Consider the following 115343-nt stretch of genomic DNA (forward strand, 5'->3'; position numbering starts at 1 on the left):
ATTGAATTGGTGGTATAGTGAACTAGAAATTCCTGTTGAACCTAAAAGAACAAATAATAAAGTAGATTGAATTACAATTAATAAATTACTGAATTAATATTTTTAAAATTCACTTAAGATAATGAAAAAAAAACTTTTATCTAATTTTAGCATTTTTCAGATTGTTTTTTGCACACTACTGCTAACAATCTTCAGTAATTGTAGCAAAGAAAATAATGACGATATAATAAAACAGTTTGAAAATGAATTTAATGATTCAATAACAAAATACAAAGCTGAAAAGTTTGAATATAAATTTGACGCACTTGTACAACAAACCTCGTATATTGTTGATTATAAAGTAAAGTTTTTAAAATACGCACATGAACCTGAAAATGGTTTAATTCAATCTCTAGTTTTCTTTGATTTTTCAACTGATTCCATTCAAAAAATTATTAGACGAGAAATAACTCCTAAATGGAGAGACAACAGCTTTAAATTAGAAGATTCAAATGATACTACTTATGTACTTTTTTACATCCCGAAAAAAAAAGTATTAAAATACTATGATAATAAATTAATAGATTCTTCATTTGAAGAAGCCATATTAAAGAAAGACATAAATTACGTTAAAAAAATGAAAGCAGAAACGGAAAAAAAATACAAGAATTAATAATTTATTGCCAGTATCAGTTAAATAACTAATTTGAAAAATTTCTAGTCCTATAAAAGTTTACACATTCTAATTAGAAAAAAATGAAAAAGATCGTTTCCGTATTTGCAATGCTTATTTTTTTTATTTTCACGTCTTGTGATAATTCAACTGCTAAAAAGAAGCTAAATTTAGCAACAATAGAAAATGAAGAAATACTTGTGGAAAAATACAGAATAAGTGAACTCACGACAATTCATCAGTTTATTGACATAACAAATAAAAGATGGAATAAAATCGAAAGAATTCTTGAAGCAAACGATGTTTCTGTAGACAGTATATTTATTAAACAAGATACTTTGTTTCTACGAAAGGCCTCAGATAATCCGATTATTTATGATTTGGCATCAATCAAGTTTGGATATAAAATAATTTTATTAGACCCAAAATAAGTGAACTCTCTATTAATACTAAATTGACTATAATTATAACCAAAAACTAAACCCAAAAACCATGAGAATTACGATCCCCCTATCGGCATTATTCCTGTTGCTTACTACCAATCTATTCAGCCAAACTATCGCGGATTTAAAGTTAAAACCAAAAGAAATTCCAAAAGCTTATACTTTTAACGACGGTAATATCTGTATTACTCCTCAAGCCTGCACTTTTTACAACGACATTGAAACCTACAGCAATATTGTTGGAACAGTAAAGAGCAAGGCGATTCAGAATTTTAGAAGCAAAGGCGATCGTGGTTCGATTATGTATTTTGAATTTGAACACGTTTTTAAAGGTGACCGATTTTTGCAAGGATTACTTTGGGGAAAAGACGGCCAGCCAACAGATGAACATCCTGAAGAATATGTTGTAAAAGGAAAATTTCTAATCATTTGGAGTTTCCGCCCGGATAGTGTTTTAAAAGAGAAATCAGAAGAAAAAATAGAAAAACTGTTGCCGTAAAACATCGAAGAACATTTAATGAGTAAATTAACTTCATTTAGAATTCATCTTTTCGAATTACTTTTGCAAGTGCAAAACTTCATCTTAAATAATAAAAAATGAAACCACAAATACGAATTCTTTCTTATTCAATACTTTTCTTTTTATATCTAATTTCTACACCGATTATTTTAAAGATTGGCGAAAAATTAAAAACTGATCCTTTTGTAACTTTAGGATTCGGTTATGCGGTCTTCAATATTATTTACGCTTTTATAGCTTTAAAATGGAAACCTTTATTGAATGTAATCTACGCTGTGGCGATTGCATCATTGGCACTATTCCTCGCTTTGAAGTTTACAAATTTGCATTTGCTTTTTGAATATGATCCTTATCAGGTTAAAACCGCGATACTTGCTAATGCTGTTTTTGCTGTTATTTTTTGGGAGATTGTTTATCAGATTAAAAACAAATTTTCATAACTAAAAAATGAATAGACAAGGTGCCGTTGGAGCATTGCTTGACATTTATGAAGAAGCAATTAATGATCTTAAAGATGTGATTAAAACCATTTCCGATAATGCTTTAACAAAAATTATAGACGAAAAAACAACAAACGAAGATTGTAAATCGATACAAACAATTTTATCACATGTTGTAAGATCGGGCTACATTTATGCGATAAATATTCAGAATCTAAAAGGACTTGAAATTCAACGACCGGAAAAGGTTTTTCATTTAACTACTGCTGAATATTTAAACGATTTAACGAATGTTTTCTACTATATGGAAAGTGTTTTCAAAGAAATTAAAGACAAAGAATTAGAACAATATGATAATTCATTAAAAATAAAAACGAGTTGGGGACAGCTTTACGATATTGAACAATTAATGGAACATGCAATTGTTCATGTTTTGCGTCATAAGAGACAAATTGAAAAGATTAAATAATTCATTAAGTTTACTCTTAATCTTTTAAAAATCAATTCAATGAAACGACTACCATCAATAGACATCGTCCGCGGCATTGTAATGATAATTATGGCTCTTGATCATGTTCGGGATTTGATGCATGTCGATTCGCTTGCACAAAGCCCAACTGATTTGTCAACTACAACACCTTGGCTGTTTTTGACCCGATGGATCACTTATTTATGTGCACCAACTTTTGTTTTTTTGGCAGGAACTTCGGTTTATCTTTCACTTCAGAATAAGAGTTTAGCCGAAACAAGAACACTTTTATTTAAAAGAGGTTTTTGGTTGATCTTCCTCGAATTTACCATTTTCAATTTCGGATTATACTTCGATATAGGTTTTCACACGCTTTTATTTGAAGTGATAGCCACGATAGGTTTTGGGTTTATAATTTTAGGATTGTTACTGAAAATTCCTTCCAGAATATTAGGGATTATTGGGCTCTTCATTTTAATTCTCCATAATCTTTTACCTTTTATTGCAGTTTCTCAAAATTTGAAATTGAATCCGTTTTTAACGTCATTCATAAGCCCATTTGGGACTCCGTTTGGCAATCCTTTATTGGGAAGAGTATTTATTATGGCTTATCCGCCATTTCAATGGTTGGGAATTATGCTCGTTGGGTTTGCCAGCGGAAAATTCTTTGAACTGGAAACTGAAAAAAGAAAAAAACTATTTATTAAAATCGGTAGTAGTGCTTTAGTTTTATTCGCCGTTATTCGTTTTGTAAATATATATGGCGATCCAGCATTGTGGAATCTTCAAAAAGATGCTGTTTTTACTTTTTTATCTTTCATCAATGTGACCAAATATCCGCCTTCGCTCCTATTCTGTTTGCTCAATTTAGGTATTATGTTTTTGCTTCTTGCCTTTGCAGATCAATTTCATAATAAAGTCAAAAAAGTCACTTTGGTTTATGGAAGAGTACCGTTGTTTTACTTTATTGTTCATTTTTATGTCATTCATATTTTAACCTTAATCATCCTTTTTGCACAAGGTTTTAGTTGGTCGCAACTAGAATTTGCATCAGGAACTTTTGGACGTCCAAAAAATACTGAAAGTGGTTTGCCTTTTTGGGCAATTTATTTAATGTGGATTTTTGTTGTGGTAATTCTTTTTAAACCTTGTCAATGGTTTGGAAAATATAAGGCTGAAAATAAATATTGGTGGCTGAAATATATTTAGAATAATCATACAATTCCAACATACCCTGTAGTGGACTCTACAGGAGAATAAAAAACATATAATTTCTGTACGTATTTTTTTATATTAGCTTCTCAAAATTTTTCGAAGCCAAATAATTAAATAATGAAAATCAAAATTTTATTCCTTTTATCTTTAATTGCTATTTCCTGCAAAAAAGAAACGAAAACTGAAAATCCTCAAGTTGTTCAAAAAGATACCACTCAAATTACTCTTAAATCTGAAACAAAAATTGAGGAAACGGATACAATTATAATTTCCAAAAAACACAAAATCAACCTAATTGTATGTGACTTGGACGGAGATGGAAAAAACGAAACCGTTGAAATAGTTAGAAGTACAAAAAGCGATAAAAGCGGTCTTAGAATTACCTACGGAAACAGAAAAGTTGATTATTTAGGTTTTGGAAATGATATTTTAGGACTCGGTTTTAATGAAATTGACTGGGCTGGTATTTTTGAAAAAGCATCAAAAAATGAAGTTTATTTTGAAAATGTAAATGAAAACGGTGATATTATTGGCGAAGAAGAAGTCGCAGAAGAAGACAAAATAAAACTTCCTAATGATGGAATCTTTCTTCATGCTGAAGAAAGTTGCGGAGGCGGCATTATTTATCTGAAAAACGGAAAATACGAATGGATTCAGCAGGAATGAATTCTTAAAAGTAACTCCTAAATTATAATGAACATGAAAAACACAACTGAAATTGCAAATCGATTTAGAGAAATTATTTTAAATGGAACCTGGGTTGCCAACACTAATTATAAAGATCAGCTCGAAAATCTGGATTGGAAGATTGCCGTTGCTCCACTTCAAAACTTAAATACAATTGCAATTCTCGCACAACATATTCATTACTACATTAGCGGAATAAATCAGGTTTTTAAAGGCGGAACTTTAGATATAAAAGACAAATTCAGTTTTGACTTTCCTCCTATTCAATCTCAACAAGAATGGGAAATTTTTCTAAACAAATTTTGGAAAGCAGCTGAAGAATTTGCGTCCTTAGTTGAACAAATGCCTGATGAAAAACTAGACGAAGGTTTTGTTGATGTAAAATATGGCACTTACAGAAGAAATATCGACTGTATGATTGAACATAGTTATTATCATTTAGGACAAATTGTATTAATTAAAAAACTCTTGCATAACTGAAAAAATAATAAAACTTAACCTTAACTTTTTTTTCAAAATAGTAAAATCCGTAAATTTAATTTTCAATTCTAAAAATCTAAAAATGAAGAAAATACTTTTATTATTTGTTTTGTTAATTGGTTTATCTGCTAATGCTCAAACTTCTAAAGAATTAATTGGAAAATGGCAATTAGTAAAATGGACGAAAAACGGAAAAGAAAAAGATATCAAGAAACGTTTTAAAACAGATCAGGTTTTTCAGGTTTTTAAAGAAAATGGCGATTTCGAAAGTGTAATTGGCGATGAATCTCATAAAGCAAAATGGAAATTATCAAGCGATAATTCTCAATTGACGATCGTTTCTGTTATTCTGCCGGTTGTATTTAAAATTAATTCTTTTGACAGTGAGAAACAAAGTATCTCAAACCCTGAAGTGGGCACTTTTGAGTATAAAAAAGTAAGTGACTAAATCACATTTTTTTTATTACTCGAAAAAAACAAAACTTCTCATCTAGCCCCGATAGAGCCGATATCCTCGCAGAGATAAAGGCGAAAGCGGGACTGAATATTCTTATGAAAACATGGTTTTCTGCTCCTTAAAAAAACTAAAAAAAGGCATAGTTGTTGAAAGTTAAATGAAATATATTTACACCTTCAAAAAATACAACATGCAAAAAATTACTTTTCTAGTTTCTATATTATTTTTAGCCTTTTCTTCGTGCGGTGTAAAAACAACTCAAGCGTTAATAAGCGACGGTAATTATGACGGCGCAATTGACCGTACGGTTGAAGCTTTAAGAACGAATAAAGATTCAAAAGGAAAACAGGATTATGTGTATCTGCTCGAAGAGGCTTTTGCTAAAGCGAAAGATAGAGACTTGCGTAATCTTGAAATGCTCAACAAAGAAAATAATCCCGCAAATGCTGAACGCATCTATAATACTTATCTACAGCTAAATAACCGTCAGGAAAAAATCAGGCCTATTTTGCCTTTGAAATTATTAAAACAGGGAAGAAACGCTCTTTTTCCGTTTGACAATTATTCGAATGAAATTGTAAACAGCAAAAACGCACTTTCAAAATATCTGTATGAGAACGCTTCTGCTCTTTTGAAATCAAATAACAAAATGGATTTCAGAAAAGCTTACGATGATTTTGCCTATTTGGAAAGTATAAATCCGAATTACAAAAATGCAAAAAAGCTGATGGACGATGCTCAGTTTAAAGGAACTGATTTTGTGGATGTTTATGCCAAAAATGAAACCAATATGGTAATCCCAAAAATGCTTCAGGACGATTTATTGGATTTTAAAACGTATGGATTAAACGACAAATGGACGGTTTATCATAGTGCCAGACAAAAAAATATAAACTACGATTACAGCCTGATTATTAATTTTAGAGATATTTATATTTCACCTGAACAAATCAAAGAAAAGGAATTTACTAAAGAAAGACAGGTAAAAGATGGCGTAAAAACACTTTTGGACAGCCGAGGAAAACCTGTAAAAGACAGTCTGGGGAAAGAAGTTAAAGTAGATAATTTTAAAATTCTTCGCGCAACTGTCTACGAATTTAGACAATTCAAATCGTGCCAGGTCACTGCAAAAGTTGACTACGTAGATTTGAAATCGAATCAGCTGGTTCAAACATTTCCAATTAGCAGTGAATTTGTTTTTGAGAATATCTATTCCACTTATAAAGGCGATAAAAATGCATGCGATGACAATTATCTCGGCAACTTCAACAAACGTGCGGTTTTGTTTCCGAATAACGAACAAATGGTTTACGATACAGGTGAAGATCTGAAAGCCAAACTAAAAGACATCATTGTAAAGAATAAATTTAGACGGTAATTATATAACACGATTATAAAGAAAAAGGCGCATTTTTAATGCGTCTTTTTTTGTTTAGATTCTTTTCTTTAAAAAAATATGCTTTTTTGAATTGCGCAACCAAAAAGTTGCGTATATTTGCAACTGATTAGTTGCGTAATTCTATTTTAAAAATGAAACGAGATATTTTTCAGGCAATTGCCGATCCGACGCGAAGAGCAATTTTAGTTTTAATTTCTTCAACAGCATTAACACCAAATGCAATTGCAGAACAATTCAAAACTACGAGACAAGCAGTTTCTAAACACATTAAAGTTTTAAACGAATGTGATTTATTGGAAGAAAAAAAAATGGGCAGAGAAATTTATTATCAGCTCAAAATTGACAAAATGAAAGAAGTTGATCAATGGATGGAACAATTCAAGAAAATCTGGGAAAGTCGTTTCAGCCAATTGGATCAAGTATTATTAAATTTAAAATCTAAAGAAAATGAAATCTGATCTTACAATGAATTTTTCCATAGATAAGGAAAATATAGCCGTAAATATAAAACGCGAATTCAATGCGTCATTGTCAAACGTTTGGGCAGCCTGGACAGAGGTTGAGATATTAGATCAATGGTGGGCGCCGGCTCCCTTTAAATCCAAAACAAAAAGCATGGAATTCAAGGAAGGCGGACGCAGATTGTACGCCATGGTTGGGCCAGATGGTCAGGAACGTTGGAGTTTTTTTGATTATTCTTCCATTTCTCCAAAAACAAATTTTAAACACTCTTCTACTTTTTGCGATGCTGATGCAAATCCAGATCCAAATATGGGAAGTTCATATTGGGATGTAACGTTTTCTGAAGATGGCGATTTGACAGTTGTTGATATTGTAATAAAACGAGATAGTCTGGCCGAATTAGAAAAAGTCGTAGAAATGGGATTCAAAGAAGGATTTACAAGCACGCTTAAAATCTTGGACAAAATTCTTGAAGCAGGCAAATAAAAATGCTTTGAATAAAATCAAATACTAATACATTTAAAATCAATATTATGAAATCAAATCTTTTAATGAATTTTACTGTAGATAAAGAAACGAGTACCGTAAATGTAAAACGTGAATTTAATGCATCATTGTCAGCTGTTTGGTCGGCATGGACGGAAGCTGAGATTTTGGATCAATGGTGGGCGCCAGCTCCTTGGAAAGCCAAAACTAAAAGTATGGAATTTAAAGAAGGCGGACGCCGATTATATGCAATGGTTGGCCCTGAAGGCGAAGAACATTGGGCAATTGCCGATTTTACTTCAATCAGCCCAAAGACAAATTTTAAATATCTGGACGCTTTCAGCGACAGCGAAGGAAACTTAAACAAAGAATTCCCACGTTCTGACTGGGATGTCAATTTTTCTGAGCAAGGCGGCTCTACTTTTGTTGATATTGCGATTAAACATGAAAAACTTTCTGATTTGGAAATGATTATTCAAATGGGATTCAAGGAAGGCTTTACGATTGCAATGGAAGGGTTGGATGTAATTTTTGCAAATCAATCCTAGTAAAAAATATATTCGCAATTCAAAAAATACCGCTTTGTCATTGAAGCGGTATTTTTTTACTTATTTTAATTGCTTTAATTTGAGTTTAATTTGTATTTTCAACCTGAAAACTAGAGTCAAAAAAACTTAAATGACCCATCTTTTTACAAAACTTAAAAATGCGTGCCTACTTTTTACTTTACTGTTATTAATCAGTTCATGCAATTCAAGCAAAAAAATCTCTGGAATTTACAGATCAAATTTTGCGCAATATGGCTTTTTTGTAACCGAAGTTAAACTGAATGAGGACAGTACAGCGGTATTTCAAAAATGGGGAGATGTATTGGGTGAAAAACTAAACGGGAAATATAAAATTTCGAAAAATACTTTATATCTAAAATTTAATAAACTAAAACATGATTCATCAAAAGACACTGTGTCAATTAATGAATTATCAATGATTCCTATTGATACATCAGAATATCAAGATTCACATGGATACGATTTAAAATTTGAAAATGGCATTCCGTATCATCTTAAATTCAAAATAAAACATAATAAGCTACTTGTCTATAATTTTGTAAGTGACAAAATTATTCGCAGATGCCAAGGATCAAAAAATAAAGCGAGATTTTATTTAAAGAAACTAGATAACTATTAAAAACTACCTTTAAAAAACCAAAATTCTAACCAAAACATTATGATAAAACTCATTACCACCGCTCTTTTGCTTGCCACTATTTCAGCATTCTCTCAAAGCAGATATGAGCTTTCTGATAAAGGAAAAGAAAAATTCTATCTTTCTGATTCTATTTCAAATTTGGCGAAAGCCGGAAAAATTACTGATAAGCCAATTGTAGTTGTTGACGGAATACCGCATCGTTTTCAGGACTTAGAAAAAGAAAAGCTTGTTTTGTCTAAAATGGAAATTTCCAAAATTATCGCCATGGACAAACAAAAAGGAATCAGCATTTATGGAACTTACGGAGAAGCCGGCGTTTTGATTGTTACAACAAACAGAAGTAGTTTTCAAAAACGTGTGCCAGAGGTGAAAGAAATGAACGAAAATTAATTTTTAGTTACAGGTTTCAAGTTTCAGGTTTCACTCAAGATTGTCAGGCTGAGCGAAGTCGAAGTCCTCGTTTCAATAGGAACGCCCTTCGACTTCGCTCAAGGTGACAAACGTTTTTACAATTAATAATTCATAATTAATAATTAAAAATTACCCCAACCATCCTTCACGATCCAAACTTCTGTATTGAATTGCTTCGGCGATGTGTTGTGAAATTATAGACGGAGCATTATCTAAATCAGCGATTGTTCTGGCTACTTTCAAAATCCTGTCATACGCTCTTGCTGAAAGATTCAAACGTTCCATTGCGGTTTTTAGTAATTCTTTAGATTGATCATCTAATGCGCAAAATTCGCGAATCAATTTGCTGCTCATTTGGGCATTATAATGTATGTTTTCGATTTCTTGGAATCTTTGAGTCTGAATTTCTCTGGCAGCGGTAACGCGTTTTCTAATTTCAACACTACTTTCTGCTTTTCTATCATCGGCTAATTTCTCGAAAGGAACAGGAGTTACTTCTATATGAATATCAATTCGGTCTAAAAGCGGTCCGGAAATTTTGCTCATATAACGCTGCATTTCGTGCGGTGATGAGGTATTTGGCATACTCGGATCATTAAAAAATCCACTCGGACTTGGATTCATACTCGCCACCAACATAAACGACGACGGATAAGTCACCGTAAATTTAGCTCTCGAAATAGTTACTTCACGATCTTCCAACGGTTGACGCATCACTTCAAGAACATCACGCTTAAATTCTGGCAATTCATCCAAAAACAAAACACCATTATGCGCCATTGAAATTTCGCCTGGTTGCGGATAACTTCCTCCTCCAACAAGCGCAACGTTTGAAATGGTATGATGCGGACTACGAAAAGGACGCTGATTCATTAAACCGACTTCTTTCAATTTTCCGGCAACGCTGTGAATTTTAGTTGTTTCAAGTGCTTCGCGCAAAGTCATTGGAGGCAATATACTCGGAACACGTTTTGCCAGCATTGTTTTTCCGGCTCCCGGCGGACCAATTAAAATGATATTATGACCGCCCGCGGCCGCAATTTCCATACAACGTTTAATGCTTTCCTGGCCTCTAACATCTGAAAAATCAAATTCAGGGAAATCTAGACTTTTATAAAATTCAGCACGAGTGTCAATCACTGTTGGTTGAAGCGTATCTTTTCCGCCAAAAAAATCTATTATTTCCTGCAAATTCGAAACACCGTAAACATCTAATCCAGCTACAATTGCGGCTTCTTTTACGTTTTGAATTGGGAGAAAAAATCCTTTATAACCTTCTTCTTTTGCTTTTATGGCAATTGGCAAAGCGCCACGAATAGGCTGCAAACTTCCGTCTAATGAAAGTTCGCCCATAATAATATATTGTTCGATTTCGGGTGCTTTTATTTGGTCTGAACCAATTAATATTCCCATTGCGAGAGGCAAATCGTATGCAGAGCCTTCTTTTCGAAGATCGGCGGGCGCCATATTGATGGTTATTTTTTTGCCCGGAAGCATCAATCCGTTGTTCTTTAAAGCGGCTGCAATTCGGTAACTGCTTTCTTTTATGGCATTATCCGGAAGCCCAACTAAATGATAACCAATTCCTTTATCCATATGAACTTCCATCGTAATTGTGGTTGCCTCTACTCCAAAAACAGCACTTCCGTAAACTTTTACTAACATAATTATCCTTTCATTATTTTGTTTTTAAAACTAATGAAAAAAATAATTATTTGTAAATATTTTATTACAAAATTTTAATTATGTCTTTATACATAATTATTCAAGTTCCATAGAACATTAGGTATTTGTACTTGTTTTTAACAGGATTTACTTTCATAAATTTACAATCACAAATCCAAAAATAAAAAAATATGAAAACAAAATTACTATTATTAATTTGTATGCTATTTATTAATCATGCAAATGCTCAAACAGTTCCACCACCGAAAAACATTTTCGTTAGTAGCATGTCAATTTTTGGCCAAATTGATGACGATTCAACCGTGTTCATTGACCTAGGTGATGGCAGTAAACTAATAAGTGTTAAGGCAGATGCAAATAAATTTTTTAAATATGAATCTCCAACATTATTTAAAGTTGGTTCAACAATAAATATTTACTCAAAAAATACTATTGGTACAGAATCAGTTAAAGTGCCCAAAAAAGTTTTATCACCTGATGAACTAAAATTGGAATATGAAACTAAAAAAGAATCAGCAAATCAAACAATTTTGCTTCTAGAAACAGAGAAGAAGAAAATTGAGGAAGAAAATGAAAAAAAAGAAAAAGCAAGAATAGAACAATTAGCTACTGAACTTAAAAAAAGTGGATATAAAGTTGAAAAAGTTAATGATGATGTGGTTAGTTTTAGTGAAGCAGTTTCAAAAGTAGAGGCATACAAAGCTGAAAAATTAGCTCTAAGAAATACAACCTTAATATATGGTTCACAAATATTATCAACAAATTTTACAATTCCATTAGTCAGATTTAATTTTGTTGAAGGTGATAGTCAAAAGCAAGGAGATATACTTCTTTTTACTTCAATTGGTGCAGGTGTTGGGTACTATTGGGGGCAATTGGAAAGAACACGTGATAATACAGGTGAAATTATTAATGAAGAATTCAGAAATAGATTTGGTATAAATCTTGGCTTCTTATTTTCTGCAGGAACTGGTGAAGAATCTAAAAACGTTTTTGCTCCTGTAATTAATTTTGCAGTCTTAGATTTTCAAATAGGAATTGGAACTGAATTAGGCACAAGAAGTGCTAATCAAAAAAGACAATTTTTAACATTATCATATGCCATTCCTGTATACAAATTATTCAAAAAAGGTTACAAGATATATGCTATGGAACCTGAGCCAAATGAAATGATACAAAAATCACTAAATTAGAAAAAGTAATATCTAATTATAAAAAGCTTTCCATATGGGAAGCTTTTTATTTTAATAAATGTTTTTTGAATAATTTTAGTCTTTATAAATTAAAAGAAACCGAGCTAAAAATGTAATTTAATCTGACTTTTTATCTCCTCAACAATCCTACTCAAATCCAAGCAATTTTGATGCGACCAAAATTCACTTTCAATTTGACTATTTCGGATACAATTATGGCACTCGATAATTTCATGCGAATATCCTTTTCCAAGTGTTGGCAAACTAAAAGCAGTTTCTTTTTCATCAATAAATAAAGAATATCCATCGGCAACAAACCAAGGCGAATTCAGTTCGATTCTTCCCTTAGTTCCGGCAATAACAGCTTTCATATCAGAATCTGAAACAATAGAAGCATGCAAAATCGATTGTGCCGATTCATATTGTAAAATCATGGAAGTCTGCAAATCAATATCATTTTTATGTTTTATCGCTTTTGAAATAATTTCTTTAGGCTTTCCTAATAGTATATAGGACAGAAATAATGGATAAACGCCAATGTCAAACAATGCGCCTCCTCCCAGTTTTTTATCAAAAAGTCTTTGATTTTCAGTTTCGCTTCCGCGGAAAGCAAAATCGGCATTTATGTATTTTACTTCACCAATTTCTCCGTTTTCAACTTTCTGCAATACTTCTTTGACTGACGGAATAAATCGCGTCCAGAAAGCTTCCATAAAAAACTTATTATTCTTTTTTGAAGCTTCAATCATTCGCTTGGCATCGGAATATGAAAGTGCCAAAGGTTTTTCGCATAAAACGTGTTTTCTGTTTTCTAAAGCTCTAATCGATAATTCAGCGTGCGAATCGTGCGGTGTGGCTATGTAAATAATTTCGACTTCTTCATCAGCAAAAATCGCATCGTATGAATCGTAAGCTTTAGAACAATTGTATTTTTGAGCAAAATCTTTTGCTTTTTCTAAATCTCTCGAAGCAACCGCCGTCAATTCAGCATCTTCCAACAACATTAAATCGGTCGCAAATTGATTGGCAATATTTCCTAAACCAATTATTCCCCATTTTATTTTTTGTGAATTTTTCATAAATGTCCTATATACACTATCCATCAAGGATTTACCTAAATTTTCATCTAAAATAGAGAAAAAACATTTTGAAAAATTAAAACTTATCTAACATATTTTCATATTTTTAGCAACAAATTAGCAAATACTATATGAAAAAAGCCCTACTACTACTCTTTTTGAGCGTTTTTTTAACAAAAACGTATGCTCAAGACTACTTCCCTGTTAATGAAAGTGTGCACAACAAAAGTAAAAATTACACTGTTTTTACGAATGCCACTATTTATGTAAGTCCAACTCAAAAAATTGAAAAAGGAACATTGCTTATCCAAGACGGAAAAGTAGTTTCTGTTGGAACCAATATTGCAATTCCTAAAAACAGCATCACAATTGATCTGACAGGAAAAACAATTTACCCATCATTTATTGATATTTACACCAGTTTTGGGATCGAAAAACCAAAATCAAATGTTACTCCAGGACGCCGTAACCCACTATACGATACAAAAAGAACTGGTTTTTACTGGAACGAAAGTGTACGACCTGAAGTAAATGGTTATGAAACTTTTAAATATGATCAGCCAAAAGCTGATGAGTTTTTGAAAGCTGGTTTTGGTGTTGTTGGAACTCACGTACCTGACGGAATTGCTCAGGGATCTGGAGCTCTTGTTGCTTTAAACAATGAAAACAACTCAAAACAAATTATTTCAAATAAATTAACGAATCACTTTGCTTTTTCCAGAAGTGCCTTGACAAATCAGCAATATCCAAGTTCTTTAATGGGTATGATGGCTTTGCTTCGCCAAATGTATCTTGACTTAGATTGGTACAAAAAAGGAAATTCTGAAACTAAAGATTTATCGTTAGAAGCTTTGGCAAACAATGAAAAACTGGTTCAGATTTTTGCAACAGAAGACAAATTAAACAGTTTAAGAGCTTCGAAAATTGCAAAAGAATTTGGTTTAAATTACGTTTTGAAAGGAAGCGGAAATGAATTCGAAAGAATTGAAGAAATTAAAGGAACAAATGCAAAATTTATTATTCCGATTAGTTTCCCAGATGCATACGATGTTTCGAATCCGTATTTATCAAACCAAATTGAATTGGCTGATATGCGTTTCTGGAATCAGGCGCCAACGAACTTAAAAGTTCTTTCGGATAACGGAATTGTTTTCGCCTTGACGACTGACAAATTAAAGAAAATTGAAGACTTTAAACCTAATTTATTAAAAGCGATAAAATATGGTTTTGATAAAACAAAAGCTTTAGAAGCGTTAACTACAATTCCTGCGGCTATTTTAGGAAAAAGTGACGAAGTAGGAAGTTTGAAAACTGGAAGTTATGCAAACTTCATTATTACTTCTGGAGAAGTTTTTGACGAGAAAACGGTTTTATATGAAAACTGGGTTCAAGGAAGCAAATTTGTTGTGAATGATATCAATGCGAAAGATATTCGCGGAAATTACGACTTGACTGTTGGAAAAGATACTTATAAATGGAAAATTGACGGAACTGCTGATGCTCAAAAATCAGAAATCACAACTGCTGATGCTAAAAAGGTAAAAAGTACTTTTTCTATCGCAAAAAATTGGGTTTCTCTTGTAATCAAACCTGCTGATACTATTAAATCAAACTTTGCTCGTTTAACAGGATTTGTTGAAAAAGCAGATGCTTTATCTGGAAAAGCGGTTTTATCAAATGGAGATGAATTGGTTTGGAATGCAGTAAAAACGAGTCCGTTTGTGGCTGTAAAAGATACTATTAAACCAGAAAAACCAAATCATATAATGCCTGTAACGTATCCAAACGTTGCTTTTGGTGATACTAAAAAACAAACTGCTCAGACTTTATTATTCAAAAACGCTACCGTTTGGACGAATGAAAAAGAAGGAATTTTGACAGAAGCTGACGTTTTAATCAAAAACGGAAAAATTGCTGCTGTAGGTAAAAATCTTTCTGACGCATCGGCAACTGTAATTGATGCTAAAGGAAAACACATTACAAGCGGTATTATTGATGAGCATTCGCACATCGCGATTTCTAAAGGTGTGAATGAAAGCGGACACAACTCAACTGCTGAGGTTACAATTCAGGATGTTGTAAACTCTGAAGACATTAATATTTATAGAGATTTAGCTGGAGGTGTTACAATTTCTCAATTATTGCACGGTTCTGCAAACCCAATTGGTGGTCGTTCTGCGATTGTAAAATGGAAATGGGGTTCTGCGGCAGATGAAATGTTATACAAAAACCAACCAAAATTCATCAAATTTGCTTTGGGTGAAAACGTAAAACAAGCAAACTGGGGAATTGACAATCCAACTCGTTTCCCACAAACCAGAATGGGAGTTGAACAAGTTTTTACAGATTATTTCCAATTAGCTAAAGAATATGACGAAAACTGGAAAAAATTCAATGCTGGAAATAAAAAAGGAAAAGCTCCAAGAGTAGATTTAGAATTACAAACTCTCGCTGAAATTTTAAACAAAGAGCGTTTCATTACTTGTCACTCTTATGTAGAGTCTGAAATTTTAAATTTGATGAATGTTGCTGAGAAATTCAATTTCAGAGTAAACACTTTCACACACATTTTAGAAGGTTACAAAGTGGCTGATAAAATGAAAGAGCACGGAGTTGGAGCTTCAACATTCTCTGACTGGTGGGCTTATAAATTTGAGGTTAATGATGCAATCCCTTACAACGGACCAATTATGCACAACGAAGGTGTAGTTGTTGCTTACAACTCTGATGATGCTGAAATGTCTCGAAGATTAAACCAAGAAGCTGCAAAAGCGGTTAAATACGGAAATGTATCTGAAGAAGATGCCTGGAAATTTGTCACTTTAAATCCTGCGAAATTATTACATATCGACGATAAAGTAGGAAGCTTAAAAGTGGGCAAAGATGCCGATGTTGTTTTATGGAGCGAAAATCCATTGTCTATTTATGCTAAAGCTGAAAAAACAATTATTGAAGGTGTAGTTTATTTTGATATTGAAAAAGATGCTCAAAAACAATTGGCCATCACTAAAGAAAGAAATGAATTGATTGGGCAAATGCTACAGGAAAAAAACAAAGGAAACAGCACTCAGGCTCCAACAAGAAAAGAGAAAAGAGAATATCACTGTGATACTTTAGAACAGTTATAAAAGCTTTAGAAAATTCATAATGATAAAAAGAGACAACATGATAAATAAAAACATATATAAATTGCTGTTATTATTTTGTGCTTCTGTACAAATAAATGCGCAGCAAATTCCAGCACCAAAGCAATCAAAATCGGTTTTGATTTTAAATGCGACTGCGCACTTGGGTAACGGAAAAGTGATTCAAAACAGTGCGATTGGTTTTAAAGACGGAAAAATTACTTTAGTTGCCGATGCAACAACAATCAGACTTGCCGCTGATGCTTATGACACTACTATTGATGCTTCGGGAAAACATGTGTATCCAGGATTTATTGCTGCCAATACAACTTTAGGATTAGTTGAAATTGATGCTGTAAAATCATCTGATGACGAAGAAGAAATTGGAACTTTCAACCCAAATGTAAGAAGTATTATTGCTTATAACTCGGAGTCAAAAGTAGTTGAAACGGTTCGTCCGAATGGTGTTTTAGTTGCTCAGATTACACCGCGTGGCGGAACAATTTCTGGTACTTCATCAATTGTACAATTAGATGCATGGAGCTGGAAAGATGCAATTGTAAAAGAAAATGACGGAATTCATTTGAATTTCCCATCTAGTTTCAAAAGATCTGGATCTTGGTTTGAGCCTGGTGTTATTGAACCAAACAAAGATTATCCGAAACAAGCGGAAGAAATCAACGCTTTTTTGATCAATGCAAAAGCCTATAATCAAACAACTCCAAAAGAAAGAAACATCGTTCTGGAAGCTACAAAAGGCTTGTTTGACGGAACTCAAACTCTTTACATTCATGCCGATGAAGAAAAGCAAATTGTAGATGCAATTCAATTGGCTGCAGACAATCAAATCAAAAAGGTTGTAATCGTTGGTGGTTTTGAAGCTTACAAAGCAACGGCGCAATTATCAAAATATAATGTGGGAGTTCTTTTAAGACGTGTTCACGATATGCCAACAAGCGCTGATCAAGATGTAAACCTGCCTTATAAAATGGCAAAAATACTTACTGACAAAGGTATTGTTGTTGGTTTAGAAAACAGCGGTGATCATGAGCGTATGAGTGTGAGAAACTTACCTTTCTTAGCTGGAACTTGTGCTGCTTTTGGTTTAGATAAAGAAGTTGCCGTACAGTTAATTACGCTAAATACAGCAAAATTATTAGGAGTTGATGCAACTTGCGGAACTTTGGAAACAGGCAAAGATGCTACTTTATTTATATCTGAAGGAGATGCTTTAGATATGAGAACAAATAAATTGACAACTGCTTTTATTCAGGGGAGAAACATCAATTTAGATACTTTCCAAAACAAACTGAACAGAAAATTCAAAGAAAAGTTCGGTCAGAAATAATTCGGTTTTTCTAATACAAAAAGGCATCATTTGAAATATTCATTTGATGCCTTTTTTATTTAAAACAAAACAATTTACACAACACATTGAATAATATGAATAGAAAAAAATCATTATTTTAAGAATAATAGTATCTTTTTTTTATCAGAAACTGCACAAATGACAACTTTTACCCATTTCAAGATTAATAAATTGTAAAATTTAAGTCTTTTTTAAGATATACACGCAAAATTTAGGGGGTCAAATTTTAAAATTAACAAAAATCAAACAATAGACTCTATTTTTTATAGGGGTGTCGAATGATTTTATACTTTTATAAAAAATTTAAAACTAAATAACTATGCGAAAAATTATTTTAAGTGTGATCCTCATCACGATTTTGTTACTATCTATTTTTTCTATCTCATTTGTTACTGAATCAAAAACATTAGGCGCTCATGTTGTTGAATTAAAATTAGACACGGGTGATACAGCATGGATGGTTGTTGCTACAGCATTTGTATTATTAATGACTCCGGGATTAGGATTTTTCTATGGCGGTATGGTAGGCAAGAAAAACGTAATCAGTACGATGCTTCAAAGTTTCATGGCAATGGTAATTGTTACAGTTCTTTGGGTAGTAATTGGATTCGGATTATGTTTTGGTCCATCTATAGGCGGTTTCATTGGAGATCCTTCTTCAAATATATTTTTTCAGGGCGTAAGCGCAAATACCGCTTGGGAATTAGCACCAACAATTCCTATGATTCTTTTTGCTTTATTCCAGGCAAAATTCGCAATCATTACTCCAGCATTAATTACAGGAGCTTTTGCAGAACGTGTACGTTTCTGGGCTTACTTATTATTCATGGTTTTATTTATCTTATTCGTATACGCTCCATTATGTCACATGACTTGGCATCCTGATGGATTATTCTTTGGATGGGGAGTTCTTGACTTTGCTGGTGGTACTGTAGTACACATGAGTGCTGGATGGGCTGCTTTGGCTGGAGCAATCTTCTTAGGAAAACGTAAAGTTCAAAAAGTAAATCCTGCAAGAATCACGTATGTATTATTAGGTACAGGTTTATTATGGTTCGGATGGTTTGGTTTCAACGCAGGTTCTGCAGTTGGAGCTGGAAGTCTTGCTGCTCAAGCTTTAGGAACAACTACAATCGCTGCGGCTTCTGCTGCTATGGCTTGGGTTTTCCTTGACAAAATATTAGGACACAAATTATCTGCAATGGGAGCTTGTATTGGTGCTGTAGTAGGTTTAGTTGCTATTACTCCTGCTGCTGGTTTTGTAAGCATTCCTCATGCATTAGCAATTGGTATTATCGCTGCAGTAATCAGTAATATTGTGGTTAGCAAATTCCCTAAAGGAAAAATCGACGATGCTCTTGACGTATTTGCTTGTCACGGTGTTGGTGGTATGGTAGGAATGTTATTAACTGGTGTTTTTGCTTCTAATAGCGTAAACTCTATAGTTGGTAAAAACCAAGGTTTAATTTTTGGTGATGCTACTTTATTCTTAATACAATTAAAAGCATTAGTTATCGTGTCAATCTTTGCTTTTGCTGCTTCTTATGCATTGTTCTTCATTGTAAACAAAATTACTCCTTTAAGAGTTACTGAAGAAAAAGAAGAATTAGGATTAGACATCTCTCAACACGGAGAATACTTATAATAAAAAGAATTTCCTCTTTTTGCCTTTATAAAAAATCCCTCTAAGTTTAGCTTAGAGGGATTTTTGTTTGAATTAATATCAACTTATTAGTCCTTAGTAATTAGTTCTTAGTGATTAGTCACTTTATTTAGTTTAACCATTTAACTCCATGAAATTATAAAGAAAAAAACTAAGGGCTAATCACTAAGAACTAAAAAATCTTATTTGAAATTCGCAATTCCTTCTTTCAGCCATTGCAAATATTCTACGGTACTTACGTAACTAATTGTTGGTTTAGAAGTATGCAGGTTATTACCTTCTAAATCCGTGATAACATACAAAGGCTGTGTATTGGTTTTATATTTTGAAATCATAAAATCAGTCCATTTATCTCCTACTGTAATGATTTCATCTCCAGCTTTCGTAACATATTGTTCGTTTTTTGGAAGTTCTCGTTTATCATCAACGTATAACGAAATCAAAACAACATCATTTTTTAATATTGGTAAAACCGATGGATCTGACCAAACATTGTTTTCCATTTTTCTACAGTTTACACATGCATACCCAGTAAAATCAAGCATTATTGGCTTGTTGATTTCTTTTGCGTATGCTAAACCATCCGCGTAATCATGAAAAACCATTATTCCGTGTGGGCCTAATTCTGCGCCTTCAGGAAGTCCTTTTATTGTTTCTTTGCTTCCTGTTGAATTCCCTGAACCTCCAACGCCAAATGGACTTTCACTATAGGTTGGTGGTGGCGGAAAAGCGCTAATTAATTTTAAAGGCGCTCCCCAAAGTCCCGGAATCATATAAATTGTAAAACTTAAAACAAGTAATCCTAATGATAATCTTCCAACCGAAATATGATGCGTTGGACTATCGCGCGGTAATGTAATTTTTCCGAATAGATATAATGCAAGAGTTCCAAAAATAGCAATCCAAATCGCTAAGAAAACTTCTCTTTCTAGGAAATGCAATTGTAAAACCAAATCGGCATTTGACAAGAATTTGAATGCTAAAGCCAATTCTAAAAATCCTAAAACAACTTTTACAGTGTTTAACCATCCGCCAGATTTTGGTAATGAATTCAACCATCCTGGGAACAATGCAAATAACATAAATGGAAGTGCTAATGCTGAAGAGAAACCTAACATTCCAACGATTGGAGCAATTCCTCCATTTGAAGCAGCTTCAACTAATAAAGTCCCTACGATTGGTCCTGTACATGAAAATGATACAATTGCCAATGCCAAAGCCATAAACAATATTCCAATCAAACCTCCTTTGTCTGCTTGTTGATCGGCTTTGTTTGCCCATGAATTCGGAAGCATAATTTCGAATGCTCCTAAAAATGAAACAGCAAAAACGACCAAAATCACGAAGAAAATAAGATTGAACCAAACATCTGTTGACAATGCATTTAAAGCATCAGCCCCGAATATTTTAGTTACAATCAATCCTAAAATCACATAAATTGCAATGATTGATAATCCGTAAATTATAGCATTTCTAATTCCTTTTGCTCTGCTTTTACTTTGTTTAGTAAAGAAACTTACCGTCATAGGAATCATCGGGAAAACGCAAGGTGTAAACAAGGCTGCAAAACCACCTAAAAAAGCCAGGAAAAAGATAGACCACAAACTTCTAGACGGTGCCGGCGCTGGCATATCTTCTTTTGAAATTGGTTCTTCTACATTAGATTTTACTACCTGAACTTTTGCTGTATCTGCTGCTTTTGCAATTGTATCTACTGCAATTCCAGCTACTTTTGTTTCATCTTTTTTCGCTTCTGTTATTGCCGGAACTGCGTCCATATTGAAAGTCGACGGAATCGCAATTGAGAATTTTTTATTCGAATTGATACAAACTTCTTTACAAACCTGAAAATCAAATTCTACATCAACTGTTTTTAAATTTGGGTTGACAATCTTGATTTCCTGTTCGATATGTGCTTTTCCTTCAAAGAAAGTTTCGTTTACGCCAAAAACATCATTAAAAGCTGTTCTGGTTTTTCCTTCCTTTGCTTTTCCAACTAATTCGTAATTTCCTTTTTGATTTTTGAATGCAATTTCCAGCGCAAGCGGTCCGCCTTCTGGCGTAAATTGCGAGTACATATGCCAGTCTTTTTCAATTGTTCCGTCAAAAATTAACACGGCATTATTTCCGGATTTTTTTTCAATTTTTGAAGTCCATTTTACTGGTTCTAAAACCTGAGCATTACTTTTTGCAAAAGAAAAAATAAAAAACAGTAAAAATAAAAGAGATTTGCTCCAGTAGTTTTTTGGCATTATCGCTTGGCGGTATTGATTAAAGTTCATTATTGCAGTTCTATTTTTAGTATATTATTTGTGGTATTTTCAATTTTAAAACGTTCGTCTTGCCTGATTCCGACAACCCATACAATTTGGTTATCTGAACATAAAATCCATGTTTTTTCTTTTTCGATCAGAGAAAGTTTTTCATCTTTAAAAAGCTTGCTCACTTTTTTTGATTTTCCCTGCATTCCAAAAGGCTGAAAAACATCTCCCTCATTCCATCTACGTAAAATCAAAGGAAACTGGATTTTTTCGGCGTCCACAAAGATAGCTTTATTTGAATCTATTGTAATGTCATCTACCTGACAAAGCTTCAAATTTAAGGGAAAATTAACTTCTGTGTCTTCTTTATTAATTTCAAATTCTTCGTCATTAGGCTCATACGAAATTGGACTCAAAATCAAGGTTTCTCTGTTTTTAAGCAATCTGAATTCCTCTGAAAGCACTTGTTTCCCAGATTGTCCGTTTACCAAATCGTAAATATCATTCCATGCCGTGAAACCAAATTCATTCAGCCATTGGTACAAATACGATTTATAATTTGGTAACTTTTTTAGTTGATTTAAATCGAAATGAATATCTTCTCCATCTTCTTTCGCAACCTGCTGATAAATCATAATTGATGCATCTTCAGTCATTTCCTGCGATTCCTGCAAATATGATTGTGTCTTCTGAAAAGCATTCAAAAAGTTTGGGTTGATTTCTTTTAAAATCGGAACTAAATCGTGTCGAATTTTATTTCGCAAATATTTATTAGATGCATTACTGCTGTCCTCGCGCCATGCAATTTTGTTTTCTTCAGCGTATTTCAGAATTTCTTCTCTTGGAAAAGGCAAAAGCGGGCGAATTATTTTATCGTTTTGTTCCGGAATTCCCGTTAATCCATCTAATCCAGTTCCTCGGGTTAAATTGATAATGAAGGTTTCCAAATTATCATCAGCATGATGCGCTGTTAAAATATAGTCGAAATTTTCTTCTTCCAAAAGCTCATAAAACCAACTATATCGAAGTTCTCTCGCCGCAACTTGTGTCGATAATTTATAATCTTCGGCAAAAGCTTTGGTGTCAAATTGTGTGGTAAAAAACGGAATGCTGTTTTGCTTGCAGTAATTTTGAATAAATTCCTGATCACCAAAACTTTCTAAACCGCGAAGCTGAAAATTACAATGCAAAACGGCAATTTCATAAGGCAGTTTTTTCAATAAATGCAGTAAAACCATACTATCTAATCCGCCACTAACAGCCAGAAAAAGCTTTTTTTCTGCTAAAAAAGGAAAACGGGAAACGATATGATTTTGAAAGTTTGAAAACATTTGATAAATGTAAAGAATTAAACTTTATCTATTTTTAAATGAAATGTTAAGCGTAGTATTTTTTTTTGCCACAGATTAAAGGGATTAAAATGATTAAAAAATCTGCGTAAATCTTTTTATCCCAATAGCTATCGGGAGTGGCAAATAAAAAAAATAATTCGTGAATTCGTGGCGGAAAAAAATTATTGCAAAACTTCATGCATTGCTTTAGCTTTCAATAAACATTCTTCATATTCTTTTTCAGGAATAGAAAGGGATGTTATGGCACTTCCGACAGAAAATGAAACATATTTATTTTCCTGATTATACAAAATACTTCGGATCACAACATTAAAATCAAAATCACCTTCGGGAGTAAAATATCCAACAGCTCCACTATACAAACCTCGTTTAGTTTCTTCTAAATTTTCGATAATTTTCATCACCGAAATCTTTGGCGCACCCGTCATACTTCCCATTGGAAAAGTTGTTTTCAAAACATCAACTGGCGAATATTGATTATCTAATTTTGAAATGATCGTTGAAATCATTTGATGAACTTGCAAAAACGAATAGATTTTACAAAGTTCTGTAACCTCAACCGAACCTTTTTGTGCAGTGTGCGAAAGGTCATTCCGAACCAAATCGGTTATCATGATATTTTCGGCGCGCTCTTTTGCATCGTTTTCTAAAAAATGTTTTGATTTTTCATCTTCTGCAGAATCTAAAAACCGTTTTGAAGTTCCTTTTATCGGTTGAGAAATAATAGTTTCATCAACTTTTTTCAAATAACGTTCAGGCGAAGCCGAAAGCAAATATTGTTTGTTATTTTTAAAGAAAACCGAAAATGGCGCTTGTGAAATAGCATTCAATTTCTGAAATTTTTCTAACGGATTTATAGTCGCGTTTTCAGCAAAAAATTCCATACAAAAATTAGCTTCATACATATCGCCTTTATGAATGTGTTCCAGCATTTTTGTCACTTTTTCAACATACAAATCTTTTGAGATTCGTTGCTGAATGGCTATATTTTCCAGACTTTCAACTTTCGACTTTCGACTTTCGACTATTTCACTAAAATCATCTTCAAGCTCGTCATCACAAAGCAATAAATACTGAATTTCAAGCTGATTTTCTTTCAATAAAAAGATTTTTTTTGGCTGAAAGAAAAATAAATCCGGAAAATCAAGTCCATCAAAATTACCCGATTTTAAATCTTCAATATCATTTTTTAAATCATACGAAAGATATCCAAAAAGCCAATCTTTTGTGGTTTGCTGATATTGTTTTAAATCTTCAAAAGCGTTTTGAAAATCAGTTTTTACAGACGTAAACGCGTCAACAGCCAGCAGACAGTCAAAACTTGAATATTCCTGAGGATATGAATTGCTGTCCAGAAAAACAATTTCACGAAACTGTTGCGACCAGGTTAAAAGTTGCTGTTTGAATTGTTCTGGATTGGAAATATGTTTATGAATAGAAACTCTCAAAGAAGTATAAATTTTAAGCTTCAAAATTACGACAAAAAAAATCCTTCAATAAAATAAACCAAAAAAATATTGGCACACTTTTTAGTATATCGATTTTAACACTAATTCATAAAATTCGCCATTTGATTAAAACTACTCTACAATTTTAACAACAAACCGCATTTACATCGTGTAAATACTTTATTTATTAATCAAATTTTAAAAATTTTATGAAAACAACTGCAAAATTAGGTTTGACCACCTTAATTCTTATTCTAGTATTATTTTCCTGCAAAAAAGCAGATTATGCTACAGCCGAAACTTCGGCAGATACTGTCTCAATGGACAGCACTGCAATTTCATCATCGGCAGCGGTCGAAAAAAAGGACAGCAAACAAAAATTTATTCGAACCGCTGATATCAAGTTTAAGGTTAAAAATGTCGTCAAATCTACTTATGCAATTGAAAATGCTGTTCAAAAATTTGGCGGATTTGTGACTTATACCAATCTTCAAAGCAATATTCATGATCAGATTAAGACTAAAATTAGTCTGGACAGCACTTTAGAAACCACGAAATATTCGGTAGAAAATAATATCACAATTCGCGTACCTAATACACAGCTGGATACAGTAATAAAATCGATTGCCAAACAAATCGATTTTTTAGATTTCAGAGTCATCAAAGCTGATGATGTTTCTTTGCGAATGTTAGCCAATCAGCTTTCGCAAAAAAGAAATAGAGTTACCGAAAAAAGGGTCGAAAATGCAATTGATTCAAAAGGAAAAAAAATCAATGATATCGTAGAGGCAGAAAATACACTAGCAAATAAAAAAGAAGAAAAAGACAATCGCATTATCGAAAACTTGTCTTTACAGGACCAAGTTAATTTCAGTACAATTACTTTACAACTTTATCAAAATGAAACGATAAAACAGGAAATTACAGCAAGTGAAAAAGATAACGCTGCTTACAAGCCTAATTTAGGAATCCAGACAATTGATGCTTTAAAAAGCGGTTGGTACATTTTAGAGTCAATTTTGATTTTCTTTATTAATCTTTGGCCGATTATTTTAATAAGCATTGGCGGCTTTTTTCTCTACAAAAAATATCTCAAGAAATAAGAAAAGTGTTAATAAAACAGCAATTTAATAATGAAAAAATCGTTATATTTGATATAGATTTCAATTAATCCCAAAACAAGGTCAGATCAATTGAAAAATCCTCAATAAAACAGCATTTAAATACTAATTCTGTTTATGAGAAATTTACATTAGACGATTTCCAAGCACATTATTTATATTTTTTAACTTATTTAAAAATCCTAAGTATTATGAAAATTGCTACTATTATTGTCCGTGTTTTAATTGGTCTTTTGCTTCTTTTTGCTTCCATTAGTTTTTTCTTTCACTTAATGCCTGCAGAACCAGCAACCAATAATGATTTTAAAGCCTTCAACACAGGTTTAATGGCTTCTACTTATTTAATGCCCTTGGCTAAATCAATTGAATTGCTTTGCGGAATTGCATTTGTAACAGGACGTTATGTAACATTAGCTAATATTTTGATCTTGCCAATTACGGTAAATATCTTGTTTATCAATTATTTCCTGACGCCAGAAGGTCTTCCGATTGCCGGACTGTTATTTTTAGGCAACTTATTTTTGATTTACAGATATTGGGATAACTACAAAAGCATTTTTACTGCCTAAATTATTTCAATCTAAAATAAAAACCCAGCACCTTTTAAAGTGCTGGGTTTTCTTTTTAATTTGTTTTGTCATGTTTTACCCAGATAAGATCTGAAATTTTATAGCCAATGTCTTGTGCTTTAATTAAAAAATCAGCTTTTATACTTTCAGGAATAGTTGTTTCTCTGGAAAGAATCCACATGTATTTTAAACTTTCGCCTACAACAAGAGCATATTTATAATCCTGATCTATTGCGATAACATTGTACCCAGCATAAAAAGGACCAAAAAATGAGACCCTAAGCATACCAATATCGTCTTTTTTGACAAACTTGGCTTTCCCGATGCTTTCTTCCCACTTGTCTTTTTTGACATCATAGCCCCTGTTATCTACCTTTATAGTACCATTATCATTCAGCGAATATTCGGCGGTGACATTTATTAAATCTTTTTCCCATTTATAATCTAACCTTGCAATTTCGTACCATTTTCCTAAATATTTTGCCTTGTCAAAGTTAGTGACGGCAACAGCTTTTTTAGGAATAGTAGAACCGCAGGAATAAAGTACAGCTGCAATTCCAGCTCCAAGAAGAATTGGAGCGATATATTTATTTTTCATAATGTTATCTTTTTAATTATCATAAAGATAGCATCTGAAATACACATCTAATTTACAAAATTTTTCTGAAACTTTATATTTTTTAGCTATTAAAAATAATGTGGGTAAAAAGAAAAAAAATCACACGTATTTTAGGATAATGTGTTCAAAAAGCTAAATTTGGAGAATTAATCTAGCCCCAAAAAATGAAAATAAATTTATTGCTGATTTTCCTATTTTGCTTTTCTTTTTCCAGATCACAATCCGTACAGGCTGTAGATTCATTAAACATAGAAATATGCAAAGCGTTGGTCCAAAATAAAAATTTAAATAATGAAATTAGAGTTAATACAATTACTAACTCTCATATAATTCCATATTTGAAAAGATTCGAGGATTCAATTACCAGGCAAAAAGCTTTCGAATTGATATTCTTCAGATTACACAAAAACTGTAACGAATTTGTAGCACTTTTTCCACAATCAAAAGTAGATGATGGATGGGCTTTACAATATGAAAAGCCTTTAGAAAACATTACAAAGGAACAATGCTATCAGCTCACTAAAAATTCAAAATATCATTATTTTGAGAATGACGGAAATAAGGTAGAAGTCACTTTATCTCAGAATATTTGGACAGAAAAATTTAGTGATAACTCTACTTCAAAATTACATTTTAAACAAAAAGGCAATTGCGAATTTGAATTAGAATTTATTGAAAGTGATAATATCTCCCGAAAAAACATGAGTATTAAAGGTGATAAATATCTTTATAAAATTTATGATGAAGATGCTGATTCTTACAGAGTTTATTTAAAAAACAAAGAAACTTATTATACTTTCAAATTGTTGAAACAATAAAAAAAACCGCCAGAAATAATTCTGACGGTTTTCCAATATGATTTACGTAAAAAATTATACGTGTATCGCTCTGTTTTCAGTAGCTGCTAATGCTGCTTCTTTTACCGCTTCCGCGAAAGTTGGGTGCGCGTGGCTCATTCTTGAAATATCTTCAGCAGAAGCTTTGAATTCCATTGCAGTAACCGCTTCAGCAATTAAATCTGCTGTACGCGCTCCAATCATGTGAACTCCTAAAACCTCATCTGTTTTTTCGTCAGCAAGGATTTTTACGAATCCGTCTAAGTCAGCACTTGCTCTTGCACGTCCTAACGCTTTGAATGGAAAACTTCCAGATTTGTAAGCAACTCCAGCCGCTTTCAATTGCTCTTCAGTTTGTCCAACTGCAGCAACTTCTGGCCAAGTGTAAACTACACCAGGAATTAAGTTATAATCGATGTGTGGTTTTTGACCAGCTAAAATTTCAGCAACCATTGTTCCTTCTTCCTCTGCTTTATGAGCCAACATTGCTCCACGAACAACGTCACCAATTGCATAAATATTTGGAATATTAGTTTGTAAATGATCGTTTACTTCAACCTGTCCTCTATCTGAAATTTTCACTCCGGCTTTATCAGCGTTTAATCCGTCTGTGTAAGGACGACGACCAACAGAAACTAATGAATAATCTCCTTCAAGAGTGATTGTTTCTCCTTTTGCATTTTCAGCCTGAACAGTTACAGCGTCGCCGTTTCTTTCAACCGATTTTACTTTGTGAGAAACGTAGAATTTCATTCCTTGTTTTTTCAATACTTTAGTCAATTCTTTAGACAATGATCCGTCCATTCCTGGAATGATTCTGTCCATGAATTCCACTACAGAAACCTGAGCACCTAAACGAAGGTAAACTTGTCCAAGCTCGATTCCGATAACTCCTCCTCCAATAATTACTAAGTGTTTTGGAACTTCTTTTAAAGCTAAAGCTTCAGTAGAAGTAATGATTCTTTCTTTATCAATTTTGATGAATGGTAAAGAAGATGGTTTTGATCCTGTAGCAATTACAGTATATTTTGTTTCGATAGTTTCTGAAGTTCCGTCAGCTTTTGCAACAGCAATGTGTGTTGCATCTACGAAAGAACCTAAACCATTGAAAACAGTAATTTTATTTTTATCCATTAAGTAGTTGATTCCACCTACGGTTTGATCTACAACGGCTTGTTTGCGCGCGATCATTTTCTCTAAATTGATTTTTACATCTCCAGAAACTTCGATTCCGTGATCTGCAAAATGAGCAATTTCAGCATAATGATGAGAAGAAGATAATAATGCTTTTGAAGGAATACAACCTACGTTAAGGCAAGTTCCGCCTAATGAATTATATTTTTCTACAATTGCAGTTTTGAAACCTAATTGTGCGCAACGAATTGCTGATACATATCCTCCAGGACCTGAACCTATAATGACTACGTCAAATGAACTCATAGTAATTTGTTTTTATTTTAGCGGTTACAAAATTAAGGAATAAAGTTTTGTTTGAAGTTTAATTTTCAATGTTTTTTGCGTGAAATTTTGGGTGTGGGTTTTCTGCCACAAAGGCTCGAAGACACAAAGTTTTTTGTTTTTATTAAGTTCACAAAGTATGTCATTTCGACTGAAAGGAGAAATCGCACTAGTGTGTCGACAAAGATTTGAAAATATGCTTTGCGGAGTTTCGTGTGCGATTTCTCCTTTCAGTCGAAATGACAAACTGGGTGTTAGACGCACTGCTGTGCGTCTCTACAAAAAACCTTAGAACCTTTGCCTCTCTGTACCTTTGAACCTCTTTAAAAAGAAATCACCGTTGAATTCTTCACTTCACTAATCATAAACATACTTTGTGTACTTCCAATGTGTTGCAAACTTGTAAGCTTTGTAACTAAAAATTCTCTATAAGCTTCCATATCTTTTACTAGGACTTTCAAAATATAATCGTAATCGCCACTTACATGATGGCATTCTAAAACTTCATTTAGTTTGATTACTTCACTTTCAAATTTGGTTAGAAATTCTTTGGTGTGCTGAATGAGTTTTAAATGGCAAAACACCACGAATCCTTTTTCGATTTTGGATTTATCAACTAATGCCACATAGTTTTTAATTATTCCTTCTCGCTCTAATTTTTTAATGCGTTCGTAAACTGCTGTTACAGAAAGATCAAGTTTTAATGATAATTCTTTGGTTGTTTTTTTACTATCGGTTTGTAAAAGAACTAACAGTTTTTTATCTGTGGCGTCTAAAATCATTTTGTTTGCTTTTTGAGATGAAAGAAAATCTATTGATTGGGTTTTATCAATCCAAATTTAGATTAAAAATCACAATAAATACATGTTTATAGTTTTAAAATCTAATTATTCACTTTATAGTTGATTAATTTTCTTATTAGATCTTATTTTGAACAAGATTTCTCTTGAAAACGAGTGCCCTAGCCCTGATAGAAGTGGAAATCCTTTTGTGTCTCGTTTCTTTAACGAGACACAAAAGATTGCAACGGATAGCAGGATTAGCTCCTAACAATTAATACTAGGTTCAATCAACTTGAAACCTGAAACTTTAAACAAAACAAACAAAAACTATCTATATGAAAAACTTTAACCCAGCAGATAAAATTCAGGATTTGCAATACTTTGGTGAATTTGGCGGTGTGAATCCGTCGATTTCTGATTCTTCGACTTATACTTTTCTTTCGGCCAAAACTATGTTTGACACTTTTGAGGGAAATATGGAAGGCTGTTATTTGTATTCGCGTCATTCGTCGCCAAGTAATTTATATTTGGATCAAGCTTTGGCAGCGATGGAAGGAACAGAAACAGCAAATGTTTCGGCTTCTGGAATGGGAGCGATTACACCTACTCTTTTGCAGCTTTGCGGCGCTGGCGATCACATCGTTTCGAGCCGAACTATTTATGGCGGAACTTATGCTTTTCTGAAAAACTTTACACCAAGATTCGGAATCGAAACGAGCTTTGTTGACATTACTAAATTGGATGTTGTTGAAGCTGCAATTACGCCAAAAACGAAAGTTTTGTATTGTGAAACCGTTAGTAATCCCTTATTAGAAGTGGCTGATATTGCTGGTTTGGCTAAAATTGCTAAAAGACATAATTTGAAATTAGTTGTCGATAATACGTTTTCGCCATTATCTGTTTCTCCGGCTAAATTGGGCGCTGATATTGTAATTCACAGTTTGACAAAATACATTAACGGAAGTAGTGATACAGTTGGCGGTGTGACTTGTGCATCGAAAGAATTTATTAATTCACTGAAAAATGTAAATTCTGGTGCAAGTATGCTTTTGGGGCCAACAATGGATAGTTTGCGTTCGGCGAGTGTTATGAAAAATCTTCGTACGCTTCATATCCGAATTAAACAACACAGTCATAATGCTCATTTTCTAGCGGATCAATTTGAAAAAGACGGATTAAAAACAGTTTATCCAGGATTGAAAAGTCACCCTAGTCATGAATTATACAAAACGATGATTAATCCTGAATATGGTTTTGGTGGAATGTTGACGATTGATGTGGGAACTTTAGAGAAAGCAAATGAATTAATGGAATTAATGCAAGCGAGAAACTTGGGTTATTTGGCTGTAAGTTTAGGTTTTTATAAAACACTTTTCAGCGCGCCGGGAACCTCAACTTCTAGTGAAATTCCGTTAGAAGAACAAAAAGAAATGGGATTAACAGATGGTTTGATTCGTTTTTCTATTGGTTTGGATAATGATATTGATCGTACTTACGAAATGATGAAAGCTTGTATGGTTGAGCTTGGGATTTTGAATTCGGCAGAGATGCATAAAGAAGTTTTCGCAGAGGTTCGCTAAGATTTCTCTCTCGCAGATTTGGCTGATTATGCTGATTATTGTAGAAATCTATAAAAAAATCTGCTAGACCTGCACAATCTGCGCGAGAAAATTTGAGTGAATTTTATATAAAAAAAGCCGTTCTGAAATTATTCTCAGAACGGCTTTTCATATATAACTTTTTAACTTCTAACTCACAACTTGAGTATTTAGTTTACTGTTTTTTCTACTATAAGTAAAGTAAATCAATAATCCGATTAATAACCAAACTGTAAAATAAATCCAGTTCCAAACGCTTAATTCAGCCATCATATAAAGACAGCAAATTAATCCTAAAAGCGGAATTAAAGACAGATTTTTTCTAAAAGCCCAAACGGCTAATCCAACTAAAACAAAAAGGAAAATCCACATTGGAATTTTGTGTTTGAACAATTGAAAACCTGATTCGTATTTTAAAGAATCGTTGATTGGAAGTCCTTTTACAACTTCAGCGTATTTAACCTCATCATCTTGATATTGGCTTAATAAATGTTCCAAATCTGAAGTTTCGGCTGTTTTATTATTAACCTCAATACTTTCTAAATAATTGAAAACTTTTGCTGATTCTTCTTTATTTAATGAAGTAACAATTGTTGTTGCATCGTTTATCTGCGCTTCATTATTTACAAATGCCATTGTCGCTTTGTTATTGATTGCAAAAGCATAATACAATCCTACAATAATTAAAACTGGCAGAATATATTTTGAATTGATATAAGGCGTTTTGAATTTTCCTCTTGGAATTTCAGGTTTGTTTTGTAAAACCAAAACTCCCGCACAAACCAATACAAAGGCAAATAAAGTTCCGATACTGCATAAATCGGTTACCATTGTCAGGTTTAAAAATAATGCAGGAACTGCTACTACAAATCCTGTAACAATTGTTGCAAAAGAAGGTGTTTTAAATCTCGGGTGAACAGTAGAAAATTTCTTTGGCAATAAACCATCACGGCTCATACTCATCCAGATACGAGGCTGTCCCATTTGGAAAACCAATAAAACACTCGCCATTGCCACTACTGCACTAACTGCAATAATTCCCGACATCCATTTTAGGTTTAATTTATCGAATACAAATGCAAGAGGATCTCCAACATTTAATTCGTGATATTTTACCATTCCGGTTAAAACTAAGGCAATAGCAATATAAAGTATCGTACAAATAATAATTGCCCACATCATTCCGCGTGGTAAATCGCGTTGTGGATTTTTACATTCTTCGGCAGTTGTCGAAATCGCGTCAAAACCAATATATGCAAAGAAAACTGCTGACACTCCTTTTAAAACTCCTCCAACTCCATTTGGTGCAAACGGATCCCAGTTTGCTGTATCTACATAAAATACTCCAACTGCAATTACTAAAAGAACTACGCAAAGTTTTATTACAACCATTAGGTTACTAGCGTTACGAGATTCTTTCATTCCTCTATAAACCAAAGCCGTAATCAAAATAATGATAAACAAAGCCGGAATATCAGTTACAAAATGAAAAGAACCAATTGTTGGTGCCGTTGTCCATGCTGTATGCGCTTGTTGTAAAGCAACACTTAAATTTTCGAATGATTTTCCGCCTCGCATTAAAGCTTCTGCATCATTAAATCCGTTTGAAGCGGTTAGATAATCCATCTGAATCCATTGTGGAAGATGAATTCCGCCACTCTGGAGCAGTCCGGTAAAATAATCACTCCACGATATCGCCACGGTAATATTTCCGACGGCATATTCCATAATTAATGCCCATCCAATTATCCATGCAATTATTTCTCCAAAAGCAACATAAGAATACGTATAAGCACTTCCTGAAACCGGAACCATCGAAGCAAATTCGGCATAAGCAAAAGCGGCAAAACTACAAGCCAAAGCTGTAAACAAAAACAAGAAAATAACAGCTGGTCCACCATCTGCACTTGCTTTTCCGATTGTACTGAAAATACCAGCTCCCACAATTGCTGCAATTCCAAAAGCAGTTAAATCTTTGGTTGTAAGGTGTTTCCCCAATGCCTCATGTCCATCTGCTTCATTCTTTGCAACTTGCTTCAGAATATCTTGTACCGTTTTTTTTCGGAATAAACCTGATAACGCCATATGTGGTTTTGCTTTTAAATTAATTTATATCGGTCTTTGTGGTTTTATTTTGCAAATAATGCAAAAATTATCCTGATTTCAAATATATAAAACCATTTTGTTTTTTCTCAATATATTTTACTGATAGATTTCGCAGATTGAAGAAATTTATTCTGATTTCTTTTTCGGATTTTCAATCTTATAATTTTCCGATAATCATCTGGAACAACTTATCATGTTTTTAACATTTATCATAAAAATTAACTAGCAAAAAGATATTTATAATATCACAAAATGTAACATTTTAAGAAGATAGCACACTTATCATTTTAAACAATTTAATTTAAAGGTAAATTTATGGAAAAAATTTCAAGACGTTCTTTTGTAAATAAATTTGGAATGGGAGTTGGCGCTTCGGTTGTTATGACTTCACTTCCGTCTTTTTTAACCGCTGCAGAAACCAATCAACATTCTTATACCGGCAAAAAATTAAACGTCGCGTTATGCGGTTTAGGAAATTATGCCTCAAGGGTAGCGCAAGGAATTCTGGCTTCTGAATACTGCACTCTGGCCGGAATAATAACCGGTACGCCCGAAAAAGCGGCAAAATGGAAAAGTCAATATAATATTCCAGAAAAAAATATCTACAATTATCAAAATTTCGATGAAATTGCAAAAAACAAAGACATTGATTTAGTATACGTTATAACACCAAATGGTCTCCATAAAGAATTTACGATTCGCGCTGCAAAAGCAGGAAAACATGTTATTACTGAAAAACCGATGGCAATTTCAGTTAAAGATTGCGAAGAAATGATAAAAGCCTGCAATGACAATAATGTACAACTGGCAATTGGATATCGCTTGCATTACGAACCAACGCATCTTGAAATTAAACGATTAGGACAAAATAAAGTTTTTGGACAAGTCCGTTATATTGAAGCTTCTCTTGGTTATAAAATTCATGATCCGCTTGATACCAAAAGCACTGTCAATTTCAGTGACCGAAACGAATGGCGACTTAACAAAAAATTATCTGGAGGCGGCCCACTAATGGATTTAGGAGTTTATTGCATTCAGGCAAGCCGTTATGTTTTGGGCGAAGAACCAATTGCAGTTACAGCACAATTTGGAAAAGTATATAACAAACAAATTTTTTCCGAAACGGAAGAAAGCATTTCCTGGCAAATGGAATTTCCAAGTGGAGCAACTGCAAATTGCAACACAACTGTAGCTTATGATGTTGATCGATTTTACGCTTCCGCAGATGAAGGTTCGTTTGAATTAAGTCCGGCTTTGAGTTACGGTCCTTTTGAAGGAAAAACATCTAAAGGTGCGCTAAAATTTCCCGTGATAAATCAGCAACAAACGCAAATGGATGAAATAGCTAAACTATTATTAGAGAACAAAAAACTGCCAAATCATATTACTGGAGAAGAAGGACTTAAAGACATTAAAGTCATTAACGCAATCTATAAAGCTGCAGAAACTGGGAAGAAAGTTATACTTTGATGTTTTTTGCCACAGATTAAAAGAATTAAAATGATTTTAAAATACTCTTCTAAACAAAACTTATATCTAAAGTTTGTCATTCCGAGGAACGAGGAATCTCCGCGAGTAGCTCCGCAACGAGAGTCTAATCTTTGTAGAGCTTCTCGCGGAGATTCCTCGTTCCTCGGAATGACAAACTTTGTGGATTTTGCTAAATCTAAAATCTACAGTCTAAAATCTACAGTCTAAAATTTAAGACAACTTCTCAAAATACTAACAGGATGCTGTGCTTCACGTTTTGTTCCATCATAAATTTGATGACGGCAACTTGTTCCTGCAGCAGCAATTTTTACGTTTTCGGCGGTGTTGCGCACTTTTGGGAAAAGCGTGTCCTCTCCCATTTGCATGCTCACTTTATAATGTTCTTTTTCATAACCAAAAGATCCCGCCATTCCGCAGCAACCTGAATTATAAATCGTAACCGTATTATTTTTAGGAAGATTCAGCATCGCAAAAGTAGCTTCAACAGAACTCAGTGACTTTTGATGACAATGTCCGTGGATTTTGATTTCTTTTGTTTCTTCAGAGAAAGAATCCGGCGTTATTTTTCCATCGATTATTTCTTTTTTGAAGAATTCTTCGATGGTAAAAGCATTTTGCGAAATTCTTTCCGCATTTTCTTTATCCGATGCCAATCGTAAATATTCATCTCTAAAAGTCAAAATTGCCGAAGGTTCAATTCCGATTAATGGCGCTTTCGCGGAAATCAAATCTTTGAATATATTGATATTGATATCGGTGATCTTTTTAGCTTCTTCCAAAAATCCTTTTGATAAATAAGTTCTTCCGCTTTCTTCGTGATTTACGATTAGAACTTCGTAACCTAATTTCGTCAATAGTTCAAAAGCATCAATCCCGATATTTACGTCGTAATAATTGGTAAATTCATCAACAAATAAATACAATTGACCGTTAGGAAAATCGGCGTCTTTAGGTTTGTTATTTTCATACCATTTTCTAAAAGTCTTTTTAGCCAAAAGAGGAACTTGTCTTTCTGGCGCAATTCCCATTGTCTTTTTTACCAAAGATTGATTCGAAATAAAATTCGTAATCGACGGGAATTTGCTTCCCATTTTGTTCAATTTGGCGTTGTTGGCAAAAATCTTGCTTCGGGTCGAAAATCCGTTTGCTTTTTGATATTGGTATAAAAATTCGGCTTTCAAAGTCGCGACGTCAACATTACTTGGGCATTCGCTCGCGCAGGCTTTACAGCTTACACACAACTCAAAGACTTCGTATAATTCTTTCTGGTCAAATTTGTTTTCTTTTTCAGAATACGTCAAATATTCGCGTAAAGCGTTGGCTCGCGCGCGAGTGGTTTCTTTCTCATTTCGCGTCGCACGATAACTCGGACACATTGCTCCTCCTGCTGATGGCATTTTTCGACAATCGCCAGAACCGTTACATTTTTCGGCTGCTCGCAAAATTCCTAAACTATCTGAAAAATCCTGAAACGTTTTAATATCCGGTTCTACTCTACCCGAAACTACACGATGATTTTCATCCATTTTCAAAGCGTTGACAATCTTCCCAATATTTAAAACCGAGTTCGGGTCAAACGCTAATTTAATTCTTTTCAGCAATTCGTAATTCTTATCGCCAATCATAAACGGAATAAATTCGCCACGCACAATTCCGTCGCCATGTTCACCGCTTAATGAACCTCTGTATTTTTTTACCAAATGCGCCACATCGGTCGCAATGGTTCTGAATAATTTTAGATCTTCCGTTTTCTTCAAATTCAAAACCGGACGCAAATGCAATTCTCCTGCTCCGGCATGCGCGTAATAAATCGCTTCCTGTCCGTGACTTAACATCATCGCCGAAAATTCTGCAATATACGCTGGTAAATCGCTCAATTCAACGGCTGTATCTTCTATCGAATCGGCGGCTTTGTTGTCGCCTACAATACTTCCCAAAAGTCCTAGTCCGGCTTTTCTCAGTTCGTTGGCTTTATCAATATCAGGACCGTAAATTTTTACTAGCGCGTAACCAAAATTGTGTTTCTCTAAATCGGCAATTAAAGCATTTGCCTGATTCTCGGCATCTTCTAAAGTATGAGACGCCACTTCAAAAAGCATAATCGCTTTTGGTTCTCCAACTAAAAAGAATCGATTTTTAATGTGTTCACGATTGGTTTTGGTACAATCTAAAATCGTGTCGTCGATCATTTCGCAAGTGTACAAATGATGTTTCATCGCCACTACAACAGATTCCAAAGATTCCTGAATCGTATGATAATGTCCAACGACCATAATACTGTGCGCTGGCGGTAAATCGTCGACTTTTAAAGTGATTTCGGTTGTAAAGGCTAAAGTTCCTTCGCTTCCGCAAAGTAGTTTTCCGAGGTTTATTGTAGGTTCTGTTCCGCCAAATAATTCTGATCTTAACAGAATATCAACAGCGTAACCTGTGTTTCGTCTGTGAATTTCCGGTTTCGGAAACTCTTTTATAATTTCTTCCTGATTTTCTTTTACCGAAAGTTCGTCGTAAACGCTTTTGTAAATTTTATTTTCTAAAGAATCGCCTTTGGTTTTCTCGATAAATTCCGCCGAAGTCAATTCGCTAAAAGCTACTTCTGTTCCATCGCTTAAAATCGCTTTTACTTCTGCAATTTTATCACGCGTCACGCCATAACGAATTGAAGTTGTTCCAGAAGAGTTATTTCCCACCATTCCGCCAATCATTGCACGGTTTGATGTTGATGTAATGGGTGCAAAAAATACGCCGTACGGTTTTAAATATAAATTCAGTTCATCGCGAATAACGCCGGGCTGAACCGTAACCGTTTTCTTCTCGGCATTATAACCTAATATTTTGGTGAAATGCTTCGAAACATCAATCACAAGTCCGTCGCCAACGGCTTGTCCGGCCAGTGAAGTTCCAGCCGTTCTTGGCGTAACCGAAATATTATGTTCGCCCGCAAAGCGAATTAATTTGCTGATATCTGCTATAGTTTTAGGCAAAGCAACCGCATTTGGCCGAATCCGGTACACCGATGCATCTGTCGAATAAAGTGTTTTATGAAGATCATCGTATAAAAGTGTGCCTTCGATTTCGCCGGCTAATTGCTCTAAATCCTTAAGTATTGACATTTTTTCTGAAATATGATTTCACAAAAATAGTTATTTTTTTAAGGTTCTGAGGTTCTAAGATGCTAAGGTTCTAAGGTTTTTTTGTGATTGTTTTTTAGAGTTGGAATTTAAACTGATTGTCATCCTGAGCAAAGTCGAAGGCTTATAAAAACGCAAATTTTCTCTTTTACTCAATAAGTCCTTCTGTAAATTTTACAGCAAGAATACCAAAAGTCGGTTTGATATACGTTTGGAAAGCATTTGCCTCTTCAAGTGTTTGAAAAGATATTGAATGCTCTTCAATCAATGTATTCAATGTAAAGTTTAGGTGCATAATGTAATCTTGGAAATTATCCAGATAATGAGATTTTGCATCTATTAGTTCCATACCTGATAATTTTTCAAACGGCTGGCGCTTTGCGTTTATATACGCTTCCGCACTTTTAATAAATTCTTCTTTGATTTTTTCGTAACTCATGTCTTAATGATTTATGTATTGTAACATTTTGTCATCTGTTTGAAAATCCTGTAGGGATAATTTCCCGAATAAGTCTAACGGACAACATGAGCGTGTGATTTTCTATTTTGAGTAATTCATTTACTCAAATTTAAAAAAAATTAGCGAGGATAACAAAATTTTGAAAAGTCCTGAGCTGATTGCGAAGTATGTCTTTTTCAAATTATATTGCGTCTAATCTTTGCGTGCACGGATTGCAAATCCGCGCTATCGGGTATTATACAATGAATACTTGTTCCCATTTTTTGAGGTTTGAGTTAAAACAATAATTTAAACAAAAAGCGATTCCTGAACAATTCCATAACACATAAAAACACATCCAAAAGCCTTTCCTTCAACTCCTTCTATAGTTTTCCATTCTAAAACTCCTTTATTTATAAGTTTGTAGAGCTCACATTCGATGTAATTAGGACTATAATTTAGTTTCTGATATTCAGGATGAGTTTGAATAAACTCTGAAAATTTCCATTGTGAAAATTTAATTTCGTTTATCGTAATATCATATTCATAAATAACTCCATCTTTCTTAGCAGTACAACCACTTCCGTGAAACCAATATTCAATTCCATTAATTGTTCCTTTTCTTTCAAAAAAGTCACTAGAAAATGAACATGGATTTATTTCTTGTTTGTATTTATCTTTTAATAAAGCTTCAAAGCTTCTGATAAATGTAATGTAGTCGGTTAAGATTTTTTCGATCATAATTAAATCAAATGTAAATTGAATTTATTTGATTTACAACCATAGTAGCATACCGTTAGCGCGGATTTGTAAATCTAAAATATCAATCTTGCTTTAAATAATTTAAAATCTTTCGCGCAATACTAAATCTTGATGTTGAACCCACTTCTTGATGTTCAACATCGATATAATCATTATCCTCTATATATTTTAAAAACACTTTCTTGATCTGTTTATTTATATCACGCATATTTTTATATTTGGACACATTTATTAATCTTCCAAAATAATTAATTGTATTTTCAGGAAATTCGATATTATATTCTTGTTTTACTTTTTTCATTAGACTATTAACTCGAAACTCAATATATTTCTCTTTGTCTTTATTGCTAAGTAAAGTAAACATACATTTATAATCAAATCGTGATCTTAATTCGGGAGAAATTCTTTTAGGAAAATCTTCTTTACTTATATTAGAAGTAAAAATAATTATAAAACCATTTAGGTCAATTTCATCACCTAATGAACTTGTCATCTTTCCACTCTCCAGAACATCTAAAAAATAATTAAATAGAGAAGCATTTGATTTTTCAAATTCATCAATCAAGAGAATACCTACATCAGTATCTCTTACTTTCATAAATATTTCACCATCATCGCTCCCTGTATATCCTCGAGCAGATCCAATTAAGGAACTTAAAGAAAATTCATTACTATAATTACCAAAATTTATTTTAGCTAATTTCTTTTTTCCATTAAGACAAGCAAACATAGTTCTTGCTACTTCAGTTTTACCAACTCCAGAATCTCCCATCAAAAATAAAGAAAGGATTTTATGCTCTCCTAATCTATTGAAGATTCTAAATGTATTTATTTGCTCTTCTAAATCATTTTTAAATTTAGGATGCCCATATAACTTTTCTTTAAACCTTTCAAAAAAATCTACAATAGCATCATTATCTAAATCAATAATTTTTTTATGCCTTTTCTTAGGTTTTATTTCATCCGAATCACTATCTAAATTAACTTCTGTCTTTAAATAACTTTTTTCTACATCATTAAAATTTTCAAAAAGAAATCGTAATTCATAAGATAATATTTTTTTATGCTTTTTATCAGCAATAAAAATAATTTCATCATCAAATAGAGGCAATACCTGCTCTGGCAATAATTGTAGACTTACATATTCTGAAAGAACTGAAAGATCAATGATTTCAGTTTCTGGATCCACTTCATCAATCAATTCATTATCTTTTATGAATTTAGAAACAGTAACAATAGAATACCCTTCACTGTATTTTAATTCTCTATAATCAAAAAAATCATCTCTCTCATAAAATAATAACTCTGATTTCATTACTTGTTGTTTTTTGATGATATATTTACGTTTTGTACTATTGCCAGTAAGTCAATATAATGATAATCATTTCCATCTCCAGAACTTTTAAAATCAAAAGGAGTACTATTAGTGTTTTGAGTACTGTAATGACTATCTTGTATTTCGTCATCATCTTTGTTGATATTGAAAGAATTTTGAAGTTGACCAATTTCTTGAAAATATTCAAAGGAATTCTTTAAATCATCAACCTTTATTTTTCCTTTATAAAGTCCTATTACAGAAACTTTTCCAACAAATAAATCATCTACACTATAAGAACTTTCGAATTCACTTTCAAATGTCAGAGGAATTTTAAATAAAATTTTAAGTTCTAAATCGTCCTTTTCTCCTTTAATTTTATAAGCATAATCTTTAAACATCGAATTAAAAATATTATTCAAATCCATTCCATTAGTTCCAGGTGCTACTAAATCTTTGAAAGCTCCTCCATTCATGAATTTAACCATCCTTAATTCAATTTCATTCTCAAGGGAAAGTTTTACATTGTCTAATTTAATTAGTTCACCTTCTTCTATTTTTTCAAAAGAGGTAATCGTATTGCTACTTTTTACAACATCATCCAAAATCACAGATTTGGTTGTTTTAATTTCAAATGTTTCTAAAACTTTCTTTGAATTTGAGCCTTTAATATTTCCACCAGATTCAACATCTCCAACTTTAAACAAATCCATGAAATTTAATCCAAATTTCGCTTTTAATGATGCATCTCCTTCAAGGATATTATCTTTAGTTATTTCTTTACTTAAAGATACTACGTTACTAAGCATCATTTTTATTTCATAAACTTTAGGGAAATTAATGTAATATATATTAAATATCATATTGCTTATATTAATTGGCTACTACTATTTACATGTTTTAAATACAAATTTACTTTTTAAATAATATCTTACATTACGGAAAACCGTTTAATAAATCAAAAATCTATTAAACGGTTTAAAATATTTTATAAAAAAAGAAAGCTACCCTTTCCCCCAAATCCTAGTATTCAAATCCAGTTCATGAACAATATCATGCATGAATTTCACAATCGAAAGATCATTGGTAAGTAAATCAGGATCTAAAAGTGTCGAATGAATAGGTGCTTCAAAGTAATTGTGCGACAACGGAAAAGCAATATACATTTTCGAACTTATAAAAGAGACCGAAATTGTTTCATCGCATTTGCTGTTTAAATCCAGAATTCTTTCCATCATTGCAGGCGTTAAAATATATCGCGCCTCAATTTGGTTTCTGGAATAAGTTGCAAATTTATTGTCGAATTCCGTGTTTTCTAATTCCACTACTTCGCTGTTTCCAAAACTAAAAACGTTTTTTGAAAACCAAGAACTAAAAGCTTCTCCATAACCTTTTGGACGCACAACCGTCGAAACTTCAAAGTTTTTATTGAAATCGGCTACAAAAACAATTCCTTTAAAAATCGTGTGCCAATGCGTTTTGGTTCCGTTTTTGTCACGGGTTTCTGTTTTATATTCGGCATGAACTTCGGCAAACCAAAAAGAAGTTTTATCGTTTGTTCCGCTAATTAAATCCTGTGTTTTATAACGATCCGGCTCTGTTGTAAAAAGCTCAGAACTTATAAATTCATATTCCGGAAGTCCGCTTTGCGGTGTTAATGTCAAACTTTCATTGATGTTTTTCAATGCCTGTGCCACAACATTAGTTTTGTAAGCAACTTTGTATTTTATAGCAGTATCTTCTATTTGAAAATACATTACAATACCAGTAATACCAGAAGCCGCAAATCCTAAAAAACCAATAATCGGAATTCGAATAAAAAAACCAATTATCAGAAGCACAAAGGCAAGTCCAAATAAAATGTAACAGGTTTTGTAGGTTTCGGCGATCTTTTTTCGATCAATTTCTAATGTATTCAAAACCTCTTGCAAGGCTGTATTGGTGTTGATTTCTGAATCCATTAATTATTGAAAAGTTCTTTTGCACTAATATTTTTACGCTCTTCTTCTGCAGTTTCCAAAACATCAATTTTGGTATAATTCAGCATTCCCGAAAATAGATTTCCAGGGAACATCATAATTGCGTTATTGTAACTCGTAACCGAAGCATTGTAAGTTCTTCTGGCAGCCGCAATTTGTTCTTCGCTTTCTGTCCAAGTGCTTTGTAAGTTTAGGAAATTTGTATTAGCCTTTAAGTCCGGATAATTTTCAACAGTAACCATTAAACCTTTTACAGCCGTGCTCAATTCCGTATCCAAACTTGCTTTTTCAGCTTCAGTTAAAGTTCCAGAGCCTGCTTTTGCACGAAGTTCTACAATTTTAGTTAAGGTACTTTGTTCGTAATTGGTGTATTGTTTTACTACTTCAACTAGATTCGGAATCAAATCAAAACGTTTTTTCAACATTACATCAATTGCCGAAAAAGCATTCGTAACATTATTTCTTTTTTCGATAAGGGAATTGTAAATAAATACTCCGATTAGTATAAAAACAACAAGAATAATAACAATAATCATGGTTTAAGATTTAATTAGTTTGAAAACAAATATATAAAAAGCGATGTAAGTTTTATTTGACCCGTTGCGTTTTTATTTAAACAGATAGAAACATAATTTCGGAACTCAATAAAAGAATTAAATAAAATCAAGATTTCACGCATAGCTATGTGTTTAAAAACAATTACAATTAACGTTTTAAAATAAATCTCTAAGTTTACTTATATTTATATGTAAAAAATCCCATTTTAGCGTTTCCAAATTAAATGCATTTTTAAGATTACTCGAAATGAATAAAAATATAAAAGCTCTTTACGAAATCGCTCAAAAAGAAACCCGAAAAATAATCGGTTTAATGTCGGGAACTTCGCTTGACGGACTTGACTTGGCGCTTTGTGAAGTTTCTGGCGAAGGCGAAAATACAATCGTAAAAATCGATCAGTTTGAAACCATCGATTATAATGAAGATATTAAAACCGAAATCAGAAAAGTATTTGCTAAAAAAACAATCGATTTTCAGCATTTGGTTTTGCTAAACGAATGGATTGCCGATTTGCACGCTAGAATGATTAACGATTGTCTTTCAAAATGGAATATTCACGCGGAGGAAGTTGATTTAATCGCATCGCACGGACAAACGGTTTTGCACGCTCCAAAATTTTTGCATCAGCAGGAAAAATTTCCAAATGCGACGTTGCAAATTGGCGACGGCGATCATATTGCGGTAAAAACCGGAATTATAACTATAGCTGATTTCAGACAAAAACATGTTGCAGCGGGCGGTGAAGGCGCACCTTTGGCGGTTTACGGCGATTATTTGTTGTTCAGCAAAAAAGGCGAAAACCGAATTATGCTCAACATGGGCGGAATCGCAAATTTCACGTATTTGCCAGCCTCACAAAACGCCGAGGAAGTTTTTGTAACCGATACCGGAACGGCAAATACGTTAATTGATATTTTCACGAAACAATTTTTCCCTGAAAAAAGTTTCGATAAAGATGCTGAAATCGCTAAAAGCGGAACTGTAAATCAAGCACTTTTAACCGAATTAAAAAGCGATGCTTTCTTCCAAAAAAGTTTCCCAAAAACAATTGGTCAGGAATTATTCAACCATGATTTTGTGAATTCGGCTTTGGTAAAATTAGGTTTAGAGAACATTTCGGCACCAGATTTGCTGGCTACTTTAACGCGCCTTAGTGCCGAAACAATTGCTGAAGCAGTTTTGTTTGTCGTAAAAAACACTAAAACACCAATCGAAGAATTTACAGTTTATATGTCGGGCGGTGGCGCGAGAAATCCGTTATTGGTGAGTTGGTTACAGGAATTATTGTCTTGTAAATTTGAAAAAAGCGATGTTCTCGGAATTTCAGGTGATGCGAAAGAAGCGGTTTTATTTGCTGTTTTGGCTAATGAAACTGTTGCAGGCGGAAATTATAATTTTGGTTCAAAAAAAGGAATTCCATCGGTAACAATGGGAAAGATTTCTTTTCCAAGCTAAATTAAGTTTGCCACAGATTAAAAGGATTAAAAAGATTAATCCATAAAATCCTTTAATCTGTGGCTATAAAAAACAGCCACGAATTCACAAATTTTATTTTTCGCTTGGTATTCAAAAAATAATTCATGAATTCGTGGCGGAAAAAACGCAACGTTATTAATTATAATCGTTTAAAAAAACTATTTTTGGTTTTTGTTAAATTAAAGATTGAAATGCATAAAAATCAGCACTTACTATACTCTATTATATTTTTGTTTTTCTTTGGATGGAAATCCGCTGCACAGGAAAATGTAACACATCCTAAAAACGAATTCAGAGGTGTATGGATTGCTACGGTTGTTAATATTGACTGGCCAAAAACAGCCAATGACAACGTTGAAAAAGAAAAAGCTGATTATCTTGAAATTCTAGAAACGTATAAAAAACTAAATTATAACGCCGTAATTGTTCAGGTTCGAAGCGTGGGCGACGCAATTTATCCTTCTGAATTTGCTCCTTGGTCGCGATTTTTGACAGGAAAAGAAGGTTTGGCTCCAAATCCTTATTATGATGCTTTGGCATGGATGATTGAGCAGGCACACAACCGCGGATTTGAATTTCACGCTTGGCTAAATCCGTATCGAGCAACTTTCGATTTGAATAAAAACCTTTTGAGCCCAGGACACGATCTTTTTAAACATCCGGAATGGATGATTGAATATGGCGGAAAATATTATTATGATCCTGCTCTACCTCAAGTTCAGGAACATTTGACGAAAGTCGTAAAAGAAGTCGTTGACAAATACGACATTGACGCAATCCATTTTGATGATTATTTTTATCCTTATGCCGTTCCCGGAAAAGTTTTTAATGATTCTGCTTCATACAAAAAATATGGTGCAGGCTTAAGTCTTTCAGACTGGCGTCGTGCCAATGTGAGCAACTTTGTACACACCATTTCTACAACCATAAAAGCCAGCAAACCGTGGGTTCAATTCGGAATTAGTCCGTTTGGGGTTTGGCGAAATAAATCTCAGGATCCTAGAGGTTCTGAAACACAATCGACTTCGAATTATGATGATTTGTATGCAGATCCAATATTATGGATGGATCAAAAATGGATTGATTATATCTTGCCTCAATTGTATTGGAGCATGAATAATCCTAGAGCTTCTTATTCGAAATTAGTAAAATGGTGGTCTGAAAACTCCAATAATACTGCAATTTACATTGGTCATGCTTCTTATAAAATTAGAGGCGATGGCGACAAAAGTTGGAATTTTATGCAGGAAATCCCAACTCAAATTGACTTTTTGAGAACCTTTAAAAATGTTTCCGGAAGCGCTTATTTCAGCTCAAAATGGTTCATGAATAAAAATTTTGATGTCGTTCGCCATCTTGAGGAAAATCAATATAAATATCCGGCGCTGCCTGCAGCTGTTCCAAATTTAAAACGTGTTATTATTGATACGCCTCAAGTTCTTGAATATACAAAAGACAGCATAAAATATACTTTTACAATCAAAAGTCCGCTAAATACAAAAGTGCGTTACATGGTACTTTACGGTGGTGATCATGTTTCAAAAATCGACATTAACGATGCTACAAAAATCGTTGAAAAAGTTACTGTAAAAGAAGTTGACGGTAAAATCACTTTTTCGATTGCTGGAGGAAAACTAAATCTTTTTAAAGCCTGTGCTTTCACTTTTATTGATTATTTTGCCAACGAAAGCACGCCAACTGCATTAGATTTAAAAAAGCCATTTAAAAACTATACACCAAATCAACCTAATGAAAACAGATAATAAACCTTGGTTCTGGATTCCGCTTCTTAATTTTGCTTCTGGACTGCCTTATGCTATAATCATTTCCGTTTCGGTAATTATGTATAAAGATCTGGGAGTTTCAAATAAAGATATTGGTCTTTGGACAAGTTTATTATATCTGCCATGGGTAATAAAACCACTTTGGAGTCCACTAATCGAATTAATCGGAACTAAAAGAGATTGGTTCATCACGATGCAGTTAGCCATTTCAATCTTTTTTTTAATTGTCGGATTTGCGATTCCTACCAACGGTTTTCTTTATACTACATTAGCCTTATTCTGGGTTGCCGCTTTTGCATCTGCTTCAAATGATATTGCAAGCGATGGCTTTTATTTATTGGTATTACCAGAAGACAAACAATCTTTTTTTATTGGGATTAGAAGCACTTTTTACAGACTTTCTATGCTTGCAGGAAATGGATTAGTGGTGCTTTTCGCAGGAAATTTAGAAGAAAAATACGGCGATAATACTAAAGCTTGGTCGTATACTATGATTGGCGTTGGTTTATTAATGACTTTTATTACCATTTATAATTTCATTTTTACTCCAAAAAATGAAATTAATACAGTTGAAAATAAAAAAATAGCTCATAATCAAAGTTTCGGTTCTGTATTTGCGAGCTTTTTCAAGAAAAAACAAATTGTCCTTATCCTTTCCTTTATTTTATTGTTCCGATTAGGAGAATCTCAATTAATTAAAATGTTGACTCCTTTTTTAATAGATCCGCTGAGATATGAGTTAGTAGAAAAAGGAACAGATGATAATCAGGCAAAAGCATTAGAATTATACAATTCAAAAGTTATAAAAGGAGAAAAACTATCTGAATCTGAATTACAATTATTGTATTCTAATCTTCCGATTTTAGTGCAAATGAGAGATGAAGGAAAACTATTAGAAGAAGTAGAAAATAAAGACAAAATAGAATACGAAAAAGCGAATAAAGCTCGAATTAATTTTGTAGACGAACTAATTGCCTCTAAAGGAGCCCAAAAAGATATTCAAGTTGGTGGAATGGGACTTACTACCAAAACTATTGGTATAATTTACGGAACCTGCGGCCTGATTGCATTAACGTTAGGAGGAATTCTTGGAGGAATTGCAATTTCAAAACAAGGATTAACCAAATGGATGCTTCCAATGATTTTAACGATGCACCTGCCAATTATTGGTTTTATCTTATTAGCTTATTTTCATCCTTCATCAATTTACTATATTTATGCCGTTGTTATAATTGAGCAATTTGGTTATGGATTTGGATTTGCTGCATTTATGATGTATTTAATTCATGTGGCTGAAGGAGAATCAAAAACAGCTCATTATGCATTAGCAACCGGATTTATGGCAATGGGAATGATGTTACCGGGAATGGTAAGCGGTTATATTCAAGAATATTTAGGCTACGGCAACTTCTTTATTTGGGTTCTCTTAGCTACAATTCCAGGTCTTATTTTATCACGTTTTTTAACTTTCCCAAAAGATTTTGGGAAAAAATCAGAAGAAGTTTAACCCCAAATCAAACTTTTACCTATGGAAATCAATGAAAATTTGCAGGCCGAACGCAACTTAAAAGGAGCTGAGTTCGAAAAAAACGGAAATCTTGAAAAAGCAATTGAATTGTATGAGGAAAATGTCGCAGAAAGCTTTAAAGGAAATCATCCTTATGATCGATTAGCAACGATCTACAAAAATCAGCTTGATCTTGAAAATGAAATCAGGATTCTAGAAAAAGCAATTATTGTTTACGAAGAAATCACACTCGTAGATCGATTAGAAGGTTTGCCAAAACTTTTCCGTTTTAAAAACCGATTAGAAAAGGCAATTGAAACCAAAAAACAATTGGCTAAACAAAAAAAGGCGAAATTGAAATAAATTATGAAAAAAAAATGTTCAAATTGTCAAACAGAAAATGACTTAAATTCAAAATATTGCTCAATATGTGGTTTCAAATTACCAACATCAGATGATATAAATTTAAAACCTGAAGTTGAGGATTTGAAAGTAAAAAAGCCGACAAAAAAATTTGATCTTAAAACTTTCTTAGGATTTATAGTAGGATTTATTATAATGTTTTTTGTTACACAATCACTATTCAAACCATCAATTGATAAGCAACTTGTTGAATTTGCTAACGAATTCAATAAAACTTGCCCAATGAATATTGATGAGTATACAACTTTGAAAAATGTAGTTGCTTTACCAGACAAAACAATTCAGTATAATTATGTTTTAGTTGGAATCGCAAAAGCTGACGTCAAAATAGACACGGTAAAAAAATATATTTTCCCAGGAATTTTACAAAACGTAAAAACAAACCCGGACATGAAGTTGTTTAGAGATAACAAAGTTACCCTAAATTATTCCTATTCAGATAAAAATGGAGAATACGTAACCAAATACATTGTAAAACCTGAAATGTACGAGTAAAACAAAATACATCTATCAATCAGTTTGATAATAAAATTTAAAAGCATATCATGGCCTTAAAAAGAACAAACTCAGATGATACCGACTTTATAAATCTCGTTGCTTTATTAGATAAAGATCTGGCAATTAGAGACGGAGATGATCATGCGTTTTACAATCAGTTTAATAAAACCGATAAAATAAAACATACGATTGTTTATTACGAAAATGACATTCCTGTTGGTTGCGGCGCTTTTCGCGAAAAAGAAAGCGATAAAACCGAAATCAAAAGAATGTATGTTCATCCTGATTTTCGAAAAAAAGGAATTGCATCAAAAATTTTAGTCGAATTGGAAATCTGGGCCAAAGAAGTAGGTTATACTTACACTATTTTAGAAACCGGAAAAAACCAACCAGAAGCCATCAACTTATATCAAAAATTAAATTATACCATAATTCCAAATTATCCACCTTATGAAAAGATGGATAATAGTGTCTGTATGAAAAAGACTTTATAATAATGAAAATTACTGCCGAAGCATTACGCCAAAAAGTGGGACAATTCTTTTTTCCTGCTGTTTTTATAAACGATACCGAAGAAAATATTCAGGAAACCGAACGTTTAATCAAAGAACATAATATTGGCGGACTGACCTTTTTTCACAGTCGTGCGAGCGCTGCTACGAATTACGAAAGCAAGAAAAAAGTTGTTTTCAATGATGATAGTTATGAAAAAATCAAAGCATTAATTGTTCGTTATCAAAAGGCTGCTTCTACTCCACTTTTAATCAGTATTGATGCAGAATGGGGTTTGGCCATGCGAATCGAAAAAACACCGCAATATCCATACGCAATTACGCTTGGCGCTTTGCCAGAAAACAAGTCGAATTTAGTTTTTGAAGTTGGAAAACAAATCGGATTGGATTTAAAAGCAGCCGGAATTCAGTATAATTTATCGCCTTTGGCAGACATCAACAATAACCCGAATAACCCCGTTATTGGTTATCGTTCTTTTGGTGAAAACAAAGAAAAAGTAGCCGATTTTTCTGTTGAATATCTAAAAGGAATGTCGGAAGTTGGTGTTTTAGGCTGTCTGAAACATTTTCCTGGACACGGAAATACCAATGTTGATTCGCATTTAGGATTACCAGTTTTAAAGGAAACTTTGGAAGAATTAATGGAAAATGAATTATATCCATTTATAAAAGGAATTGAAAATAATGTCGATTCGATTATGATTGGACATTTGGCAGTTCCGAGTTTAAATGACGGAAAAGATACGTCGGCAACTTTATCAAAAGCTGTTATTCAAGATTTATTGCGTGATAAATTAGGTTATGACGGTTTGGTAATTTCTGATGCTTTAAACATGCACAGCGTTTCTAAACTGTACGAAACTAAAGGTCATTTAGAATGGGAAGCTTTCAACGCTGGAAACGATGTTTTATGCTTCGCCGAAAATGTTCCGGAAGGAATTGAAGAAATTCTGAAAAATGCTTCGCCAGAACGCATCGAGGAAAGCTTTAACCGAATCATGAAAGCAAAAGAAAAAGCCGGGATTCTTTCTGGAAACACTTCTGCTTCGGGCGAATTAGATTTCAAAAAAACATCAGAATTAAATCTTGAAGTTGCTCAAAATTCAATTACTAAAATCATTGATAATTCAAATTCAGAATTGGCTTTTGAAGCACAGAAAAACAATAAACTTGCCAAACTGAGTTTATATAAAAATACCGAAAACACTTTCTTTAAAACGCTAAATTCAAAATTAGAATCTCCGGAATTTGCTTTTGAAAATTTAGAGATTTCAGATATTTCATCCATCAAAAAAGAATTAGAAAATTTCGAAACTATTATCATTTCATTATTTGTTCCAAAGGCAAAACCAATGAACAATTTCGAAATTGACAACGAAGTTTTAGAATTGCATTCTGATTTACTTCAATCCAAAAAATGTATCGTTTACGTTTTCGGAAATCCATATGTTTTACCAATAATTCCGAATCTTAAAAAGGCTTCAGGATTAATTCAGGCGTATCAGGATTTTGAGGAATTTCAGAAAACTGCAGGAATTCAATTTTTAGAAAAAATTTCTCCAAACGGAATTCTTCCAGTAAATATTGATATCCAATAAGTTAAAACTTTAAATAGTCAAAATTTATCAACTTATAAATTTTTATAATCACATCTTATTGTAAGTACCTGTACTTATGCCCTACTTTTGCACCAGAAATAAATTTTTAACGTAAAACGAAAAATATGTCTTTAGTAGGAAAAAAATTCCCAAGTATTGCAGTAGATGCTATCTCAGAAATGGGTGACAATTTAAAAATCAACATTTTTGAAGAAGCAGTAAACAACAAAAAAAAAGTATTATTGTTTTGGTACCCAAAAGATTTCACTTTTGTTTGCCCAACTGAATTACACGCCTTTCAAGCTGCATTACCAGAATTCGAAAAAAGAAATACTATCGTAATTGGTGCTTCTTGCGATACTAACGAAGTTCACTTTGCTTGGTTAAACACACCAAAAAACAATGGTGGAATTGAAGGTGTAACTTACCCAATCTTAGCGGATACAAACCGTAACTTATCTAACATTTTAGGAATTTTAGATATTGATTCTACAGAGTACAGCGAAGAAACAGATTCAGTTATCATCGAAGGTTCAAACGTAACTTTCAGAGCTACTTACCTAATTGACGAAACTGGAAAAATTTTCCACGAAAGTGTAAACGATATGCCATTAGGACGTAACGTAAACGAATACTTAAGAATGGTTGACGCTTACACACACATCCAAACTAAAGGTGAAGTTTGTCCTGCAAACTGGGAAGCTGGTAAAGAAGCAATGTCTGCAGACAGACTAAGTACTGCTGAATACTTAAGCGCTAACTAAGCTGCTAAGATACTAAGATACTAAGGTTCTAAGTTGCTAAGTTTTTTAGCTTAACTTTTGAATCTTACATACAATTCTACAATAAAAAGTCAAGAGATTCTAAGATTAAACTTAGATCTTAGAATCTCAACGACTTAAAAAAAATCAAATAAATCCACACAAAGTTATTCGGTTCGAGAGCAAACTTAGCATCTTAGAACCTTAGCAACTTAGTGTCTTAAAAATAAAACTATGTTAATCGACTTAAACGAAGATACGTTAGCAGATTTAGTTGCTAAAAATGAAAAAGTAGTAGTACAATATTCAGCTTCATGGTGTGGAAATTGCCGTATTATGAAACCAAAATTCAAAAAATTAGCAACAGAAAATGAAGCTATCACTTTTGTTTTGGTTGATGCAGAAAATTCTCCTGAATCAAGAAAATTAGCTAATGTGAGCAATTTGCCAACTTTTGCAACTTTCGTAAACGGACAATTAGTTGGCGAAACGCAGACTAACAAACAAGAAGTTTTAATCGATCTTGTAAACGCAATTGCTTAAATTTAGATCGTTAGACTGGCTTAGATTTTTAGACTTCTTAGATGTTTTAAAAATTTTAAAGTAAAGTCTAAGAAGTCTAAGAATGTCTAAAAATCTAAGAAGTCTAAATTATGAAATTACCAGTAATAAAGCATTTAACGCAATTCATAGAAGAAAACGATCAGGATTATATCATTGAAACGATCGAAGTCTTGGAAGCTATGACGGAAATTCCTTCTCTAAAAGATGAAGAATTAGACGTAATTGGCGAATTGATTTCAAATATGTATGGCGCACTTGAAGTACAAAAACTTGTAGCTCAAGGAACAGATAAAAAAGAAGCTTTGAATACGTTTATGAAACGTGTTTTAGGTTCAATCGATAAATAAATCGGCCTCTTTTTCAAATAAAAAACAAAAAAACATGACTGAGAAAGCGTTTCTAATTTTAGGGACGCTTTTTTTGTATTGTGGTAAATGGCATGCGAATGACATGGATTCACTTCGTGAAGTCGCGGATTTTAACGGATTTTTTTTTCGTACGTAACCATAAAAAAATCCGTTAAAATCGGCGTTTTTGCGCAAGCAAATCTGTGTCATCCGCGTACAATCTTTAGGCAAACTAAGATAAAAATCCATCTCCTTAATCTCTCCTTAAACCCATAACAAATACTTTTAGATTCAAATATTAATCCTTACTTTTGAACCTCATTAATTTAAACAAAAATCATGGCTTCAATAACTTTAGGAGGAAATCCAGTTCATACATCAGGCGAATTACCAGCAGTTGGATCACAATTAGCTGATTTCAAATTAGTACAAAACGATTTATCAGTTGCTTCATTAAGCAATTTCGCTGGTAAAAAATTAGTTTTAAATATCTTCCCAAGTGTTGATACAGGAACTTGTGCAACATCTGTTAGAAAATTCAATGCAAGCGCAAGCGGATTAGAAAACACTACTGTTTTATGTATTTCAAGAGATTTACCTTTTGCTCAAAAACGTTTTTGCGGTGCTGAGGGTTTAGAAAATGTAGTAAACTTATCAGATTTCCAAACTGGTGCATTCGGTAAAGCAAACGGATTAGAAATCACTGACGGACCATTAGCAGGTTTACACTCAAGAGCAATCATTGTTGTTGATGCTGACGGAAAAGTTCTTCATACAGAACAAGTAGCAGAAATTGCAAACGAACCAAATTACGAAGCAGCTTTAGCAGCACTATAATATTTTCCAATAAATGGAGTTTCAAAAAGATAATACATTTGTTACAGGTCGCTTAAAAAGTGTTACGTATGCTTTTAAAGGAGCTGTAAAATTGATTAAAACAGAACACAGCGTTATGGTTCAATTCTCATTGGGAATTATCATGACCATAGCTGGTTTTTATTTTCATATTTCACAAACCGAATGGCTTTGCCAGACATTGGCGATTGGCTTAGTTTTAAGTGTTGAAGGATTGAATACAGCAGTTGAAAAAATTGCCGATTTTATTCATCCAGATTATAGCAGACGAATCGGTTTTATTAAAGATATTGCTGCCGGAGCGGTATTTTTTGCAGCAATGACAGCAATAGCGATTGGCTTAATTATTTATATCCCAAAATTTATATAGGCAAGGAACGCAAGAATGGCAAAAACAAAAAAAGAAACTGCAGAGAAAAAAACCGAATCAAAAGTCGAGAGCATTAGGTCTTGGAAATTAACCAAACAACAAAAGTTTGTTTTGGGATGCCTTTTGGTACTCTTTTCAATCGCATTATTGGTTGCGTTTATTTCGTTTTACGTTAACGGACAATGGCAGACAGACCAAAGTGCTGTCAACAGTCTTGGTGACCGAGACGAAGTAGTACAGAACTGGCTCGGAAAATTCGGAGCTTTTCTTGCTGATCTTATTGTTTACAGAGGATTCGGAATTGCTTCTTTTATTTTTGTCCGTTTATTTTTCTTAACTGGATTGTTTTTAGCATTGGAACTTTCGACCAAAAAATTAAAAAATACCTGGTTTTGGGATTTATTTGCTATGATTGTTGTTTCTGTTCTTTTTGGTTTTTTCGCTACATCGGCACCAGAATTAGGAGGTACAATTGGTTATGAATTGAATCTTTTTCTTCAAGATTACATCGGAAAAACAGGAACTTTACTTAGCTTGCTTTTTGGACTAATCGTTTATTTGATTTTCAAAATAAAAGTATCTCCTGAAAAAATTCAGTCTTATTTTGATTCAACTAAAAAGGAATTCAATTCAGAATTAGAATCTATAAAACCAATTCAACAACAACCACTACAACCTGAAAGCGCTTATAATTTAGAAGAATTTGCAATTGAGGAAGAAGAAGATCCCGAATTGGATAACATTCACTTAAAAACAGTTGATTCTCAATTCGAAATCAATAAAGAAGCTTTAAAACCAACTATTAATCATTCGTCTGAAATTGATTTAAATCCGGTTTTAAAACCTGTTCAAATGAATATCAATCCTGCAACCATTGCAACTCCAGTTCATACTGAAGAGTTTGTAATTGAAAAAGCAGAAGAAGAAGATATTATTGAAGAAAATCTGGCTTCTCGCCTAGTTGCTGATTTTGGATTGTTTGACCCAACTTTGGATCTTTCGAATTACAAATTCCCAACCATCGATTTATTAAAAGAATATTCGACGGGCGGAATTACTATCAATCAGGAAGAATTAGAAGAAAATAAAAACAAAATTGTAGATACATTACGTAACTACAAAATTGAAATTGCCCAAATTAAAGCAACCGTTGGACCATCGGTAACTTTATATGAAATTGTACCGGAAGCCGGAATCAGAATTTCTAAAATTAAAAGTTTAGAAGATGATATTGCTTTGTCATTGTCAGCTTTAGGAATTCGTATTATTGCGCCAATTCCAGGAAAAGGGACAATTGGTATTGAAGTTCCGAACAAAAACCCAACTATGGTTTCTATGAAAAGCGTTATTGGAGCTGCAAAGTTTCAAGAAGCTGAAATGGAATTGCCAATTGCTTTAGGAAAAACAATTTCAAACGAAACTTTTGTTGTCGATTTAGCTAAAATGCCTCACTTATTGATGGCGGGTGCCACTGGACAAGGAAAATCGGTTGGATTAAATGCTGTACTGACTTCTCTTTTATACAAAAAACACCCAGCTGAAGTAAAATTTGTTTTAGTTGACCCGAAAAAAGTAGAGCTTACACTTTTCAATAAAATTGAAAGACATTATCTAGCCAAACTTCCTGATACCGAAGATGCTATTATTACAGATAATGCAAAAGTTGTCAATACTTTAAATTCACTTTGTACTGAAATGGACAATCGTTATTCTTTATTAAAAGATGCGATGGTGCGTAACATTAAAGAGTACAACGATAAATTCAAAGCAAGAAAATTAAATCCAGAAGCCGGTCACCGATTTTTACCATACATTGTTTTGGTTGTCGATGAGTTCGCCGATTTAATTATGACTGCAGGAAAAGAAGTCGAAATTCCGATTGCGCGTTTGGCTCAGCTTGCGCGTGCTATTGGTATTCACTTGATTATTGCTACACAAAGACCTTCTGTAAACGTAATTACAGGTTTGATTAAAGCAAATTTCCCTGCCAGAATTGCCTTTAGAGTAACTTCAAAAATTGACTCTAGAACAATTTTGGACACACAAGGTGCAGATCAATTGATTGGACGAGGAGATTTATTATACACAAATGGAAACGATGTTGTGCGTGTACAGTGCGCATTTATTGACACTCCTGAAGTTGAAAAAATTACAGATTTTATTGGCGGACAAAAAGCTTATGCCACAGCATATTTGCTTCCGGAGTTCATTGGAGAAGAAAGTGGCATCAATCTTGATATAGATATTTCCGAAAGAGACACCTTATTTAGAGAAGCTGCAGAGATTATTGTCAATGCACAGCAAGGTTCTGCTTCATTACTGCAGAGAAAATTAAAATTAGGCTACAACAGAGCCGGGCGATTGATTGATCAATTGGAAGCAGCCGGAATTGTTGGTCCTTTTGAAGGCAGTAAAGCTAGAAGCGTGAACATTTTAGATTTAAGTGCTCTTGATCAATTTTTTAATAATGAACAAAATTAACCCCATCATGAAAACGAAAATTCAGGAAATCAGAAACAATTCTATCACTAACATGACTAAAAAGTGTTTTCAAATAGCCGCAATATTGCTTTTGAGCTTCACTTCAACTCAGGCTCAGGATAAAAAAGCCAAAGATTTATTGAACGAAGTAACGACTAAAATAAAAAGTTACGACAACATTGTTATCGATTTTAAATACTCTTTGAATAATGCTAAAGAAAACATTAATCAAGACAGTAAAGGAAATGTAACAATGAAAGGAAATCAATATGTTTTGAATTTCATGGGTGTTACTAAAATATTTGACGGGCAAAAAACCTACACGATAAACCCTGAAGACGAAGAAGTTACTATTTCTAAAGTAAATGAGAAAGATGACAATGCTATTACGCCTTCAAAAATGCTTACTTTTTTTAATTCTGGATACAAATACAACATGGATATTGTTCAGAATGTTAAAGGAAGAAAAATCCAATACATCAAATTAGTACCAACTAGCGGAAAAGACCAAAGAAAAGAAATTTTGTTAGGTGTTGATGTTCAGACAAAACACATTTACAATTTGATCGAAACTGGAAAAAACGGAACAAAAACAACTTTAACCGTTAATTCTTTTAAAACCAATCAGCCTTTATCAAAAAATCAATTTACCTTTGTAGCGAGCAAATATCCAAAATACTACATCAACAAATTAGATTAATTACGGGTTGAAAATTTTAGACAAATACTTACTAAAAACATTTCTGATTACGTTTACTACGGTATTCGTAATCCTTTTTTTTATATTCATACTTCAAACAGTATGGCTTTTTATCGCAGAACTTGCTGGTAAAGATCTTGACCTTATTCTGGTTGTGAAATTTTTACTATTCTCAATGCCGAGAATTATCCCGTTAGTTTTACCGCTATCTGTATTATTGGCCTCAATTATGAGTTTCGGAAACTTAGCCGAAAATTATGAATTTGCTGCTATGAAATCCTCTGGAATTTCACTTCAAAGAGCAATGCGAATTTTAATCGTATTTATTTGTGTTTTAAGTATTGTTGCCTTTTGGTTTGCCAATAATGTAATTCCGTACGCAGAGTATAAATTTGTTAATTTCCGAAAAAATATAGCACAGGCAAAACCTGCCATGGCAATTGCTGAAGGTCAGTTTAATGATGTTGGCACTTATAATATTAAGGTAAATAAAAAATCAGGCGAAAACGGAAACATCCTGACTGGCGTAACGATCCATGAGAAAAATAATAATGTCGGTGAAAACAAAACCGTTATTAAAGCTAAAAATGGTAAATTAATCAGTAATGAAAAATCCAGTATTTTGAAACTGGTTTTGAATGATGGTTATTATTATCAAGATGTTACACCAAAAAAATACGAAGACCGAGCTAAACTTCCATTTGTAAAAGCGGCCTTTAAAAAGCAAATCATCAATATTGATTTATCGGAACTGAATAAAGTTGATGAAGACAAAGAAAGTGTAAACAGCACAAACGGAATGCTGAATGTTAATGAATTACGCTACACACTGGACTCTTTGAATAAAAATCTGGATAATGAAATTATTTCTTTTTCAGAAAATATCAATCAACGCGTGGGAATCAAAAAAATCCCAATTCCAGTCAAAACCAATATAAAGAAAAAGCAATTACCTAACAATCTTTTATCATTATATAACAATAAGCAAAAATTAGATATTCTAAAAATGGCGAGCAGCAATGTAACCAGCAATGTTTATTCTATTGAAGCAACACAAAAAGATTTAAAAGATAAGCAACGTGAAATCAACAAACATCTCAGCGCATTATATGAGAAATTTGTGATTGCTTTCGCGTGTTTTTTAATGTTTTTTATTGGAGCACCATTAGGCGCGATTATCCGTAAAGGAGGATTAGGATTACCTATTGTATTTGCAGTATTAATTTTTATCACTTTCCACTTCATTAATACTTTTGGAAAAAGACTTTCGCAAGAAGGCGGTATGACTCCTTTTTTAGGATCATGGATGTCATCTTTTATATTATCCCCATTAGCCATTTTATTAACCTATCGTGCAACAAACGATAATGGTTTAATAAATTTTGACGCAATAACAACGCCAATATCACAACTATTTCAAAAAATTTCCGAGCGGTTTTTTACTGCTAAAAACAAATAATAATTATGTCAACAAAAATACAACTCAATACCATTGAAGAAGCTATAGAAGATATTCGTCAAGGTAAAGTTATCATTGTAGTCGATGATGAAGATCGTGAAAATGAAGGTGATTTTTTGGCTGCAGCTGAAAAAGTGACTCCTGAAATGATCAACTTTATGGCTACGCACGGACGTGGATTAATTTGTACACCACTGACAGAAAGTCGTTGTAAAGAACTTGATTTACGTGCCATGGTAACCAATAATACAGATCATATGGAAACTGCTTTTACAGTTTCTGTAGATTTAAAAGGCCACGGAGTTACAACAGGTATTTCTGCAGCAGACAGATCAAAGACGGTTCAAGCGTTAGTTGACGCCAATACAAAACCTCATGATTTAGCTCGTCCTGGACATATCTTCCCATTAATTGCAAAACAAGGTGGTGTTTTAAGAAGAACTGGACATACCGAAGCTGCAATTGATTTTGCAAGACTAGCGGGATTTAAACCTGCTGGCGTTATCTGCGAAATTTTGAATGAAGACGGAACAATGTCACGCTTGCCTCAACTTATTGAAGTAGCAAAAAAATTCAATTTAAAATTAGTTTCAATTGAAGATTTGGTCGCTTACCGAATGCAGCATGACAGTCTGATTGTTAAAAAAGAAGATTTTGATATTGAAACCCGTTTTGGAACTTTTAGACTGAGAGCTTACGAACAAACTACAAATAAACAAATCCATATTGCATTAACAAAAGGAACATGGAACTTAGGCGAACCTATTTTAACCCGGATCCACTCGTCACAAGTTAACAATGATTTGTTAGGTACTTTAACAAACAATGCCGAACAACAATTAGACGATATGTTTAAAGTGATTAATGAAAATGGCAAAGGAGCTATTATTTTTATTAATCAGGACATGACTGCAGTTAATTTATTAAATAGAATTTCTGAACTTAAAGCTTTACAATCAGACGGAACATTAAAAGCACCAAAAATAATTATCGATAGTAAAGATTACGGAATTGGAGCCCAAATTCTTCATGATATTGATATTTCAAAAATTAGATTAGTTTCAAATACACAGCAAACGAAACGTGTTGGAATGATAGGATACGGTTTGGAAATAACTGAGTACGTAAATTACTAATTCATGGGTACAATAGAAGAAAGAATTATAAAATCGGAAACAAGAATCTTTAAAGCCGTTTTCCCAAGTACTACCAATCATTACGATACTTTATTTGGAGGAACAGCGCTTCATCTAATGGATGAAGTTGCCTTTATTTGTGCGACACGTTTCAGTCGTAAAAAAGTTGTAACTATTTCGACTGGTCAAATTGATTTCAAAAAAGCAATTCCAGCCGGAACTTTAATCGAATTAGTCGCAAAAGTAATTAGTGTTGGAAGAACAAGTTGTAAAATTCATGTTGATATTTTCATGGAGCAAATGTATTCTGAGCTTCGTGAAACTGTAGTTTCAGGAACTTTTTCCTTTGTCGCCGTCGATGAAAACAAAAAACCGGTGCCAATTTTAGACGATTTAGAATAAAATTTTCAAAAAACTCATTTTGTAAACACTGATAACTAGATACTTGAAAATTACTTAAAAAAAACCTCGAAAAAAGTTTTTATAATCGGAAAACCGTCTTATATTTGCACTCGCAATCAGGAAATGATAGCAACATACTGGAGAAATGGCAGAGCGGTCGAATGCGGCAGTCTTGAAAACTGTTGACTGTAACAGGTCCGGGGGTTCGAATCCCTCTTTCTCCGCGAAGGCTCGAAAACAAAGGAAAAATAAGATTTTCAAAGTTTTCAAAAAAGGCCAAAAAGAGCGGTAAACCCTGCAAATCCAACGATTTGCAGGGTTTTTTCTTTTATACCGCTTTTCAATATTTATAAAATCGAACAAAAACTTTGTGGCGCATTCATGGCGCATTTTCAAAGTTCAAAGTTGCGCCACAAAATTTCATCTTAAGTCCCGACATCAAAGGGGTTAAGCACGTTTACATCTTGTTTAAATGAGGTTATAATTCTACATTTACTAATCTAATAAGTTGAATTATGCTAGAGAACAGCTTTGGGTTGATTTTCTTTTTGAAAGCACCCCGCCACAATGAGAGTAACATTAGAAGTGTCTATTTCAGGATAACCATTGACGGAATCCCGAAAGAAGCATCCACCAGACGCCAGTGGGACACTGAGCGATGGAACAAGAAAACCGAAAGAGCAACAGGCACAAAAGAAGATGCCAAGTCGCTGAACTTTTTTCTGGATTCACTCACTGCGAAAATCCATGAAATCAAATCCGAAATTATGTACACCGGAAAACCCATAACTTCCCAAAAGATCATGGACCATGTCATGGGAAGAATAACTCCCAGAGCCAGGGTACTGGAAGAATTTCAAAAACACAATGATGAAATGAAAGCCCTGATTGGCAACGGATATACAGAAGCGACACTGGAGAGATTCAATATCACTAAAAATCACGTAACGGCTTTCATTAAATTCAAATACAATACTGGTGACTTTGAATTTGCAGATTTAAATTTTGAATTCATAAAAGACTTTGAGTTCTATCTTCGCACAGTAAGGAAATGCGCAAATAATACCACACTTAAATACATTTCCAACTTCAAGAAAATTGTAATACGAGCCATCGATAAAGAAATCATTATCAAAGATCCATTTAAGAATTTTAAAGGAAAGAAAACTAAAATCGTAAAGAAGCCTATATCTGCAAATGAATTAGCTGAACTGGAAAGACGCGAATTTTCGACTGACAGGCTTAATACTGTGCGCGATATTTTTGTTTTCCAGTGTTACACAGGACTTGCTTATATTGATGCATTTCAGCTCCGGAAAGCTGACATAAAAGATGGCGTTGACGGAAATCAGTGGATTTTATCTGAGAGGCAGAAGACAAATTCTACGGCAAGAATCCCGCTTCTTCCAAAGGCGATCGAAATTCTTGAAAAATACAAAGATCATCCGGTTTGCATTAAACGCGGAACTGTACTGCCGGTTTCTTCTAATCAGAAAATGAATGAATACCTTAAAGAAATTGCTGCATTATGCGGTTTTCCATTCACACTCAATACACATATGGCACGTAGAACATTTGGAAGCACGGTAACATTGAACAATAATGTCCCAATCAATGTGGTAAAGGAAATGCTCGGACATTCATCTGTCAAACAGACAGAATCTTACGCTATTACAGAGCAGGCTACTATAGGCCGGGAAATGACATTGCTGAATAAAAGACTACACCCTGAAAAAACTGAAATGTCACAGGAAGATCTAACTGCACTGATCAGGCTTGAGAATGAATTAGAATTGATTAAAGAGAAATATAAGATACCATCCTCTTAGATTATAATCTCTAAAATAATTTGATATAAAAAGAAAAAGGTTATCTCAATTATGAGATAACCTTTTTTGATATAATTCAACTTCACTTCTATAACCTGGATGGTAAGAAGGCATATACTTAATATAGCCCAGATCCTGAAGCTGTTTGAAATATTTATGATAAGTGGGCAGTGTATTGATATGTGACAATAACATGAGCTTGCGACGGCTGACTTTAATTCTCTGCCTCTCTCCCTGCCTGTATCCCAAAGTTAGAATTGCTGTTAAAATAGCCAAATGCCAAACGTTGAGCTGCGGATCATCCATATAAATAGATAAGCAATCTATGACATGGTGTTCGGTTATATTATTAATTTGACTCATCTTTGAAAAGTTTTAGCAGATCTTCTTTATTGTAGTAGTATGAGCCAAGAACCTTTTTAAATCGGACTTTCTGTGTCATTCGAAGATTTTGAACCGAACCTGCAGAAATATCAAGCAGTTTCCTGACAGCTTTACTTTTTAACCACTCTGGATCTGAAGATTCTTTTTGTTGAGAATTCCTTTCTTTAAATATAGTCTGTATCTTATCCAGCAATAGAAGACCAAACTGCCTTAGATCTTCCTTTGTAACAATTTCTTCCATAACATCTTATTTATGATTCTAAATAAAGTAAATACTGCTCCTTCTATTTTTATTTTTCGTTGGAACATAAAATAGGTATCCATATTCATGCAATTCACGCATGCACTTATGATATGTCTTAGGTGACATTATTTTTGCAATCTTTTGAATTTCGATGCTGTATGCTTGTATTGGGTTTATAAAGCCTCTGTTTGCGCGAAATTGAAGCAGGGCAGCAAAAATTGCAATGTGAGTTGTACCTATTCTGAAGTCGTTGTCAATTGCCTGAAAAAATCCGGATAAAAGCTTTAGATTTTCCATAACTATGTAAGATATATAAACATCACATGTGATGCGACTTTTTTGCGGTCTGACTCTCAATATTCTGCTGTGGTTTTAGCAGCGGACTAATTTTACAGCCGTTTTTAATTTCTGTCAAACTAACTTTCTGCATCCTGTCGTTATAAAAAGTTAAGGTCTTAAAGCGTGGATTTGCTTCCAAAAAAACTTTCATTTCTCTGCCTTGAATCAGAAGCACTGCTTCTTCCCTCCTGCCTTTTTTCAAAGAATCGGCCAAGGATTCGAATGTCTCATGTCCATCATTTTTAAGAGGAATTGCTCTTAAAGCATTGCTGACGTTATATCCATACGCTTCCGGAAATTCATGCATCCGATAATTGTCATTAAGGTCTCTATCGTAGAAGTTAAACTGTTTCCAAGTTCCGCTCTTAAGAACTGCTCTTCCTGCAAGCATTTCGTATGCCTCTGCAGCATTAAAACTCTCAGATTTTTCATTCTTAAAGTAGTGCGTACTGCGGCTAGATGGCGACGAATCTGTATCTAGACTAGATCTGAATCCATCAAACTGGTAAGCCCCCTGCGGATCTTTTACAAATTGCAGTGAATGTTCAAGTCTTTCATTTTCTGAGATGTGATAAGAAACGGTAACAGAAAAATTTAACTGCTGTTCCTGCATATGCTCCAATACTTTGCCATAAGCCTCATGAAAACCGCTTTTTATAAGCTGTTCCTCTAAAGTCTTCTTGTTTAATTCCAGATCTCTAACATACTCACGTTTATCTATCCTTTCAAAAACAACAGCCCTAATCGCTTCATTTAAAAGCCGGTCAATGATATTGGGATAGACCTGACGCCTCAATTTATTATATTCATGCTTAAGAAATCTCAAAGTTATTTTTTCGTCTACTGCTTTAGTCTTTTTATATTTATAAAGCAGCATCTTAAAAAATTTCAGTTTCTCTATGCCAAAAGAGCGTTCTATCGATGGGCTGTTTTGAAATAAAAACTTTAATTTTTCTTCCTTGGACATCCACAATTTTATCTCGTTTTCTACTCTATTGTTTTCAGAAGTCATAACCAATTCTTATTACTGCAGAGCCTTAAACCGATCTGCCCGCTTTTTTTGAACGGGAGTTACTGTTCTTTTCCTTCTGAGAGGGCTCATCATCTTTATTATTCTGGCTGTTATCTTTCTGCTTTGACTCAGCCTTTTTTTCCTCCTTGCTTTCGCGATGATTAATTCGCTGTTTATCGCCGTCGTAGACATTCAAAGTTTTAAATTGCGGGTTTGCCTCTACGTACATCTTGCTTTCCACGCCCGCTACAACAAAAGTTACAGACTGGAGGTTTCCTTTTTTTAGCGAGTTTAAAAGATCTTCTTTGTACTTTGGAGTATTGAGTTCTTTAATTGAATGTTTCTCAAGACTTGCTTCCAGATCGTAACCGTAATTTTGGTGGTAGTGATCCAATTTGAAGTTTGAATTGCCGTCGCTTTGTTTGAAATTTAATTTCAGCCACGCGTTATAAACTTCACCCTCTTTTGTTTTCAGGTCTTTATTCACCGAGCGGCCTTCCATTAAATTATAAGCTTCTTTAAGGGTAATATTACTGCTGTTGTTGTTAATATAAAAAGTCTGTTCCAATCCTTGTTTGGAATCTTCTTTTTTAAGGTTTACATGATAGGAATTAAAAAAATACAAATCGCTTTGATCTGATTTTTTAAAATTCAACACTGCAGTCATGGAATCTGTTCCATAGACACCTTCCTTCATAATCTTAAATTCTGTTTCTCCTTTAAGCATTTTCTCCTTCAAGTCCTGGTCGAACGTTTCTCCAAAGCCGGTATATTTTAGCTGTTCTTTCAAGAATTCTAAATTTTTCTGATTCATGACAATTATTTTTTTAGTTATTACTCATTTATAAACTGTTTAGAACATCCAGATTTATTAGATCGTTATTCTTAACATCTATTTCTATATGCCTGCCCCCATTTTTTTCAATAAGCTGTATAGTGAGGTATTTCTTTTCGGGGATCGTAAACTTGGATACGGCATAAACTATATTCACTTCAGATTTGTCCGGAATTACAGAAGAGGCAGAAGTTGAGTACAGGGGTATTACCTCTATTTCCTGAGAGGCTGTTCGCTTTGATTTCTTGCGGTCCCTTATAAAAAACCTCAGCTGGTCTATCTCATAATTAATTTTTGAATTATTGCCCAGCATAAGCCTGAAGTACAATATATCCTGATGAATGAATATACCGGTAACATTCAGTTTCATTTCAAATCTTGAACGTTTTAGTCTTTCTAATTTTTTCTTTTTAGACAAAGCAAGGCTGGCATACTGCTCAATTTTCTTTTGATTGTCGTTCTCCATTGAAAACAAAATATTCCCACTTACAGCAGCTGTATTATCGGCTTTAATATTTAAATCAGGACAGGATTCATTATAGTTGAGAACAAATACATACAGCCTGTTATCAGCTGTCACTACAGTGAGGTTGGTCTGATTGAAATTCTCTTTTGCCGCTTTGACAAATAAAATATTCTCAACTCCTTTGGCTTTCTGCATTAAAACATCCGGACTTCCCTTGTCGATACTTTTAATAGCATATGGAAAAACGATACTGGTAGTTTTCAAATATCCTATGTGAAGATTTTTAAACTCTTGCTGATTCAAATCAATTTTATCATTCACAAACTGCGCATAGCCTGACAGCATTGTCAGCAAACAGTATAACATAAAAATCCAATTTCTAATTTTCATCTTTTAATTTTTTAATTATTCAAACTCTTTTGTTTCTCATCATACAGCAGTACCTGATAACCGGCTTTAACAACCACTTTAATCAGTTTCACTTTTTTACTCATCAGGCTTTTCGCCGCTTCAATTCCCATTCCTGCTGCCTGCGCTCCCCAGGAATCTGTAACTCCGGTCAGACCTAAGGTTTGAATAGAACGGTCAGCAGAAGCCTTGGCAACATCCCTGTTAATAGCACCAGGAATATAAATCCCGTCAATACCGTCCATATCATACACCGTTAATTCCACCGGATATATTGAATTTCGAAACTGAATGTTGTTGATTTTTACTTCCAGCCTCTCCCCTTTTAAAGATGCTATTCCGTATAAAAATGTATTTTTTGGAATCAAAGTACCTTGCAGAGATATATCACTGCTTAGTCTGAGCTTCATCACAGACCCGTTAACGATGGTCTGCGTCTCGTGGATCACTGCCTCTATTGAATTTTGCTGTTGCTCCTGCTCAAGATTTTCATTAGTTGTATAAAAGGAATTGCTCTTTAAAGAACTTGAGATAGAATTATCCTTCTGAAGCGATGTTGTGTTATCTTCTTCTTTTTTACGGTTAACCGTAAAAATTTTTCCTTTTTTATTATCAGAAGACTGTTTTAGTCTTTCCTGCACACGGGATGGATGCTGAATATCCAGTATATTCTCAAGCATTCCTCCCAACTGTTTGATTTCCGGGTCAGGTTCTTGGGATTCTCCCATTTTGCTCATCATTTGCTCTAAGTTCTTGACCTCATCAGAAATTCCTTTTGATGATCCGTAGTTTTCAAACTCTCTCATGTCCTGACCATAATTGTCAGTTATAGCAGGCTGACTAATTGCTTTTTGAAGTGCCTGCAGTTTTTGGTAAACTTTCTGCTCGTTCCTGTTTTGAAATGATGACGAATTAAAACCTGTTTTGCCTTTTTGAAATCGTTGAACTTCAAAATCCGTAGCTGAAAACTCTCCTATAGATTCTTGTACTATTTTTTGATTGGAATAATTAGGATCCTTTTTGATCTGTTCCTGAAGCTTAATAGAATCTACTGCTGCCTGATCATAATAACTCATTTTATCAAGTGCTGAATCTTCTTTAAATTTTGGAAGAGGCAGATTAAAATTAAATCCCTTTTTAATTTCATTTTTTCCTCCCATCGCTTCCATTCTACCTCCTCCCAAAGTGTAAAACAGAATAGTGATGAAAGGAAGTGTTATAAGGGGCAGAACCAAAAGCATTTTTCGCTTTTTGGATTCTTTGGGTGATATTGATTTATGTTCCATAATTTTACTTTTTAAAATTGATAGTTCTAATTTTTGAAATGACAGGTGTCTTTTGAGCGGTCGGAAAATCACTTTCTGAAAATGCTGTATAAATGTTATAGATAAAGTAACTTCCTGTTAGAATGGTAAATAAAATCAGAAGGCAGATAAGCTTTCTTCTGGAAAGACCATTTATCAGTACATCCATTTTCTGAACCCATTTTGTCTGTGCAGAATGATAATACCGGTGATACACAAAAGGCGTTTTCTGTTTTTGGAATAGTGATTTCATAGCCGTCTATTTTCTATTTTCAACCGTCAAATCTTTATTTTCGATGGTATTGAAGCGTTCGATTAAAAAGCCGTGGGGATTATTATCGCTCCTTGAAACATTGCGAAGAGACCCTTCTGTTACAAGGTTTCTTTTCAAAATACTGGTTGTTCGTATAATATTCTGTTTTGCAAAACATTTAAACCGGTACGGATATTCACGGGTATCAATCGCGATACTGTCAATCAGAATGGTCTGGCTGATATTGCCCGAGATAATTCCGGAGTAAAAGCCATTTTCTTTCAGGTCATCATAAATCCGTTTGGCACTGTCATCAGCCAGATAAAGCGCTTTTGTAACATTGGTTTTAATGACTTTATCATCGGGATCAAGGGTAAAGAAAAACTTGTGAAAGGTCTTTACATGATCCCTTGCTTCCACCGGTACATTATCTTTTCTCTCTGATGCGTAAGCTTCAAGCGCTTTTCCATTTGCCAGTATATATACCTTATCCTGCATCTGGGTTACCGACTCAAAACTTTTGTACAGCGTATAACAGCATATCATAATACATCCCACAATAACCAGCATCGTAAAGCCTCTGACATATCTAAAAGCAGTATCTATATTTTTCATTTTGGTAAACATGAGCAGTTTATTTTTTGATTATTTAGAATTCCCTTTAAGCCTGTCGCTCATATAGTTTCCTTTCTCTTCAAAATACGGAGCACTTCCGGTCGATGATGACATGCTTTGGGCCATCCGCCCTGCCGCATTTCCCATTGAATCCAGCACCATACCAGCTCCCATTGATGTTTTTGAAACTACTGAACTGGTTGAATTACTGAAAAGCCCGGTAACTTTCTGACCTAAGGCGCCTCCTCCGGCAGCATGGACTATATAGTTGGCAACCGATGGAACCGTAAAATACCCTATGATTCCGATAATCATAAAAATCAAGTAAGACATATCGGTCCTGCTAAAAAAGGTGTCCCCTGTTGCCTGCACCTGTGACAAATCCAGTTTTAGCATGAGTTCCTGAATTTTCCCAATGATGCTTCCAAAGATATTGGCAACAGGAAGCCAGAGATAAATATTGATATATCTTGCCAGCCATACCGTGAGTGTATGCTGAAAGCCATCAAAAACCGCTATTCCAAATACAAGAGGTCCAAGAATTGACAGCACCACCAGTTGAAACGTCCTGAGCGTATCAATGCACAATGCCGCAGCCTCAAACAAAACTCTGAGTACCTCACTCATAAATTCCTTGACAGAGTTTCGAAAATTATAGGAAGCTTTTTCCATTGCAAATTTTACATCGTTGCCGATTCCTGCCAGCATGCTCTCATCGGAAGGATCTTCATCATGGGTGTACTTATACCATTTATCCCGATCTCCGGTTCCCGCCTCCCCTACATACATCTTCCACGGATCAGTTTCTTTGATGGCTTTTTCTTTCTCTTTGAGAAGAACTGCAACCGCATTATTGGAACCAGTAACCATAGCGGCAGTTGCTGTAACTGTGGGTTTCATAACCCCGTTAATTAGCGCCAGTACTGATGGAAAAATCATAATGCAAAATCCGATTACAAAAGGCCTGAACAGCGGATAAAAATCAATCGGCTCGGCGTTGGCAATATGTCTCCATACTCTCGAAGCTATATACCAAATCGTTCCGAATCCGGCTATACCCTGCCCAACCGCTAAAAGATTACTGCATAACGGCATCATTTCATCATACAACTGTTCCAAAACAGAGTGAAGACTCTGCATATTATCTCCAAGCCCCTGTGCATGGATAAAAAAAGGCATTAAAAATGCGACGGTTATGAAAAGAACCGTTTTGCAAGATTTAAAAATGTTCATCGCTTTAGTTTTTTAGTTCCTGAAGTTCTTTGGAAGCATAAACATCCTTCGCTTCTTTTGCTCTTTGCAATGCCAGCACATTTGATGTTGCATTAAAGTTTCTGAGAAACAAAAGCTTATCCTGCATCTGCAGATAAATATCATCTACAGCCTGGAGCCTTTCGTCATCAGACATACGAAGTTTATCCGCTGTTACAACCATTGCAAGTTCATCGAGATTTCTTAAACTCTGGCTAAGAAGATTTCCATATACTTTTTCAAAATAGCTGATTTCCTTTTCGCTAAAGTTGCCACTCTTTACAAATCGATTCAGTCCATTTTTGCTTTCCTTCATCAGCAGCATCTGAAAATTTATGATGTCCCCTACTCTTTTGTAATTTTTCACAACAGGGCTTACCTGCATAAGGGCATCCAGAAAAGTTTTATGCAGGCTGAAATTTCCCTCGGTCATATCCTTGACTGTCTTATAGCCTCCCGAGAGCAGTTCGTATCCTTTTTTCATATCGCTTAGGATCTTTTTAAACTGGGATAGTTTTTCAATGTTTAAAATCAACTGCTGAATCTCGGCTGACTGAGCATTTGTTCTGTTAGGAACAATTAGCAGACAGACTGTCAATATTAAAAACAATATTTTTTTCATCGCTTTTTATTTTATAATCCGTAGATAGTTCCTGAATTCCGGGCATCTCCTTTTTCACGAGCCTTTGATAAAGACAGAAGTTTCGCTTCATTGCTGAAAGACAAACAGAAATTATAATCCTCCAGCATCATTTTGTGCAGCGCATCAATACGCTCGATTCTCTGGTCATCTTTAAGTTCCAGCTGAGTATCTGTAGTAATAACCAAGAGCTGGTCAAGGGTATCGCTGCAGTTCTCAAGCATTCTTTCAAAAGAACGTTCTATATAATCCAGTTCATTTCCGTGAAATAAATCACTTGTCTTCAGATCACTATAAGTTCTTTTACAGATTTTCATTATTTTAAACTGCGTCGAGAGAATTTCTGCTGTCTTATAATAATTCTTAACCTTTGGATTAATCTTCAGGAGCGACATAAAATAATCACCATGAAGATTCACTTCACCCCTTTTTGCATCGCCAATAAAATTCAGTCCCTTAGATACAACTGAATATCCTTTCCTGGCATAATCAATATAAACCTGAAGAGCAGCAATCTGCAAAAGGAGTTCCTTTCTCTGCTTGGCCTGCGCCTGAATTCCCTGATGCATAAACAGCACGATCAAGGATAATGAGATTATTTTTTTCATGATATTTTCATTGAATTACGGAATTCCGTAAAATTGTTTGACCTGATTTACATCTGCCTCTGTTTTGGCCCTCTGAAGACTAAGCATTACATTCTGCTGATTAAAAAGCGTGAGATCATCATAATTGGCATCAATCTGATCGGCAGCTTTATTTATGATTTTGAGTCTTTTTAGATCGCTCATCTGCGTGCTGAAAGAATCGAGTATTAAAAAGATCTGGTCAATATTTTTCACGCTTTCTTCCAAAATACCCGAATAAACACGTTCCATATACTGAATCTCGCCGTCTTTAAAATGAGTATCCTGTTTGAATAAATTCCAGGCTCTTTCATATTCCTCTACCAGTTTGGTCTGCTTCTTAGTAATATCTTTTATCCTTTGGTAATAGGTTATAATCGATTTCACCTTTGCCAGTTCTTCATAATAGCCCTTATACAACTCTTTCTGTTTCTTAGTCCAATCCGAAATTTCATCCAGCTTTAATTTAGAAAGTACGTTCTCTATCTTCTTCTGTGCATTTTGAAGCCAGATCGTTTTGTTCTGAAGTTTCTGAATCCTAAGGTCAATTGCTTTAATAACTTTTTTGGTGACCGCTTTTACAATTTCCAGTATCGGCAGTGCAGCTTTCTTTTCTGCCGGCCTTGCCGGCGTGCTGATTAACAATAGAAAGATTAGGCACGTAATTATTTTTGTTTTCATTTTTCCTTTTAATTAATTTCCATTTCTCATATCGCGGGCCATAGCTGCGATTCCTTTTTTGATGTCGCCACCGAACTTTTGGGCATAGGCATTCATTTTCACTTTCTCACTTTCCTCTGTGGTGTAGGCCAAATACTCCTCAAGCGAAACTTCTGTTCGGTACACTTTTGAAAGCATACTTCCCAGTGAAATAAATACTTCCTTGTATTTCTTATCAGGATCATTAGCTTTATTAACCGATAACACCAATGCCTTTTCTTTTTCGGTCAGTCCCAGCAGTTCCTGTATCTGATCAAATTTATTTTGATACTTGCTTTGGTCCAGCAGGATCTTGCAGTCACTATTATTGATAATGGCCTGTTTGACAACTGGCGATGAAATAATATCTTCAACCTCCTGAGTTACTACAATGGCCTCACCAAAAAATTTCCGCACAGTCTTGAACAAATACTTAATATATTCAGACATCCCTTCTTTGGCAATCGCTTTCCATGCTTCTTCAATCAGGATCATCTTACGGATGCCTTTGAGCTTTCTCATCTTGCTGATAAAAACCTCCATGATAATGATCGTTACCACAGGAAATAGAATCGGATGGTCTTTGATGTTATCCAGTTCAAATACGATAAACCGTTCCTTTAATAGTTCCAGATTTTCTGTGGCATTTAATAGATAATCAAACTCTCCTGCTTTGTAATATGGGCGGAGTACATAAAGAAAATTGTTTACGTCAAAATCCTTTTCTTTCACCTTATCACCTTCCAATATCTTTACAAAATCATCTTTGAGGAATTCATAAAAGCTGTTGAAGCATGGGAACAGGTTGGGGTTCAAATCTAGTTTTTCATAATACAGCTGAAGCGCATTTGATAAAGCTACATACTCGCTTCGATTAAAGGTTTCATCGTCTTTTTTCCAAAGTGCCAGAAGCAGTGTTTTAATGCTTTCTTTTTTCTCGGTATCCAGAGTATCCCCTTCTGAAATGTAAAAAGGATTAAAGCGGATCGGGTTCTTCTCATCGTAAGTGAAGTAGTATCCATTAACCATATCGCAGAGACCTTTATAACTATGTCCTACATCCACCAGTACAATATGTGTCCCCTGCTCATAATAGCTTCTGACCATATGATTGGTAAAAAATGATTTCCCGCTTCCCGAGGGTCCGAGTATAAATTTATTTCTATTAGTGCAAATCCCCATTTTCACAGGCTCGTCGCTGATATCCACATGAACAGGTTTTCCCGTAAGACGGTCTCCGAGTCTGATACCGACAGGACTAAGCGAGGACCTGTACCCTGTTTCCATATTTAAAAAACATACTGCCTGCTCGGTGAAAGTATCAAAAGTATCATTCATGGGAAAGTCTGCTGCATTGCCCGGCATGCCTGCCCAGAAAATCTGCGGAGCCCCAACCGTTTCCAGCTTGGCTGCTGCGTCCATCTGAGCCAATGCTGATGACACTTTGTTTTTAATATCCTTCAGTTCTTCTTTGTCTGTACTCCAGGCCAGCACATTAAAATGTGCCTTAACCGGAAGTCTTTGCTGGGATACTGCTTCGTTCAAAAAATCATTTGTCGCATCCCTGGCAATCATATTCTCACGGCTGTATGCCGACAAAGACTGAAGCCTTAATCTTTTACTTTCCAGTTTTTGAATCGTTTTTTGGCCGTCTTCTATAAACAAATATTGATTATAAATATGATTGCAGGATAAAAGCTGTCCCAGAGTGGATGCAAATCCAATACTGAATTTGGTTTTATCTGTGGAATAACGATCAAAATTGATTCTCGAACCGCACAACGCCGGCAGATCAGCAGCATCTCCAAGCGTAAAGAGCTGGCAGTGTTTATCGCCGACAGCTAAACCTTCATCAAATTTGATATCTTTAAAAACAAATGAATCTTCCCTCTCAGATAAAAAACAGTACTTTTCAATCAGTCCTAATTTCCTGCTTTGACTTTTAAGTGAATCATTTTTCAATCGTGTAAGTTTTACAAAACCGCTGTCTTCCATAATTCTTTTAAACTGTCCTGTACAGTCAATAAAATCCTGTAACAGCTGTGCTTTTAAAGTTTCTTCCGGCACAATTGAACGTCGCAAAAGATTTGAAAAAAGGGAACTTGAATTCTTCCTTCCCTGTGGCTTCATAGTCAGCATAATGTAACAGGAATGATCCAAAAACGGTCTTTCATTAAAAAACCGCTCACTGCTCCGGGTTAAAAAACTGCTGTCATCACTTGTAAAATCAGCTTTGTGACTCTTTTCTAAAAACCAGTCCTGCTTGTGAAAAACACAGAATTTAGGAAGCACTTTTATTGCTTTTATCCACGACTGATGAAAAGCTTCATATTCCTGATCAGACAAAGTAAAAATCTCAGGCAGCTCAGCCTTAAAAACTACAGTTACGTCTCCCTGCTTTGATAAAATACAGTCATGCTCCACTGCCATAATAGGCAGTATATCTTCCATCCTCTTCTCCATCTCCTCTTCATTTTCAACATTAACGTTCTGTAGCTACATCTTTATAAAAATAGCCCTGCTGTAAACTTTTATACATTTTGGAACCTGCTTTTTGGCCAGCGTCTTCATCATGCCGTATTCTCCGTACTGGTTACTCATTTTGTATATTTTAAAAACAAAAAATGTACCTGCAGTCCCGATAAAACCAACACACAATAATGAAGGCAGGCCAATAATGTACATCACTGCAAAAAGAACCATAAGCGATACAATACCTCCTCCCAAATACCATATGTACTGAGCCTTCAAGCCTTTAAATTCTATACTCTGATTGATTCCTTTGTTGATCTGGTAAACACTGTTACTCATAAGATCTTGTCTTTAAACCCCGAAGAAGGATTTAATTACTGTGGCTACCACAACTAGAAATACACAGCTGCCAAACCAAGCTGCTGCAACTTTTCCTGTATCGGGATCACCCGCGTTCCATTTCTGATAGACTTTAACTGCTCCTATAAGCCCCAGTATAGCACCAACAGCATACATAAGTTCTGTTCCTGCATCAAAATAACTCCTGACTTTTTGGTTCGCCTCGTTAATTCCGGCCACACCGTCCTGGGCATAAATTCTTGTTTCGTACACTAACATTAATGCAAGAATGCAATATGACATTACTTTTTCTTCATCTAATTCCTTTAATTTCCACCAGCATTTTCTCATCACACATCATTTTTAAAGTTTATATCAATTTTAAAAAGCAGAGGAATATCGCCGTTGCAACTCTATTTCCTGTCACATAAAGCCATACCGCACCAGAGAGAACAGGGATTATTCCTCCGCTGAATTTTATGAAATAGTCTCTTCCCACAGAGTATCCGCTTCGGCAAACGTTAAATTGAACTGCGTGTGCTTTTCGCTTTCAGAGACTACTAGATTGTTTATATTTTCTCGTAAAGAGGAGATCTTCACGTATGGGTACTCTTCCAATACCATTTTAAGGTAATTTTGAAATTGTTCTTTTGATAAGTTCATTTGAGAACTTTCTTCTACTGCTTGTACTATACGAGTGGATAGTTCCTCGGCATCTTCTAAAGTATCAAACGATTCTGAAAAAGAGGAAGACAAAGACTTTTGGTCTCTCTGGTTTTCAAGTTTGTTAGAAGTTTTTTTTAATACAGGAAACTTGAGTTTCTTCTCTCCCGATAAAAGTTCCCTTAAATCTTTACTGTAAAATTTTAGTATCAATACCAAATACCAGGTCAATAGTATTATACCTATGGCAGCTAGGTAGCTGCCCCATGAAACATTTGTAAACATAGTCATCATCATTTATCATTCAACATTCATCTCGTCTATGTAAATCATTATCACAAAATTGGATATGATTCATTCTACAAGTCAAAGGAACGATTAAGATAAGTCTGCTACAAGTACAACTTTTTGTTGTACCTTTTCTGTACCCCTGAAATTTTGCAACAAAAAAAAGGCTTACAAAACAATAGTTGATTGTTTTGTAAGCCTAAAATTGTAATTTTCTAAATATCTTATTTACTTCTTAAACTTTTTATCAGTTTATTGTTGCGTTTATCTGCACGGGAATTCTGCAATGAGATAACCGCCCAAATTGCTGCGGGAATCCATCCGATTAATGTAATTTGAAGAATCAAGCAAATAATTGCTGTAAAAATCTTTCCTCTCAATAGAAAAGAAACACACGGAAAAAATATTGCAATTAGTGTCATAATTTATCTTATTTAGTAATATGTCGTGGATAATAAAATTTGTTACTCAAGTGGTAGTTGTTTTTTCTTTTATAGTATGTACGCATTCACAATATCAGTACGATTGAATTTTAGTTATAATTTTCTCAAGGATTTCAATGGCTATCTTCTTATCCCTTTCCTCTGCATTGTATGACTTACTTCTAACCGATTGATAGGATAGATCTTTTTTAAAAGGCGTAGATAAATGCGGTACAATTGTTTTAAAAACTTGGCTCATTGATTTGGCTCTTAGAATCCGAGATTCATCACTTGCACGAAGTATAAGAGCAATTTGATCGGAGGATAAAACACATTCAATTTTGCTTTGTATACGTTCATCTTTCTCCCCTTTCTCCAGTATAGGATCTGTAGTATTAACTTCTCCCGAAAATTCTATCCTTTGCTTCATGTAATCAATTTCATTTCTGAACCATGCACCTAGAGATTCTTTAATATTCTTTTGGCAGGGATCAAAACTGAATTTTTCACAGGAGTGAAATTGATTAAACTCTTTAAATAAATACAATAATTCATTCATACGATGCTTTAAACTTTGATGAATCTCTAACCTTGCGCTTATCCGGTCAATTAGAGAATGCACATAATCCGAACCATTAAAATTAGCTTCGATAAGCAATTCATCAAAGTTCGTAAAGAAAATATCGCTTTCTTTCGAAAAATCAAATTGTTCAATTTTTCGCAGTAGTTCTTTTTGATAAAGAAGATGTCGATAAGTGCTTTTATATCCTGTACTTGATTGCAATACGTCATTTAAGCTATTTATAACAACATTCAGCATATTTTTCTCTGTATCAAAAACTATTTTTTTTGACTTTAGTTTTCTTATTTTCAGCTGAAGCTCGTTTCGTGACACTATCGTATAAGTCAAGGGCACACGATGATCGAGACTTAAAAAGCTTGCAAATCTGGCTTCAATAAACGAAAGAAGTCCATCTATACTTGTTATTATAATATCAGCAATTGCTGCCAGCTCATCATTTTTAAATAATTGGTTGTTTTTATTCTCTACGATGTTGTCAAGGAGAAAAATAAAGCTGGAATGATATTTTCTGACTAAAAGTCTAATGTGCCTTTTTTTTCGTATGGCAAAGACTTCATTTTTAATTTGGATTTGAATTTTCCTGGACTCTTTTAAAAGATCAGCACTTATCAAAGATAAGTCGTGCTTCGTGATTGAAGTACTATTTATATTGTCAGGTTTTAAGGTTTGTAGTATTAAATTATCTAACCACTCTAAAGGATATATTTTAATCATCGTACTATTGTTTAAATTGACATTTAATGCAATAAAAACTAGCGTGTTTTAAACTTTTCCATTGCATTCGAACGGTACTGAGATGGGGATATTGAAGTATGCTTTTTAAAGAATACACTAAAACTGTTTGCCGTTGGAAATTCCAGTTCATCTGCGATATCTACAATGGTCAACTGTAGGTCTTCAAGTAAGTTTTCAGCTTCGCTTATAATAGTTTCAATTATCAATTTTTTCACGGTTTTACCGGTCACTTGTTTGACAATTTTGTTGAGATGACCAGTTGTCACGTAAAGGGCGCCAGCATAAAACGGCGCATTATGCTGTTTTTTATAGTGAATCGCTAAAATCGTAAGAAATCGAATTATTAGGCTTTCTTTTCTTGTAAAATGCTGTGAAGTATCAGAAGTATATTTTGTATAGATAAGCCGAAGCTCATACAGAAAAAGATTAAAACTAATCCTTTGTAATTCGGCATCAACACCATTTTGCCTGGCATCTTTATTTACAAAATAAATAAGTTTGTAAATTAGGGAAAGAACTAAAAATTCTTTCTCTTCAAGTGCAATCTTTAATGATGCTTTGCCAATAAAAAAATAAAAAGAATCAACGAGCTTTTTTTGCAGGCCATGTTCAGCAGCATATTCTGAACTGAATGATATTAAATACAATTGCAATTTTCCCTCCACCTCAAACAATGTACAAAATGAATCTTTGGGAATAACAAGCAGATCTCTTTCAGACAAATCCTGAATAATTTCTTTAAGCTTAATCCTAAATTTGCCTGACCTGATTAACAGCAGGGAAAAGTTGGAAACAATAAAGGACTCGGCTAGTTCACTCTTGACAACATACTTTTTTATAATATGAATATCCAGACCGGGAATTGGCAGATCCTTTAATTCTATGTTTATTAAATCTTTAATCATCTTTTTGATATTTCAAAACAGTACCTAGAACTTTACTATTTTATTAATTAGTTTTTACTTTCAAAAGCCCGTTCCATAATAACAAACGCTAAAAAATAAAGATTGGAAAGCGATGTTACGAAAAACAGAAAAGCAAAATCTCGTGGATCAATTATTCTCTTACCGGTAGTGGTAACACAGCCGATTATTTCATCATAGAAAAAAAGATCTATGATGAAATAAAGACTGATAAGATTAAAAATGATCAGAGCAACATATAAAAAATTTCGTCGTTTCATTTTTTAAATATTTGTTATAATAAAAGTCATTGTTTAACAACAATGTTCAGAAGCGCAATAATTGTAATTATAGGGGCTTGATTATTATTGAAAAATATTTTTGCATGTCTGGTTCCTACAGAGGTTTCCCAATCTCTATCCTTACGTTCAGCCTCCGCATATAAAGCATAACTCGAAATAGTTGAAACAGTTAAAATAGTTTCTTTCTCATCGACCAGTAAAGTTGTATTTGCTATAATTCCAGCGTCAAAAGAAATTATGTAATCTCGAATTGTCACATATTCCTCATCCTGCTCGGCAATTAATGTCTGCACAAAAAGTAAGAGTTCTGATTTACTCGCTGCACTTATGGGACAATTTTCAACTATTTCAAGTAGCATCACAGACGGATTATCCAAAATCGCAGCTATTTCTTCGGTTGTGTATCCTAAATTTGCACTTTTATGATTGTCGTTTCTCTTATACTGCTGCGCTAAGAAAGATATCTGACGTCTGATCTCCTCTATTGAATTGGGTCTATTATAGAGGTTAGAGTACGATTGAACTATGTCATAGTATTTTCTTCCTTTAGCATCAAAAGGGTTAGTAGGACTCAGTGGAAATACACTATCCTTTGTAATCTCTGCGGAATTTTTATTAAAACTTTCTGCTGGCTCAAAATCGGATTCCGATGAGCATGCGGATAATAGACATAGTAATACGCTGCATAATATTAAGTTTTTCATGATTTGTTTGTTTGAAATGTGAATGAGAAATTATTCTCAGTTCATTTCACCCGGGTAAGCAGAACTTTTATCTGGCACCTTGCCAAGACATTTTTGCTTTTGAATTCAAAGCAAATCTATTCGCGTAAAAATCCCTGTGCAACACAATGCATATGGATTTATGGAAATTCAACTATGGATTTTCTGAAAATCCACACCCCTTTTTGCAAATTATTTCCTTGTTTTCCAATAGCTTATGTATCTTTTTTGTTATTTTTATATTAAGCTTTGATTAACAGCTCGGTAGCCTCGAAATTATGGGCAAAAAGGGGTTGCCGCAGAGTATTTAGTCTCAAACTCCTACTAATATGAATCATAAACATTTCTATTTATTACTTGTTGTAATATCACAATTCGTTTCCGCTCAGAAAAACAATTTCAAAATTCCCGATTCTTTAAAGAATAAAAACTTCAATTATCTTGATGATAGGATCTACGCCTTAAGGGGCGACAGTTTGAGAGCATCAGTTTATTTATATGCTTATCTAAGTAAAGCTAAAAGCGAGAAAAATTGGAAAGAGATAATAAATGGCTATCAAAATATTTTGCACGAATCCCCGGAATCTTTAAAATTAATATATGCCGATAGCATGATTTACGTCGCCAAACAATCCAAAGTAGATGCATTAATCGGCTCTTCCTATCTCTCTAAAGGTATTGTCTACTATGGAAAAAAAGAGCTGCAGAATGCTCTGGATAATTATATTATTGCGAACAATTTCATTTCAAAAACTAATGACAAATACTTAATTTACAAGGTAAAGTATAATATTGCTGTAATTAAGTCTTATTTGGGATTTTATGACGAGGCTATCTCACTGTTTAAAGAATGCATTGTATATTTCAAGGATAATGGAACACGACCTTATTTAAATTCGCTGCATTCACTGGGTCTTTGCTACAATAAGATTGGAGATTTGGGGCAATGTTCACAAACTAACGCATTGGGTCTTTCGGAAAGTATAAGGCTAAAAAACAAAGAGATGACTCCTTACTTTATTCAATCTGAAGGAATCAATCAGTACTTCCGTAATAATTATTCAACGGCAATTAGAAACTTACAGTCTTCGTTGGACTCTATTATACAGAATAAAGATTTCGCAAGTGAATCAATTGCAAATTTTTATATAGCAAAAAGTTTATGGCAACAAAAAAAATATGAAAAAGCACTTCCCTACTTTCAAAAAGTAGATCAAATATTTAGAGACAAGGGATATATTAGACCTGATCTACGCGAGACATATGAACTACTAATTCAATTTTATAAAACCAAAGATAACTTACAAGGTCAGCTATACTCTATCGATCAATTACTAAAAGCAGATGATTTACTAAATGAAAGCTACAAATATTTGGTTAGTAAAATCCACAAGGAATACAACACTAAGGAGTTACTATTTGAAAAAGAGAAGATCCACTCCGAATTCTTAAAAGAAAAACAACACGTATATTTTTTCATTTGCGTTATAATAGTACTTTTTATTATTTCGTTTTTTTTATCGTACAAACATCTTAAAAATAGACGTATTTATAAGCAGAAGTTTGATGAATTAATGCTGAGAATAAATTCTGATAATAAATCTAAACCTAAGGTAAAATCGGAAAAAAATCAAATAATGGATATAAATCATGAGACAGTAGCTAACATCCTAAAACAATTGGAAAAATTTGAGCACGCACAAAAATTTTTGGAAAAGGATTTGACACTTTCAAAACTAGCTGTAAGATTTAAATCTAATCCTAAATATCTATCAATCGTTATAGCCCATTATAGGGACAAATCTTTTTCGAAATATATTAATGACTTAAAAATTGATTATTTAGTCAATCTTTTAAAAACAGATAAAAGGTTCAGGAATTATTCAAATTTAGCTTTAGCTGAAGAAGCGGGCTTTACTAGCACTCAGAGATTTGCGCATGCTTTTTTATCAAAAACAGAAATTACAGCCACATACTTTATTGAACAAATCAAAAAAGAAAAAATATAATATTTTGTACAACATAATTTTTACGTCTGACGCAAAAGTATATTTTTGCAACTCAAATTTAAAAAAATTGTATCATGAAAGATCTAGTTGCAAAAATCAACGCAGAAATCGAAACATTTAAAACAGAATCAGACTCGTTAATTGAAAAAGGTGTTAAAGCAGCTGGAGCAAGAGCTCGTAAATCAACTTTAGAGATTGAGAAACTTTTAAAAGAATTTAGAAAGGTTTCGATTGAAGAATCGAAAAAATAAATTCATCCTTTACTTTTTACTTAATTGGCCTTTCAGTTTTCTGGAGGGCTTTTTGTTTAAATAATATTGTTTTGCTTTATATCCATTTTCTTAAAGTGCATATATTCTATTTTGATAAAAATAATATGCAAATTTCTTGTATAAAAAACAATTTAACTAATAGTTTCCTATACATCTATTAATTTGAAAAATTCATAAAGCTTTATTTCTCTTGCCTCACAAATTCTTACCAAGGTTTTTAAACTAATAGTATAATCTTTATTATATTTTATATTCCGAACTGTCTTTTCGTCAATATTATGCTCACTAGCAAATGCGCTTTGAGATTTGGCTTTTGCAGCCCACTCAAGCGCAATGTAATCAACGATTAAACGATTCTTATCCTTCATATATAACAAAGTAACTTTTTATACTTCAAAATAATTCGGATTAAAATCCGAAATTCAGATTATTTTGTTATATTTGCTTTTGAATTAATATATTTGCGATTCTTCATAAAAAATATTTGAAGCATTCGCTTTGAATCTCGTTTTCAAAAACTGGCGTTTTATATACCACGAGAGGATAAGTATGATGCTCACGCTTTAGGGCGTGGGCTCACTTATTTGTGGTAGGGCGCCGCCAGTGCCTTGAAAGCGATAAGATGAGTTCTGCGCCTTTTTTTAATCAGTCATCTTAAATTCTTAGCAATACTTCCTGCTGTTTTAAAGTTTCGCACTCGTAGTTGAACCTATTAAAAATTTCTGCCTGTGCTATAATAAATCTCTCTTATGATCATTAAGCCGTTTACTTAATGCATAAAAAATGGCCCTCTATCTCGTCGCCAAACTAACATAGAGGACCGTAGCTAATCAAATCACTTTAACTAACCAATCCCAATATTATGAATAATTTTTCATTTTACAAGGATCGAAAAGCTCTTTATTGCCTAATTTTTCTTGGCTTTTTCTTACCCTTTTCATCTTCTTATGCCTTTAATTCTGTTCGGCAGAATTTTAATCTTCAACAAAACCAGATCCGAGGAACTATTACTGACGGAACTAATCCATTGCCTGGTGTTACCATTGCAATAAAAACCAAACAAAATGCTACAGCCATTTCAGATTATAATGGCCAGTATTCTATTTCAGCATCTCATGATGATATTTTAATTGTTTCTTTTATCGGATTCAAAACTGCAATAATTCCAATTGCAGGCCGGAATATTATTGATATTACATTACAATATGAAACTACCACTCTAAAGGAAGTCACAGTAAATGCAGGATATTACTCTGTTAAAGAAAGCGAACGCACTGGAAATATTGCCAGAATTACATCCAAAGATATCGAGAAACAGCCAGTGACAAATGTTTTAGCCACCATGCAGGGCCGTATGGCTGGAGTTAGTGTCATACAGAATTCAGGAATGCCCGGTGGTGGCTTTCAAATAAAAGTACGGGGCCAAAACAGCTTGCGAAGTGATGGTAATATGCCATTGTACATTATTGATGGAGTTCCGTTTTCATCTCAAACCATTGGAAGTAACTACACCTCTACCAACATGCCGGTACAAAACAGCCCATTAAACAGTATTAATCCTGATGATGTGGAAAGTATAGAGGTATTAAAAGATGCCGACGCTACTGCAATTTATGGCTCAAGGGGAGCGAACGGCGTTGTCCTTATTACTACAAAAAAAGGAAAACAGGAAAAAACTACTTTTTCTTTAAGCTACACAGGCGGCCTTGGAAAAACTGCGGGGCATATGGAATTAATGAATACAACTGATTATCTTTCAATGCGTAGAGAAGCCTATGCAAATGACGGTGTCAGAAAATATCCAGCTTCCGCTTATGATGTAAATGGTATTTGGAATCAAAATCGGTACACCGATTGGCAGAAAGAAATAATCGGAGGTACTGCACAATATAATCTCTTACAGGGATCACTTTCAGGAGGTTCTGCTCAGACGCAATACCTAATTTCTGGCGCCTACAACCATGAAACAACGGTCTTTCCTGTCGATTTTAAATCAAGCAGGGCAAACGCCAGAGTAAATCTTAACCATGCATCTAAAGATCAGAAATTAAAGGTAACTTTTACAGCAGGATATACATTTCAAAACAGCCTGCTTCCTTCCACTGACATAACAAAAGATGCATTAACACTTGCTCCCAACTCCCCTGCATTATATAATGATGACGGTACACTTAATTGGGAAAACGGGACTTTTAATAATCCGGCAGCCAAATTACTTCGCACAATTACTGGCAAGACATATGATTTGATAGCTAATACGATAATTTCCTATAATATAATTTCTAGCTTGCAGGCTAAATTAAATCTAGGGTATACTGATTTGAGACAAAATCAGTTGACCGCGTTGCCATCAACTGCTTTTAATCCTTCCTTAGGACGCGGAAGCGAATTCTCGTCAGTGTATTACAATACCGTGAGCCGCACTTCCTGGATCATCGAGCCACAGCTCAGCTGGAATAAAACATTCGGAAAAGCGCAGTTAGAAATACTTATCGGTTCAACTTTTCAGAAACAAAGCGGTATGCAGCAGGTAAGTTCTGGAGAAGGTTTTGCTAATAATAGTTTACTTGATAACCCGGCATCGGCATCGACCTACAGGGTAATGGAAAGTAGCCTGAGCGTGTATAAATATAGTGCGGGATTTGGCCGATTGAATTTTAATTGGGATTCAAAATATATAGTAAATATTACCGGCAGAAGGGACGGATCAAGCAGGTTTGGTCCCGGTAAACAGTTTGCCTCATTCGGAGCCATAGGGGCAGCATGGGTATTTTCAGAAGAAACTTTTATAAAGAAATTAGATTTTTTAAGCTTTGGAAAACTTAGAGCAAGTTTCGGATCAACCGGAAATGATCAAATTGGTGATTACCAATACCTAAATACGTATACTGCTTCAGGAAACAGCTATCAGGGTATCAAAGGACTGTCTCCGTCGCGTCTTTTTAATCCTGAATTTGGCTGGGAAACCAATAATAAACTCGAAGCAGCAATTGAGTTGGGATTTCTTAATGATCGTATAGTAGCATCTGTATCTGCCTACAGAAACCGTTCATCTAGTCAGCTGATTGGAACACCGCTACCTGCAACTACAGGGTTTAATCAGCTTCTTGCCAATCTTGATGCGCAAGTTCAGAATAGTGGTTTAGAAATTACCCTGCAGACACAGAATATACATCTTCCAAATTTTACATGGACTACTAGTTTTAATATTACTAATGCAAAAAATAAACTATTATCATTTCCCGGACTCGAAGGATCTTCATATGCCAATCAGTTCGTAATAGGAGAACCTTTAAATATTATTAAGGTTTATCAATATAAAGGTGTTGATCCTGTAAATGGGAATTACACTTACACAGATTTTAATTCTGACGGAAGCTTTTCGGCGGCAGATGACAAAAAGATAATAAAAGATCTTAATCCTGATTTTTACGGCGGTATACAAAATTCATTAACCTTTAAAAGGGTAACTCTGGATTTTTTATTCCAATTTGTGCGTCAGGAAAATTTCAATGAGATATTTCGCTTTACCATGCCGGGAACATTCTCTAACCAGCCTTCTGGTGTGAAACAACACTGGCAACAACCGAGTGAATCTTCTAGCTATCAAGGGTACAGCAATTCTAATAATCTAAGAAGCACCGCCTATTCGAGATATATTCAAAGTGATGCAGTTATAGGTGACGCATCTTTTATACGACTAAAAAATATTTCCCTCGCATATGATCTGCCTAAGGAGTGGACGAAAAATTTCAATTGCAAAATCGCACTTGAGGGCCAGAATCTTTTAACATTTACCCATTATAAAGGCATCGATCCCGAGTTTACTTCAGCAGGTTACCTGCCTCCTCTGAAAATATTCAGTAGCTCTATCCTGCTATCCTTCTAATTAAAACTATTTGTTATGAAAATTAATTTTATGAAATATCTTATATCAACATCATATAATGGTCGCTGTATAGTAATCGTTTTTCTGACATTAACGGTCTTTTTTACTTCTTGTAATTTTACAGAGGTTGACCTTCCTTCATCACAACTCAATGCTGATGACGTATTTGAAGATAAAAATACAGCTACGGCAGCTTTGGTTGAAATCTATAGCAACATGAGGGATAATGGAGTTCTTACAGGTTATCCCTCCGGTACTTCATCACAATTGGGACTTTATACGGATGAGCTTGATTTTTATGGCATTCCGGCTAGTGGAAGCGCAAGCTTTTTTAACAATACACTGCTGCCTAGCACTTCCGATGTTTCATTATTTTGGAGATATAGCTACAATCAAATATACGCAGCAAATGCAGTGATCGAAGGTGTAACTAATTCAAAATCTCTTAAACAAATCGACAAAGAGAGATTGATCGGCGAGGCTTTATTCATAAGGGCATTAATTCATTTGTATCTAACAGATCTTTTTGGCGATATTCCATATATTCAATCTACAAACTATCGGGAGAACAGCAAAGTGGATCGCCAGCCTGTTCAAAAAATTTATGAGCATATTAAAGATGATCTTATTTATGCCTCATCGGTACTTTCTCCCGAATATGCTACAACAGAACGGGTGCGTCCTAATAAGTGGGCAGTCAATACGCTGCTGGCTCGGGTATTGTTGTATATGCAACAATGGAATGAGTCTTCCAATGTTGCTTCATCAGTTATAAACGAAAAAAATGTTTATAATCTACCTACCGATCCTTCACAACTATTTCTTAAAGGAAGTTCATCAACGATATGGCAGTTAATGCCTGCCAATACTGGAAACCCCACGCTAGAAGGAAATCTTTTTATTTTTAAAAGTGGTCCCCCTCCTTCTTTAGCTTTAAATAATACGCTTGTAAATAGTTTCAGCAGTTCCGATTTGAGAAAGAAGTATTGGATAAAACAAGTTACAACTGGAACTAACAGCTGGTATCATGCTTATAAATATAAACAGGATACAAACAGTGGCACATCATCGGAGTATTCCATTGTGCTAAGGCTTTCTGAATTATACCTGATAAGGTCCGAAGCAAGATTGATGAGCGGTGATTACATTGGCTCAAAGGAAGATATTAATATTATTAGGAATTATGCAGGTCTAGGTAACACAAATGCTTCCACTGATACAGAAATTCTCAAAGAGATACTTCTGCAAAGGAGGCTGGAATTATTCTGCGAATTTGGACATAGATTCTTTGATCTTAAAAGAACCCAAAGACTTGATGCAACTCTCGGCGTTGCAAAGCCAGGCTGGGATACACATGACAGACTCCTGCCTCTTCCTGAATCAGAATTATCGTTAAATCCTAATCTTAAACCTCAGAATGAAGGCTATTAATTATATATATAAATGCAAAGATTGCCTTCCTAAAATATTAAGGACAGTTCTAATTCTTCTTTACATTTTTCCTAATTTATTTAACGCACAGGTTTCTGCCAAGCCCTTGCCACCCTCTGATTACCATCTTTGGAATGAAACACTTATTAGAAATGTGTCGCCTGATGGAAACTGGGTTAGTTATCTTTTGATGTATGAAAGTAAAAAAGATACTTTGTTTGTGAAAGCTCTTGAATCTGATAAATTATACAGTTTTCCGCGTAGCAGGCAGGGTTATTTTCTAAACAATTCATTTATCTGTCAGAGAGCAGATACACTTATCATACAAAACCTAAAAGATGGAACCTTGAAGCTGTTTAGCGGAATTGCAAAATTTAAAATAAGTGCTGATAATAAATATATCGCTCTTATAAAAAAGATAGAAAATTCTTCCTACGGCATGCTAATAAAAGATACAGAAGGAAAAGCTATTTATGAAGAAAATAATGTAAAAGATTTTCAATTATCAGATACAGGACATCAGATTATATATACTTCTTTATCGAAGACGATTCTAACTATTAAGTTAAAAAATATAAATAAAACTGACATCCCGATAAAAATAATGGAAACAAGTGCGGGAACTTTACCGAAATTTTCATGGAAAAACAATACAGTAGCAATAATCTCAAGAAAAAAAGACAAAGTTTTTTTATACAGTTACAATATTAAAAAACAGCTTCTCAAAGAATGTCCTTTCGGTAGTTCTTTGCCTGCTTCGTTAAATATGAAAATTTCATATGATGCCTACTCAAGTATACTTGTAAGCAATAACGGTAGTAAAATATTTTTTCGAATATCAGAGCCAATTCAGAAAGAAAGCGTTGACGGAGATATCGTTGAAATTTGGAATTCGGCTGACAAGAGATTATTCGACAGAAAAAAAAGACATGGAAGCTACAATAGTATTAGTAAAGTTGCAGTATGGAATGTAAATAATAATATTATAAGACAGATTACCAATAGACAAAATCCTGAATTATTTTTAAGTGGTTCATTATCTCATGCTTTTCTATATGATTCATCTGTATATGAGCCTCAGACGGAAATGAATAGTCCGATAGACCTTTTTGCCATGGATCTTACAAGTGGAGAAAAGTGGGTCATAGAGCAGAAACTTTCTGGAGATTATCTCCCACAACCATCGCCAAATGGGAGGTATTTAGCTTATTTTAAAGACCGTCAATTGTGGTGCTATAATATTGATAAAAAAAAACCACTCCCTCTTCTGGAAAATAATAGTCTGCAATTTTTTAATCAGAACAGAGATATGCCGGGTAATGCCAGTCCTTGGGGCATTGCAGGCTGGAGTTCCTGCAGTCGATATCTCTTGGTATATGATGAATTTGATTTATGGCAGATAGACGTTTCAACAATGGTACTTACAAGACTTACTCAAGGACGGGAAGAGAAAAAGGTATTCCGTATTAGTACGCCTTTATATGAAACCACACCTCCATATCATGAATTTTCTAATTCACCTTCACTCAGACTTGAGCATGAATTACTTTTCTCAGTGAAAGATCACAACCGTGGAATGTCTGGATTTTATTCATGGGATAGGAGAAATGGGACGAGAGAAATTCTTTGGACAGAAAAGAGAATAAACCAAATAGTAAAGACATCTCTGGGAGAATATATTTATCTTGGACAGCGTTTCGACAGTCCGCCCGCAATAATGCAAACTGATGGAAAAAAAAATGAAAAATTAATAATGCAGAGCAACCCGCAGCATAAAAAATACTTGTGGGGAAAAGCCAGTCTCGTAAAATACAATTTTGAAGGAAAACAGCTTTCAGGTATCCTTTATACTCCTCCGGAATTCAACAAAGGCAAAAAATCCCCAATGATAGTTTACATTTACGAAAAACAGTCGCAGCAACTTCATATTTATCAAAATCCAAGTCTTCATACTAGTGATGGATTTAACTTACCTCATCTCTTATCTAAGGGTTATTTCATCCTTCTGCCAGATATTGCATACGAATTCGGCAGATTAAATAAATCCGTAACTGGGAGTGTCCTGGCAGCCATTGATACTGTCTTGGCTGAGGGTAATGTGGATAATTCTAAAATAGGATTAATTGGCCATTCCTTCGGCGGTTATGAGGTGGATTTGATAATCACACAGACTGACCGTTTCGCGACGGCAGTAGCAGGAGCCGGATGGACTGATTTAATTAGCAGCTATCTATATATGGGACCAACACTTTCACGGCCTGATTTCTATCGCTGTGAATTCGACCAGCTGCGTATTGGAAAATCACTGTTTGAAAATAAAAATGCATATCTGGAAAACTCTCCTGTACTACTGTCCGAAAATGTTTCTACCCCTTTGCTTGCTTGGACGGGGAAAGAAGATAGGCACGTTAATGCACTACAGACACAGGAATTTTACTTTGCTTTACGCAGGCTAAATAAAGAACATGTAATGCTTATATACCCTACTGAAGGACATAATCTAAGAAACAATACTAGTCAGGAAGACTTGACATTAAGAATACAGCAATGGTTTGATCATTTTCTTAAAGGTAGTATAAAAGAAGAATGGATGTCACCTAAAATTGACTAAAAAAGATGCCGCTTTAAAGCGGCATCTTCATTTTTAAATGTTAATGTTCTGTATCCCTTTTCAAAGGTACAAGACATGTAGAATTTGAATATTCGTACAGCTGGGAATTATCCGGTGCTAGACAGTCAAAATTTCCTGAATTGGAACATTGCTGTATAGGCTGGCAGACACTTTCGTTTTCAATCTGCTTGTACCCCATAACCGGAGCTGTTGTGCTTCTGCCAATAGTACTTGTACTCGCAGCACTTGTTAATCCGATCACTGCTACAGCCATCGGAACGGCGTAATTAAAAAAATTAGTTTTCATAATAAAAAAATTTAGTTAATGATCTACTCTTTTACAGGTTTTCGATCTTGCCCTGCTATTTGGCCAATAGTTTTTTGCTGTATTACAGCTTTATTTTTCATACTGTTCCATTTTTTTTCTGCTAAGCTTGCTGTGAAACAAATAACTGCCAATCAAAGCGTACAGATTATCACCTTCAATAACAAAATTTCTGACTTTATTACCTCCTATATCATAAATACAAAAACTATATCTGTAACTTTTGTCCCTAAGATCGTATACATCAATTATACTTGCAGATTCCCACAATGCATCTTTTTCAAATTTACCTGGTATTGCCGAACTAACAAATAACCTATGATCAGCAACTGCGCTGGCTTTATTGACAAATAAAGGAGGCTTTGCAAGTTTCCTTACGTGGCTTTTTTCTATTTTAACAATGTCCAGCTTAGCCTTTGAAATAGTATCAATTGTATTTCCTCTTTTTATTAGATTAAGTTTCACATCAGCCAAAGTATATTGGTTACGATAGGCATACAGATAGACAATTTGTTGCGTTTTATCATTATAATGCAGTTGTCCATCCAGATCGAAAACACCGTCAAATTGTTTCACCAGTAAAGCCGGATTTAAAATGGTTTTCCCGGTTTCAACATTTACTACTCCAAGGATACCTTCTCCTGTAACAGAACTATGCGAGCGTATTACAATTGAAGCTGAATCTGCTGGCACGGCCACGGCAAAATATTCTCGTCCTGGTCTTTCAAGTTCTACTTTCCAATTAGAAACTTTACCTCTGTAGGTGACAGGAACAGTTCCATCTGTTACAAAAAAGTAAGGTGACATGACACTGATTCTAAGTCCTCGGAACTTATATTTCTTCCAGTCGATTTCTATTCTTTTCTTTTCGATGATCTCCATTTTTTCATTTACAACTGTAATAAGTAGTGGGGCTGTTGTGTTTCCAAGGTAAATTTTATTATGGTCTGTTCCAGCAATATAATATGAACTTACACCAAGATCTAGTTTCATATTCTTTTCAAGAGGGGTATGTGGAAATCTTCTTATGTGATTATTATGGACATGCACTATTTTCTCTGAAATTAAAAACAAAAAAAATACGATACTTATTGCCAGCATGGTAATTGCAAAGAATGATCCGATGTATCTAACAATCTTATTTTTATTTGTTTTGTTTTTATCTTTGAAGAATTTTAAATACAATGCCAATCCAGCTAGCACCGTAAATGTTAAATTGAAAAACAAATGTTGTGTCCAATTAAGCTTTTCAAGTATTCCTCCACAAGAACATGGAACAAAAGAACTATAGTTTAGAATTATAAAAATATAAGTTGTAAACATTATCATAAGAAAATAAGACGCTAAAAGTCCAATTATTCTAGTTTTAGGGACTATAAGCAGCAAACATATCGTAATTTCCAACAGAGGTATGAACCATGAAATATATGAAGCAAAAGCACTTATTAATGGTGACTGGCCAACCTGTATCTGGAAGTTCTGAAAATCAAGCAGTTTACTTGTTGCTGCATAAACAAATAAAAGGACATATAAAAGACAGACTCCCTCAATAATGATACTTTTGTAACTTGTCTTTAATTTCATAATTAAAAGTTTAATGCGATTCTTAAAATCAATTTATTTAATCAGTAAAACATAAACAAAAGTAGATTAGTTATTCGCAAATATAGATATCAAAAACAAGCCAAAAAGTTACCAAAACAGGCAATCTGTAAAATTCTACCTTGATAAAAAAAATGCTATATAAATGACAATGTACTTATATAGCATTTTTACTTTTTCCAATTTCAAATTATACTTTACTACTTTCACTCAAAGTTTTAAGTTTTAAAATAAGTTCCACCAGACCTGCTTTATGCAGACACTCTTCAGAAATGTTTTTAAGTTCTGATAAACCTTCTTCAGATATGTTCCCCATAATATTTCCTGCATCCTTTTCCAGTAGCAGTCCCTGTTCAATAACATGGTTTAATAACAATACATTTTTGCGTGAAATTTTCAAATCAATCTTCACGCTCTCACTCATGCCAGGAATACTCATGACAGTATCAAAAACCTTGGCTACTTCATTTTTTGTAATCATAATTTCAGCGTTTTTAAATTAATAAATCAAAGTTTAGAGTTAAGAATGCATCAGCAAAGCATCATAAGCATAATTTACCTGTGATAGGCTGTATTGACTGCTCTTACGTAAATTCGTATTGATATTTAAAAAATAGTCTGAAAACCTAATAAGATTCTAAAAGATTGCCACGTTCCTGCAATCTGCAAGATGTCCGGTTGTATCACAACCGATATCTTGCCGCCCTTTTACTCGGAACTCGTTGGCGGTGAAACCAGAAGGATAATAGTTTGTGAAATGAAAAAGATAAATGATGGAAGAAGAAAACAAAAACAGAACTAGATGGCTGCATCTGAGACTAACTAGCTCCGAATATGAAACACTGCAGAAGCAGTTTGGCAAATCAACCTGCAGAAAACTCAGTGATTATGCCAGAAAAAATCTGCTGCAGAAACCTGTGGTTTTGAAATATCGAAACGAATCACTCGATGAATTAATGAGTGAACTCATACTGCTGAGAAAAGATTTAAATGGTATTGGAAACAACTTCAATCAGGTAGTTAAAAAGCTTCACACCCTTGTACAGATTTCAGAATTTAAACATTGGATTATGGTTTATGAAATAGAAAAAAAAGTACTCTTTAATTCCATAAACCAAATAAAAAAACACATCGAAAACCTCAGTAAAAAATGGTTGCAGTCATAAATACAGGACGCTCAATCAGGGCTATTTTAAATTACAATGAGAACAAAGTTTCCACGGGTGCTGCCCAGTGCATTGGAGAAGGAAATTATCCAATGGACGTGCAGAACATGAATTCAAGTTTTAAATTAAACATGCTTTTAAAACAGTTGGAGCTCAATGAAAATGTAACTCGAAACAGTGTGCATATATCGCTCAATTTTGACCCGTCAGAAAAAGAATTATCAAAGGAAAAACTCATGGAAATTGCAGGTAGTTATATGGATAAAATTGGTTTTAGGGATCAGCCATATTTAGTTTACCAACATCACGATGCCGGACATCCGCACATCCATATTGTCTCCATTAAAGTAAAAGCAGACGGCAGTAGAATAGACATGCAGAACATTGGAAAAAATCAGTCGGAAACAGCACGAAAAGAAATTGAAACACAATTCAATTTGGTACGCGCAGAAAGTAAAAAAAAGACAACCGTAATGGATTTAAAACCATTAAACGTTCATAAAATCGAGTATGGTGTTTCAGATTCAAAAAAAGCAATTGCCGGTATTTTAAATGCCGTCATACCGCATTATAAATTTACAACTATTGGAGAATTAAATGCAGTATTGAACCTGTACAATGTTTCAGTACTGCAGGGAAAAGAGGATTCTAAAATGTTTCTTCATAAAGGACTTTTATACCAGATTATTGATGCAGACAAAAAACCGATCGGAGTGCCGATAAAAGCAAGCAGCTTTCATTTTAGACCTACTTTGAAAACTCTTGAACAAAAATTTCAAGCCAATAGAAAATCCCGGGTTCCGGACATGAAAAGAGTCCGAAACAGTATTGATATGGCATTTTTAAAAAACAGCAGTATAAACCTTGACGAGCTGGAAAAAAAATTACTCAAAGAAGGGATCGCTATAATTTACAGACAAAGCTCTCAAGGTCTGGTCTATGGAATTACTTATGTAGACCATACTACAAAATGCGTTTTTAATGGCAGTGCTTTGGGTGTTCAGTATGCCGCAAAGGCAATGCTGGAAAGATGTGGTAATGTAAGGGTAAAACCTGACGAGAATAATTATGAAAACAAAATACAGAAAGAAGAAGCAACTAAAAATCCTGCTTTTATTTCTGAGCGTGAATTACAAAAGATAATTGACAGCATTTTACAGCCTGAATATGCATCTGAATATATTCCCCCCAGCTTAAAAGGCAGACGAAAAAAAAGAAAAAGAAAAGGACAGTCCGACAATTAATTAAACACTAAAGTCATGGCGATGCAGACAGGAGAAAATGATCAGGCACTTAGAAAAATTTTAGATATGACAAGGCTCATAAGCATAATCCTTTTGAGCATTCACTTCTTTTATTACGGTTATTCAGTTTTTAAACACTGGGAATTGGTCAGCCCATTTAGCGATATCATTTTACATAACATTTACAACACAGGGATTTTCAGTAATTTTCATAAGACAAAGTTTTTTGCCCTGGGTTTACTGCTCATTTCATTGCTCGGAGCAAAAGGGAGAAAAGATGAAAAACTGCAATTCAAAACGGCATTATATTACATCTTGACAGGACTGATTTTGTATTTTATCAGTTACCTGTTTTTGCTGACAGTTCTTAGTCCTGTTTTTAAAATTACAGGTTATATTATATCAACTTCGATAGGATATCTGCTGATACTTTCCGGAGGTACGCTTCTCTCAAGAATTATCAGTAGAAAATTAAATCATAAAGATATTTTCAACAAAGAAAACGAAACTTTCCCACAGGAAGAACGGCTTATAGAAAACGAATACTCTGTTAACCTTCCGGCTCGTTACCATTTAAAAGATAAAGTACGAAACAGCTGGATTAATATTATCAATCCTTTTCGATCGCTTCTCGTTCCGGGAACACCCGGTTCGGGGAAATCTTATTTTGTAATTCGCCATGTTATTACCCAGCATATTCAAAAGGGATTCAGCATGTTCGTTTACGATTTTAAATTCGCTGACCTGACCATCATTGCTTATAATACCTGGCTGAAATACCGGCATCTTTATACTGTTGAACCCAAATTTTACATGATTAATTTCGATGATCTTAGCCGCACTCACAGATGTAATCCTCTGTATCCTGAATCGATGACCGACATAACCGATGCAGCAGAATCAGCAAGAACTATTCTGCTCGGACTCAACCGGGAATGGATTAAAAAACAGGGTGACTTTTTTGTGGAATCCCCTATCAATTTTCTAACGGCTATAATATGGTATTTACGAAAATATAATGGTGGGGAATTCTGCACCCTGCCGCACGTTATTGAACTCATGCAGCTGGATTACGACAGTCTCTTTACACTGCTGAGAACAGAAAAAGAGATTGAAGTACTGATCAATCCATTTCTCAGCGCATACCTAAAAGATGTCAGTGAGCAGCTTGAGGGCCAGATTGCCTCTGCCAAAATTTCCATGGCAAGGCTCTCTTCCCCGCAGTTGTACTATGTACTTTCAGGCAATGACTTTACTTTGGACATCAATAACCCGCTTGAGCCTAAGATTGTATCCATGGGAAACAACCCTCAGAAAATACAAACTTATGGCGCTGTTTTATCACTTTATGTAAGCAGGTTAATCAAGCAGGTCAATCAAAAAGGAAAACTGAAAAGCAGTCTTATATTTGATGAATTTCCAACAATATATCTCAACAATATGGACAGCTTAATTGCAACGGCAAGAAGCAATAAAGTTGCAACCTGTTTAGGAATTCAGGACTTCAGTCAGCTTAGAAAAGACTATGGACGTGAGCAGGCAGATGTGATTTTAAATATTACAGGAAATATTATCAGCGGTCAGGTCACCGGTGATACAGCCAAACAGCTTTCCGAACGATTTGGAAAAATTATGCAGGACCGCGAAAGCCTTTCAATCAATAGTGCAGACACTTCAATAAGCCGTTCCAAACAGTTGGAATCTGCCGTACCCCCATCCAAAATTTCGTCATTGAGTTCAGGGGAATTTGTGGGGATTGTAGCCGACAATCCTGATTGTAAAATCGAGCTCAAAACCTTTCACTGTGAGATTATAAACGATCATGACGCTCTTAAAAAAGAACAGGATAACTACAAGGACATTCCCGTAATTAGAAAAATTGACAGTATCATGGTGCAGCGAAATTACATGCAGATTAAACAGGACGTGCAGGATATAATGCATGCCGAAATGGAGCGTTTAATTAATAACCCTGCACTGTCTCATTTAATCATAAAAAAAGATTCATAAGTTCCTTAATTAAGAAAAAACACATTAAAAAATAAACACTTTACATTTTTTTATTTAGGTTAATTTCTCCATCATTTCAATTTTTACGGGTATTTAGCGCGTCAGAAAATATTGACTAACATTTTTTGTTATAAATTAGAACATACAAACACCTATTTAATGTTACGATCTGTACTAATTTTGACTTGTATAAAAATGAGAAGATTATGGAAAGATCGGTTGTACATATCGATATGAATACGTTTTTCGTGTCCTGCGAAAGGCTTACAAATTCGGAATTAAACGGTATACCGCTTATTATTGGAGGAGGAGACAGAGGGGTTGTGGCATCATGCTCTTACGAGGCACGCCGCTTTGGAGTCCGCTCCGCAATGCCGATACAGATGGCGCTTCGTCTCTGCCCCCAAGCTAAAGTAATGAAAGGAGATATGGAATTATACTCTCAGCTTTCTCATAGTATCACGGAAATTATTCAGGAAAAAGCGCCCGTAGTGGAAAAAGCAAGCATAGATGAATTTTATCTGGACATTACCGGCATGGACAAATTTCATGGCAGCTACAAGTGGACAAATGAACTTGCCCAGACCATTACAAAGGAAACAGGGCTCCCCCTTACATTTGCCCTTTCAATTAATAAAACGGTTTCCAAAATCGGCACAGGAGAAGGCAAACAAAAGCAGAACCTGCAGATTCCCCAAGACATGGTACAGTCATTTTTAAATCCGCTTTCTGTTCAAAAAATACCCATGGTTGGGGATAAAACCTTTCAGCTGCTCTCACGAATAGGCATCAGAACTATTGAAACCCTTTCTAAAATGCCCTGTGACGTACTCCAGCAGATGATTGGAAAGAACGGAATTGAACTCTGGAAAAAATCCAATGGAATCGATAATAATCCTGTTGAACCCTATAGCGAGAGAAAATCCATATCCACAGAGCATACTTTCACTCAGGATACTATTGATATCGATAAACTAAAAAGAGTAATCCTGGGAATGGTGGAAAAACTGGCTTTTCAGCTCCGCTCCGAAGAGTGGCTAACTTCAACGGTTACCATTAAAATACGCTATGCTAATTTTGACACTGAAACCAAACAATGCCGCGTTCAGTATACATCAGCCGATCATATTCTCACCAAAACAGTGACCGAACTCTTTGACAAATTATACCAGCGCCGGATGCGCCTTCGTCTTATTGGTGTTCGGTTTAGTGGACTGGTTCGCGGTACTTACCAGATCGATCTTTTTCAGGATACAGAGGAAATGCTGGCTCTTTATCAGGCCATGGACAAAATGAAAAGCCGGTATGGTTTTGATGCGGTAATGCGATGCGCCGGAGCTTCATTCAAGCCTAATACTAAAAATGAAATTTTAAAACGTAAACCCTAATTATGTATCTCAACTGCCATTCCTTTCATTCCCTGCGATATGGCACCATTCCTCTTGAGGAATTAATCCAGCACGCCGTTAACTGCGGTGTTAATGCTATGGCACTTACAGATATTAATACCGTAACGGGAATTTATGATTTTATAAAAGGCTGTAACATTGCAGGTATTAAACCTGTTATTGGAATGGAGTTCCGCAGTGAAAATCAACTTCGTTACATCGGACTTGCAAAAAATGTCGATGGACTGGCTGAAATGAACCGTTTTTTGACCAGTCATAATTTTGACAATACTGCTCTGCCATTGTCTGCTCCGGATTTTGAGCATGTTTTTATTATTTATCCTTTGGAAAATGTGCCTTCTGTTCTAAAAGAAAATGAGTATATCGGCATTCGTCCCGAACAGCTTCAAAAACTCATTCTGTCCGAGTGGAAAAACAGACAGGAAAAAATGATTATCCTGCAGCCTGTAACCTTTAGAAACAAAAAGGAATATGAACTGCACAAGATTCTTCGGGCCATTGACCTGAATGTTATTTTATCTAAACTTGCCCCTTTGGATTTCTGCAGGGATTCAGAAGTAATGGTTGATGTTCAAAGAATTTTATCCTGCTATGAGCAGTATCCCGGAATTATTGCAAACACCGAAAAAATTATGGAACAGTGTAATTTTGAATTTGACTTTAAGACTCCCAAAAACAAAAAATATTATACCAATAACCGTAAAGATGATATGAACCTGCTGACTACTCTGGCCAAAAAAGGTCTGGAGTGGCGCTACGGAGAGAATAATGCAGAAGCAAAATCCCGTATGTTCAAAGAACTCAAAGTAATTGATCAGCTGGAGTTCAGCGGTTACTTTTTAATTACCTGGGATATTATACGCTTCAGTAATTCCCAAGGATTTCTTCATATCGGACGTGGCAGCGGTGCCAACAGTATCATTGCCTATTGTTTGGGCATTACGGATATCTGTCCATTGGAACTTGATTTATATTTTGAACGCTTTTTAAACCTCAACCGTAAGAGCCCGCCAGATTTTGACATTGACTGGAGCTGGAAAGAACGTGATACTATTTTAGAGTATATTTTTTCACGTTATGGTTATGAACACGTTGCTTTCTGCGGTACAAATGTTGAATTTAAATACCGCTCCATATTTCGTGAAGTAGGTAAAGTTTTTGGACTTCCAAAAGAAGAACTCGATGCATTGGCTAAAAATCCAATGGAGCTTCACGCCACCAACAAAGTAGTAAAGCAGGTGCAACAATTTGGAATGCTCTTAGAAAAATATCCTAACCAGAGAAGCATGCATTCCTGCGGCATATTGATCTCCGAGGAACCTATTACCAATTATACGCCTCTGGAAATGCCTCCAAAAGGTTTTCCAATTGTACTTTTTGATATGCATATTGCAGAAGATATTGGACTGGAGAAATTCGATATTCTAAGTCAGCGCGGTATCGGACACATTGATGACAGTGTGAAACTCATTGAAAAAAACCGGGGTATCAGACTTAACATCCGGGATACTGCTATTTCAAAAAATGAGACCAGGTGCAATGAGTTCTTAGCATTGGGTAAAACAATAGGCTGCTTTTATATTGAAAGCCCGGCCATGCGAGGGCTGCTTCGTCGTCTAAACTGTGATAATTACAAAACACTCGTTGCAGCCTCCTCTATCATACGTCCGGGTGTGGCACAGTCCGGCATGATGAAGGAATATATTTTCCGCCATAATCATCCTGATAAATTCGAGTACTTCCACCCGGTTTTCGAGCAGCAGTTAGGCGAAACTTATGGTATTATGGTATATCAGGAGGACGTCATAAAAATTGCGCTTCATTATGGAGGGCTTCCTGCCGCTGATGGAGATATCCTGCGCCGTGCAATGTCCGGAAAAGGACGTTCAAAATCGGCACTGCAGAAAGTAAAGGATAATTTCTTTGCCTGTTGTGCTGAAAAAGGCCATCCGCTGAGGCTCAGTGAAGAAATATACCGCCAAATAGAATCTTTCGCGGGTTATTCTTTCTGCAAGGCGCATTCCGCTTCCTATGCAGTCGAAAGTTATCAGAGTCTCTATTTGAAAGTGTATTATCCTGTTGAATTTATGGTAGCAGTCATAAACAATCAGGGTGGTTTTTACAGAACCGAAGTATACGTCCATGAAGCAAAGATGTCAGGCGCTTCAGTGCACAATCCATGCGTGAATAAAAGTGAGTTCGAAACAACATTATATGGAACAGATGTGTATCTTGGTTTTATGCACCTTCAGAGCCTGGAATCCAAAATAGCTTTTATGATACAGACCGAGCGTGAAAAAAATGGAAATTACAAATCCCTCGAAGATTTTATCAATCGTATTCCAATTGGCATTGAAGGCATTCAAATCCTGATTTTTATAGGGGCTTTTCGTTTTACCGGAAAGACAAAGAATCAGCTGCTGGTAATTGCAAGGCTGATTCTGATCAACTTCAAGCCTGAAAACAGAAATCTCATGCTCATCCAGGAGCCTGTCAAAGAATATGAACTTCCTAAACTGGAACGCTCGGAATTTGAAGATGCATTTGATGAAATTGAATTATTAAGTTTTCCTGTCTCATGCTCGCCTTTTGATTTACTGAAAACTAAATTCAGAGGTGATGTCCTGGCTAAAGATTTATTAAAATATCACAAAAAAACAGTCCGTATGCTCGCTTACCTGATATCCCGAAAACATGTCCCGACTAAAATGGGTGCCATGTATTTTGGGACCTGGATAGATGCTTATGGGGAATTTTTTGATACAGCGCATTTCACCGACAGTCTGGCAAAGTATCCATTTCAGGGAGGTGGATGTTATCTGCTGCTGGGAAACGTGGAAGTAGATTATCACTTTCCAACGATAACCATAATAAAGATGGAAAAAATGCCATTCATCCCCGATCCGCGTTACTCCAATGCAACTGATAATCAGTATAAAGCACACCAGCAGATTCGTGAAGATGTGAGTATGACCCATCGGGCACCATATCCGCAGGAACATGAAATTAATCTGCCTAGAAACAAAATGATTTTATAAATGATAAAGTCTATTGAAACTCATAAAGAGAAAATTTTATCTGTAATATAGTGACATAAAAAAATTCCATTACAGATGTAATGGGACTTATAAAGTAAGAGGCATATATAATTGAATATTTAAACTTTTTATTTTAAGTATTCTCATGTATTCGGGTTATATATCTACATAACGAAGAAATAATTACGATAGTATATCTCTTTTTTATTTAGTTTTCCGGGTTTTCCATCCTGCTGATGATCTTGCTGACTTCAGCTTCTGTGTTTTTAAGCTTGGTCTGGCAGAACTCTATAAGCTCCGATGCCCTTTTCACTTTTGAAGCCAGGGTATCGACCGAGATCGTTTCGTTTTCTATTTCTTTCGAAATAGCTGTCAGCTCAGAAAGGGCAGCCTCATAAGTCAGTTTCTCTTCCATCATATTGTATTTTTTCTTTAACGGTGCTTTTCAGTTTAGCGTCTTTCAGGATCACTTCAATATCCTCCCCGGTCTGTATACTATCAGCACTGCTGATAATCTTTTCATTGAACTTTACAATTGCATAGCCTTTACGAAGGATATTCTGCGGGGACATCATCTGAATACTTTTAAGGTGATGCTCCAAAGTAACTTTCTCTCTGCGAAGATAATCATTAGCAGTGTTCTTTATGGAATTTTTGATATGTGTCAAATCATTTTTTTTCTGCTGCAACAGCATTTTTGGACTCTGAACTACCTGATGGGCAGTTAAGATGAGTTTCTTTTGATGCCCGTACAAAACCGATCTGGAACTGCTGATAATATGCTGGTTGTTTTTTGCCAGTGCTTCTCGATGTATCTGAAGCAGCTCCCTTACATTATGGGAAATAGCGTTTTTAAGCTCGCTGAGTTCTTTGTAATGAATATGAAAGAGCTGCTGGGATTTTATGACAATATTATGCTGCAGTGATAGGATCTCCTGTTCAAAACTTCGGTTATGGGCAATTATAAACTCAGCTGCCTTGGTTGGTGTTTTGGTGTGGGTATGGGCCATCAGATCCGTTATACTGACATTTTTCTGGTGTCCAATACCTGTTATGACAGGTATTGGAAATTTAGCCACAGCCCTTCCGATATTATAATTATCAAAGATCAGAAAATCGGACTGCGAACCGCCGCCCCTGTTAATGACAACGGCATCATATGGTATTGCTGTATTATAAATCTCGATGAGTTTATTCATAAAAAGTTTTGCATTGTTATCTCCCTGTACAACAGTATAATAATCATCGATCTGAAAAACATAGCCAAAATCATTATGCTGCATGGTATGGCGGAAATCTTCATTACCGGCAGAGCTGCTTGAAGAGACTACAGCTACCCTCTGTATTACGGCTGGAAGTTTTAATCGGCTGTTAAATGTGGAATAACCATCTCCCTCTTTTTGAATGTAATCATTTTCCTTTAACAGGCGCTCAAGTGTTGCATTTCGCTGCTGCTCAAGTATTCCCAGCATAAAATTACTGTCAATATCAAGCACACTCACTGATAAACCGTACAAAGGGTGGTAATCCACACTTACCTGCACCAGTACATGCAGGTTATTGGTAAAGACCTGTCCTGTATTTTTTTCAAATTCTTCAATTCGCAGTGCTCCCCCTCCCCATGATTTACCGAGCATCTTGGCAGTTACCGCATTGCCGTTCTGCGCTTTCTCCACCAGTTCAAAATAATGGATCTTTTTATCTGCCTTATACGAATGATTGGTGATATCGGCCAGCACCCAGAAACGCTGTCCCGCAAAACGTGAATTGATGGCATCGTGAACCATATCATTAAGCGCTGAGAGTCTGATATAGGGGTGGGGTTCCATTGGCCGGGGTTTCTTATCTGTAGGGCTAAGGTAATACTATTAGGGCGGAATCTCAAAAAGGCGCTAAAAAAGCAGTCTGATTTTCATTCAAAACGGATTAAAAGGGCAGCCAAAGTAGTATCCGCCGTCACCTGCATGCGCATAACGGCTCATCGCCGCCCTTCGGGACTTATAGCACTCCGGCTTCCTTATCCGGACACTGGCTTTTTGCTTTCTTTTTTCCCGTTTTTTCTTTTGAAAAAATTCATTTGGAAAACATGGGGAAGAAAACGAAAGATAAGTATTCACTAAAAAATCAAGTCCCATGGAAATCACAGGAAGAATTGTAAAAGATGCCTCAGTTTTTAAACTAAAAGAAAACCGTGAGGTGGTAAACTTTACCATAGCCGTCAATGACAGCTATAAACCTAAAGACAGCACAGAGCTTAAAAAAATTGTCACTTACATCGACTGCTCCTATTGGCTGTCTTCCAAAACAGCACAGTGGCTCAAAAAAGGCGCACTGGTGGAACTTTTCGGTCGCATTGGCCTGAATGTCTATATCGGGAACGATTCTGAGGCACACGGTAGTTTGACGTTTCATACAAGCCACATTAAAATCCTCGCATTTGCCAAAAGTGAGCAGGAAACACCGCAGATAAGTGCAAGCACTAAAGCCAATGCCGAAAAAGAACCCGACGACCTGCCTTTCTAATATCCCGATAAACAATGTATAAGCCTAAAGAAATAAGTTATGAAAGCCTTAGAAAAATCAATATACGCCGAGTTTGATGTATGCCAAGCATTCAATAAAATAATCATTTCCGATTTAGGATCGTATGACGGAACTAAAAAAGAACAGCTCAAATCCTTTTTAGAGGATTTGCAGAATGGCGGATGCATGAGCGGTATGATATCCGAATTTATATACCATGCGGACTGCAAAAAATTCTACATCGAACATCTTGATGATTTGGAAAACATCCGCGAAGACCTCGAAGATTCTCTTGGAGAAGCAGTAAAAAACCGTCATCGCCTGCCTCACTACACTTTTATGTGCTGGCTCTGCTTTGAAGAATACTGTTTTGAAATCTATAGAAGCCATTTTGAATAACATTTTTCAATCTTAAAATCTTCCCTTATGAAAGCTACAGAACAATTTAAATCCGTAATGGAAAAATATCTGAATGATACTGCGCAAAGCGATACTGTCTTTGCGCAGAATTTCAATAAAAGCTCCAAGAACCTTGAAAGCTGTTTCAATTACATTTTTGGCGAGGTTAAAAAAACAGGATTATGCGCCTTTGACAATCAGGAAATATTTGATATGGCTGTCAAATATTACACCGATGACAGTATAGCAACTCCCGCTCCTGTCAGCTGTAAAGTTGTGGTAAATCAGCCTGCAGGGGCTGATTTATTCACCTCAACACCTGCTGTTTCTGAAAACACCATTCAGAAAACTGAAAATCTACAAACTCCTAAACCTGCTCAACAGCAAACCCTAACACTTTTTGACTTATGATACCTAAAACCATTATAGAAAAAGAGATTTCCACTTTAAGCACTACCCTGAAACCCATATCAGCGCAGATGCACACTTGGGCGGAAAAAAGCATTTTCCTTAAATGGGGCGTTTTATCACGTGGAAAATTTCACTGCCTTGAATGCACACATTCTTGGAAACCTGAATCACAGAGTAAATCCTGCGAGAAATATATAAAATGTACTGCCTGTCAAGGAAGGCTCAAAATGCAGGGATGCAATCAGGTACATTTCAAGGAAATTGAATACTCTGCCGTTTTGGATGTATGTCAAGGGTATCAGGTAGTACGTATCATTTGTTCGCACAAACTCATGAAAAAAAATACTGTGCCGACCTATTTTCATAAGGAGGTAATGCAGCATTGGATAAATCCACAAGGTGAAGTCCGCACAATGTCAGTCAGCACAAACGTTTTTTCAAATGTCTATGATGCATGGCAATACTACTCACCTCTTGAAATACGTCCAAAGGATTTTCAGAACTCCCCGAAATACAGAATCAATCCTTACAAGGTGTACCCACCAATAAAAGTTCTGCCAATTTTAAAAAGAAACGGTTTTAAAAAACAATTTAATGATATTGCACCACAGATTCTCTTCACTGCATTGCTTAAAGATTCCTACGCCGAAACACTACTGAAAATGGCACAGTCTTCCCTACTCAAATATTACCTGCATTCACCTCATCAGCAGATCCGACGCAATTGGCAGGCAGTCAAAACTTGTTTAAAAAATAAATATGTCATTAAAGATGTTTCCATGTGGGAAGATTACCTTGAACTACTGCGATGGTTTAAAAAAGACCTCAACTCAGCAACCTACCTATGTCCTGCGGATTTAAATGAAGAGCATGATAAATTGGTGCAGAAAAAAAGAAAGTTGCAGAGAACAAGATACCTTGAGAAAATGCGCTCTGAAATTCAGCTTGCACAAATTTCTTATGAACAGGAAAAAAAACAGTTTTTCGGGCTTTGTTTCACTAATGCCGACATTACCATTACAGTACTTGAAAATGTGAGCGACTTTATGCAGGAAGGGGACAGTTTAAAACATTGTGTTTTCACCAACGAGTACTTTAAAAAGAAAGATTCCCTGCTTTTCTCTGCCCGAATAAATAATACTCCCTTGGAAACAATAGAAGTTTCGCTTTCTAAACTTCAAATAACCCAATGCCGTGGAATAAAAAACAACAAGTCACCCCATCACAAAATTATTATGGATTTGATGCAAAGAAACCTTTACCAAATTCGTTCACGCATCAAAAAGGCGAAACCGGTATAAATCAAAAGCGGAAAAACCGAAGAAATTTCGGTTTTTCCGCTTAGTAATGCCCAGACATCTTTATTTCTCCGAGAGGTGAAAATTATAATAAGTTCATAAAATAAATATATTGAATCTCGTCAACTTATAAAGTAAACCAAGTATTTTTACCTGATTCTCCTATTTAGGAAATTACTAAATTTGCTCGTCTTAGACATAATTCCCACATCAATCATTTATAGGATACAATCAAAAATATGATACCTAAAATAACTGGTTTTGCAGGAGATCTTTTTGTCCCTTCAAAGCAATATTTAAAGCTTACTGGCGGAGTTTCAGATAAACCCGAGTTGAAAGTACTAGCAACGATTGCTGATTTGTTCCTAGTACATGATAATGTTAGTATAAGGGCCGATGCATGGACTCTACAAGAATTATATGGGTGCTTTACAAAAGATGAATTGGCAGAAATGCTCGAAAATAAAAGAATAAGTTTCTATCTGCCTCTATACCAAAATGGGTACAAGCAGGATTGGCTTAACAATATTGAAAAACATTTTTCGAAATTCCCCAAACATGTACTAAAAGAAAACATATCTGGTAAAATTATCGCAAAACAGATATCAGACAATCTTTTACAGCCTACAGTTACAGACAATAAGTTTTCAATTTTTGAAAACGAAATAAAAGATCTATTTTATAACCATGGAATTCAAAGGGAATCATTTTTTACTATGGATGTTCAAATTGGTTTCAATCAGGCAATCGACAAAATCCGAGAACTTTGGAATTGTGGACTATTATCAACAACATTCGATGAAGAAGTGCTTTATTATCTCAATGTATGTGACAAAGCTTCATTTCTGAGAGAAAGTAAATTATCCACACCTGTACTCAATAGTGGTTCAGGTCAAATGATAGATAAATTACATAGTTATAAAAATTGTCCAAGTTTAATTAACGTGTTAATGGCATCTTCTGACCCGACAAAGAAGATGATAGATATCGTTAATTCTCACGAAGCATCTGATTTAAGAAAATGGCTTCAGGAAAATATAGAAAAAGATGTTGATGTCAGGGATGCTTATGAAACTACGCTATCAAAACTTCCGTCAAAAAATCAATGGATTGACTGGCTAAGATTTGGTGGTGTCTCAGTGGTAACAACTATAATGGGTACAATGTTGACTGCTGATCCAACATTAGGATTTCTAATCGGTACCGCAGGAGGGGCAATTGACAAGATCTATGGCTCTAGTGCAATTGATGAAACTATGGAGCAATACAATCCTGAAGCGTGGTTTGGATTTATGAAAAATCAGGCTACATAGGGAAGTTTAATCTCAATATGCACCATTACAAAAGACTTCCTCTTTATCTTAATAATTTCAGAAATTTCAACCTGTAACTAATACCAAGATTTTCAATGATGGTCTACTATTTTTTAACTCCAAATCAGATCCAAATGATGGTGTCTTCCGATAGTATTTTAATATATTTGAGAGAAAATTATTAAACATGTCAAGTCAGGAATTAGGTAGTAGCTTTGAGAAAATTACATTGGATTTTTTTTTGTTTTTATTTAAACAATTAAATATTCAGGTAAATAATAATTGGATACAAAAATCCGGCTATCAATTTGGATTTGATGTAGGTTTTGAAGTTGCTATTTTAAATGACGATTTTTTTAAAAGAGGTATTTTTATCGAGTGCAAAAATTACCATAAATCGAAGCTCGCACAGTCACAATTACATGAAAAGTTAATACAATTTGACAGATCTGACTATGATAAAAATAATTCAATATTCATTTTTTTGTCACCAAAAATTGATTTGAACAAATGTACTCAGGATTCAAATCCAAAGCATTTGGAAGATTACTTTAACCAGACTAAGCCATTCAAAACAATCATTTTAACACCTAACAATAATGTACAGGATATTTTGTCGCTCAATGAGGAAATATTTTGTAAAGTATACGGTGAAACATTTACCAAGCCTGATCTGGACACCCATAATAGTATTTTGGAATACTTTCACAAGTTATTATTTTCTAAAGGTGAAATTCCAAATTTTAGTTCCTTAAAAAAGAGAAAGGAATATTTAGAGCAGGCATCGAACCCTAAAAATAAATACTACTTAAACAGGAAATTAAAAACAAATAAGTTTTCTTTTTCATTCCAGGACAAAAGTCTTTTGGACTTAATCAAAACCAACGATATTCTTTTATTATTAGGAGAACCAGGAAGCGGTAAAACAACTGAGCTTATTAATATTTCCAAATACTTCGAAGAGAACATTATTGAAAAGGAAATAACACCAATTTTTATTAGTCTGGCAAATATCAATAAATTTGATACATTTCAGGACGTTTTACCAAGTGACTGGAGTTCCAGGCAGAAGATTGTATTGCTGCTTGATGCATTGGATGAATTTGAGTTTAAAAGTCAGCTCAATAAACAGATTACAAGTTTACTCACATCTACCGACATTAGTTTTAAAATGGTTATTTCATGCAGGACATATGCTTACGGGGATGAGCTAAAATCATTGAATCCAGCAGTATTTTATTTAAATGATCTAAGTACACAGGAAAGTTTCGAATTGTTAAGCAAAAAGTACAAAATTCCTCTGGAAAAATTTGATCAAATCAGCCCTGTAAAGTTTAAAGATGTTCTGGAAGATCCCTTTAAACTTGAAATGCTGGGCAGATACTATAAAAATCATACAGCATTGCCTGTTACGCCTTCAGAAATTTTTGAAGATATTAAAGCAGAACTTCCACCAGAGAATTTTGAACTTTATAAAATTTTAGCCCTTGTTTTAGAACTCACAAAAAAGACTTCTGCAGATAAAAAAGAATTGAAAAATCTCTTTGGGATCACTTATAAAAAATTCACAAAGTTAAGCTTCATTGAAAGTTCATTTGACAACAGTAGCTTCAAATTTATTCATAAAAATTATCAGGAATATTTTGCCGCAACAGCTATTAGTGATTTAGATTTTCAACAAATAATTAATTTCATTTCCATTGAGGGAGTTAACAAGACGCACCCGACATTATTCAATACAATTACTTTTTTGATTAATATCTTAAGTAGTGATAAGTACAATTTACTGATCGACTGGCTCTCAACTCACAACCCTGAATTACTAATTAAGGCCGATAAAAACAGGACCGAAAATTTTCGGGTTAAAGTCTTTCAGGAATATTTTAAAACAGAGTGTATTGAAAAAACTTTTTGGATCTCATCTGCAACCTTTTCAGTAAAAGAAATCGCAGAATTTGGTGACTGTGAAGAAAATTTCCATTATTTGGTTTCAATAATAAAAAATAAGGAAAGTCATTTTAGGGTAATAATTTCTGCTCTGGAGCTTTTAAGTTATTTTTCTATTCCAAGAGGCAGTAAAGAAAATCTTAAAACAGCTTTTTTAAATTTTCTAAAAGACTCCCAGATCTCAGAAATGATTAAATCCCACATAATAGATTGCATTGCCGATCAAAAGCTTTGCGATCAGGACGAAGAATATTTACGAAATATTTTTGACCTTTTTAAAAGTGAAACAAATAAACAAATAAACAGAGCTCTACTTTCCTTAATTCACTATTATCCGCAAATTGATAGTTTCTTTTGGTACATTAAGGATGAATTTTTAAGGGAGAACGGATACATTGAACGAATTGTTAAGGATGAAGTAATACGAGGAACTAGTTGGATACTGGAAGAATTAATTCTGAGATTTGAAAATCAAGCCCACTTCATTGCCCTGATTGAACACTATTTTGACGAGACTAAGGATAACTATAGCAGTAATGACTTTATAGAAAAAATAATAAAGAGATGTCTATATTTTGAAGATGTCCATAAAGGTTTTATAACTGACCTCCTCTCTTACTTTTTTGAAAATGCAAATTTCAGTATAAATGAAGATGCTCTTAGGGTTTTGATTTTAAGACTGAATCCTGAGAGTCAATTAGATGGTTTTAAATACTTGGCTAATAACATCCATTTCGACAGGATTGGCTATTTCTTAGCTTCTGTAACTGATGAGCAAAATATTAATCTAGTCGTTGAAAAATTTGCCGATGGTTCAATTGAAAATACTAATTTAGACTTATACAGAAATGTAATAGCAAATCACGGAAAAAGAAAACTGGCAGAACATTTTAACAATACCATGTTAGAGAAAGGGTTTGTCTTTAAGGAAGTTCTTTTATCAGACGAAGAATATGAAACCCGGGTGACAAAATTTAAAAATCTGCCACAAGATAATTTTGATATATTGTTTAACGAAAGCACATTAATTTCAAAAATAAAAACTGTTTTTGCAGAGTATGGTGCTTCAATTGATTCCGCGTTGATAAGAAAAATTCAAACGGATTGGTTTCGTAAAAATGGCGGTGGTAATAAGTTAGATATTAGTATTTCGATATTAAGAAGACTTATACAAATTCATGACAAAGCGGTAAAATTTACCGATATCACTCATATTCTAAAAGATGATTTTATAATAATTAATGAAATCAAATCCCAAATTCATTCCTCAAACGATACACATAATAAATTTAATATCAGCAGTAGTCAACAAGCATTCCTAAATAGCTGGTGCCAAAAAGCCTCGAATGAAATTCGCTTCGACAGAATAATCAGATTTGTCAGCAGTGATCGATATGGAGGTCTGGAGGATTATGGTAAACTCAAAACAATCTTGTTCTTTGTAACACGATTTGATTTTAACCTTTCGCAGGATTTTCTTCTAAATTGTATTGAATTCATTGACGTAAATAACTCGGACGAAGAAGTTAAAAGGCTTGAATGGCTAAAACTTAAAATCAATAATAACTTTCTTTTTAACCAAAGAATTATTGAGAATCTTAATACTAAAAACCTGGCATTTCTTCCCCTGAATATCCATATTCAATATGCGTTGGACAATAATCTGAGTGCTGCATTTCAAAAAATAAGGGAACATTTTCTGATGCCCGAGTACAATTATAATATCGACAAGAAATTAGAGCAGTATATATCACTGACGGGAGATTACGAACTGCTTAAAAATCTATGTTCAGAAGTTACAAGCCACAAATACTGGTCAGCCGTTCAACTATTAATGAAACTGAAAATAGAGCAAGCTTTCTGTGAACAGAAAGCAGTAGAATACCTTGAAGAAAATATAGAGGCTGAAAAGAATTATTATAGTTCAAGTGCTTTGTCGGTCCTGTTTGAACTAAATTCCCTGGCTGCACTCAATTACGTTTCTGCTTTTTTAAGTAAGGACAAATTACCTTCGCTAAATCAGGTTTCGTATTCGAATTATGACGCTATAGACAATTACGAAATGTTAGGGAATCTTTTGGCTAAACTTAAAAAGAGAGAAACTGAAAAGTTAAGCTTTGATGGACTGGAAAATTTTATAGTGACGTATGTTACTAATATATCAAAAAATAAAGAAAGTTACAATTCAACGCAAGATCAACTAGCTCTTTTAAAATCCATGGCTATAGTAAAAAATTCAGACAATGAGTTATACCTCATAAATCACCTAATTGACAAATCGCAAAACAGCTACATCAACTCGCAGTCTAAAGCAATGAATTTTAAAGAGGCCTTGGAGAAAGTGGAAGAAATTATAAAATAGTTTAAGAGTATATATTTTTTACCAACGCCAGTAAACATTGAAGTTGTGCATTGCAGAATCATCCTTTTGCTTAACTTTGCCTCATGAATTTGGAAGAAATAAAACGTTATTTTGAAAGCACGCCTCCTCCGCAGGAAGTACAGTGGAAACCCTAGGCAAAAATCAGTGATACCCAGAAGTTTTTAAATACCTGCTACACTGGAATTAGCAATTTTAACGGCACATCTGACATGTGTCCTGCATGGTGGCATCTAAAAGATTTCTATTACCAGGTAAAACGAAATAATTTACAGGAAATCAATACTGAGACCCAAACGCAGTAAATTCAAATCACTTCAATAATTCGGATTTTAAAAACTTTATTAGTCATAAAAAAAACTGAAATAATAAACTATTCGATTTTTTAAAATACCTCAGCACCAAGTCATTCCTTTTTTAGTGATTTTTCCACTTTTACAATTTTAATTTTTCACTTATAAATTCTGTAGTTAGCCTCATTATATTTTCTCGTGTATGGCTCAAAACAGAATCCTGTTCTTTGGCAATAACGTTAATAAATTCCTGGCTTAGAGCTGATGAAGGATTAACACTAAAAAGTTTAAACCATAATTCTTTGAATTTTTCTTCGTAAAATGATAAAGTAACTTTTACCTTTTCCTCCCTAACCATTGCCCTTAGAAAAGCTTTTCGCTCAGCATCATGTAATATCCGTACTTTGAACACCTCCTCTTTATAGTTGGCAAATTCAATGAAATGCTCGTCATTTAAATTATAAAAATCGAAAAATTTAACATGCTCTATGGATTCATGAAATTGAATAACGAAATCATTCATTATGATCAGATTCGGATTCCGGTCACTAGTAAAGCCAACAAAGTTCGATGTGTATGCTTTTTCTCCTCCTAGAGTTTCCATATAGCTAATACTCAGGGGAAACTCTTTAACTTGCTCCTCAGTGATAGTTTTATGATTTAGTATTATTAAACGTAATTTTTCAAATGTATCTCGCGATAATTTAAATGATTCTTCGCAAACAGCAGTTCTCCAAACCTGGATATAAAAAAACAGCCTGATGATTTTAATTTCCTCAAACTCAAGCGATGCATATTCGTGAATTTCGGCATTCCTCAGTTTAGGAAGAATGTTTTCGATAAATGCCTCCTCGATTTCGGTAAAAATCGCTTCACAATCAGTACAGAAAACATAATCTACTGAAAAAGGTATTTTTTTTGCCTGCTCAATTTCTTGGTCAGTTGCACCTCGCCCCAAAGTTTCTTCCAACTTTTCTATGGATGTCTCACGTTGAAAATTGAATTCCACAAAAGCGGTGTCGTTAGACAAATCAAAGTAGAAACCTGTTTCTCTTGCATTTCCTCCATCCAGGTTTAAACAGCTTCGAATAATTTTATCCGTAAAATAGTGTGTGTTTTTTTTATTGCCTTCGTTATTAATGCATAATGGACATGTCATATTTTATAATATTGGAATATTAATACTTCTTTTAGTCTGCTATGAATGTTTACCTCAGCAGAACTAAATGATAAATTTTGAGATCCTCGCTTTGCAAATGAATGTAATCTCAATTTGTCGCTGCTGGTTCGCTAGTTGATTCTTCCCCTGTTTCTGCAGCAGCAGCAGCAGCAAATGCATGAGCCTTTCCATCTGTCATTCTCTTATATATAAAAGTGAAGACAAAAATACAGCGCGGACATCTTGTTTTTGAGCTATAAAGTCGCATCTGAACTATAATAGTTATTTCGTAACTCTGTCCCCAGAATTTTCATCGCAATGGAGATATCTTGGTTTATTTCTGCCAATAACTGATTACCTTCCTTCCAATCTGAAGAATGTGACACCTTGAGCATCTTACCTGTCAGCTTCCTGATTTCTTCCCGTACTTTCTCATTTTGAATACGTTCCAAATACATCGTTAGGTCCTGGACGGTATACAGAAGTTCATTACTGTTTTCCGCATTAAGTATCCCTTGCTGCCACTGACCGCTGTCCTTGAAGTTTTGCATATCCTCAACGTGAAGTAAAGTTACAAGCCTGTGAGCTTTATAGGTACTTTCTTGAATTTTTAAATAGTTATCACGCTGGAATTCACGAAAAATTTCCTGCCTCTTATAAATTTCAAGCTTATTCTGGTTCTTGGAGATTGTTCGTGCATTAATTATAGTAGTACTTATACTTGCGGACGCTCCGACAACAGTCCCGACAAGTGTACCAATAAAACCCCAGGTAAGTGGATCCATAATTTATTTATTTTTCTTTTAAACACCTTCTTGCTGACTTAATAGAAATTGAATACTTTCAATTATTGAAAATCTGCAGTAATAAATTTAGATAACTACACCGAATTTACACTATATTTTTTGCGTTTTTAGTTTTTACAGCGCTTTTTAAAAATTTGCATTTTAGAATTTCTTAGTTGAAATTACTTGCGTTGATATTTTTAATGGCGATGTTGTTGTAAAGTATAATTATTTTTTAAATCGTATGCTTATATCTACTTGGAAGAAATGTACAACGTTGGCTGATTTTCAATTGAAAGCATTAAAGATCATATTTAATAATGTTTTTATATCCGTGAAGTCTCCATTACCTGACTTTAACTTTTCACGAAACTTTTCCTGTACATAATTTTTTTCGGTAATTTCCCCCTGATATTGTTTTTCTTTGTCATTATAAGCTTTCCAATGGACCGGAATCACTGTATTATTTTTCATGAGTACATCATGTCCGAAATACATCTCGATTCCGCAGGCCAAACCATTAATATTCATTTTCTTTATTCCTGTCGGACCAACTGTAGGGTATGACTTTGCCAGTTTTATATCTGGAAATTTCAGTACTTTTATATTTTCAGGCAGCTTGATCTGCATTAATCTTTTCATTTCAAATATACCTGTCGTGTCGTTGTCAAATAATACAATAAAAGGGTGCTTGACATTAGATGCGGTCAGAGCAATTACTAATTTGGCCAGTGCTGAAGCATTGCTTTCTACTTTGAATTCATCAAAATCTATAAAATGATAGTACCTGCAAAGGTGAGGATAAAGTATGGAAAGTGCCTTGCTTATAAACTCAGTATCCGTTTTTCCTTCAGCTAAAACAATTATTTTTTCAATATCATCATCATCCCTAATACCCGGTTCTTCCACCCATCCATTTCCTATTACCTCACTCAGATCACATTCGATAATGGAATCTTCTGGAATAATACTTAAAATTGAGTACAAAACAGATTCTACGGATTGACCGTAAATTGAAAGCTCATCATATATCAAACTTTCTTTAAAATTTTTATATATGTAGTCCCAACTTTTTTCTTTGTCTTTTATAATATTTCTTAATTCGTCCAGGTACTTTTTATAAGTCACTTTCGATATTAAAAAATCATAATATCCTTCCTCACTGGCATTTACCCGTGCTGTTTCAAAATCTTTTTTTGCAGTCGATAATTTAGTGCCAAAAATTTCTAATCTCTGCTTGCAGATCTTTGCTGTCTGGCGATATCCTTTGAAGGTGTACTCGCTGTCATCCTCCTTATCCACTACCCAAGCCAATTTATTTCGAGAATTATTAGGCCTGACTTCACTAATATAATCTTCCGGCAGGAATATGCTGTCAACAGCATCAGTTCGGTACGAGTTCTTAGCGGTGAATATCGGATATTTATCAAATGATATATGTGAATATGAGCCCATTACTATTGAATTTCTAATTTTGTTTAATAACTAACCTGGTAACTACCTTTAATAAACTTCTTGCTAAACCATCAGGCAGTCATTATCTCCTTAATTTTTTCTTTTAAACCTACAATTGTATCTCTTAATGAAGTTGCTGACATGATTTGGTAAACTTCTTCTTTTAATGATTCCAATTCGGCGCCTTTGAAATGATAATGAAATTCATCTTTGCTTCCGGATTGGTGATATGCTGTAGAAATCAGATCAGTGTATTTTAGTATCATTTGATTCATCAGTTCTAAAAAGTGTGAATTTTCAAGTACTAATTTATAATACATTTTAGATAATTCTATCTCGGAAAACTTTATAAAATCCTCTTTCCTTCCATTCTTTCTTCTTATCTCAGATGTTAATGTATAAAAACTACTACTGTCACCCTGCCCTGCACAATTTTTTTGTAGACAAAAGCAATCTTCAAAAACAACTTCACCCTGTAGAAGATGTTTTAAGAAAATCGTCTGAAAAATACAACCTGAAATTATACCCAATAATGCAAATGAAGTTTTATCATTGTTTTCAATCAAAACTGCCCATTTAAGTGAGGGAATCATTTTTACACCACCACCCCACTTATGATCAGAGATTGCGATTTTATGATAGGAAACCCAAAAATCATCTATGTCATAGTTTGAATCTTCCTCTAAGTCTAAAAGATCGACACACAGATGTCCCAGTTCATGCCACAAAATCCTTTGTAAATCGGTAATAAATTCCATAAAATAATTATTTACATGCTAATATAAGGATAAAACTAATGAATGGAAGACTTCAAATATTTGACATTTCAGGTTAAATTGAGAATTTTTCCTCAATTTTATTTTAACTAGTTACTTCACTGTACTCATTATCAAATTGGTACTTGTGCATTTCGTAAATATGCCGCAATCGCCACGATTAACGAGTTCCTCTTTGTATTGAAAACATTGGTAAAACAATGCTTTGTACTTAATTTTGCGACATGAATCCTGAAGATATTAAACGTTATTTTGAAACTAATCCGCCTCCAACTGAAGTATTATGGAAACCTTGGGCGAAAATTGTTGATTCGCAGTTATTTTTAAACAGCTGCTATATAGGAATACCTAAATTTTAACGGTAGTCTGGACATATGTCCTGCATGGTGGCACCTTAAGGATTTCTACAATTTCATTAAACGCAATAATGTTCAGGAAAAAAGCAATGAAGAGCCGATATAATAAAAACAGAAGCATCTTTTAAAGAATTGTTCCGTCAGGTTTGTAATCATTAAAACAAATTTTAATACCAACCGAAAAACATTCTGTTTTTATGCTATTGTAAATCTTATAATAGAACGATCATCGTCAAATAAATTAGCTTTATTTATGTATTGATCGAGATCTTCATCCGACATATCTACAACTTTTCCAATATCTGCTTTCCTCCAAAAACCGTCGGTGCATATAATAATCCGGTCACCTGTTTTTACTTTAAGTAATTTTGTTTGAAGTTTTGCAATACCACGTCCGGATATTGAAGCTGTGACAATATGTACTGTTTTGTTTTTCACATCCGGTTCTAATTCGGCATTTGCCAGCGAATGATCAGAAGTACATGATAAAATTTGATTATCACGTAAATGATAGACCCTTACGTCACCGATCCAAAAAACCCAGTACTCGGAATCTTGATAATATAGGCCTGCTGTCGTCGCACCAAATTTTGATTTTAAATCCTGCCGTTTCAGTAATATCTGTTGATCAGCGGTTTCAAGAAGAAGATGTACAATTTTTTCTGCGTGCAGGTTTTTATTAACCACTATATCATTAAAAGTTCCATTAATGGAACTTAACAGTGATTCCGAAGCTAATTTCCCATGCCCATACCCGCTCATACCG

The 115343-nt window shown here is 34.4% G+C and carries 108 protein-coding genes and 1 tRNA gene (1 of these 109 only partly in view); 61 read left to right on the forward strand and 48 right to left on the reverse strand.

Translation table 11 applies throughout. The annotated features are described in order from the left end of the window. The first annotated feature begins 121 nt into the window (after positions 1 to 121). The 15 genes from ACNFIH_RS06865 to ACNFIH_RS06935 all read left to right on the forward strand — a co-directional run bounded on the left by ACNFIH_RS06865 (position 122) and on the right by ACNFIH_RS06935 (position 9309). A complete protein-coding gene (locus tag ACNFIH_RS06865) occupies positions 122 to 652 on the forward strand; it encodes a hypothetical protein (protein ID WP_426486033.1) in 531 nt (176 codons plus the stop codon). A gap of 83 nt (positions 653 to 735) precedes the next feature. Next, complete coding sequence (locus ACNFIH_RS06870) at positions 736 to 1083, forward strand: hypothetical protein (protein ID WP_426486034.1); 348 nt, start codon at positions 736 to 738, stop codon at positions 1081 to 1083. Between the two features lie 61 nt (positions 1084 to 1144). Continuing rightward, positions 1145 to 1594 carry a hypothetical protein gene (locus ACNFIH_RS06875; protein ID WP_426486035.1) on the forward strand — a complete coding sequence of 150 codons (450 nt, stop codon included), beginning with the start codon at positions 1145 to 1147 and terminating at the stop codon, positions 1592 to 1594. 98 nt (positions 1595 to 1692) lie between these two features. Continuing rightward, positions 1693 to 2055 carry a hypothetical protein gene (locus tag ACNFIH_RS06880; RefSeq protein WP_426486036.1) on the forward strand — a complete coding sequence of 121 codons (363 nt, stop codon included), beginning with the start codon at positions 1693 to 1695 and terminating at the stop codon, positions 2053 to 2055. Between the two features lie 7 nt (positions 2056 to 2062). Further along, the gene (locus ACNFIH_RS06885; protein ID WP_426486037.1) at positions 2063 to 2524 is read left to right on the forward strand and encodes a DinB family protein; all 462 of its coding nucleotides are present in this window, start codon (positions 2063 to 2065) and stop codon (positions 2522 to 2524) included. 39 nt (positions 2525 to 2563) lie between these two features. Then, positions 2564 to 3733: a DUF1624 domain-containing protein gene (locus ACNFIH_RS06890; protein ID WP_426486038.1), complete on the forward strand. Its 1170-nt coding sequence runs from the start codon at positions 2564 to 2566 to the stop codon at positions 3731 to 3733. Between the two features lie 123 nt (positions 3734 to 3856). Beyond that, complete coding sequence (locus tag ACNFIH_RS06895) at positions 3857 to 4405, forward strand: hypothetical protein (protein ID WP_426486039.1); 549 nt, start codon at positions 3857 to 3859, stop codon at positions 4403 to 4405. 33 nt (positions 4406 to 4438) lie between these two features. Beyond that, on the forward strand, positions 4439 to 4906 hold the full coding sequence (locus tag ACNFIH_RS06900) for a DUF1572 domain-containing protein (protein WP_426486040.1): 468 nt from the start codon (positions 4439 to 4441) through the stop codon (positions 4904 to 4906). An 82-nt stretch (positions 4907 to 4988) separates the two neighbouring features. Next, positions 4989 to 5354: a hypothetical protein gene (locus ACNFIH_RS06905; RefSeq protein ID WP_426486041.1), complete on the forward strand. Its 366-nt coding sequence runs from the start codon at positions 4989 to 4991 to the stop codon at positions 5352 to 5354. Between the two features lie 199 nt (positions 5355 to 5553). Continuing rightward, positions 5554 to 6741 carry a hypothetical protein gene (locus ACNFIH_RS06910; RefSeq protein ID WP_426486042.1) on the forward strand — a complete coding sequence of 396 codons (1188 nt, stop codon included), beginning with the start codon at positions 5554 to 5556 and terminating at the stop codon, positions 6739 to 6741. A gap of 152 nt (positions 6742 to 6893) precedes the next feature. Further along, complete coding sequence (locus tag ACNFIH_RS06915) at positions 6894 to 7220, forward strand: ArsR/SmtB family transcription factor (protein ID WP_144339297.1); 327 nt, start codon at positions 6894 to 6896, stop codon at positions 7218 to 7220. Beyond that, on the forward strand, positions 7210 to 7710 hold the full coding sequence (locus ACNFIH_RS06920) for an SRPBCC family protein (protein WP_426486043.1): 501 nt from the start codon (positions 7210 to 7212) through the stop codon (positions 7708 to 7710). Before ACNFIH_RS06915 ends, ACNFIH_RS06920 begins: the two co-directional genes overlap by 11 nt. A 47-nt stretch (positions 7711 to 7757) precedes the next feature. After that, entirely contained in the window at positions 7758 to 8258 is a 501-nt protein-coding gene (locus tag ACNFIH_RS06925) for an SRPBCC family protein (RefSeq protein ID WP_426486044.1), read from the forward strand. A 130-nt stretch (positions 8259 to 8388) separates the two neighbouring features. Further along, positions 8389 to 8898, forward strand: a complete 510-nt coding sequence (locus ACNFIH_RS06930) for a hypothetical protein (RefSeq protein ID WP_426486045.1) — start codon at positions 8389 to 8391, stop codon at positions 8896 to 8898. A 39-nt stretch (positions 8899 to 8937) separates the two neighbouring features. Beyond that, positions 8938 to 9309: a hypothetical protein gene (locus ACNFIH_RS06935; RefSeq protein WP_426486046.1), complete on the forward strand. Its 372-nt coding sequence runs from the start codon at positions 8938 to 8940 to the stop codon at positions 9307 to 9309. A gap of 150 nt (positions 9310 to 9459) precedes the next feature. Here ACNFIH_RS06935 and ACNFIH_RS06940 read toward each other — a convergent pair whose 3' ends face one another. Next, on the reverse strand, positions 9460 to 10995 hold the full coding sequence (locus tag ACNFIH_RS06940; protein ID WP_426486047.1) for a YifB family Mg chelatase-like AAA ATPase: 1536 nt from the start codon (positions 10993 to 10995) through the stop codon (positions 9460 to 9462). Between the two features lie 191 nt (positions 10996 to 11186). On the opposite strand from ACNFIH_RS06940, the gene ACNFIH_RS06945 reads away from it, so the two are divergent. After that, positions 11187 to 12209, forward strand: a complete 1023-nt coding sequence (locus tag ACNFIH_RS06945) for a hypothetical protein (RefSeq protein ID WP_426486048.1) — start codon at positions 11187 to 11189, stop codon at positions 12207 to 12209. Positions 12210 to 12313: 104 nt separating this feature from the next. On the opposite strand, the gene ACNFIH_RS06950 is transcribed toward ACNFIH_RS06945, so the two are convergent. Then, the gene (locus ACNFIH_RS06950; protein WP_426486049.1) at positions 12314 to 13288 is read right to left on the reverse strand and encodes a Gfo/Idh/MocA family protein; all 975 of its coding nucleotides are present in this window, start codon (positions 13286 to 13288) and stop codon (positions 12314 to 12316) included. Positions 13289 to 13419: 131 nt separating this feature from the next. On the opposite strand from ACNFIH_RS06950, the gene ACNFIH_RS06955 reads away from it, so the two are divergent. The 3 genes from ACNFIH_RS06955 (at position 13420) to ACNFIH_RS06965 (ending at position 19427) form a co-directional block, all read left to right on the forward strand. Next, the gene (locus ACNFIH_RS06955; RefSeq protein ID WP_426486050.1) at positions 13420 to 16416 is read left to right on the forward strand and encodes an amidohydrolase family protein; all 2997 of its coding nucleotides are present in this window, start codon (positions 13420 to 13422) and stop codon (positions 16414 to 16416) included. A gap of 37 nt (positions 16417 to 16453) precedes the next feature. Then, positions 16454 to 17761, forward strand: coding sequence for an amidohydrolase family protein (locus ACNFIH_RS06960; RefSeq protein WP_426486051.1), 1308 nt, complete (start codon positions 16454 to 16456; stop codon positions 17759 to 17761). Between the two features lie 340 nt (positions 17762 to 18101). Continuing rightward, positions 18102 to 19427 carry an ammonium transporter gene (locus tag ACNFIH_RS06965; protein WP_035649219.1) on the forward strand — a complete coding sequence of 442 codons (1326 nt, stop codon included), beginning with the start codon at positions 18102 to 18104 and terminating at the stop codon, positions 19425 to 19427. A 200-nt stretch (positions 19428 to 19627) separates the two neighbouring features. On the opposite strand, the gene ACNFIH_RS06970 is transcribed toward ACNFIH_RS06965, so the two are convergent. The 3 genes from ACNFIH_RS06970 to ACNFIH_RS06980 all read right to left on the reverse strand — a co-directional run bounded on the left by ACNFIH_RS06970 (position 19628) and on the right by ACNFIH_RS06980 (position 24506). Then, positions 19628 to 21727, reverse strand: coding sequence for a cytochrome c biogenesis protein CcdA (locus ACNFIH_RS06970; protein ID WP_426486052.1), 2100 nt, complete (start codon positions 21725 to 21727; stop codon positions 19628 to 19630). Next, positions 21727 to 23037: a tRNA lysidine(34) synthetase TilS gene (tilS, locus tag ACNFIH_RS06975; protein ID WP_426486053.1), complete on the reverse strand. Its 1311-nt coding sequence runs from the start codon at positions 23035 to 23037 to the stop codon at positions 21727 to 21729. The genes ACNFIH_RS06970 and tilS overlap by 1 nt, the downstream gene beginning before the upstream one ends. Before the next feature lie 182 nt (positions 23038 to 23219). Next, positions 23220 to 24506: an anthranilate synthase component I family protein gene (locus ACNFIH_RS06980; protein WP_426486054.1), complete on the reverse strand. Its 1287-nt coding sequence runs from the start codon at positions 24504 to 24506 to the stop codon at positions 23220 to 23222. Positions 24507 to 24715: 209 nt separating this feature from the next. Between ACNFIH_RS06980 and ACNFIH_RS06985 the strand changes: the two genes are divergently transcribed. Together ACNFIH_RS06985 and ACNFIH_RS06990 are read left to right on the forward strand one after the other, a co-directional pair. Beyond that, positions 24716 to 25609: a DUF4349 domain-containing protein gene (locus tag ACNFIH_RS06985; protein WP_426486055.1), complete on the forward strand. Its 894-nt coding sequence runs from the start codon at positions 24716 to 24718 to the stop codon at positions 25607 to 25609. 209 nt (positions 25610 to 25818) lie between these two features. Then, entirely contained in the window at positions 25819 to 26196 is a 378-nt protein-coding gene (locus tag ACNFIH_RS06990; RefSeq protein ID WP_035649228.1) for a DoxX family membrane protein, read from the forward strand. Between the two features lie 55 nt (positions 26197 to 26251). On the opposite strand, the gene ACNFIH_RS06995 is transcribed toward ACNFIH_RS06990, so the two are convergent. Continuing rightward, on the reverse strand, positions 26252 to 26794 hold the full coding sequence (locus ACNFIH_RS06995) for a lipocalin family protein (RefSeq protein WP_035649230.1): 543 nt from the start codon (positions 26792 to 26794) through the stop codon (positions 26252 to 26254). A 404-nt stretch (positions 26795 to 27198) separates the two neighbouring features. Between ACNFIH_RS06995 and ACNFIH_RS07000 the strand changes: the two genes are divergently transcribed. Beyond that, entirely contained in the window at positions 27199 to 27633 is a 435-nt protein-coding gene (locus ACNFIH_RS07000) for a hypothetical protein (RefSeq protein WP_426486056.1), read from the forward strand. Positions 27634 to 27687: 54 nt separating this feature from the next. Here ACNFIH_RS07000 and lpdA read toward each other — a convergent pair whose 3' ends face one another. Then, complete coding sequence (lpdA, locus tag ACNFIH_RS07005; RefSeq protein WP_426486057.1) at positions 27688 to 29091, reverse strand: dihydrolipoyl dehydrogenase; 1404 nt, start codon at positions 29089 to 29091, stop codon at positions 27688 to 27690. Between the two features lie 341 nt (positions 29092 to 29432). Next, on the reverse strand, positions 29433 to 29891 hold the full coding sequence (locus ACNFIH_RS07010) for an Lrp/AsnC family transcriptional regulator (RefSeq protein ID WP_035649236.1): 459 nt from the start codon (positions 29889 to 29891) through the stop codon (positions 29433 to 29435). A gap of 335 nt (positions 29892 to 30226) precedes the next feature. Between ACNFIH_RS07010 and ACNFIH_RS07015 the strand changes: the two genes are divergently transcribed. Continuing rightward, positions 30227 to 31471 carry an aminotransferase class I/II-fold pyridoxal phosphate-dependent enzyme gene (locus tag ACNFIH_RS07015; protein WP_426486058.1) on the forward strand — a complete coding sequence of 415 codons (1245 nt, stop codon included), beginning with the start codon at positions 30227 to 30229 and terminating at the stop codon, positions 31469 to 31471. 168 nt (positions 31472 to 31639) lie between these two features. Here the strand turns inward: ACNFIH_RS07015 and ACNFIH_RS07020 are convergent, their stop codons facing one another. Next, positions 31640 to 33574, reverse strand: a complete 1935-nt coding sequence (locus ACNFIH_RS07020) for an amino acid permease (RefSeq protein WP_426486059.1) — start codon at positions 33572 to 33574, stop codon at positions 31640 to 31642. A gap of 336 nt (positions 33575 to 33910) precedes the next feature. Between ACNFIH_RS07020 and ACNFIH_RS07025 the strand changes: the two genes are divergently transcribed. Next, entirely contained in the window at positions 33911 to 35065 is a 1155-nt protein-coding gene (locus ACNFIH_RS07025; protein WP_426486060.1) for a Gfo/Idh/MocA family protein, read from the forward strand. 224 nt (positions 35066 to 35289) lie between these two features. Here ACNFIH_RS07025 and ACNFIH_RS07030 read toward each other — a convergent pair whose 3' ends face one another. From ACNFIH_RS07030 to ACNFIH_RS07060, 7 genes are all read right to left on the reverse strand, one after another. After that, a complete protein-coding gene (locus tag ACNFIH_RS07030) occupies positions 35290 to 38199 on the reverse strand; it encodes an FAD-binding and (Fe-S)-binding domain-containing protein (RefSeq protein WP_426486061.1) in 2910 nt (969 codons plus the stop codon). Between the two features lie 166 nt (positions 38200 to 38365). Then, positions 38366 to 38656, reverse strand: coding sequence for a hypothetical protein (locus ACNFIH_RS07035; protein WP_426486062.1), 291 nt, complete (start codon positions 38654 to 38656; stop codon positions 38366 to 38368). A 309-nt stretch (positions 38657 to 38965) separates the two neighbouring features. Continuing rightward, the gene (locus ACNFIH_RS07040) at positions 38966 to 39397 is read right to left on the reverse strand and encodes a DUF6896 domain-containing protein (protein WP_426486063.1); all 432 of its coding nucleotides are present in this window, start codon (positions 39395 to 39397) and stop codon (positions 38966 to 38968) included. Between the two features lie 82 nt (positions 39398 to 39479). Beyond that, positions 39480 to 40733 (reverse strand): AAA family ATPase, encoded by a 1254-nt coding sequence (locus ACNFIH_RS07045; protein WP_426486064.1) that lies wholly within the window; start codon positions 40731 to 40733, stop codon positions 39480 to 39482. Then, positions 40733 to 41596, reverse strand: a complete 864-nt coding sequence (locus ACNFIH_RS07050) for a hypothetical protein (RefSeq protein WP_426486065.1) — start codon at positions 41594 to 41596, stop codon at positions 40733 to 40735. Before ACNFIH_RS07050 ends, ACNFIH_RS07045 begins: the two co-directional genes overlap by 1 nt. 141 nt (positions 41597 to 41737) lie before the next feature. Continuing rightward, the gene (locus ACNFIH_RS07055) at positions 41738 to 42694 is read right to left on the reverse strand and encodes a DUF3137 domain-containing protein (RefSeq protein ID WP_426486066.1); all 957 of its coding nucleotides are present in this window, start codon (positions 42692 to 42694) and stop codon (positions 41738 to 41740) included. After that, entirely contained in the window at positions 42694 to 43248 is a 555-nt protein-coding gene (locus ACNFIH_RS07060; protein ID WP_035649253.1) for a LemA family protein, read from the reverse strand. Before ACNFIH_RS07060 ends, ACNFIH_RS07055 begins: the two co-directional genes overlap by 1 nt. A 268-nt stretch (positions 43249 to 43516) precedes the next feature. On the opposite strand from ACNFIH_RS07060, the gene ACNFIH_RS07065 reads away from it, so the two are divergent. The 19 genes from ACNFIH_RS07065 to ACNFIH_RS07155 all read left to right on the forward strand — a co-directional run bounded on the left by ACNFIH_RS07065 (position 43517) and on the right by ACNFIH_RS07155 (position 61972). Beyond that, a complete protein-coding gene (locus ACNFIH_RS07065) occupies positions 43517 to 44725 on the forward strand; it encodes an anhydro-N-acetylmuramic acid kinase (protein WP_426486067.1) in 1209 nt (402 codons plus the stop codon). Positions 44726 to 44937: 212 nt separating this feature from the next. After that, positions 44938 to 46509 (forward strand): glycoside hydrolase family 10 protein, encoded by a 1572-nt coding sequence (locus ACNFIH_RS07070; RefSeq protein WP_426486068.1) that lies wholly within the window; start codon positions 44938 to 44940, stop codon positions 46507 to 46509. Further along, positions 46496 to 48037 (forward strand): MFS transporter, encoded by a 1542-nt coding sequence (locus tag ACNFIH_RS07075; RefSeq protein ID WP_426486069.1) that lies wholly within the window; start codon positions 46496 to 46498, stop codon positions 48035 to 48037. Before ACNFIH_RS07070 ends, ACNFIH_RS07075 begins: the two co-directional genes overlap by 14 nt. A 21-nt stretch (positions 48038 to 48058) precedes the next feature. Next, entirely contained in the window at positions 48059 to 48400 is a 342-nt protein-coding gene (locus ACNFIH_RS07080) for a hypothetical protein (RefSeq protein ID WP_035649259.1), read from the forward strand. Positions 48401 to 48403: 3 nt separating this feature from the next. Beyond that, on the forward strand, positions 48404 to 48955 hold the full coding sequence (locus ACNFIH_RS07085) for a zinc-ribbon domain-containing protein (RefSeq protein WP_426486070.1): 552 nt from the start codon (positions 48404 to 48406) through the stop codon (positions 48953 to 48955). Between the two features lie 50 nt (positions 48956 to 49005). Next, positions 49006 to 49452: a GNAT family N-acetyltransferase gene (locus ACNFIH_RS07090; RefSeq protein ID WP_426486071.1), complete on the forward strand. Its 447-nt coding sequence runs from the start codon at positions 49006 to 49008 to the stop codon at positions 49450 to 49452. 2 nt (positions 49453 to 49454) lie between these two features. Further along, on the forward strand, positions 49455 to 51068 hold the full coding sequence (locus tag ACNFIH_RS07095; RefSeq protein ID WP_426486072.1) for a glycoside hydrolase family 3 protein: 1614 nt from the start codon (positions 49455 to 49457) through the stop codon (positions 51066 to 51068). Positions 51069 to 51193: 125 nt separating this feature from the next. Then, the gene (locus ACNFIH_RS07100) at positions 51194 to 51832 is read left to right on the forward strand and encodes a peroxiredoxin (protein ID WP_426486073.1); all 639 of its coding nucleotides are present in this window, start codon (positions 51194 to 51196) and stop codon (positions 51830 to 51832) included. 231 nt (positions 51833 to 52063) lie between these two features. Beyond that, on the forward strand, positions 52064 to 52372 hold the full coding sequence (locus ACNFIH_RS07105) for a thioredoxin family protein (protein WP_007805605.1): 309 nt from the start codon (positions 52064 to 52066) through the stop codon (positions 52370 to 52372). A gap of 110 nt (positions 52373 to 52482) precedes the next feature. After that, positions 52483 to 52740, forward strand: a complete 258-nt coding sequence (locus ACNFIH_RS07110) for a DUF6952 family protein (RefSeq protein WP_008462029.1) — start codon at positions 52483 to 52485, stop codon at positions 52738 to 52740. A 339-nt stretch (positions 52741 to 53079) separates the two neighbouring features. After that, positions 53080 to 53577: a thiol peroxidase gene (gene tpx / locus ACNFIH_RS07115; protein WP_426486074.1), complete on the forward strand. Its 498-nt coding sequence runs from the start codon at positions 53080 to 53082 to the stop codon at positions 53575 to 53577. Positions 53578 to 53590: 13 nt separating this feature from the next. After that, a complete protein-coding gene (locus tag ACNFIH_RS07120; RefSeq protein WP_012024181.1) occupies positions 53591 to 53965 on the forward strand; it encodes a diacylglycerol kinase in 375 nt (124 codons plus the stop codon). Between the two features lie 15 nt (positions 53966 to 53980). Further along, the gene (locus tag ACNFIH_RS07125) at positions 53981 to 56446 is read left to right on the forward strand and encodes a DNA translocase FtsK (protein WP_426486075.1); all 2466 of its coding nucleotides are present in this window, start codon (positions 53981 to 53983) and stop codon (positions 56444 to 56446) included. A gap of 7 nt (positions 56447 to 56453) precedes the next feature. Continuing rightward, complete coding sequence (locus ACNFIH_RS07130; RefSeq protein ID WP_426486076.1) at positions 56454 to 57146, forward strand: LolA family protein; 693 nt, start codon at positions 56454 to 56456, stop codon at positions 57144 to 57146. 7 nt (positions 57147 to 57153) lie between these two features. Further along, entirely contained in the window at positions 57154 to 58605 is a 1452-nt protein-coding gene (locus tag ACNFIH_RS07135) for an LptF/LptG family permease (RefSeq protein WP_035649276.1), read from the forward strand. Between the two features lie 5 nt (positions 58606 to 58610). Beyond that, on the forward strand, positions 58611 to 59741 hold the full coding sequence (gene ribB, locus ACNFIH_RS07140; RefSeq protein WP_426486077.1) for a 3,4-dihydroxy-2-butanone-4-phosphate synthase: 1131 nt from the start codon (positions 58611 to 58613) through the stop codon (positions 59739 to 59741). 3 nt (positions 59742 to 59744) lie between these two features. Beyond that, positions 59745 to 60143 carry an acyl-CoA thioesterase gene (locus ACNFIH_RS07145; protein ID WP_035649282.1) on the forward strand — a complete coding sequence of 133 codons (399 nt, stop codon included), beginning with the start codon at positions 59745 to 59747 and terminating at the stop codon, positions 60141 to 60143. Positions 60144 to 60282: 139 nt separating this feature from the next. Continuing rightward, positions 60283 to 60367 (forward strand) — tRNA-Ser (locus ACNFIH_RS07150). Positions 60368 to 60658: 291 nt separating this feature from the next. Beyond that, positions 60659 to 61972 carry a site-specific integrase gene (locus tag ACNFIH_RS07155; protein WP_426486078.1) on the forward strand — a complete coding sequence of 438 codons (1314 nt, stop codon included), beginning with the start codon at positions 60659 to 60661 and terminating at the stop codon, positions 61970 to 61972. 45 nt (positions 61973 to 62017) lie between these two features. Here the strand turns inward: ACNFIH_RS07155 and ACNFIH_RS07160 are convergent, their stop codons facing one another. The 21 genes from ACNFIH_RS07160 to ACNFIH_RS07260 all read right to left on the reverse strand — a co-directional run bounded on the left by ACNFIH_RS07160 (position 62018) and on the right by ACNFIH_RS07260 (position 78458). Then, a complete protein-coding gene (locus tag ACNFIH_RS07160) occupies positions 62018 to 62335 on the reverse strand; it encodes a hypothetical protein (protein WP_426486079.1) in 318 nt (105 codons plus the stop codon). Beyond that, positions 62322 to 62597 carry a DNA-binding protein gene (locus ACNFIH_RS07165; RefSeq protein ID WP_426486080.1) on the reverse strand — a complete coding sequence of 92 codons (276 nt, stop codon included), beginning with the start codon at positions 62595 to 62597 and terminating at the stop codon, positions 62322 to 62324. Before ACNFIH_RS07165 ends, ACNFIH_RS07160 begins: the two co-directional genes overlap by 14 nt. 18 nt (positions 62598 to 62615) lie before the next feature. Further along, on the reverse strand, positions 62616 to 62897 hold the full coding sequence (locus ACNFIH_RS07170) for a hypothetical protein (RefSeq protein WP_426486081.1): 282 nt from the start codon (positions 62895 to 62897) through the stop codon (positions 62616 to 62618). A gap of 22 nt (positions 62898 to 62919) precedes the next feature. Continuing rightward, a complete protein-coding gene (locus tag ACNFIH_RS07175; protein WP_426486082.1) occupies positions 62920 to 63951 on the reverse strand; it encodes a hypothetical protein in 1032 nt (343 codons plus the stop codon). 25 nt (positions 63952 to 63976) lie between these two features. Then, the gene (locus ACNFIH_RS07180; protein ID WP_426486083.1) at positions 63977 to 64765 is read right to left on the reverse strand and encodes a hypothetical protein; all 789 of its coding nucleotides are present in this window, start codon (positions 64763 to 64765) and stop codon (positions 63977 to 63979) included. A gap of 28 nt (positions 64766 to 64793) precedes the next feature. Then, complete coding sequence (gene traN, locus ACNFIH_RS07185) at positions 64794 to 65642, reverse strand: conjugative transposon protein TraN (RefSeq protein ID WP_426486084.1); 849 nt, start codon at positions 65640 to 65642, stop codon at positions 64794 to 64796. 11 nt (positions 65643 to 65653) lie between these two features. Next, positions 65654 to 66946: a conjugative transposon protein TraM gene (gene traM, locus ACNFIH_RS07190; RefSeq protein ID WP_426486085.1), complete on the reverse strand. Its 1293-nt coding sequence runs from the start codon at positions 66944 to 66946 to the stop codon at positions 65654 to 65656. 4 nt (positions 66947 to 66950) lie between these two features. Continuing rightward, entirely contained in the window at positions 66951 to 67217 is a 267-nt protein-coding gene (locus tag ACNFIH_RS07195) for a hypothetical protein (protein ID WP_426486086.1), read from the reverse strand. A gap of 6 nt (positions 67218 to 67223) precedes the next feature. Next, a complete protein-coding gene (traK, locus tag ACNFIH_RS07200) occupies positions 67224 to 67844 on the reverse strand; it encodes a conjugative transposon protein TraK (RefSeq protein WP_426486087.1) in 621 nt (206 codons plus the stop codon). Positions 67845 to 67862: 18 nt separating this feature from the next. Further along, positions 67863 to 69065: a conjugative transposon protein TraJ gene (gene traJ, locus ACNFIH_RS07205; RefSeq protein ID WP_426486088.1), complete on the reverse strand. Its 1203-nt coding sequence runs from the start codon at positions 69063 to 69065 to the stop codon at positions 67863 to 67865. 4 nt (positions 69066 to 69069) lie between these two features. Continuing rightward, the gene (locus ACNFIH_RS07210; protein WP_426486089.1) at positions 69070 to 69705 is read right to left on the reverse strand and encodes a TerB family tellurite resistance protein; all 636 of its coding nucleotides are present in this window, start codon (positions 69703 to 69705) and stop codon (positions 69070 to 69072) included. Between the two features lie 11 nt (positions 69706 to 69716). Further along, the gene (locus ACNFIH_RS07215; protein WP_426486090.1) at positions 69717 to 70331 is read right to left on the reverse strand and encodes a hypothetical protein; all 615 of its coding nucleotides are present in this window, start codon (positions 70329 to 70331) and stop codon (positions 69717 to 69719) included. A 15-nt stretch (positions 70332 to 70346) separates the two neighbouring features. Further along, on the reverse strand, positions 70347 to 71030 hold the full coding sequence (locus tag ACNFIH_RS07220; RefSeq protein ID WP_426486091.1) for a conjugal transfer protein TraI: 684 nt from the start codon (positions 71028 to 71030) through the stop codon (positions 70347 to 70349). A gap of 12 nt (positions 71031 to 71042) precedes the next feature. After that, positions 71043 to 73511, reverse strand: a complete 2469-nt coding sequence (locus ACNFIH_RS07225; RefSeq protein ID WP_426486092.1) for a TraG family conjugative transposon ATPase — start codon at positions 73509 to 73511, stop codon at positions 71043 to 71045. Positions 73512 to 73544: 33 nt separating this feature from the next. After that, the gene (locus ACNFIH_RS07230) at positions 73545 to 73859 is read right to left on the reverse strand and encodes a DUF4133 domain-containing protein (protein ID WP_426486093.1); all 315 of its coding nucleotides are present in this window, start codon (positions 73857 to 73859) and stop codon (positions 73545 to 73547) included. 12 nt (positions 73860 to 73871) lie between these two features. Continuing rightward, complete coding sequence (locus ACNFIH_RS07235; RefSeq protein WP_241676577.1) at positions 73872 to 74162, reverse strand: DUF4134 domain-containing protein; 291 nt, start codon at positions 74160 to 74162, stop codon at positions 73872 to 73874. A gap of 174 nt (positions 74163 to 74336) precedes the next feature. Then, positions 74337 to 74807 carry a hypothetical protein gene (locus ACNFIH_RS07240; protein WP_426486094.1) on the reverse strand — a complete coding sequence of 157 codons (471 nt, stop codon included), beginning with the start codon at positions 74805 to 74807 and terminating at the stop codon, positions 74337 to 74339. 227 nt (positions 74808 to 75034) lie between these two features. Beyond that, complete coding sequence (locus tag ACNFIH_RS07245) at positions 75035 to 75232, reverse strand: YqaE/Pmp3 family membrane protein (RefSeq protein WP_140509017.1); 198 nt, start codon at positions 75230 to 75232, stop codon at positions 75035 to 75037. A gap of 94 nt (positions 75233 to 75326) precedes the next feature. Further along, positions 75327 to 76529 carry a hypothetical protein gene (locus ACNFIH_RS07250; protein ID WP_426486095.1) on the reverse strand — a complete coding sequence of 401 codons (1203 nt, stop codon included), beginning with the start codon at positions 76527 to 76529 and terminating at the stop codon, positions 75327 to 75329. 38 nt (positions 76530 to 76567) lie between these two features. Continuing rightward, a complete protein-coding gene (locus ACNFIH_RS07255; protein WP_426486096.1) occupies positions 76568 to 77455 on the reverse strand; it encodes a helix-turn-helix domain-containing protein in 888 nt (295 codons plus the stop codon). A gap of 304 nt (positions 77456 to 77759) precedes the next feature. Continuing rightward, positions 77760 to 78458: a hypothetical protein gene (locus ACNFIH_RS07260; RefSeq protein WP_426486097.1), complete on the reverse strand. Its 699-nt coding sequence runs from the start codon at positions 78456 to 78458 to the stop codon at positions 77760 to 77762. 347 nt (positions 78459 to 78805) lie between these two features. Here ACNFIH_RS07260 and ACNFIH_RS07265 point away from each other — a divergent pair, with 347 nt between their 5' ends. Next, positions 78806 to 80485 (forward strand): helix-turn-helix domain-containing protein, encoded by a 1680-nt coding sequence (locus ACNFIH_RS07265; protein ID WP_426486098.1) that lies wholly within the window; start codon positions 78806 to 78808, stop codon positions 80483 to 80485. A 74-nt stretch (positions 80486 to 80559) separates the two neighbouring features. Then, complete coding sequence (locus ACNFIH_RS07270; protein ID WP_072974225.1) at positions 80560 to 80736, forward strand: histone H1; 177 nt, start codon at positions 80560 to 80562, stop codon at positions 80734 to 80736. A 167-nt stretch (positions 80737 to 80903) separates the two neighbouring features. Here the strand turns inward: ACNFIH_RS07270 and ACNFIH_RS07275 are convergent, their stop codons facing one another. Then, the gene (locus tag ACNFIH_RS07275; protein WP_426486099.1) at positions 80904 to 81125 is read right to left on the reverse strand and encodes a helix-turn-helix domain-containing protein; all 222 of its coding nucleotides are present in this window, start codon (positions 81123 to 81125) and stop codon (positions 80904 to 80906) included. A 494-nt stretch (positions 81126 to 81619) separates the two neighbouring features. On the opposite strand from ACNFIH_RS07275, the gene ACNFIH_RS07280 reads away from it, so the two are divergent. From ACNFIH_RS07280 to ACNFIH_RS07290, 3 genes are read left to right on the forward strand one after another with little or no spacing between them, the layout of a single operon-like run. Then, positions 81620 to 84646 (forward strand): SusC/RagA family TonB-linked outer membrane protein, encoded by a 3027-nt coding sequence (locus tag ACNFIH_RS07280; RefSeq protein WP_426486100.1) that lies wholly within the window; start codon positions 81620 to 81622, stop codon positions 84644 to 84646. Between the two features lie 15 nt (positions 84647 to 84661). Further along, on the forward strand, positions 84662 to 86077 hold the full coding sequence (locus ACNFIH_RS07285) for a RagB/SusD family nutrient uptake outer membrane protein (protein WP_426486101.1): 1416 nt from the start codon (positions 84662 to 84664) through the stop codon (positions 86075 to 86077). Next, positions 86064 to 88688 (forward strand): S9 family peptidase, encoded by a 2625-nt coding sequence (locus ACNFIH_RS07290; protein WP_426486102.1) that lies wholly within the window; start codon positions 86064 to 86066, stop codon positions 88686 to 88688. Before ACNFIH_RS07285 ends, ACNFIH_RS07290 begins: the two co-directional genes overlap by 14 nt. A 40-nt stretch (positions 88689 to 88728) precedes the next feature. On the opposite strand, the gene ACNFIH_RS07295 is transcribed toward ACNFIH_RS07290, so the two are convergent. The 3 genes from ACNFIH_RS07295 to ACNFIH_RS07305 form a co-directional block, all read right to left on the reverse strand. Continuing rightward, complete coding sequence (locus ACNFIH_RS07295) at positions 88729 to 88995, reverse strand: hypothetical protein (RefSeq protein WP_426486103.1); 267 nt, start codon at positions 88993 to 88995, stop codon at positions 88729 to 88731. A 90-nt stretch (positions 88996 to 89085) separates the two neighbouring features. Beyond that, positions 89086 to 90597, reverse strand: a complete 1512-nt coding sequence (locus ACNFIH_RS07300; protein ID WP_426486104.1) for a MauE/DoxX family redox-associated membrane protein — start codon at positions 90595 to 90597, stop codon at positions 89086 to 89088. Between the two features lie 208 nt (positions 90598 to 90805). Continuing rightward, on the reverse strand, positions 90806 to 91096 hold the full coding sequence (locus ACNFIH_RS07305) for a hypothetical protein (protein ID WP_426486105.1): 291 nt from the start codon (positions 91094 to 91096) through the stop codon (positions 90806 to 90808). Positions 91097 to 91385: 289 nt separating this feature from the next. On the opposite strand from ACNFIH_RS07305, the gene ACNFIH_RS07310 reads away from it, so the two are divergent. The 5 genes from ACNFIH_RS07310 (at position 91386) to ACNFIH_RS07330 (ending at position 99482) form a co-directional block, all read left to right on the forward strand. Then, on the forward strand, positions 91386 to 91781 hold the full coding sequence (locus ACNFIH_RS07310; protein ID WP_426486106.1) for a plasmid mobilization protein: 396 nt from the start codon (positions 91386 to 91388) through the stop codon (positions 91779 to 91781). After that, positions 91766 to 93025 (forward strand): relaxase/mobilization nuclease domain-containing protein, encoded by a 1260-nt coding sequence (locus ACNFIH_RS07315; RefSeq protein ID WP_426486107.1) that lies wholly within the window; start codon positions 91766 to 91768, stop codon positions 93023 to 93025. The genes ACNFIH_RS07310 and ACNFIH_RS07315 overlap by 16 nt, the downstream gene beginning before the upstream one ends. Positions 93026 to 93046: 21 nt before the next feature. After that, positions 93047 to 95035 carry a conjugal transfer protein MobC gene (gene mobC / locus ACNFIH_RS07320; protein ID WP_426486718.1) on the forward strand — a complete coding sequence of 663 codons (1989 nt, stop codon included), beginning with the start codon at positions 93047 to 93049 and terminating at the stop codon, positions 95033 to 95035. A 206-nt stretch (positions 95036 to 95241) separates the two neighbouring features. Beyond that, the gene (dinB, locus tag ACNFIH_RS07325; protein WP_426486108.1) at positions 95242 to 96423 is read left to right on the forward strand and encodes a DNA polymerase IV; all 1182 of its coding nucleotides are present in this window, start codon (positions 95242 to 95244) and stop codon (positions 96421 to 96423) included. Between the two features lie 2 nt (positions 96424 to 96425). Then, a complete protein-coding gene (locus tag ACNFIH_RS07330; protein ID WP_426486109.1) occupies positions 96426 to 99482 on the forward strand; it encodes a DNA polymerase III subunit alpha in 3057 nt (1018 codons plus the stop codon). Between the two features lie 208 nt (positions 99483 to 99690). Here ACNFIH_RS07330 and xseB read toward each other — a convergent pair whose 3' ends face one another. Further along, on the reverse strand, positions 99691 to 99897 hold the full coding sequence (gene xseB / locus ACNFIH_RS07335) for an exodeoxyribonuclease VII small subunit (protein ID WP_426486110.1): 207 nt from the start codon (positions 99895 to 99897) through the stop codon (positions 99691 to 99693). Then, complete coding sequence (xseA, locus tag ACNFIH_RS07340; protein WP_426486111.1) at positions 99875 to 101311, reverse strand: exodeoxyribonuclease VII large subunit; 1437 nt, start codon at positions 101309 to 101311, stop codon at positions 99875 to 99877. The genes xseB and xseA overlap by 23 nt, the downstream gene beginning before the upstream one ends. A gap of 304 nt (positions 101312 to 101615) precedes the next feature. Here xseA and ACNFIH_RS07345 point away from each other — a divergent pair, with 304 nt between their 5' ends. From ACNFIH_RS07345 to ACNFIH_RS07375, 7 genes are all read left to right on the forward strand, one after another. Further along, on the forward strand, positions 101616 to 102005 hold the full coding sequence (locus ACNFIH_RS07345; protein WP_426486112.1) for a single-stranded DNA-binding protein: 390 nt from the start codon (positions 101616 to 101618) through the stop codon (positions 102003 to 102005). Between the two features lie 39 nt (positions 102006 to 102044). Further along, on the forward strand, positions 102045 to 102404 hold the full coding sequence (locus ACNFIH_RS07350) for a DUF7222 domain-containing protein (protein ID WP_426486113.1): 360 nt from the start codon (positions 102045 to 102047) through the stop codon (positions 102402 to 102404). Positions 102405 to 102431: 27 nt separating this feature from the next. Then, complete coding sequence (locus tag ACNFIH_RS07355; protein ID WP_426486114.1) at positions 102432 to 102815, forward strand: PcfK-like family protein; 384 nt, start codon at positions 102432 to 102434, stop codon at positions 102813 to 102815. Next, on the forward strand, positions 102812 to 104116 hold the full coding sequence (locus ACNFIH_RS07360; protein WP_426486115.1) for a PcfJ domain-containing protein: 1305 nt from the start codon (positions 102812 to 102814) through the stop codon (positions 104114 to 104116). Before ACNFIH_RS07355 ends, ACNFIH_RS07360 begins: the two co-directional genes overlap by 4 nt. 236 nt (positions 104117 to 104352) lie before the next feature. Continuing rightward, complete coding sequence (locus ACNFIH_RS07365; RefSeq protein ID WP_426486116.1) at positions 104353 to 105426, forward strand: hypothetical protein; 1074 nt, start codon at positions 104353 to 104355, stop codon at positions 105424 to 105426. 187 nt (positions 105427 to 105613) lie between these two features. Next, a complete protein-coding gene (locus ACNFIH_RS07370; protein ID WP_426486117.1) occupies positions 105614 to 109735 on the forward strand; it encodes an NACHT domain-containing protein in 4122 nt (1373 codons plus the stop codon). 161 nt (positions 109736 to 109896) lie between these two features. Further along, a complete protein-coding gene (locus ACNFIH_RS07375) occupies positions 109897 to 110058 on the forward strand; it encodes a DUF6965 family protein (RefSeq protein WP_426486719.1) in 162 nt (53 codons plus the stop codon). Positions 110059 to 110188: 130 nt separating this feature from the next. On the opposite strand, the gene ACNFIH_RS07380 is transcribed toward ACNFIH_RS07375, so the two are convergent. The 4 genes from ACNFIH_RS07380 to ACNFIH_RS07395 form a co-directional block, all read right to left on the reverse strand. Continuing rightward, positions 110189 to 111205: a hypothetical protein gene (locus ACNFIH_RS07380; protein WP_426486118.1), complete on the reverse strand. Its 1017-nt coding sequence runs from the start codon at positions 111203 to 111205 to the stop codon at positions 110189 to 110191. Positions 111206 to 111459: 254 nt separating this feature from the next. Next, positions 111460 to 111990: a hypothetical protein gene (locus ACNFIH_RS07385; protein ID WP_426486119.1), complete on the reverse strand. Its 531-nt coding sequence runs from the start codon at positions 111988 to 111990 to the stop codon at positions 111460 to 111462. Between the two features lie 288 nt (positions 111991 to 112278). After that, a complete protein-coding gene (locus ACNFIH_RS07390; RefSeq protein ID WP_426486120.1) occupies positions 112279 to 113445 on the reverse strand; it encodes a HEPN/Toprim-associated domain-containing protein in 1167 nt (388 codons plus the stop codon). Positions 113446 to 113516: 71 nt separating this feature from the next. Then, positions 113517 to 114203 (reverse strand): hypothetical protein, encoded by a 687-nt coding sequence (locus ACNFIH_RS07395; protein WP_426486121.1) that lies wholly within the window; start codon positions 114201 to 114203, stop codon positions 113517 to 113519. A 242-nt stretch (positions 114204 to 114445) separates the two neighbouring features. Here ACNFIH_RS07395 and ACNFIH_RS07400 point away from each other — a divergent pair, with 242 nt between their 5' ends. Further along, positions 114446 to 114580 (forward strand): DUF6965 family protein, encoded by a 135-nt coding sequence (locus ACNFIH_RS07400; RefSeq protein WP_426486122.1) that lies wholly within the window; start codon positions 114446 to 114448, stop codon positions 114578 to 114580. A gap of 192 nt (positions 114581 to 114772) precedes the next feature. Here ACNFIH_RS07400 and ACNFIH_RS07405 read toward each other — a convergent pair whose 3' ends face one another. Then, on the reverse strand, positions 114773 to 115343 hold the 3' portion of the coding sequence (locus ACNFIH_RS07405; RefSeq protein ID WP_426486123.1) for a PP2C family protein-serine/threonine phosphatase. 107 nt of this gene lie beyond the right edge of the window; the window shows 571 of its 678 coding nt (coding positions 108–678); its start codon lies beyond the right edge, outside the window — the gene reads right to left on this strand; it ends in the stop codon at positions 114773 to 114775.

Origin of the sequence: Flavobacterium sp. 2, assembly GCF_049949195.1 — a bacterium.
GTDB lineage: Bacteria > Bacteroidota > Bacteroidia > Flavobacteriales > Flavobacteriaceae > Flavobacterium.

Bases quoted from the DNA above. Each gene is read 5' to 3' on its own strand.
- ACNFIH_RS07255 (WP_426486096.1), bottom strand. From the start codon at position 77,455: ATGATTAAAGATTTAATAAACATAGAATTAAAGGATCTGCCAATTCCC.
- ACNFIH_RS06915 (WP_144339297.1), top strand. From the start codon at position 6,894: ATGAAACGAGATATTTTTCAGGCAATTGCCGATCCGACGCGAAGAGCA.
- tilS (WP_426486053.1), bottom strand. From the start codon at position 23,037: ATGTTTTCAAACTTTCAAAATCATATCGTTTCCCGTTTTCCTTTTTTA.
- ACNFIH_RS06930 (WP_426486045.1), top strand. From the start codon at position 8,389: ATGACCCATCTTTTTACAAAACTTAAAAATGCGTGCCTACTTTTTACT.
- ACNFIH_RS07270 (WP_072974225.1), top strand. From the start codon at position 80,560: ATGAAAGATCTAGTTGCAAAAATCAACGCAGAAATCGAAACATTTAAA.
- ACNFIH_RS07130 (WP_426486076.1), top strand. From the start codon at position 56,454: ATGAAAACGAAAATTCAGGAAATCAGAAACAATTCTATCACTAACATG.
- ACNFIH_RS07125 (WP_426486075.1), top strand. From the start codon at position 53,981: ATGGCAAAAACAAAAAAAGAAACTGCAGAGAAAAAAACCGAATCAAAA.
- ACNFIH_RS07030 (WP_426486061.1), bottom strand. From the start codon at position 38,199: ATGTCAATACTTAAGGATTTAGAGCAATTAGCCGGCGAAATCGAAGGC.
- ACNFIH_RS06940 (WP_426486047.1), bottom strand. From the start codon at position 10,995: ATGTTAGTAAAAGTTTACGGAAGTGCTGTTTTTGGAGTAGAGGCAACC.
- ACNFIH_RS06935 (WP_426486046.1), top strand. From the start codon at position 8,938: ATGATAAAACTCATTACCACCGCTCTTTTGCTTGCCACTATTTCAGCA.
- ACNFIH_RS07400 (WP_426486122.1), top strand. From the start codon at position 114,446: ATGAATCCTGAAGATATTAAACGTTATTTTGAAACTAATCCGCCTCCA.
- ACNFIH_RS07355 (WP_426486114.1), top strand. From the start codon at position 102,432: ATGAAAGCTACAGAACAATTTAAATCCGTAATGGAAAAATATCTGAAT.
- ACNFIH_RS07040 (WP_426486063.1), bottom strand. From the start codon at position 39,397: ATGATCGAAAAAATCTTAACCGACTACATTACATTTATCAGAAGCTTT.
- ACNFIH_RS07155 (WP_426486078.1), top strand. From the start codon at position 60,659: ATGCTAGAGAACAGCTTTGGGTTGATTTTCTTTTTGAAAGCACCCCGC.
- ACNFIH_RS07110 (WP_008462029.1), top strand. From the start codon at position 52,483: ATGAAATTACCAGTAATAAAGCATTTAACGCAATTCATAGAAGAAAAC.
- ACNFIH_RS06905 (WP_426486041.1), top strand. From the start codon at position 4,989: ATGAAGAAAATACTTTTATTATTTGTTTTGTTAATTGGTTTATCTGCT.
- ACNFIH_RS07065 (WP_426486067.1), top strand. From the start codon at position 43,517: ATGAATAAAAATATAAAAGCTCTTTACGAAATCGCTCAAAAAGAAACC.
- ACNFIH_RS07145 (WP_035649282.1), top strand. From the start codon at position 59,745: ATGGGTACAATAGAAGAAAGAATTATAAAATCGGAAACAAGAATCTTT.
- ACNFIH_RS07055 (WP_426486066.1), bottom strand. From the start codon at position 42,694: ATGGATTCAGAAATCAACACCAATACAGCCTTGCAAGAGGTTTTGAAT.
- ACNFIH_RS06895 (WP_426486039.1), top strand. From the start codon at position 3,857: ATGAAAATCAAAATTTTATTCCTTTTATCTTTAATTGCTATTTCCTGC.
- ACNFIH_RS07215 (WP_426486090.1), bottom strand. From the start codon at position 70,331: ATGAAAAAAATAATCTCATTATCCTTGATCGTGCTGTTTATGCATCAG.
- ACNFIH_RS07395 (WP_426486121.1), bottom strand. From the start codon at position 114,203: ATGGAATTTATTACCGATTTACAAAGGATTTTGTGGCATGAACTGGGA.
- ACNFIH_RS07105 (WP_007805605.1), top strand. From the start codon at position 52,064: ATGTTAATCGACTTAAACGAAGATACGTTAGCAGATTTAGTTGCTAAA.
- ACNFIH_RS07180 (WP_426486083.1), bottom strand. From the start codon at position 64,765: ATGAATCAGAAAAATTTAGAATTCTTGAAAGAACAGCTAAAATATACC.
- ACNFIH_RS07230 (WP_426486093.1), bottom strand. From the start codon at position 73,859: ATGAGTAACAGTGTTTACCAGATCAACAAAGGAATCAATCAGAGTATA.
- ACNFIH_RS06970 (WP_426486052.1), bottom strand. From the start codon at position 21,727: ATGAACTTTAATCAATACCGCCAAGCGATAATGCCAAAAAACTACTGG.
- ACNFIH_RS07120 (WP_012024181.1), top strand. From the start codon at position 53,591: ATGGAGTTTCAAAAAGATAATACATTTGTTACAGGTCGCTTAAAAAGT.
- ACNFIH_RS07305 (WP_426486105.1), bottom strand. From the start codon at position 91,096: ATGATTACAAAAAATGAAGTAGCCAAGGTTTTTGATACTGTCATGAGT.
- ACNFIH_RS07240 (WP_426486094.1), bottom strand. From the start codon at position 74,807: ATGTTTACAAATGTTTCATGGGGCAGCTACCTAGCTGCCATAGGTATA.
- ACNFIH_RS07315 (WP_426486107.1), top strand. From the start codon at position 91,766: ATGGTTGCAGTCATAAATACAGGACGCTCAATCAGGGCTATTTTAAAT.
- ACNFIH_RS06955 (WP_426486050.1), top strand. From the start codon at position 13,420: ATGAAAAAAGCCCTACTACTACTCTTTTTGAGCGTTTTTTTAACAAAA.
- ACNFIH_RS06965 (WP_035649219.1), top strand. From the start codon at position 18,102: ATGCGAAAAATTATTTTAAGTGTGATCCTCATCACGATTTTGTTACTA.
- ACNFIH_RS06945 (WP_426486048.1), top strand. From the start codon at position 11,187: ATGAAAACAAAATTACTATTATTAATTTGTATGCTATTTATTAATCAT.
- dinB (WP_426486108.1), top strand. From the start codon at position 95,242: ATGGAAAGATCGGTTGTACATATCGATATGAATACGTTTTTCGTGTCC.
- xseA (WP_426486111.1), bottom strand. From the start codon at position 101,311: ATGGAACCCCACCCCTATATCAGACTCTCAGCGCTTAATGATATGGTT.
- ACNFIH_RS07265 (WP_426486098.1), top strand. From the start codon at position 78,806: ATGAATCATAAACATTTCTATTTATTACTTGTTGTAATATCACAATTC.
- ACNFIH_RS07015 (WP_426486058.1), top strand. From the start codon at position 30,227: ATGAAAAACTTTAACCCAGCAGATAAAATTCAGGATTTGCAATACTTT.
- ACNFIH_RS07025 (WP_426486060.1), top strand. From the start codon at position 33,911: ATGGAAAAAATTTCAAGACGTTCTTTTGTAAATAAATTTGGAATGGGA.
- ACNFIH_RS07280 (WP_426486100.1), top strand. From the start codon at position 81,620: ATGAATAATTTTTCATTTTACAAGGATCGAAAAGCTCTTTATTGCCTA.
- ACNFIH_RS06910 (WP_426486042.1), top strand. From the start codon at position 5,554: ATGCAAAAAATTACTTTTCTAGTTTCTATATTATTTTTAGCCTTTTCT.
- ACNFIH_RS07170 (WP_426486081.1), bottom strand. From the start codon at position 62,897: ATGGAAAATCTAAAGCTTTTATCCGGATTTTTTCAGGCAATTGACAAC.
- ACNFIH_RS07165 (WP_426486080.1), bottom strand. From the start codon at position 62,597: ATGGAAGAAATTGTTACAAAGGAAGATCTAAGGCAGTTTGGTCTTCTA.
- ACNFIH_RS07175 (WP_426486082.1), bottom strand. From the start codon at position 63,951: ATGACTTCTGAAAACAATAGAGTAGAAAACGAGATAAAATTGTGGATG.
- ACNFIH_RS06900 (WP_426486040.1), top strand. From the start codon at position 4,439: ATGAAAAACACAACTGAAATTGCAAATCGATTTAGAGAAATTATTTTA.
- ACNFIH_RS07045 (WP_426486064.1), bottom strand. From the start codon at position 40,733: ATGAAATCAGAGTTATTATTTTATGAGAGAGATGATTTTTTTGATTAT.
- ACNFIH_RS06925 (WP_426486044.1), top strand. From the start codon at position 7,758: ATGAAATCAAATCTTTTAATGAATTTTACTGTAGATAAAGAAACGAGT.
- ACNFIH_RS07360 (WP_426486115.1), top strand. From the start codon at position 102,812: ATGATACCTAAAACCATTATAGAAAAAGAGATTTCCACTTTAAGCACT.
- lpdA (WP_426486057.1), bottom strand. From the start codon at position 29,091: ATGAGTTCATTTGACGTAGTCATTATAGGTTCAGGTCCTGGAGGATAT.
- ACNFIH_RS06875 (WP_426486035.1), top strand. From the start codon at position 1,145: ATGAGAATTACGATCCCCCTATCGGCATTATTCCTGTTGCTTACTACC.
- ACNFIH_RS07220 (WP_426486091.1), bottom strand. From the start codon at position 71,030: ATGAAAACAAAAATAATTACGTGCCTAATCTTTCTATTGTTAATCAGC.
- ACNFIH_RS07195 (WP_426486086.1), bottom strand. From the start codon at position 67,217: ATGAAATCACTATTCCAAAAACAGAAAACGCCTTTTGTGTATCACCGG.
- ACNFIH_RS06870 (WP_426486034.1), top strand. From the start codon at position 736: ATGAAAAAGATCGTTTCCGTATTTGCAATGCTTATTTTTTTTATTTTC.
- ACNFIH_RS06960 (WP_426486051.1), top strand. From the start codon at position 16,454: ATGATAAATAAAAACATATATAAATTGCTGTTATTATTTTGTGCTTCT.
- ACNFIH_RS07345 (WP_426486112.1), top strand. From the start codon at position 101,616: ATGGAAATCACAGGAAGAATTGTAAAAGATGCCTCAGTTTTTAAACTA.
- ACNFIH_RS07245 (WP_140509017.1), bottom strand. From the start codon at position 75,232: ATGACACTAATTGCAATATTTTTTCCGTGTGTTTCTTTTCTATTGAGA.
- traK (WP_426486087.1), bottom strand. From the start codon at position 67,844: ATGTTTACCAAAATGAAAAATATAGATACTGCTTTTAGATATGTCAGA.
- ACNFIH_RS07250 (WP_426486095.1), bottom strand. From the start codon at position 76,529: ATGATTAAAATATATCCTTTAGAGTGGTTAGATAATTTAATACTACAA.
- ACNFIH_RS07225 (WP_426486092.1), bottom strand. From the start codon at position 73,511: ATGGAGAAGAGGATGGAAGATATACTGCCTATTATGGCAGTGGAGCAT.
- ACNFIH_RS07050 (WP_426486065.1), bottom strand. From the start codon at position 41,596: ATGATATTTAATATATATTACATTAATTTCCCTAAAGTTTATGAAATA.
- ACNFIH_RS07350 (WP_426486113.1), top strand. From the start codon at position 102,045: ATGAAAGCCTTAGAAAAATCAATATACGCCGAGTTTGATGTATGCCAA.
- ACNFIH_RS07260 (WP_426486097.1), bottom strand. From the start codon at position 78,458: ATGAAAAACTTAATATTATGCAGCGTATTACTATGTCTATTATCCGCA.
- ACNFIH_RS06880 (WP_426486036.1), top strand. From the start codon at position 1,693: ATGAAACCACAAATACGAATTCTTTCTTATTCAATACTTTTCTTTTTA.
- ACNFIH_RS06950 (WP_426486049.1), bottom strand. From the start codon at position 13,288: ATGAAAAATTCACAAAAAATAAAATGGGGAATAATTGGTTTAGGAAAT.
- tpx (WP_426486074.1), top strand. From the start codon at position 53,080: ATGGCTTCAATAACTTTAGGAGGAAATCCAGTTCATACATCAGGCGAA.
- traM (WP_426486085.1), bottom strand. From the start codon at position 66,946: ATGGAACATAAATCAATATCACCCAAAGAATCCAAAAAGCGAAAAATG.
- ribB (WP_426486077.1), top strand. From the start codon at position 58,611: ATGTCAACAAAAATACAACTCAATACCATTGAAGAAGCTATAGAAGAT.
- ACNFIH_RS07275 (WP_426486099.1), bottom strand. From the start codon at position 81,125: ATGAAGGATAAGAATCGTTTAATCGTTGATTACATTGCGCTTGAGTGG.
- ACNFIH_RS07020 (WP_426486059.1), bottom strand. From the start codon at position 33,574: ATGGCGTTATCAGGTTTATTCCGAAAAAAAACGGTACAAGATATTCTG.
- ACNFIH_RS07060 (WP_035649253.1), bottom strand. From the start codon at position 43,248: ATGATTATTGTTATTATTCTTGTTGTTTTTATACTAATCGGAGTATTT.
- ACNFIH_RS07210 (WP_426486089.1), bottom strand. From the start codon at position 69,705: ATGAAAAAAATATTGTTTTTAATATTGACAGTCTGTCTGCTAATTGTT.
- ACNFIH_RS07100 (WP_426486073.1), top strand. From the start codon at position 51,194: ATGTCTTTAGTAGGAAAAAAATTCCCAAGTATTGCAGTAGATGCTATC.
- ACNFIH_RS07095 (WP_426486072.1), top strand. From the start codon at position 49,455: ATGAAAATTACTGCCGAAGCATTACGCCAAAAAGTGGGACAATTCTTT.
- ACNFIH_RS07310 (WP_426486106.1), top strand. From the start codon at position 91,386: ATGATGGAAGAAGAAAACAAAAACAGAACTAGATGGCTGCATCTGAGA.
- ACNFIH_RS06890 (WP_426486038.1), top strand. From the start codon at position 2,564: ATGAAACGACTACCATCAATAGACATCGTCCGCGGCATTGTAATGATA.
- ACNFIH_RS07300 (WP_426486104.1), bottom strand. From the start codon at position 90,597: ATGAAATTAAAGACAAGTTACAAAAGTATCATTATTGAGGGAGTCTGT.
- mobC (WP_426486718.1), top strand. From the start codon at position 93,047: ATGCAGACAGGAGAAAATGATCAGGCACTTAGAAAAATTTTAGATATG.
- ACNFIH_RS07160 (WP_426486079.1), bottom strand. From the start codon at position 62,335: ATGAGTCAAATTAATAATATAACCGAACACCATGTCATAGATTGCTTA.
- ACNFIH_RS07075 (WP_426486069.1), top strand. From the start codon at position 46,496: ATGAAAACAGATAATAAACCTTGGTTCTGGATTCCGCTTCTTAATTTT.
- ACNFIH_RS07080 (WP_035649259.1), top strand. From the start codon at position 48,059: ATGGAAATCAATGAAAATTTGCAGGCCGAACGCAACTTAAAAGGAGCT.
- ACNFIH_RS06985 (WP_426486055.1), top strand. From the start codon at position 24,716: ATGAAAACAACTGCAAAATTAGGTTTGACCACCTTAATTCTTATTCTA.
- traJ (WP_426486088.1), bottom strand. From the start codon at position 69,065: ATGAACATTTTTAAATCTTGCAAAACGGTTCTTTTCATAACCGTCGCA.
- ACNFIH_RS07330 (WP_426486109.1), top strand. From the start codon at position 96,426: ATGTATCTCAACTGCCATTCCTTTCATTCCCTGCGATATGGCACCATT.
- ACNFIH_RS07085 (WP_426486070.1), top strand. From the start codon at position 48,404: ATGAAAAAAAAATGTTCAAATTGTCAAACAGAAAATGACTTAAATTCA.
- ACNFIH_RS07380 (WP_426486118.1), bottom strand. From the start codon at position 111,205: ATGACATGTCCATTATGCATTAATAACGAAGGCAATAAAAAAAACACA.
- ACNFIH_RS07010 (WP_035649236.1), bottom strand. From the start codon at position 29,891: ATGATTTTAGACGCCACAGATAAAAAACTGTTAGTTCTTTTACAAACC.
- ACNFIH_RS07235 (WP_241676577.1), bottom strand. From the start codon at position 74,162: ATGTCATATTGCATTCTTGCATTAATGTTAGTGTACGAAACAAGAATT.
- ACNFIH_RS07385 (WP_426486119.1), bottom strand. From the start codon at position 111,990: ATGGATCCACTTACCTGGGGTTTTATTGGTACACTTGTCGGGACTGTT.
- ACNFIH_RS07365 (WP_426486116.1), top strand. From the start codon at position 104,353: ATGATACCTAAAATAACTGGTTTTGCAGGAGATCTTTTTGTCCCTTCA.
- ACNFIH_RS07070 (WP_426486068.1), top strand. From the start codon at position 44,938: ATGCATAAAAATCAGCACTTACTATACTCTATTATATTTTTGTTTTTC.
- ACNFIH_RS07035 (WP_426486062.1), bottom strand. From the start codon at position 38,656: ATGAGTTACGAAAAAATCAAAGAAGAATTTATTAAAAGTGCGGAAGCG.
- traN (WP_426486084.1), bottom strand. From the start codon at position 65,642: ATGAAAATTAGAAATTGGATTTTTATGTTATACTGTTTGCTGACAATG.
- ACNFIH_RS06995 (WP_035649230.1), bottom strand. From the start codon at position 26,794: ATGAAAAATAAATATATCGCTCCAATTCTTCTTGGAGCTGGAATTGCA.
- ACNFIH_RS07390 (WP_426486120.1), bottom strand. From the start codon at position 113,445: ATGGGCTCATATTCACATATATCATTTGATAAATATCCGATATTCACC.
- ACNFIH_RS06885 (WP_426486037.1), top strand. From the start codon at position 2,063: ATGAATAGACAAGGTGCCGTTGGAGCATTGCTTGACATTTATGAAGAA.
- ACNFIH_RS06920 (WP_426486043.1), top strand. From the start codon at position 7,210: ATGAAATCTGATCTTACAATGAATTTTTCCATAGATAAGGAAAATATA.
- ACNFIH_RS07295 (WP_426486103.1), bottom strand. From the start codon at position 88,995: ATGAAAACTAATTTTTTTAATTACGCCGTTCCGATGGCTGTAGCAGTG.
- ACNFIH_RS06990 (WP_035649228.1), top strand. From the start codon at position 25,819: ATGAAAATTGCTACTATTATTGTCCGTGTTTTAATTGGTCTTTTGCTT.
- ACNFIH_RS07285 (WP_426486101.1), top strand. From the start codon at position 84,662: ATGAAAATTAATTTTATGAAATATCTTATATCAACATCATATAATGGT.
- ACNFIH_RS07290 (WP_426486102.1), top strand. From the start codon at position 86,064: ATGAAGGCTATTAATTATATATATAAATGCAAAGATTGCCTTCCTAAA.
- ACNFIH_RS06865 (WP_426486033.1), top strand. From the start codon at position 122: ATGAAAAAAAAACTTTTATCTAATTTTAGCATTTTTCAGATTGTTTTT.
- ACNFIH_RS07090 (WP_426486071.1), top strand. From the start codon at position 49,006: ATGGCCTTAAAAAGAACAAACTCAGATGATACCGACTTTATAAATCTC.
- xseB (WP_426486110.1), bottom strand. From the start codon at position 99,897: ATGGAAGAGAAACTGACTTATGAGGCTGCCCTTTCTGAGCTGACAGCT.
- ACNFIH_RS07370 (WP_426486117.1), top strand. From the start codon at position 105,614: ATGTCAAGTCAGGAATTAGGTAGTAGCTTTGAGAAAATTACATTGGAT.